Annotated in this window: 107 protein-coding genes and 1 pseudogene (2 of these 108 only partly in view); 86 read left to right on the top strand and 22 right to left on the bottom strand. The window is 70.9% G+C overall.

All coding sequences use genetic code 11. The annotated features are described in order from the left end of the window. From GON04_RS22905 to GON04_RS22860, 10 genes are all read left to right on the top strand, one after another. On the top strand, positions 1 to 321 hold the end of the coding sequence (locus GON04_RS22905) for an acyl-CoA dehydrogenase family protein (RefSeq protein ID WP_181653727.1). The gene continues 825 nt to the left of window position 1, outside the view; 321 of the gene's 1,146 nt are visible here — the last part of the coding sequence; its start codon lies beyond the left edge, outside the window; its stop codon occupies positions 319 to 321. 9 nt (positions 322 to 330) lie between these two features. Then, positions 331 to 735, top strand: a complete 405-nt coding sequence (locus GON04_RS22900) for a PaaI family thioesterase (RefSeq protein WP_157400281.1) — start codon at positions 331 to 333, stop codon at positions 733 to 735. 10 nt (positions 736 to 745) lie between these two features. Further along, on the top strand, positions 746 to 1,885 hold the full coding sequence (locus GON04_RS22895; RefSeq protein WP_338051037.1) for a CaiB/BaiF CoA transferase family protein: 1,140 nt from the start codon (positions 746 to 748) through the stop codon (positions 1,883 to 1,885). Positions 1,886 to 1,928: 43 nt separating this feature from the next. Continuing rightward, on the top strand, positions 1,929 to 2,894 hold the full coding sequence (locus GON04_RS22890; protein WP_157400280.1) for a Bug family tripartite tricarboxylate transporter substrate binding protein: 966 nt from the start codon (positions 1,929 to 1,931) through the stop codon (positions 2,892 to 2,894). Between the two features lie 34 nt (positions 2,895 to 2,928). Next, entirely contained in the window at positions 2,929 to 3,933 is a 1,005-nt protein-coding gene (locus tag GON04_RS22885; protein ID WP_157400279.1) for a Bug family tripartite tricarboxylate transporter substrate binding protein, read from the top strand. Positions 3,934 to 3,953: 20 nt separating this feature from the next. Then, positions 3,954 to 4,940 (top strand): Bug family tripartite tricarboxylate transporter substrate binding protein, encoded by a 987-nt coding sequence (locus tag GON04_RS22880; RefSeq protein ID WP_157400278.1) that lies wholly within the window; start codon positions 3,954 to 3,956, stop codon positions 4,938 to 4,940. Positions 4,941 to 4,947: 7 nt separating this feature from the next. Continuing rightward, complete coding sequence (locus GON04_RS22875; protein WP_157400277.1) at positions 4,948 to 6,627, top strand: thiamine pyrophosphate-binding protein; 1,680 nt, start codon at positions 4,948 to 4,950, stop codon at positions 6,625 to 6,627. A gap of 16 nt (positions 6,628 to 6,643) precedes the next feature. After that, the gene (locus tag GON04_RS22870) at positions 6,644 to 7,606 is read left to right on the top strand and encodes a Bug family tripartite tricarboxylate transporter substrate binding protein (RefSeq protein ID WP_157400276.1); all 963 of its coding nucleotides are present in this window, start codon (positions 6,644 to 6,646) and stop codon (positions 7,604 to 7,606) included. After that, positions 7,603 to 8,796, top strand: coding sequence for a CaiB/BaiF CoA transferase family protein (locus tag GON04_RS22865; RefSeq protein WP_157400275.1), 1,194 nt, complete (start codon positions 7,603 to 7,605; stop codon positions 8,794 to 8,796). Before GON04_RS22870 ends, GON04_RS22865 begins: the two co-directional genes overlap by 4 nt. Positions 8,797 to 8,918: 122 nt before the next feature. Beyond that, positions 8,919 to 9,116: a hypothetical protein gene (locus GON04_RS22860; RefSeq protein ID WP_157400274.1), complete on the top strand. Its 198-nt coding sequence runs from the start codon at positions 8,919 to 8,921 to the stop codon at positions 9,114 to 9,116. A gap of 45 nt (positions 9,117 to 9,161) precedes the next feature. Here the strand turns inward: GON04_RS22860 and GON04_RS22855 are convergent, their stop codons facing one another. Further along, positions 9,162 to 10,382: an alpha-hydroxy acid oxidase gene (locus tag GON04_RS22855; protein WP_157400273.1), complete on the bottom strand. Its 1,221-nt coding sequence runs from the start codon at positions 10,380 to 10,382 to the stop codon at positions 9,162 to 9,164. A 117-nt stretch (positions 10,383 to 10,499) separates the two neighbouring features. Here GON04_RS22855 and GON04_RS22850 point away from each other — a divergent pair, with 117 nt between their 5' ends. Beyond that, positions 10,500 to 11,405 (top strand): IclR family transcriptional regulator, encoded by a 906-nt coding sequence (locus GON04_RS22850; RefSeq protein WP_232533169.1) that lies wholly within the window; start codon positions 10,500 to 10,502, stop codon positions 11,403 to 11,405. Positions 11,406 to 11,457: 52 nt separating this feature from the next. Here GON04_RS22850 and GON04_RS22845 read toward each other — a convergent pair whose 3' ends face one another. Then, on the bottom strand, positions 11,458 to 12,396 hold the full coding sequence (locus tag GON04_RS22845) for a LysR family transcriptional regulator (protein ID WP_157400272.1): 939 nt from the start codon (positions 12,394 to 12,396) through the stop codon (positions 11,458 to 11,460). A 117-nt stretch (positions 12,397 to 12,513) separates the two neighbouring features. Between GON04_RS22845 and GON04_RS22840 the strand changes: the two genes are divergently transcribed. The 9 genes from GON04_RS22840 (at position 12,514) to GON04_RS22800 (ending at position 21,240) form a co-directional block, all read left to right on the top strand. Continuing rightward, a complete protein-coding gene (locus tag GON04_RS22840; RefSeq protein WP_338051036.1) occupies positions 12,514 to 13,482 on the top strand; it encodes an NAD(P)-dependent oxidoreductase in 969 nt (322 codons plus the stop codon). A gap of 5 nt (positions 13,483 to 13,487) precedes the next feature. Continuing rightward, the gene (locus tag GON04_RS22835; protein WP_157400270.1) at positions 13,488 to 14,189 is read left to right on the top strand and encodes an RraA family protein; all 702 of its coding nucleotides are present in this window, start codon (positions 13,488 to 13,490) and stop codon (positions 14,187 to 14,189) included. Positions 14,190 to 14,223: 34 nt separating this feature from the next. Beyond that, positions 14,224 to 15,204, top strand: coding sequence for a Bug family tripartite tricarboxylate transporter substrate binding protein (locus GON04_RS22830; protein ID WP_157400269.1), 981 nt, complete (start codon positions 14,224 to 14,226; stop codon positions 15,202 to 15,204). Between the two features lie 4 nt (positions 15,205 to 15,208). Beyond that, positions 15,209 to 16,222, top strand: a complete 1,014-nt coding sequence (locus tag GON04_RS22825) for an NAD(P)-dependent oxidoreductase (protein WP_157400268.1) — start codon at positions 15,209 to 15,211, stop codon at positions 16,220 to 16,222. Further along, positions 16,219 to 17,097 carry an amidohydrolase family protein gene (locus GON04_RS22820; protein WP_157400267.1) on the top strand — a complete coding sequence of 293 codons (879 nt, stop codon included), beginning with the start codon at positions 16,219 to 16,221 and terminating at the stop codon, positions 17,095 to 17,097. Before GON04_RS22825 ends, GON04_RS22820 begins: the two co-directional genes overlap by 4 nt. A 77-nt stretch (positions 17,098 to 17,174) precedes the next feature. Beyond that, complete coding sequence (locus GON04_RS22815) at positions 17,175 to 18,146, top strand: Bug family tripartite tricarboxylate transporter substrate binding protein (RefSeq protein WP_157400266.1); 972 nt, start codon at positions 17,175 to 17,177, stop codon at positions 18,144 to 18,146. A 27-nt stretch (positions 18,147 to 18,173) separates the two neighbouring features. Next, positions 18,174 to 19,145 carry a tripartite tricarboxylate transporter substrate-binding protein gene (locus tag GON04_RS22810; protein WP_181653726.1) on the top strand — a complete coding sequence of 324 codons (972 nt, stop codon included), beginning with the start codon at positions 18,174 to 18,176 and terminating at the stop codon, positions 19,143 to 19,145. 66 nt (positions 19,146 to 19,211) lie between these two features. Next, positions 19,212 to 20,078, top strand: a complete 867-nt coding sequence (locus GON04_RS22805) for an HpcH/HpaI aldolase/citrate lyase family protein (RefSeq protein WP_157400265.1) — start codon at positions 19,212 to 19,214, stop codon at positions 20,076 to 20,078. A gap of 16 nt (positions 20,079 to 20,094) precedes the next feature. After that, positions 20,095 to 21,240 (top strand): CaiB/BaiF CoA transferase family protein, encoded by a 1,146-nt coding sequence (locus tag GON04_RS22800; protein WP_181653725.1) that lies wholly within the window; start codon positions 20,095 to 20,097, stop codon positions 21,238 to 21,240. Positions 21,241 to 21,285: 45 nt separating this feature from the next. On the opposite strand, the gene GON04_RS22795 is transcribed toward GON04_RS22800, so the two are convergent. Next, positions 21,286 to 22,281: an AraC family transcriptional regulator gene (locus tag GON04_RS22795; protein WP_181653724.1), complete on the bottom strand. Its 996-nt coding sequence runs from the start codon at positions 22,279 to 22,281 to the stop codon at positions 21,286 to 21,288. Between the two features lie 121 nt (positions 22,282 to 22,402). Here GON04_RS22795 and GON04_RS22790 point away from each other — a divergent pair, with 121 nt between their 5' ends. Genes GON04_RS22790 through GON04_RS22780 form a run of 3 tightly spaced genes read left to right on the top strand, consistent with a single transcriptional unit; the run spans position 22,403 to position 25,960 of the window. After that, positions 22,403 to 23,449, top strand: coding sequence for a TauD/TfdA family dioxygenase (locus GON04_RS22790; RefSeq protein WP_157400263.1), 1,047 nt, complete (start codon positions 22,403 to 22,405; stop codon positions 23,447 to 23,449). A gap of 22 nt (positions 23,450 to 23,471) precedes the next feature. Then, the gene (locus GON04_RS22785; protein WP_157400262.1) at positions 23,472 to 24,476 is read left to right on the top strand and encodes a tripartite tricarboxylate transporter substrate-binding protein; all 1,005 of its coding nucleotides are present in this window, start codon (positions 23,472 to 23,474) and stop codon (positions 24,474 to 24,476) included. Further along, positions 24,476 to 25,960: a flavin-containing monooxygenase gene (locus GON04_RS22780; RefSeq protein ID WP_157400261.1), complete on the top strand. Its 1,485-nt coding sequence runs from the start codon at positions 24,476 to 24,478 to the stop codon at positions 25,958 to 25,960. The genes GON04_RS22785 and GON04_RS22780 overlap by 1 nt, the downstream gene beginning before the upstream one ends. A 73-nt stretch (positions 25,961 to 26,033) precedes the next feature. On the opposite strand, the gene GON04_RS22775 is transcribed toward GON04_RS22780, so the two are convergent. Genes GON04_RS22775 through GON04_RS22760 form a run of 4 tightly spaced genes read right to left on the bottom strand, consistent with a single transcriptional unit; the run spans position 26,034 to position 29,455 of the window. Continuing rightward, positions 26,034 to 26,483, bottom strand: a complete 450-nt coding sequence (locus tag GON04_RS22775) for a nuclear transport factor 2 family protein (protein WP_157400260.1) — start codon at positions 26,481 to 26,483, stop codon at positions 26,034 to 26,036. A gap of 1 nt (position 26,484) precedes the next feature. Next, the gene (locus GON04_RS22770) at positions 26,485 to 27,315 is read right to left on the bottom strand and encodes an RraA family protein (protein ID WP_157400259.1); all 831 of its coding nucleotides are present in this window, start codon (positions 27,313 to 27,315) and stop codon (positions 26,485 to 26,487) included. Between the two features lie 11 nt (positions 27,316 to 27,326). Continuing rightward, positions 27,327 to 28,517, bottom strand: coding sequence for an L-talarate/galactarate dehydratase (locus tag GON04_RS22765; RefSeq protein ID WP_157400258.1), 1,191 nt, complete (start codon positions 28,515 to 28,517; stop codon positions 27,327 to 27,329). Positions 28,518 to 28,531: 14 nt separating this feature from the next. Beyond that, positions 28,532 to 29,455: a Bug family tripartite tricarboxylate transporter substrate binding protein gene (locus tag GON04_RS22760; protein WP_232533297.1), complete on the bottom strand. Its 924-nt coding sequence runs from the start codon at positions 29,453 to 29,455 to the stop codon at positions 28,532 to 28,534. A gap of 171 nt (positions 29,456 to 29,626) precedes the next feature. Between GON04_RS22760 and GON04_RS22755 the strand changes: the two genes are divergently transcribed. Beyond that, the gene (locus GON04_RS22755) at positions 29,627 to 30,601 is read left to right on the top strand and encodes a LacI family DNA-binding transcriptional regulator (RefSeq protein WP_181653722.1); all 975 of its coding nucleotides are present in this window, start codon (positions 29,627 to 29,629) and stop codon (positions 30,599 to 30,601) included. A gap of 44 nt (positions 30,602 to 30,645) precedes the next feature. On the opposite strand, the gene GON04_RS22750 is transcribed toward GON04_RS22755, so the two are convergent. Continuing rightward, entirely contained in the window at positions 30,646 to 31,371 is a 726-nt protein-coding gene (locus GON04_RS22750) for a GntR family transcriptional regulator (RefSeq protein ID WP_181653721.1), read from the bottom strand. Positions 31,372 to 31,608: 237 nt separating this feature from the next. On the opposite strand from GON04_RS22750, the gene GON04_RS22745 reads away from it, so the two are divergent. Together GON04_RS22745 and GON04_RS22740 are read left to right on the top strand one after the other, a co-directional pair. After that, positions 31,609 to 32,487 (top strand): tripartite tricarboxylate transporter substrate-binding protein, encoded by an 879-nt coding sequence (locus tag GON04_RS22745; RefSeq protein ID WP_181653720.1) that lies wholly within the window; start codon positions 31,609 to 31,611, stop codon positions 32,485 to 32,487. A gap of 17 nt (positions 32,488 to 32,504) precedes the next feature. Beyond that, the gene (locus tag GON04_RS22740) at positions 32,505 to 33,671 is read left to right on the top strand and encodes an enolase C-terminal domain-like protein (RefSeq protein WP_157400253.1); all 1,167 of its coding nucleotides are present in this window, start codon (positions 32,505 to 32,507) and stop codon (positions 33,669 to 33,671) included. Between the two features lies 1 nt (position 33,672). On the opposite strand, the gene GON04_RS22735 is transcribed toward GON04_RS22740, so the two are convergent. Further along, complete coding sequence (locus tag GON04_RS22735) at positions 33,673 to 34,575, bottom strand: LysR family transcriptional regulator (RefSeq protein WP_181653719.1); 903 nt, start codon at positions 34,573 to 34,575, stop codon at positions 33,673 to 33,675. A gap of 94 nt (positions 34,576 to 34,669) precedes the next feature. Between GON04_RS22735 and GON04_RS22730 the strand changes: the two genes are divergently transcribed. The 15 genes and pseudogenes from GON04_RS22730 to GON04_RS22665 all read left to right on the top strand — a co-directional run bounded on the left by GON04_RS22730 (position 34,670) and on the right by GON04_RS22665 (position 50,492). Continuing rightward, entirely contained in the window at positions 34,670 to 35,650 is a 981-nt protein-coding gene (locus GON04_RS22730; RefSeq protein WP_157400251.1) for a tripartite tricarboxylate transporter substrate binding protein, read from the top strand. Position 35,651: 1 nt separating this feature from the next. Continuing rightward, positions 35,652 to 36,851: an FAD-dependent monooxygenase gene (locus GON04_RS22725; protein WP_157400250.1), complete on the top strand. Its 1,200-nt coding sequence runs from the start codon at positions 35,652 to 35,654 to the stop codon at positions 36,849 to 36,851. 18 nt (positions 36,852 to 36,869) lie between these two features. Beyond that, on the top strand, positions 36,870 to 38,174 hold the full coding sequence (gene hmgA / locus GON04_RS22720) for a homogentisate 1,2-dioxygenase (RefSeq protein WP_157400249.1): 1,305 nt from the start codon (positions 36,870 to 36,872) through the stop codon (positions 38,172 to 38,174). Continuing rightward, complete coding sequence (gene fahA, locus GON04_RS22715; RefSeq protein WP_157400248.1) at positions 38,171 to 39,496, top strand: fumarylacetoacetase; 1,326 nt, start codon at positions 38,171 to 38,173, stop codon at positions 39,494 to 39,496. The genes hmgA and fahA overlap by 4 nt, the downstream gene beginning before the upstream one ends. Positions 39,497 to 39,545: 49 nt before the next feature. Beyond that, a complete protein-coding gene (locus tag GON04_RS22710) occupies positions 39,546 to 40,469 on the top strand; it encodes a LysR substrate-binding domain-containing protein (RefSeq protein WP_157400247.1) in 924 nt (307 codons plus the stop codon). 103 nt (positions 40,470 to 40,572) lie between these two features. Beyond that, positions 40,573 to 41,202 carry a UbiX family flavin prenyltransferase gene (locus GON04_RS22705; RefSeq protein WP_157400246.1) on the top strand — a complete coding sequence of 210 codons (630 nt, stop codon included), beginning with the start codon at positions 40,573 to 40,575 and terminating at the stop codon, positions 41,200 to 41,202. Positions 41,203 to 41,218: 16 nt separating this feature from the next. Continuing rightward, a complete protein-coding gene (locus GON04_RS22700; protein ID WP_157400245.1) occupies positions 41,219 to 42,034 on the top strand; it encodes an FAD binding domain-containing protein in 816 nt (271 codons plus the stop codon). Between the two features lie 7 nt (positions 42,035 to 42,041). Then, positions 42,042 to 42,455 (top strand): annotated as a pseudogene (locus tag GON04_RS26930) (SRPBCC family protein); the annotation flags it as partial. A 93-nt stretch (positions 42,456 to 42,548) separates the two neighbouring features. Then, the gene (locus tag GON04_RS26925; RefSeq protein ID WP_338051055.1) at positions 42,549 to 43,025 is read left to right on the top strand and encodes a (2Fe-2S)-binding protein; all 477 of its coding nucleotides are present in this window, start codon (positions 42,549 to 42,551) and stop codon (positions 43,023 to 43,025) included. Continuing rightward, complete coding sequence (locus tag GON04_RS22690) at positions 43,022 to 45,376, top strand: xanthine dehydrogenase family protein molybdopterin-binding subunit (RefSeq protein WP_157400244.1); 2,355 nt, start codon at positions 43,022 to 43,024, stop codon at positions 45,374 to 45,376. The genes GON04_RS26925 and GON04_RS22690 overlap by 4 nt, the downstream gene beginning before the upstream one ends. Further along, the gene (locus GON04_RS22685) at positions 45,369 to 46,115 is read left to right on the top strand and encodes an enoyl-CoA hydratase/isomerase family protein (RefSeq protein ID WP_157400243.1); all 747 of its coding nucleotides are present in this window, start codon (positions 45,369 to 45,371) and stop codon (positions 46,113 to 46,115) included. Before GON04_RS22690 ends, GON04_RS22685 begins: the two co-directional genes overlap by 8 nt. 19 nt (positions 46,116 to 46,134) lie before the next feature. Next, positions 46,135 to 47,133 (top strand): Bug family tripartite tricarboxylate transporter substrate binding protein, encoded by a 999-nt coding sequence (locus GON04_RS22680; protein WP_157400242.1) that lies wholly within the window; start codon positions 46,135 to 46,137, stop codon positions 47,131 to 47,133. Beyond that, the gene (locus GON04_RS22675; RefSeq protein WP_157400241.1) at positions 47,130 to 48,659 is read left to right on the top strand and encodes a UbiD family decarboxylase; all 1,530 of its coding nucleotides are present in this window, start codon (positions 47,130 to 47,132) and stop codon (positions 48,657 to 48,659) included. The genes GON04_RS22680 and GON04_RS22675 overlap by 4 nt, the downstream gene beginning before the upstream one ends. A gap of 33 nt (positions 48,660 to 48,692) precedes the next feature. Then, positions 48,693 to 49,673 (top strand): Bug family tripartite tricarboxylate transporter substrate binding protein, encoded by a 981-nt coding sequence (locus GON04_RS22670; RefSeq protein ID WP_157400240.1) that lies wholly within the window; start codon positions 48,693 to 48,695, stop codon positions 49,671 to 49,673. A gap of 39 nt (positions 49,674 to 49,712) precedes the next feature. Continuing rightward, positions 49,713 to 50,492 (top strand): alpha/beta fold hydrolase, encoded by a 780-nt coding sequence (locus GON04_RS22665; RefSeq protein ID WP_157400239.1) that lies wholly within the window; start codon positions 49,713 to 49,715, stop codon positions 50,490 to 50,492. Between the two features lie 50 nt (positions 50,493 to 50,542). Here GON04_RS22665 and GON04_RS22660 read toward each other — a convergent pair whose 3' ends face one another. Beyond that, positions 50,543 to 51,427, bottom strand: coding sequence for a LysR substrate-binding domain-containing protein (locus GON04_RS22660; protein WP_157400836.1), 885 nt, complete (start codon positions 51,425 to 51,427; stop codon positions 50,543 to 50,545). A 129-nt stretch (positions 51,428 to 51,556) separates the two neighbouring features. Here GON04_RS22660 and GON04_RS22655 point away from each other — a divergent pair, with 129 nt between their 5' ends. The 8 genes from GON04_RS22655 to GON04_RS22620 all read left to right on the top strand — a co-directional run bounded on the left by GON04_RS22655 (position 51,557) and on the right by GON04_RS22620 (position 59,877). Next, a complete protein-coding gene (locus GON04_RS22655; RefSeq protein ID WP_157400238.1) occupies positions 51,557 to 52,306 on the top strand; it encodes an SDR family NAD(P)-dependent oxidoreductase in 750 nt (249 codons plus the stop codon). A 38-nt stretch (positions 52,307 to 52,344) separates the two neighbouring features. After that, on the top strand, positions 52,345 to 53,334 hold the full coding sequence (locus tag GON04_RS22650) for a TRAP transporter substrate-binding protein (RefSeq protein WP_157400237.1): 990 nt from the start codon (positions 52,345 to 52,347) through the stop codon (positions 53,332 to 53,334). 47 nt (positions 53,335 to 53,381) lie between these two features. Continuing rightward, positions 53,382 to 53,900 carry a TRAP transporter small permease gene (locus GON04_RS22645; RefSeq protein WP_157400236.1) on the top strand — a complete coding sequence of 173 codons (519 nt, stop codon included), beginning with the start codon at positions 53,382 to 53,384 and terminating at the stop codon, positions 53,898 to 53,900. A 4-nt stretch (positions 53,901 to 53,904) separates the two neighbouring features. Beyond that, positions 53,905 to 55,164: a TRAP transporter large permease gene (locus tag GON04_RS22640; RefSeq protein WP_157400235.1), complete on the top strand. Its 1,260-nt coding sequence runs from the start codon at positions 53,905 to 53,907 to the stop codon at positions 55,162 to 55,164. A gap of 29 nt (positions 55,165 to 55,193) precedes the next feature. Then, complete coding sequence (locus GON04_RS22635) at positions 55,194 to 56,039, top strand: transketolase (RefSeq protein WP_157400234.1); 846 nt, start codon at positions 55,194 to 55,196, stop codon at positions 56,037 to 56,039. Further along, complete coding sequence (locus GON04_RS22630; protein ID WP_157400233.1) at positions 56,036 to 57,043, top strand: transketolase family protein; 1,008 nt, start codon at positions 56,036 to 56,038, stop codon at positions 57,041 to 57,043. The genes GON04_RS22635 and GON04_RS22630 overlap by 4 nt, the downstream gene beginning before the upstream one ends. Before the next feature lie 2 nt (positions 57,044 to 57,045). Next, positions 57,046 to 59,040, top strand: a complete 1,995-nt coding sequence (locus tag GON04_RS22625) for a transketolase family protein (RefSeq protein ID WP_157400232.1) — start codon at positions 57,046 to 57,048, stop codon at positions 59,038 to 59,040. 93 nt (positions 59,041 to 59,133) lie between these two features. Further along, a complete protein-coding gene (locus tag GON04_RS22620; protein WP_157400231.1) occupies positions 59,134 to 59,877 on the top strand; it encodes a FadR/GntR family transcriptional regulator in 744 nt (247 codons plus the stop codon). A 6-nt stretch (positions 59,878 to 59,883) separates the two neighbouring features. Here the strand turns inward: GON04_RS22620 and GON04_RS22615 are convergent, their stop codons facing one another. The 4 genes from GON04_RS22615 to GON04_RS22600 form a co-directional block, all read right to left on the bottom strand. Then, positions 59,884 to 60,975, bottom strand: coding sequence for a CaiB/BaiF CoA transferase family protein (locus GON04_RS22615; protein ID WP_157400230.1), 1,092 nt, complete (start codon positions 60,973 to 60,975; stop codon positions 59,884 to 59,886). Positions 60,976 to 60,977: 2 nt separating this feature from the next. After that, positions 60,978 to 61,949, bottom strand: coding sequence for a Bug family tripartite tricarboxylate transporter substrate binding protein (locus GON04_RS22610; protein ID WP_157400229.1), 972 nt, complete (start codon positions 61,947 to 61,949; stop codon positions 60,978 to 60,980). Positions 61,950 to 62,012: 63 nt separating this feature from the next. Beyond that, positions 62,013 to 62,438 (bottom strand): bacteriohemerythrin, encoded by a 426-nt coding sequence (locus tag GON04_RS22605; RefSeq protein WP_338051035.1) that lies wholly within the window; start codon positions 62,436 to 62,438, stop codon positions 62,013 to 62,015. Beyond that, the gene (locus GON04_RS22600) at positions 62,435 to 63,397 is read right to left on the bottom strand and encodes a PDR/VanB family oxidoreductase (RefSeq protein ID WP_157400228.1); all 963 of its coding nucleotides are present in this window, start codon (positions 63,395 to 63,397) and stop codon (positions 62,435 to 62,437) included. Before GON04_RS22600 ends, GON04_RS22605 begins: the two co-directional genes overlap by 4 nt. Before the next feature lie 65 nt (positions 63,398 to 63,462). On the opposite strand from GON04_RS22600, the gene GON04_RS22595 reads away from it, so the two are divergent. From GON04_RS22595 to GON04_RS22580, 4 genes are read left to right on the top strand one after another with little or no spacing between them, the layout of a single operon-like run. Beyond that, on the top strand, positions 63,463 to 64,776 hold the full coding sequence (locus tag GON04_RS22595; protein ID WP_157400227.1) for a Rieske 2Fe-2S domain-containing protein: 1,314 nt from the start codon (positions 63,463 to 63,465) through the stop codon (positions 64,774 to 64,776). Positions 64,777 to 64,783: 7 nt separating this feature from the next. Further along, positions 64,784 to 66,097 carry a CaiB/BaiF CoA transferase family protein gene (locus GON04_RS22590; RefSeq protein WP_157400226.1) on the top strand — a complete coding sequence of 438 codons (1,314 nt, stop codon included), beginning with the start codon at positions 64,784 to 64,786 and terminating at the stop codon, positions 66,095 to 66,097. Continuing rightward, positions 66,094 to 67,287 (top strand): thiolase C-terminal domain-containing protein, encoded by a 1,194-nt coding sequence (locus GON04_RS22585; RefSeq protein WP_157400225.1) that lies wholly within the window; start codon positions 66,094 to 66,096, stop codon positions 67,285 to 67,287. Before GON04_RS22590 ends, GON04_RS22585 begins: the two co-directional genes overlap by 4 nt. A 7-nt stretch (positions 67,288 to 67,294) precedes the next feature. Further along, a complete protein-coding gene (locus GON04_RS22580; RefSeq protein WP_157400224.1) occupies positions 67,295 to 67,741 on the top strand; it encodes a Zn-ribbon domain-containing OB-fold protein in 447 nt (148 codons plus the stop codon). 57 nt (positions 67,742 to 67,798) lie between these two features. Here GON04_RS22580 and GON04_RS22575 read toward each other — a convergent pair whose 3' ends face one another. Next, positions 67,799 to 68,539: a GntR family transcriptional regulator gene (locus GON04_RS22575; RefSeq protein ID WP_157400223.1), complete on the bottom strand. Its 741-nt coding sequence runs from the start codon at positions 68,537 to 68,539 to the stop codon at positions 67,799 to 67,801. Between the two features lie 110 nt (positions 68,540 to 68,649). Here GON04_RS22575 and GON04_RS22570 point away from each other — a divergent pair, with 110 nt between their 5' ends. The 5 genes from GON04_RS22570 to GON04_RS22550 all read left to right on the top strand — a co-directional run bounded on the left by GON04_RS22570 (position 68,650) and on the right by GON04_RS22550 (position 73,909). Next, positions 68,650 to 69,636, top strand: coding sequence for a Bug family tripartite tricarboxylate transporter substrate binding protein (locus tag GON04_RS22570; RefSeq protein WP_157400222.1), 987 nt, complete (start codon positions 68,650 to 68,652; stop codon positions 69,634 to 69,636). A 69-nt stretch (positions 69,637 to 69,705) separates the two neighbouring features. Then, positions 69,706 to 70,587, top strand: a complete 882-nt coding sequence (locus tag GON04_RS22565; RefSeq protein ID WP_181653716.1) for an NAD(P)-binding domain-containing protein — start codon at positions 69,706 to 69,708, stop codon at positions 70,585 to 70,587. 54 nt (positions 70,588 to 70,641) lie between these two features. After that, positions 70,642 to 70,845: a hypothetical protein gene (locus GON04_RS22560; protein ID WP_157400220.1), complete on the top strand. Its 204-nt coding sequence runs from the start codon at positions 70,642 to 70,644 to the stop codon at positions 70,843 to 70,845. 137 nt (positions 70,846 to 70,982) lie between these two features. Next, the gene (locus GON04_RS22555) at positions 70,983 to 72,692 is read left to right on the top strand and encodes an acyl-CoA dehydrogenase family protein (RefSeq protein ID WP_157400219.1); all 1,710 of its coding nucleotides are present in this window, start codon (positions 70,983 to 70,985) and stop codon (positions 72,690 to 72,692) included. Continuing rightward, positions 72,689 to 73,909, top strand: coding sequence for a CoA transferase (locus tag GON04_RS22550; RefSeq protein ID WP_157400218.1), 1,221 nt, complete (start codon positions 72,689 to 72,691; stop codon positions 73,907 to 73,909). The genes GON04_RS22555 and GON04_RS22550 overlap by 4 nt, the downstream gene beginning before the upstream one ends. A 21-nt stretch (positions 73,910 to 73,930) precedes the next feature. Here the strand turns inward: GON04_RS22550 and GON04_RS22545 are convergent, their stop codons facing one another. From GON04_RS22545 to GON04_RS22535, 3 genes are read right to left on the bottom strand one after another with little or no spacing between them, the layout of a single operon-like run. Beyond that, the gene (locus GON04_RS22545) at positions 73,931 to 74,878 is read right to left on the bottom strand and encodes a Bug family tripartite tricarboxylate transporter substrate binding protein (protein WP_157400217.1); all 948 of its coding nucleotides are present in this window, start codon (positions 74,876 to 74,878) and stop codon (positions 73,931 to 73,933) included. Positions 74,879 to 74,881: 3 nt separating this feature from the next. After that, entirely contained in the window at positions 74,882 to 75,760 is an 879-nt protein-coding gene (locus GON04_RS22540) for a VOC family protein (protein WP_157400216.1), read from the bottom strand. Further along, positions 75,757 to 76,461, bottom strand: a complete 705-nt coding sequence (locus GON04_RS22535) for an aspartate/glutamate racemase family protein (RefSeq protein ID WP_157400215.1) — start codon at positions 76,459 to 76,461, stop codon at positions 75,757 to 75,759. Before GON04_RS22535 ends, GON04_RS22540 begins: the two co-directional genes overlap by 4 nt. A 122-nt stretch (positions 76,462 to 76,583) precedes the next feature. Between GON04_RS22535 and GON04_RS22530 the strand changes: the two genes are divergently transcribed. Further along, positions 76,584 to 77,387, top strand: a complete 804-nt coding sequence (locus tag GON04_RS22530) for an IclR family transcriptional regulator domain-containing protein (protein ID WP_181653715.1) — start codon at positions 76,584 to 76,586, stop codon at positions 77,385 to 77,387. A 115-nt stretch (positions 77,388 to 77,502) separates the two neighbouring features. Then, positions 77,503 to 78,186 carry a dihydrofolate reductase family protein gene (locus GON04_RS22525; protein WP_157400213.1) on the top strand — a complete coding sequence of 228 codons (684 nt, stop codon included), beginning with the start codon at positions 77,503 to 77,505 and terminating at the stop codon, positions 78,184 to 78,186. 9 nt (positions 78,187 to 78,195) lie between these two features. Here the strand turns inward: GON04_RS22525 and GON04_RS22520 are convergent, their stop codons facing one another. Both GON04_RS22520 and GON04_RS22515 read right to left on the bottom strand, forming a co-directional pair. Continuing rightward, positions 78,196 to 78,768 (bottom strand): NADPH-dependent FMN reductase, encoded by a 573-nt coding sequence (locus GON04_RS22520; protein ID WP_157400212.1) that lies wholly within the window; start codon positions 78,766 to 78,768, stop codon positions 78,196 to 78,198. Positions 78,769 to 78,856: 88 nt separating this feature from the next. Further along, a complete protein-coding gene (locus GON04_RS22515) occupies positions 78,857 to 79,789 on the bottom strand; it encodes a LysR family transcriptional regulator (RefSeq protein WP_157400211.1) in 933 nt (310 codons plus the stop codon). 90 nt (positions 79,790 to 79,879) lie between these two features. On the opposite strand from GON04_RS22515, the gene GON04_RS22510 reads away from it, so the two are divergent. The 7 genes from GON04_RS22510 to GON04_RS22480 all read left to right on the top strand — a co-directional run bounded on the left by GON04_RS22510 (position 79,880) and on the right by GON04_RS22480 (position 87,182). Next, positions 79,880 to 81,031 carry an acyl-CoA dehydrogenase family protein gene (locus GON04_RS22510; RefSeq protein ID WP_157400210.1) on the top strand — a complete coding sequence of 384 codons (1,152 nt, stop codon included), beginning with the start codon at positions 79,880 to 79,882 and terminating at the stop codon, positions 81,029 to 81,031. Between the two features lie 11 nt (positions 81,032 to 81,042). Further along, positions 81,043 to 82,248, top strand: coding sequence for a CaiB/BaiF CoA transferase family protein (locus tag GON04_RS22505; protein ID WP_157400209.1), 1,206 nt, complete (start codon positions 81,043 to 81,045; stop codon positions 82,246 to 82,248). A 16-nt stretch (positions 82,249 to 82,264) separates the two neighbouring features. Continuing rightward, positions 82,265 to 83,257 (top strand): Bug family tripartite tricarboxylate transporter substrate binding protein, encoded by a 993-nt coding sequence (locus tag GON04_RS22500; RefSeq protein ID WP_157400208.1) that lies wholly within the window; start codon positions 82,265 to 82,267, stop codon positions 83,255 to 83,257. Positions 83,258 to 83,681: 424 nt separating this feature from the next. Continuing rightward, positions 83,682 to 84,119 carry a universal stress protein gene (locus GON04_RS22495; RefSeq protein WP_157400207.1) on the top strand — a complete coding sequence of 146 codons (438 nt, stop codon included), beginning with the start codon at positions 83,682 to 83,684 and terminating at the stop codon, positions 84,117 to 84,119. Positions 84,120 to 84,185: 66 nt separating this feature from the next. Beyond that, positions 84,186 to 84,704 (top strand): host attachment protein, encoded by a 519-nt coding sequence (locus GON04_RS22490; RefSeq protein WP_157400206.1) that lies wholly within the window; start codon positions 84,186 to 84,188, stop codon positions 84,702 to 84,704. A 168-nt stretch (positions 84,705 to 84,872) separates the two neighbouring features. Beyond that, entirely contained in the window at positions 84,873 to 85,709 is an 837-nt protein-coding gene (locus GON04_RS22485) for a helix-turn-helix domain-containing protein (protein ID WP_157400205.1), read from the top strand. A 117-nt stretch (positions 85,710 to 85,826) separates the two neighbouring features. Continuing rightward, on the top strand, positions 85,827 to 87,182 hold the full coding sequence (locus GON04_RS22480; protein ID WP_157400204.1) for an MBL fold metallo-hydrolase: 1,356 nt from the start codon (positions 85,827 to 85,829) through the stop codon (positions 87,180 to 87,182). 15 nt (positions 87,183 to 87,197) lie between these two features. Here GON04_RS22480 and GON04_RS22475 read toward each other — a convergent pair whose 3' ends face one another. Beyond that, the gene (locus GON04_RS22475; RefSeq protein ID WP_157400203.1) at positions 87,198 to 88,121 is read right to left on the bottom strand and encodes a LysR family transcriptional regulator; all 924 of its coding nucleotides are present in this window, start codon (positions 88,119 to 88,121) and stop codon (positions 87,198 to 87,200) included. 80 nt (positions 88,122 to 88,201) lie between these two features. Here GON04_RS22475 and GON04_RS22470 point away from each other — a divergent pair, with 80 nt between their 5' ends. From GON04_RS22470 to GON04_RS22400, 15 genes are all read left to right on the top strand, one after another. Then, positions 88,202 to 89,065: an amidohydrolase family protein gene (locus GON04_RS22470; RefSeq protein ID WP_157400202.1), complete on the top strand. Its 864-nt coding sequence runs from the start codon at positions 88,202 to 88,204 to the stop codon at positions 89,063 to 89,065. Continuing rightward, positions 89,062 to 91,122 (top strand): hydantoinase/oxoprolinase family protein, encoded by a 2,061-nt coding sequence (locus tag GON04_RS22465; protein WP_157400201.1) that lies wholly within the window; start codon positions 89,062 to 89,064, stop codon positions 91,120 to 91,122. Before GON04_RS22470 ends, GON04_RS22465 begins: the two co-directional genes overlap by 4 nt. Next, positions 91,119 to 92,801, top strand: coding sequence for a hydantoinase B/oxoprolinase family protein (locus tag GON04_RS22460; protein WP_157400200.1), 1,683 nt, complete (start codon positions 91,119 to 91,121; stop codon positions 92,799 to 92,801). The genes GON04_RS22465 and GON04_RS22460 overlap by 4 nt, the downstream gene beginning before the upstream one ends. A gap of 12 nt (positions 92,802 to 92,813) precedes the next feature. Further along, on the top strand, positions 92,814 to 93,770 hold the full coding sequence (locus GON04_RS22455; RefSeq protein ID WP_157400199.1) for a Bug family tripartite tricarboxylate transporter substrate binding protein: 957 nt from the start codon (positions 92,814 to 92,816) through the stop codon (positions 93,768 to 93,770). Beyond that, a complete protein-coding gene (locus GON04_RS22450) occupies positions 93,767 to 94,873 on the top strand; it encodes an NADH:flavin oxidoreductase/NADH oxidase (RefSeq protein ID WP_157400198.1) in 1,107 nt (368 codons plus the stop codon). Before GON04_RS22455 ends, GON04_RS22450 begins: the two co-directional genes overlap by 4 nt. After that, entirely contained in the window at positions 94,870 to 96,558 is a 1,689-nt protein-coding gene (locus GON04_RS22445; RefSeq protein ID WP_198349392.1) for a class I adenylate-forming enzyme family protein, read from the top strand. The genes GON04_RS22450 and GON04_RS22445 overlap by 4 nt, the downstream gene beginning before the upstream one ends. A 23-nt stretch (positions 96,559 to 96,581) precedes the next feature. Then, positions 96,582 to 96,950 carry a RidA family protein gene (locus GON04_RS22440; RefSeq protein ID WP_157400197.1) on the top strand — a complete coding sequence of 123 codons (369 nt, stop codon included), beginning with the start codon at positions 96,582 to 96,584 and terminating at the stop codon, positions 96,948 to 96,950. Beyond that, the gene (locus GON04_RS22435) at positions 96,947 to 98,983 is read left to right on the top strand and encodes a hydantoinase/oxoprolinase family protein (RefSeq protein ID WP_157400196.1); all 2,037 of its coding nucleotides are present in this window, start codon (positions 96,947 to 96,949) and stop codon (positions 98,981 to 98,983) included. Before GON04_RS22440 ends, GON04_RS22435 begins: the two co-directional genes overlap by 4 nt. Beyond that, entirely contained in the window at positions 98,983 to 100,644 is a 1,662-nt protein-coding gene (locus tag GON04_RS22430) for a hydantoinase B/oxoprolinase family protein (RefSeq protein WP_157400195.1), read from the top strand. The genes GON04_RS22435 and GON04_RS22430 overlap by 1 nt, the downstream gene beginning before the upstream one ends. Positions 100,645 to 100,695: 51 nt before the next feature. After that, entirely contained in the window at positions 100,696 to 101,688 is a 993-nt protein-coding gene (locus GON04_RS22425; RefSeq protein ID WP_157400194.1) for a Bug family tripartite tricarboxylate transporter substrate binding protein, read from the top strand. A gap of 287 nt (positions 101,689 to 101,975) precedes the next feature. After that, positions 101,976 to 102,503, top strand: a complete 528-nt coding sequence (locus GON04_RS22420; RefSeq protein ID WP_157400193.1) for a 2,4'-dihydroxyacetophenone dioxygenase family protein — start codon at positions 101,976 to 101,978, stop codon at positions 102,501 to 102,503. Between the two features lie 5 nt (positions 102,504 to 102,508). After that, positions 102,509 to 103,240 (top strand): SDR family NAD(P)-dependent oxidoreductase, encoded by a 732-nt coding sequence (locus GON04_RS22415; protein WP_157400192.1) that lies wholly within the window; start codon positions 102,509 to 102,511, stop codon positions 103,238 to 103,240. 84 nt (positions 103,241 to 103,324) lie between these two features. Further along, the gene (locus GON04_RS22410; protein ID WP_157400191.1) at positions 103,325 to 104,293 is read left to right on the top strand and encodes a Bug family tripartite tricarboxylate transporter substrate binding protein; all 969 of its coding nucleotides are present in this window, start codon (positions 103,325 to 103,327) and stop codon (positions 104,291 to 104,293) included. 8 nt (positions 104,294 to 104,301) lie between these two features. Continuing rightward, entirely contained in the window at positions 104,302 to 105,021 is a 720-nt protein-coding gene (locus GON04_RS22405) for an SDR family NAD(P)-dependent oxidoreductase (protein WP_157400190.1), read from the top strand. A gap of 64 nt (positions 105,022 to 105,085) precedes the next feature. Then, on the top strand, positions 105,086 to 105,937 hold the full coding sequence (locus tag GON04_RS22400; protein WP_157400189.1) for an IclR family transcriptional regulator: 852 nt from the start codon (positions 105,086 to 105,088) through the stop codon (positions 105,935 to 105,937). Between the two features lie 27 nt (positions 105,938 to 105,964). On the opposite strand, the gene GON04_RS22395 is transcribed toward GON04_RS22400, so the two are convergent. Continuing rightward, complete coding sequence (locus GON04_RS22395) at positions 105,965 to 107,044, bottom strand: DnaJ C-terminal domain-containing protein (RefSeq protein WP_157400188.1); 1,080 nt, start codon at positions 107,042 to 107,044, stop codon at positions 105,965 to 105,967. 347 nt (positions 107,045 to 107,391) lie between these two features. Between GON04_RS22395 and GON04_RS22390 the strand changes: the two genes are divergently transcribed. The 4 genes from GON04_RS22390 to hpaI all read left to right on the top strand — a co-directional run. Further along, on the top strand, positions 107,392 to 108,384 hold the full coding sequence (locus GON04_RS22390) for a tripartite tricarboxylate transporter substrate binding protein (RefSeq protein WP_157400187.1): 993 nt from the start codon (positions 107,392 to 107,394) through the stop codon (positions 108,382 to 108,384). Next, positions 108,384 to 109,913, top strand: a complete 1,530-nt coding sequence (locus GON04_RS22385) for a UxaA family hydrolase (RefSeq protein WP_157400186.1) — start codon at positions 108,384 to 108,386, stop codon at positions 109,911 to 109,913. Before GON04_RS22390 ends, GON04_RS22385 begins: the two co-directional genes overlap by 1 nt. 87 nt (positions 109,914 to 110,000) lie before the next feature. After that, complete coding sequence (locus GON04_RS22380) at positions 110,001 to 111,485, top strand: NAD-dependent succinate-semialdehyde dehydrogenase (protein WP_157400185.1); 1,485 nt, start codon at positions 110,001 to 110,003, stop codon at positions 111,483 to 111,485. After that, positions 111,482 to 111,808: the start of a 4-hydroxy-2-oxoheptanedioate aldolase gene (gene hpaI, locus GON04_RS22375; protein ID WP_157400184.1), read on the top strand. 477 nt of this gene lie beyond the right edge of the window; only the first 327 of its 804 coding nucleotides appear in the window; it begins with the start codon at positions 111,482 to 111,484; its stop codon lies off the right edge, out of view. Before GON04_RS22380 ends, hpaI begins: the two co-directional genes overlap by 4 nt.

The raw sequence follows: 111,808 nt of genomic DNA, 5'->3' as shown, positions 1-111,808 counted from the left end.
GGCGTCGCGCAGGAGCTCGCCATCTGCGCCACCCAGCTGGAGGCGGCCCGCATGCTCTGCTACAAGGCGCTGTCGCTCAAGGACAAGGGCCTGCGCCACGATGCCGAGTCGTCGATGGCGAAATGGTGGGGCGTCAAGGTCGCCAACGAGGTCCTCTACACCTGCATGCGCCTGAACGGGCACTACGGCTGGGCGAAGGATCTCCCGCACGAGCAGCGCCTGCGCGACTGCCTGGGCATGGAGTCGGCCGACGGCCCGCGTGAAGTGCACCTGGGCATCATTGCCCGCGACATCCTGGGTCGGGACCACGCGCCGTTCTGATCGCGAGCCATGGCCGATCCGCGCGCGCAGGGCTGGGAACCGCTGGAGTACGTGGACGACTTCACCACGCTGGTGGGGCCGTTGTGGGCGCGCGGCAGCGGGGCGCAGTGCGAGTACGGCTTCGTGGTCGAGCGCAAGCACATCAGCCGCTTCTCGCGCCTGCACGGCGCCATGGTCATGTGGCTGGCCGACAAGGCCATGTCCATGGCCGCGTGGGAGGCGGCCGGCCAGCCGGAACAGTTCGCCACCCTCCAGCTCGACACCCAGTTCATCCGGGTCGTGCAGGAGGGCGCGTTCGTGCACGCGCAGTGCGAGGTCGTGCGCCGGACGCGCTCGATCGTCTTCGTCAAGGCCACCTTGCTGAGTGACGGCGAGCCGGTCGCCTCCACCACCGGCATCTGGAAATTCCGCTGAAGGACATCGCGTGGGACCTCTGCATGGACTGAAGGTGATCGAACTCGCGGGCATCGGTCCCGGCCCGATGGCCGCGATGCTGCTGGCCGACCTGGGCGCGACGGTGCTGCGCGTCGACCGCAGGGAGCCGGCCGGCCTGGGCGTGCCGCGGCCGCAGAAGTACGACCTGCTGCTGCGCAACCGCCGCTCGCTGCCGCTCGACCTGAAGGATCCGGCCGCGGTGGAGCTGGTGCTGGACATGGTGAGCCGTTCCGACGTCCTGATCGAGGGATTCCGTCCGGGCGTCACCGAGCGGCTGGGGCTCGGTCCGGACGAGTGCCTGGCGCGCAATCCGAAACTGATCTACGGGCGCATCACCGGCTGGGGGCAGGACGGCCCGCTCGCCCAGGATGTCGGGCACGACCTGAACTACATCGCCTTGACCGGCGCCCTGCACGCCATCGGGCGCGCCGGGCAGGCCCCGGCGCCGCCGATCAACCTGGTGGGAGATTTCGGCGGCGGAACCCTGTACCTGGTGATCGGCATCCTCGCCGCGCTGCAGGAGATGCGGGTGTCGGGCAAGGGGCAGGTGATCGACGCTGCCATGGTCGACGGGGTCGCCTCGCTCATGACCCAGCCGCACGGCACCTTCGCCGCCGGCATGATGAGCAACGAGCGCGGCACCAACATCACCGACTCGGGGGCGCCGTTCTACGACGCCTACCAGTGCTCCGACGGCAAGTGGGTGTCGCTGGCACCGGTGGAAGCGAAGTTCTATGCCGCGGCGCTGCGCGTCCTGGGCCTGGAGGACCTGCTCGCCGAGCAGTGGACCCGCGACCGCTGGCCGCAGGCCAAGGCCCGCATCGCCGCGACCTTCCTGACCCGCACGCGCGATCAGTGGTGCGCCGCCTTCGAGGGCGTGGAAGCATGCTTCGCCCCGGTGCTGACGATCGACGAGGCGCCGCAGCACCCGCACCTCCAGGCCAGGGGCACCTACACGGAGATCGACGGCGTGACGCAACCGATGCCGGCACCGCGCTTCAGCCGCACGCCGCCGGACAAGCCGAAACCGTTCCGGCCGTGGGTCGCCCGCGAGGCCGGGGAGATCCTCGGTCCCTGGCTCGACGAGGCTGCCATCGCCAGCGCACGGCGGGCCGGCGTCGTCGAGTGAAGCACGCCAGGCACGGCCCACCAACGCCCGGGCAGGAGCAGCCATGACCCCGATCGCACGCAGGTCCCTCGTCACCTGGCTGGCCCTGTCCGCCATCGGCGTCGCTGCCCAGGACTTTCCGGCCCGGCCGATCCGCATCGTGGTGCCGACGTCGGTCGCCACGACCTCCGATCTCACCGCGCGCTTCCTGGCCGAGCAGATGGGCCGGGAGCTCGGGACCAGCGTGGTGGTGGACAACCGCACGGGCAGCAACGGGATCCTGGGGGTCACCAGCTTCCTGTCGGCGCCGCACGACGGCCACACGCTGCTGCTCACGTACTCGGGCATCTACGCCAATGCCGCGCTCTACAAGAGCGTCCCCTACGACCCCGTCAAGGATTTCCGGATCCTGGCCGGCGTCAACCAGGTCTTCCTGGTGCTGGTGGCCGCGCCCGGCTTCGCGCCGAACAGCATCCGGCAGCTGGTGGAGGTGGCGCGGGACAAGCCCGGCGAAGTCACCTATGCCTCGGCCAGCGTCGGCAGTTCCACCCACCTGGGGCCCGAACTGCTGGCCAGCCGGACGGGCATCAAGCTGCGCCACATTCCGTACAAGGGCGGGGCGCAGGCGGTTGCCGACGTGACCGGAGGCCATGTGCAGCTCGCGATGACGGCACTGCCCACCGCGCTGCCGCTCATCGCCAGCGGCAAGTTGAAGGCGCTGGCCGTGACGGGCAGCCACCGCTCGGCGATGCTGCCGGACGTCCCCACGCTCGAGGAGAGCGGCGTGCCCAAGGCCGAAGTCACGTCGCGGCAGGCACTCGTCGCGCCGGCGGGCATTCCCGAAGCGGCCGCGGCGCGGTTGACCGAGGTGCTGACCCGGATCATGGCGACGCCGGAGTACGCCAGGTTCCTGGTCGCCAACGGCATCGAGAAGGAACTGGTGCCACCCGATGCCTATGCGAAGACCGGACCCGAGGAACTGCGCAAGTGGACCGAGATGGTGACGCTCAGCGGAGCGCGGCTGGATTGATCCGACGACGACCCGAAGAACGAAGGAGACAAGCATGAACGACAGCTACCGCATCGATCGCCGCCGCCTGCTGGGCGCCGGCGCCGCAGCCGGCGCCCTGTGGGCCGTCGGCCTGCCGTCGCCCGCGCAGGCGCAGGGCGACTATCCCAGCCGGACGATCAAGATCGTCGTGCCCTATTCGGCCGGCACCGGCAGCGATGCCCTGGCCCGGACCGTGGCGCAGGGCATCACCGAGAAGACCGGCAAGACCGTGGTGGTCGAGAACCGCGAGGGTGGCGGCAGCCTGATCGGGACCATGGCCGTGGTGAAGGCGCCCGCCGACGGCTACACGATCCTGATCGCGGCCAACCCCATGGTCATCGTGCCGGCTGCCCAGTCGCAGCCGCAGTACAACCCGACTCGCGACCTGGTGCCGGTGGCCAAGGTCGCGGTGATCCCGCTGGTGCTGGCGACCACCCCCAGCCTGGGCTTCAAGACCTTGCGCGACCTCATCGCCTACGCCAAGGCCAATCCGGGCAAGCTCAGCTACGGCTCGTCCGGTCCGGGCACCAGCAGCCAGCAGGAGATGGAGGTCTTCAAGCAGGCGGCCGGTATCGACATCGCGGAGGTGCCGTACAAGAGCACCGCGCAGGCCATGACCGACCTGATCGGGGGCACCCTCACCGTGTTCCCGGTCGTGGTGCCGCTGGTGTCACAGCACATCCAGTCGGGCCGGGCGACGGCACTGGCGGTGCTGGACGTCCAACGGTCGCAACTGCTCCCGGACGTGCCGGCCGTCACCGAGCAGCTGAATGCACCCGGCTACGTGCCCAGCCCCGTCTGGTACGGCTTCGTCGCGCCCACCGGCACGCCGGCGCAGGTCGTCAACGCGCTGTCCGGCATGATCAACGCCGCGATGGAGACCAATGAAGCCAAGACGCGCCTGACGGCGCTCGGCGCCCAGCGCATCGCCGTCAGCAACGAGCAGTTCGCCACCGACGTCAAGATCGAGTACGACAAGGCCGGCGCCCTGGCCAGGAAACTGGGAACCTTCAAGTAGGGCGAAGCATCGTGACCACGATGCGTTCTCCCGCTCTCCCGGCCGTGGCGCGCCGGCGCCTGGTGCTCGGCGGCGCCATGGGGCTCGGACTCGTCGCCGCCGGGCATGCGCAGTCCTGGCCGTCCAGGCCGATCCGCGCGATCGTCAATTCCGCCACCGGCGGACTCACCGACGTGGTCGCCCGCCTCCTCGGCGCGAAGCTGACCGCGTCGCTCGGCCAGCCCTTCGTCGTGGACAACCGTCCCGGCGCCGCCGGCCTGCTCGGTGCCGAGGCCGTCGCCAAGGCGGAGCCGGATGGCCACACGGTCGGTGTCCTGGCCAGCGCGATCACGGTCGCTCCGGCGCTGATGCCCGGCACCGTGTTCGACGCGGCCAGGGACCTCGCGCCGATCGCGCTGCTCATGTCCACGCCCCTGGTCCTCGTGACGCACCCGAACTCGCCGTACCGCACGCTGGCCTCGCTGGTGGCGGATGCCAGGGCGCGGCCGGGGCAGGTGCCCATCGCCTCGGGTGGCAATGCCACCATGACCCACCTGGTGGCCGAGCAGTTCCAGGCGGAGGCCGGGCTGACCCTGATCCACATTCCGTACAAGGGCGGCGGCCCGGCCCTCAACGACGTCCTGGCCAACCAGGTGCCCGCCTATTTCGACACCCTGAACACCAGCATCAAGCTGGTGCAGGAGGGGCGCCTGCGGGCGCTGGCCGTTGTCGCGCCGCAGCGTGTGCCCGGGCTGCCGGACGTGCCCACCATCGCCGAGGCCGGGTACCCCGGTGTCCAGGGTCGCGCGTGGTACGCGCTGGTGGCGCCGGCCGGCACGCCGGCGGCCATCGTGGCCCGGCTCAACGAGGAAGTGAACAAGGCCCTGGCGGCCCCGGAGGTGCGCGAGCGCATGACATCTCTGGGCGGGACGATCGAAGGCGGGCCACCCAAGGTGCTCGCTGAACTCATCCAGTCCGAGGTGCCGCGCTGGGCGCGCCTGGTGAAGGACCGTCGCATCAGCCTGTAAGGAACGCATGGACCGCCACCAGATTCCCACCCACGAAGCCCTGGCCCTGCAGTTGCAGCGCCTGGGCATCGAGTGCGTCTTCGGCCTCATGAGCGACGAGACCGCGACACTGATCGCCAGCATCGACGCCTGCGGCATCCGCTTCGTCAGTGCGCGGCACGAGAACAACGCCGTGGCGATGGCCGAGGGCTATGCCGCATCCAGCGGCAGGCTGGGCATGGCGCTGATCGGCCGCGGCCCGGCGACGGCGAACGGCCTGCACGGCACGGTGTATGCACGCAAGACCGCTTCGCGCGTGTTGCTGATGCTCGGCGCCCCGGCCGGCATCCCGCCCGATCCCAACGGCTTCGGGCCCGACACCAAGGCGCTGGATGCCGTGGCGGTGCTGCGCGCGGCCGGCGTGCGGCACATGACCATGCACGACGCGCACACCGCGCCACAGGTGCTGGTGCAAGCCGCGGCGGCAGCGCAGCAGGGCCTGATGGCGTTGCTGCTGCCCATGAACGTGCTGAACGGCAGCACCCCCGCCGAGGCAGTGCGCGCGCCAGGGCCGGCGACCGCCCCGCCCGTCGCCGTGGCGCCGCGCGAGGCCGCGATCGAGGCCGCGGCGGCGCTGCTGCAGCGCGCCCGGCGGCCCCTCATCCTGGCGGGACACGGCGCCCACCGGGCCGGGGCGCGCGATGCGCTCATCCGCCTGGCCGACCACCTGGGCGCCGCACTGGCGACGACGATGAAGGCCAAGGACCTGTTCCGCGGCCATCCGTTCGATTGCGGCGTGGTCGGCTCGTTCTCGCACGGCGCCGGGCGCCGGCTGGTGGGCGAGGCCGATTGCGTGCTCGCGTTCGGCGCCGGCCTCAACCAGCGCACCACCAGCCAGGGCACCTCGCTGCCGGCGGACGCCCCGCTGATCCAGGTCGATACCTCGCGCGAGGCGCTGGGCCGGTGGCTGCACTGCGACGTGGCCGTCGTCGGCGACGCGCGGCTGACGGCGCAGCGGCTGCTGGAGGCTGTCCCTGCACGTCCCGATGCCGACATGCCGTTGCGCGCGGAAGCGTTCCGCCGCGTGCTGGCGGAGTACCGGCCCGAGCGCGACTTCGAGCCCAGGCACACGGCCCGCACGCTGGACCCGCGCAGCGTGGGCGTGGAGCTCGATCGCCTGCTGCCGGCCGACCGCAACGTGGTCTATGACGCGGGCAATTTCCTGCAGTGCGCACCGTACGTCTCGGTCCCCGGGCCGGCGCACATCAAGCAGGCCAGTGATTTCTCGTCCATCGGCATGGGCTTCGGCACGGCCCTCGGCTTCGCGCGCGGCGATCCGCAGCGCACCACCGTGCTGTTCATCGGCGACGGCGCCTTCCTGATGACGATGAGCGAGCTGGAAACGACGGCCCGCGAAGGCATCCCGCTGGTGGTGGTGGTGATGAACGATTGCGCGTACGGCGCCGAGCTGCACGTCCTGCGGCTGCGCGGCATGCCGGTGGGCACCACCCAGTTCCCGGACGTCGACTACGCCACGGTCGCTGCGGCCTTCGGCTTCCGGACGGTAACCGTGCGCACCGTGGACGACCTGCGGGCGCTCGGGCCGCTGCTGGCGGCGCCGGATGGTCCGGTGCTGGTGGATTGCAAGATCAACGGGGCGGTCGCGGCGGGTTTCCTGGAAGAGACAGCGCCGAAGAAGCCCGCCTGACAACAGGAGACACCCCATGACCATCCAACGCCGGGCCTTCACCTTCGCCGTCCTCGGGGGCGCCGCGTTCGCGGCCGGCGCGCAGTCCTATCCCGCCAGGCCGGTGCGCTTCATCGTGCCTTTCCCGGCCGGGCAGGGGACGGACGTGGCCACGCGGCACCTGGCCGAACAGCTGACCAGGTCGCTCGGCCAGAACTTCTACGTCGACAACCGGCCCGGCGCGGCGTCGCGGCTGGGGGTCGAGATGCTGGCCCGCGCGGCCCCCGACGGCTACACCATCGGCATCGGGACGTCGGGCTCGCACACGATCAATCCGGCGGTGTTCCCCAACCTGGGCTACGACCCGGACAAGGACTTCGAGCCGATCTGCCTCACGGGGATGCTGCCGCTGGTGGTGGCCGCCCATCCCGCCTTCCCGGCCAATTCCATTGCCGAACTGGTCGCCGCGGCCAAGGCCAGGCCGGACTCGCTGAACGTGGCCCTGCCGGCATTGCCCCAGCGCATCGCCTTCGAACTGCTGCGCCAGCAGGCGGGTGCGCCGCTGTTCCCGGTGCCGTACAAGGGCACCTCCACGGCGCTGCCCGAGGTGATGAGCGGGCAGGTGCCGCTGATCATCGACAGCCTGACGGCGCTCAAGCCGCACGTCGACTCGGGCAAGCTCAAGGCGCTGGCCGTCACCTCGCTGAAATCGACCGACCTGATGCCGGGCGTGAAGTCGGTGGCGGAGCAGGGCGTCCAGGGCTACGAGCTCACCGCCTGGAACGCGGTCTTCGCCCCCAAGGGAACGCCGGCGCCCATCGTGGCCCAGCTCGGCGCGGAGATCCGCAGGATCCTGCAGCAGCCCGAGACCCGGCAGCGGATGGCCGCCCTCGGCTTCGAGATCGTCGGCAGCACGTCACAGCAGCTGGCCGACACCGTGCGGAGCGAGCGCGAGCGGTGGGAACGCATCGTCCGCGCGAACAACATCCAGGCCGAATGACCGAGTCCGCCACCGGGCCGCTGGCCCACATCCGCGTCGTCGACATCACCGGCACGGTGGTCGGGCCCGCCGCCACCCAGATCCTGGGTGACCTGGGCGCGGACGTCATCAAGATCGAGCCTCCCGGCGGCGACCAGCTGCGCCACCTGGGTCCGGCACGGCACGAAGGCATGGCGTCGATGTTCCTGGGCCTGAACCGCAACAAGCGCAGCATGGTGCTGGACCTCAAGCAGCCCGGGCCGCGCGAGGCGCTCGACCGCCTGCTGCAGCGGGCCGACGTGCTGGTGCACAACATGCGGCCCAGCGCCGCGCGGCGGCTGGGCATCTCGTATGCCGACCTGGCGCAGGACCATCCGCGGCTGGTCTACGCCTCCGCCTCCGGCTACCGCACCGACGGCCCGATGGCGGACCAGCCGGCGTTTGACGAGGTGATCCAGGGCGCCAGCGGCATCTCGGCCCTGTTCATGCGCGCCGGTGACGAGGCCCGGTATGCGCCGTTCATCATCGCGGACAAGGTGATCGGCTACATCCTGGCGTCGTCCATCGGCATGGCCTTGTTCGAGCGCGAGCGCAGCGGTCGGGGGCAGGAAGTGCAGGTCCCGATGCTGGAAACCATGCTGGACTTCAACCTGCTGGAGCACTTCTGGGGCCGGGCGTTCGATCCGCCGCTGGCGGGGCCGGGCTACACCCGCATCTTCACGCCCGAGCGGCGGCCGTTTCCCACGCGCGACGGCCATGTGTGCGTGACCGCCACCACCGACGCGCAGTGGGCGCGGCTCTTCGCGGCGGTCGGCCGCCCCGAGCTGGCAAGCGACCCGCGGTTCGAGAAGATGGCGCAGCGCAGCTTCCATTTCGCGGAGGCCTTCGCCGCCCTGGAAGAAGCCCTGCAGGCCCGCACGACGGCGGAGTGGGTCGCGATCTTCCAGGAGGCCGATCTGCCGAACGGCCCGGCACCGAGCCTCGATGAGCTTTTCGACACCGACGCACTCCACGCGGCGGGACTCTTCCGGCGCTACGAGCACCCCAGTGAGGGCACCCTGGTGACGGGCAATCCGCAGGTGCGCTATTCGCGCACCCCCTCGAACTTCCGGCGCCCGCCGCCCCGATTGGGCGAGCACACGCGCGAGATCCTGGAGGAGCTCGGCTATGGCGAGCAGGCCATCCAGGCGTTCGGGGCAGCGCCGGCCTGACGCCCGTGCCCACCGCAACGACCTATCGGCCGGCGACAAGATGGGCCGTGCCGCCCGCGTGGTGGTCCGAGGCGCCGATGCAGAGGCCCGCGGGTGTCTGCAGGCCGCGGGAGAGCGGCCTGGTGTCGCTGTTGGTCAAGGACCTCGAGCTGGCCCACTCCAACCTCGCCATCCGGCACTACTACATGCTCCGTGCGACCGGCGCCGAGCTGCCCGACGCCGTGCGGCTGGCATGCGACGCGCTGGTCGACCGCTCCCCGCCGAAACGCCTGGGGAGGATCGTCCGCGACGTGGAGAACTGGCTGCTCTGGTGCCGCTGAGGCCGGCCACGCTGCCCCGCCGTTGTGGCGAACCGGCTGCGATGCCTAGACCCGCACCACCCGCCCGTCGCGCACCTGCTCCAGACGCGTGATCCCCAGCAAGGCCATGTTGCGGTGGATCTCCTGCTGCAGCAGGTCGATCCCGTGCCGCACCCCCGCCTGCCCCCCGATGGCGGCCGCATAGAGGAAGGGGCGGCCGACGAACACGAACCTGGCCCCGAGCGCGAGCGCCTTCAGCACGTCGTTACCGCGGCGCACGCCGCTGTCCATCATCACCGGCACATCCGGCACGGCGGCCACGACATCGGGCAGCACGTGCAGCGGGGACACCGCGCCGTCGAGCTGGCGGCCGCCGTGGTTCGACACGATCAGGCCATCGGCGCCGCAGTCGCGGGCGTCGCGCGCATCCTGGGCGCTCAGGATCCCCTTGAGCACCAGGTTGCCGCGCCAGAGCCGCCGGATCAGGCGCAGGTGTTCCCATCCCAGGTTGTCGCGCGCGCCGAAGTTGCGCACCACGTCGCGTGCCAGGACCGGCGCGCCCCGCGTCGCCTGCGAATTCTCGAAATGCGGCATGCCGTGGTGCACCAGGGTGCGCAACGCCGTGCCGAACAGCCAGCGCGGATGCGTGACGCCCTGCCAGGCCAGCGAGATGCTCGGACGCAGCGGACTGGAGAAACCCACGCGCACGTGGTTCTCGCGGTTGCCCGACACCGGCGTGTCGGCGGTCACCACGAGCGTGGTGTAGCCGGCGCGCGCAACGCGTTCGACCAACGCTTCGATCCGGTCCATCTCGCCCGGCACGTAGGCCTGGAACCAGGCGTTGGGGTTGGCGGCATGCACGTCTTCCAGCGCGATGAGCCCGGTGCCGCTGCACAGCATCGGAATGTTGGCATCGCCCGCGGCCCGGGCCAGCGCGATGTCGCCGCGGTAGGCGCCCAGGGCGCACATGCCCATGGGGGCGATGCCGAAGGGCGCCGACCAGGTGTGGCCGAGCAGCGTGGTCGCCTGGGAGCGCTGAGCAACCCCCTGCAGCACGCGCGTGACGAAGCCGTAGCCGGCGAAAGCGCTGCGGTTGCCCTGCAGCGAGGCGTCCAGTTCGCAGCCGCCCGAGACATATCCGAAGATCGGTGTCGGGAGGATGCGGCGCGCCGCCGGCTCGAAATCGTCGAGGCAGAGCACCCCGCGCAGGCGCCGGGGCGTGCCGGCCGCGACGGTGCGCGATCCGCCGCCGAGGGCAGGGTGCGAGTCAAGTTGCGAAGAAGCCATGGCGTCCGTCTTCATGGCAGCAGCGCGCAGCCCCGGGCCTGGGCGGCGAGAGCTGCGGTGGAGGCAAGGTCTGCGCGCCGACCGGGCACCACGCGGGCCATGAAGTAGTCTCCTGCGTTGTTCGAGGAACGGATGATCGACAGGAGAGCCAAGGAAGTGCAACGCGTTACGCTTGGCGAAACTCCCCGGCACGACCGGGAGGGAAAGAGGAGCGGCGCGCGAGGGGCGCCTGCCAGCACGGAGGCGGCTGCTTCCGATCTCAAGCGCCTGCTCGTGGGCGCATCACCGTCGGCGTCGTCCGGCCGGGATCACGAAACGGTCAACGCGGTGCTGCGTGCGCTGTCCATCCTCACGGCGTTCGATGGGGACGAGGTCTACTTGCCGCTTGCCGAACTGGCGCGCCGCACCGGCTTGCTCAAGCCCACGGCCTTGCGGCTGGCCCGCACCCTCGCGGCGGCCCGCTTCCTCGTGAGCGGAGACGACGGCACCTGGCGGCTCGGGCCGGCCGCAGGCTGGATCGGCTCGCGCTACCAGGCGCAATTCGACCTGGATTCGGCCATCGAGCCCATCCTGCGGGAGCTCAGCGCGCAAACGGGCGAGAGCGCCTCGTTCTTCGTCTTCGAGGGCAACCTGCGCAGTTGCCTCATGCGCTGCGAAGGGCCTGCCGGCGCCTCGCGCCACATGCGCACGGGGGAGGTCTTTCCGCTGGACCGCGGTTCTGCCGGACGGGTGATCCTGGCGGCCCTGGGCGAGCCGGGTGACCTGAACGAGCGCATCCGCCGGCGGGGATTCGCCATCACCCGGGGCGAGCGACGCAGCGACTTCGCCAGCGTGTCGGCGGCGGTTCGTGGGGCGCACGGCACCGTGCTCGGCTCCGTGAGCGCATCAGGGCCGGTCGAGCGGCTGACAGTCGCCGTCCTGCGGCGCCACGCGCCCGCCATCCTGCACGCGGCGCGGCAACTGGGCGAGGTCCTTGGCGCCATGCCTGCCTCGGCATTGCGTGCCACCTGGCACCCCTCTTGAGCAGCGGGATCAGCAGCGCCGCACCTCGGCTGAGGCCTTTCCGGGGCCCCGCTCAGGCCGAACCGGCACCCCGCAGCGCCTGCCGGAACAGCGCGGCCCCGTCGGACTCCAGCAGGGTCATCACGTGCTGCGCGGCCGGCGACAGCACGCCGCCGCGGCGGCTGGTGACGCCGAGCTTGCGGCGCAGTGTCGTCGGGGCGAATGCCACTTCCTTGAGTTCGCGGCCACGGTGCAGCGCCAGCGTGTGCCGCGAGACGAAGCTCAGGAGATCGGTGCGCGCAATCATGCGCGGCAACAGCGGGATCGACCCCGCTTCGATCTGCACGTTGGGCCTGGCATAGCCGTTCGACGCGAAGGTCAGGTCCAGCCACTGGCGGCTGGGGATGTTCGGGCTGGGCAGTGCCCACGCATACTGCAGCAGCGACTCCATCGTGATGCGCCGCTGCCGGAAGATGGGGTGGTTGCGGCGCGCGGCCACCACGACCACGTCCTCGACGATCGGCACCGACCGGAACTCGGTCTCGCCCTCGGTCGTCAGGCCGATCAGCATGTCGATCTTGCCGTTGCGCAGGTCCTCGTGCAGTTCCCAGCTCGGGCCGATCACGATGCTCACCGTGGTCCTTGCGCCATCGCGCAGGACCAGCCGGCACAGTTCGGGCAGCAGGAAGTCGGCCGCGATCGGGCCGCTGCCGATCCGCACATGGCCGGCCCGCCCGTGCGCGAAGTCGCTGACTTCGCGCAGCGCGTAGTCGGCCGCGCCGCGCAGCACCTGCGCCCGCTGGCGCAGCACCTCGCCCACGGCGGTGAGGCGGATGCCCCGGCCGTCGCGTTCGAACAGGGGGCTGCCCACCGCCTCCTCGAGCCGGCGCACGCACTTGCTCAGCGCCGGCTGGCTGCGGCCGATCTTCTCGGCCGCCTGGCCCATGTGCCCCGACTCCGCGATCGCTTCGAAGAAGCGCAGGTCCCGCAGGTGCAGATCCGTCTGTGGCATGGCATCGATTTCCGAAAGTGATCAATCGATGACCATTATCGAATGGACCGTTGGCAATGGCGCCGCAACAATCCGGCTTCCTCCAATGCGGCCGAACCCATGCGACCCACTGTTCTCGTGACTGCTCCCCGCCTCGCGGCCGCCGGCGTCGACGTGCTGCGCCAGGCCGGGGCGCGCGTGGTCTACACCACCCGCCCCGACGATGCCGGCGAAATCGAAGCCCTGATGGCGAGCGAGCCCATCGATGCCGTCATCTCGCGGACCGTCCAGTTGTCCGGCAAGGCCATCGACGCCTGTCCGACGCTGAAGGTGATCTCGAAGCACGGCGTGGGCGTGAGCAACATCGACGTGGCGGCCGCCACGGCACGCGGCATTCCGGTGTTCATGACCCCGGGCGCCAACGCGGCTTCGGTCGCGGAACTGGCGCTCGGCCTGATGCTCGCCGCCGCGCGGCACGTGGGCTACATGCACGGCGAACTGCAGGCCGGCCGCTGGACACGCAAGCAGGACGGCATCGAGCTGCGCGGCCGGACGCTGGGGCTCGTCGGCTTCGGCCAGGTCGCGCAGCGCCTGTCGCGCATCGCCCTGGCGATGGACATGCAGGTGCTTGCGTTCGATCCCGCCTTGCAGAACAAGCCGAGCCCCGTGCCCGGCGTCTCGCTGCAGCCCAGCCTCGACGCGCTGCTGCCGCAGGCCGACGTGCTGAGCCTGCACGTGCCGCTCACGGAGCGCACGCGCGGGATGGTCGGGGCGCGGGAACTCGCGCTGCTCCCGCCAGGCGCGATCCTCGTGAACACCGCGCGCGGCGAAGTGGTGGACGAGCCTGCGCTGGTCGCAGCGCTCGAGCGGGGCGCCCTGCACGCCGCCGGCCTCGACACCATGGCTGTCGAGCCCCTGCCCGCCGGGCACGCGCTGGCCCGCCTGCCCAACGTCGTGCTCACACCCCATGTGGGCGGATCGACGCCGGCCGCACTGGCCGCCATGGCATCGGGTGCCGCCCACAACGTCCTCCAATGGCTCGACGGCAAGCCCGTCAGTGCCCAGCTTTGCGTCAACCCCGAAACCCTCACCGAGAAAGCGCTCTGAACACCATGGGATCCAGCGACAGCAACGCCTCGTGGCCCCCGGGCTACGCCATCCATCCGCGGCCGCAACCGGTCGCCCGGCACCTCGTCGACGCCTTCCGCGCGATCCCGGTCTCCGCGATCGGCGACGTCATGGGCCGCTCCACCGGCACGATGGGGCTGCGTCAGTACCATGCGCGACTCGACACGGTGCTGTGCGGCACGGCCTTCACCGTGCGCGTGCGGCCCGGTGACAACCTGATGATCCACAAGGCGCTGCTGATGGCCCAGGCCGGCGATGTGCTGGTCATCGACGGCGGCGGCGACCTGACGCAGGCGCTGGTCGGCGGCCTGATGCGTACCACCTGCGTGGCGCGCGGACTGGCCGGACTGGTGCTCGACGGTGCCGTGCGCGACCTGTGCGAATGGGCGGAAGAGGGCATGCCCATCTTCGCGCGCGGGCACACGCACCGCGGCCCCAGCAAGGAAGGGCCGGGAGAGATCAACGTGCCGGTGGCGGTGGCAAGCCTGCCCGTGCTGCCCGGCGACCTGGTCGTCGGCGATGCCGACGGCGTCATCGCGATCCCGGCTGCGCGTGTGGAGGACGTGCTGCAGAAGGCGCGCCAGCACCTCGAGCGCGAGGCGCAGACGCGGGAGAAGAACCGCAGCGGCACGGCCGATCCGGAGCGCTTCGATGCGATCCTGCGCGCGAAGGGCCTGCCCGTCTGATCCATCGACCGACCCACAGAACACGGAGACAGTCTTGAACCCATCGCGTCGATCCCTCCTGGCTTCCGCGCTGCTCGCGCCGGTCGCCGCCATCCATCGTCCGGTGCTGGCCCAGGCCGATTGGCCGTCGCGCCCCATCAAGCTCATCGTCGCCTTCGCCCCGGGCGGCTTCACCGACATCGCCGCACGGTTGCTGGCCGATTCGCTGTCGCGCAAGCTGGGCCAGCCGGTGTTCGTCGACAACCGCGCCGGTGCGGCGGGCATGATCGGCACGCAGGCGGCAGCCCAGGCCGGCAACGACGGCTACACGATCCTGCTGGGCACCATCAGCACGCATGCGATCGACGTCGGCCTGGGCAAGAAGCTGCCCTACGACCCGGCGAAGGATTTCCTGCCGATTTCGGGCGTCGCCAAGGGGCCGCTGGTCATGGTGGTGCCACCCTCCCTCGGGGTGAAGAACGTCAGCGAACTGATCGCCCGCGCCAAGGCCAGTCCCGGCAAGCTCACCTACGCCTCCGGCGGGAACGGCACGACGAGCCATCTCGCGGCCGAACTGTTCAAGTCCATCGCCGGCGTGGACATGCTGCACGTCCCATACAAGAGCCCGTCACTCGCGACCACGGGCATCCTGGGCGGCCAGGTGGACGTGATGTTCGACACCGTGCCGACCTCGCTGCCGCACGTGAGTGCCGGCAAGCTCGTGGCGCTGGGCGTGACCGGCAACCAGAGTGTCGACCTGATGAAGAACGTGCCCGCCCTCGGCCCTGTGCTGAAGGGATTCAATCCGGACACCTGGGCGGTCCTGTTCGCGCCTGCCGGCGTGAAGCCCGAGATCGCGTCTAGGCTCAGCGCCGCGGTCCGCGACTCGCTGGCGGCGCCCGAGGTGCAGAAGCGGCTCTCCGACATCGGCATGGTGCCGTTCCCCGTGCAAGGCCGCGACATCGCGGAGTTCATCCGCAACGACACGACGCGCTGGGCGGACCTCATCGCCAAGAACCACATCACCGTCGACTGACGCGATGGATCGCATCAAGGTCTTCCTCAGTTACACCCGCGAGGAGCTCGCGGGCTACTACAGCGAGCGCGGCCTGGCCCTGCTGCGCGACCACGTCGACCTCGTCTTCAACGAGACCGGGCGGGTCCTGCGCGGCCGGGAACTGGCCGAGGCGGCGCAGGCGTGCCGGATCATCCTCGCGCACCGGTCGACACCCGGCGACGCCGAAACGTTCCACGCGTCGCCCGGCCTGGTCGCATTCCTGCGCGGAGCCGTGGACATCTCCACGATCGACGTCGCCGCCGCTTCCGCGTGCGGCGTGCTCGTCACGCATGCCACGGCCGGCTTCGGGACCGCGGTCGCCGAACTCGCCCTGGGAATGATCTTCGACCTCGCGCGCGGCATCTCGCGCGCGCGCCACCTGTATGCCGGGACCGACGACCCGGTGCTCCCCAAGGGCCTGCAGGTGCGCGGTTCGACGGTGGGCATCGTGGGCTACGGCACGATCGGCCGGCAGCTCGCGGCGATGTGCAAGGCGCTGGACTGCAAGGTGCTCGTCTCCGATCCGCACTCGTCGATCGCGGAGCCGGGCATCGAGCATTGCACGCTGGACGAGTTGCTGCCGCGGGCGGACTTTGTCGTCTGCCTCGCGCCGTCGATCCCGCAGACGCGGAACATGGTCGACGCCAGCTTCCTCCGCGCCATGAAGGAGGGGGCCTGTTTCCTGAACCTGTCGCGCGGCGAGCTGGTGGACGACGACGCGCTCGAGCAGGCGCTGGACAGCGGCCGGCTGCGCGGAGCGGGGCTGGACGTCGGAACGGCGAAGGACCAGAAGCCCGCGGCCCGGTTCCTGCGCCGGCCCGACGTCGTCGCCATGCCCCATGTCGGCGGCATGACGGGCCCGGCCCGCGAGCACCAGACCATGGACACGGTCCGCCAGGTCATCGCGCTGGCCCAGGGCCGGGAGCCCGAGCACATGGTCAATGCGGCGCAAGCCCATCGCCTGCGGCCGTTCCTCGACAGCAGGAGGCAGCCATGAGCCAGGTGCCCTGGTCGGCGGGCGCATCGCTTCCTGCCCTTCGCGTGCCCCCGGGAAGCGTCGATGCGCACCACCACATCTACGACGCGCGCTTCCCGTACGACGCGCACGCCTCGTTGCGGCCGCCGCCGGCCACCGTGGCCGACTACCAGCGGTTGCAGCGCAAGCTGGGTCTCGCCCGCAGCGTCGTCGTCCAGCCGTCGAGCTACGGCACCGACAACCGTTGCCTGGTCGACGCGCTGCAGCAGCTCGGCACCTCCGCACGCGGCGTCGCGGTCATCGACTCCGCTTGCACCCACGCCGACCTCGAAGATCTCGACCGGGCCGGGGTGCGCGGCATCCGCTTCAACCTCTCGCGGCCCGCGGGAGCGGCGGTGGAGAGCCTGCAGGTGCTCGCGGAGCGCATCGCGCCGCTCGGCTGGCATGTGCAGGTGCATGCGCTCGGCCCGGCCTACCTGCAGCTGGAAGACGTGCTGTCCCGTCTGCCGGTCACGCTGGTCATCGACCACCTGGGGCGCGTCGACCCCGCGTCGCCTGACCGCGATCGCATCCTCGCCGTGCTGCGCCGGCTGGCCGACAACGGACGCACCTGGATCAAGGTGTCCGGCGCGTACCACGACACCCGAACGGGCGCGCCGTCCTACGCGGACACGGGTGCCATGGCCAGGGACTGGCTGGCGCGGTATCCGGAACGCACGGTCTGGGGCACGGACTGGCCGCACCCGTCGGCGGTTGCCGGCGAGAAAGTCCTGCCGGATGACGCTGCGCTGCTGGACTGCCTCGGCAGCTGGCTGCCCGCCGGCACCGCACTGGAGCGGCTTCTGGTGGGCAACCCGTCGCAGCTCTATGGATTCGATGCCCCGGTCACCGGTTGACGCGTCGCGTCGGCTAAGCAACCCGACAACGGAGACAGACATGGACAACCGATCAGAGGACAGTCAGGAGACACCGCATGCAACGACGTGAATTCCTGGGCGGCGCGCTGGCAGCGGTCGCTCCGACCGCCTTCGCGCAAGGCCCTTCGCAGTACCCGAACAAGCCGATCCGCCTCGTGGTGCCTTTCCCCGCCGGCGGGGGAACCGACGCCACCTCGCGCCTGATCGCCGAGAAGTTCACCTCCACCCTGGGCTGGACCGTCGTGGTCGACAACAAGCCGGGGGCGGGCGGCAACATCGGCCTGGACGCGGTCGCCAAGTCCGCGCCGGACGGCTACACGATCGGGATGGGGCAGGCTTCCAACCTGGCGATCAATCCCTCGCTGTACGCGAAGATGCCGTTCGACCCGCTCCGGGACCTCACGCCCATCGTGTCGGTCGCCGAGCAGCCGGTCGTGCTGGTGGTGCGCGCGGATTCGCCGCTGAAGACCTTCGCCGACTTCGTCCAGGCCGCCCGCGCGCGCCCGGGCAAGGTGGGCATCGCGCAGGCGGGCAACGGAACCGTGGGCCATCTCGCGGGCGAACTGCTCGAGCGGCGCGCCGGGGTGCAGGTCCTGCAGGTGCCGTACAAGGGCGCCGGCCCCGCGATGACCGACCTGCTGGGCGGCCAGGTCGACACGTACTTCGGCAACACGGTCTCGGTGATGGGGCAGTTGGCCGTCGGCAAGGTGCGCGCGCTGGCCGTGAGCTCGCTGTGGCGCGTCAGCGCACTGCCCAACGTGCCCACCGTGGCAGAGCAGGGCTACGCCGGCTTCGACGCGACGACATGGCTGGGCCTGGTCGGTCCCGCGAACCTGCCAGCCGACGTGGTGGCGCGCCTCAACGCCGAGACGGTGAAGATCCTTGCGCGCGCCGACGTGAAGAGCAAGCTGGTGCAGGACGGCAGCGAGCCGACGCCGGGCACGCCGCAGCAATTCGCTGCGCAGGTGCGGGCCGAGCATGCCAAATGGGGTACGCTGATCCGCGACGCGAACATCCGCATCGAATGATGGCCATAGAAGAATGAAGGAGACGACGTGAAGACTCTTGTATTGCGCTCCGTGCTGGGCCTGGCCTGCGCACTTCCCCTCGCGACATGGGCGCAGGCGCCCGCGTGGCCGGCCAAGCCGGTGACGCTGGTCGTGGGCAGCGCGCCCGGCGGTTCCAACGACACGTTTGCCCGGGCGATCGGCAAGAAGCTCGCCGAGGTGCTGGGCCAGCCGGTCGTGGTGGACAACAAGCCCGCCGGCGGTGGCGTGCTGGCGAACGCCATCGTCGCCAAGGCGCCGCCCGACGGCTACACCCTGGTGGTGCTGTCGTCCACGTTCACGACGGGCGCCGCGGTGCGCACCAATTTGCAGTACGACGCGGTCAAGAGTTTCAAGCCGGTGGCCATGCTGGGAAAGGGGCCCCTCCTGGTGACGGTGCCCACCGAGTCGCCGTACAAGACCATCGGTGACCTGGTGGCCGCCGCCAAGGCTGATCCCGGCAAGCTGAACTACGGCACGTCAGGCTCGGGCAGCATCAACCATTTCGCCACCGAGCTGTTCATGGACGGCGCCGGCATCAAGATGACGCACGTGCCGTACAAGGGCATGGGGCCCGCCACGACCGATCTGCTCTCCAGCCAGATCCAGGTGCTGGTCGCGAGTGCGCCGTCCATCCTGGGGCAGGTCAAGGGCGGGCGCGCCCGCGCGTTGGCCGTGACATCGGCCGCACGCTCGCCGGTCGCGCCCGACCTTCCGTCGCTGGAGCAGTCCGGCTACAAGGGCAGCGCCACCGAGCTGTGGTGGGGCGTGCTGGCACCGGCGGGCACGCCGCAGCCGGTCGTGGATCGCCTCAACACCGAGATCAACCGCATCGTGCTGTCCCCCGAGATGAAGGACTTCTTCCTGAAGGAGGGCGCGGAGCCGGCGGCGATGAAGCCGGCAGAATTCGAGGCCTTCATCGCCGCCGAGATCGGCCGCTGGAAGCAAGTTGCGAAAGCGGCGGACATCAAGGCCGAATGAGCGCCAGTTGCTGGCATCCGCGACCGCTCGGGAAGCACCTGCCCTTTGGATGACCGGGAAAGGGATATGAGAAGCAAGCTGTTCGTCCCGGGCTCCCGCCCGGAGTTGTTCGCCAAGGCGCTGGCCGGTCCGGCCGATGGGATCTCCATCGACCTCGAGGATGCCGTCGTCGAGGACCGCAAGGCCGAGGCGCGCGCCCACGTGCGCGACTGGCTGCGTGCCGCGCCCGTCCACGACAAGCTGATCATCGTGCGCGTCAATGCGATGGACACGCCGCACTTCGAGGCCGACCTGGCGGCCATTGTGCAGCCGGGGCTGCACGTGCTGAACCTGCCCAAGCCGAACACGGCCGACGAGGTGCGCGCCGCAAGCGAGGCGATCGCGCGCGCCGAACGCGCCAACGGCGTCGAGAAGCCGGTGCGGCTGCTGCTGAACATCGAGACGCCCCGGGCGTTGCGCGAAGCCGCCGTGCTCGCATGCGCCGATCCGCGCGTGATGGGCCTGCAGGTGGGTCTGGGCGACCTGTTCGAGAACCACGCCATCCACCGCCGCGAAATGGCGGCGGTTCATCACGTGCTGCTGATGGTGCGGTTCGCCGCGGCCGAAGCGGGCGTGGAGGCGTACGACGGCGCCTATGCCGACGTGCGCGACACCGCGGGCTACCTCGAGGAAGCGAGGTTCGCGCGCCGCCTCGGTTTCGCGGGCAAGAGCTGCATCCATCCGAGCCAGGTGCCGCTGGCCAACGAAGCCTTCCGTCCGGACGACGAGGAGATCGCGCACGCGCTGCGCGTGGTGCAGGCCGCGCGACTGGCCGAGGCCGACGGCGCTGGCGCATGGCTCGTCGACGGCCGCATGATCGACAAGCCCTTCCTGCTGCGCGCGCGTGCCATCGTCGCGACTGCGGAGCGGCTCGGCCTGGTCCCGCACGCGTGACCCAGGGAGCCTTCGCATGACCCAAGCTTCCGGCCCGCTGGCGGGCATCCGCGTCCTCGACCTCAGCGCATACATTGCCGGCCCCTACGGCTGCGCGCTGCTCGCCGACCTGGGCGCGGAGGTGATCAAGATCGAGCCCCCCGTTGGCGACAACCTGCGCAAGTACCCGTCCACGCTGGCAGCGGAGAGCCGCGCGTTCCTGGGCGTCAACCGCAGCAAGCGCGGCGTCGTGCTGGACCTGAAGCAGCCGCGCGACCTGCAGCGGCTGCTCGCCCTCGTGGTGGACGCGGACGTGCTGGTGCACAACTTCCGCCCCGAGGTGCCCGCGCGGCTCGGCATCGCGTACGAGCAGCTGCGCGCCGTCAACCCGCGCCTGGTGTACTGCGCGGTCACCGGGTATGGCGACACCGGTCCGCTGCGCGACAAGGCCGGCTACGACCAGGTGCTGCAGACGATGACCGGCATGGCCGCGCAGCAGGGCCCGGCGGGCGGACCGCCGGAGATCCTGTATGGATCGGTCGTCGACTACTACGCGGCTTCGCTCGTCACCAGCGGCGTGACGGCAGCGCTGTACGAGCGCGAGAAGAGCGGCAAAGGCCAGTCCGTGGGCGTGTCGCTGCTGCGGTCCGCGCTGGCGATGCAGTCCGCGCGCCTGGTCTGGACCGACAGCGAGCCGCGCGACGTCGGTGGCCGCGACATGCGCTCGGGCGGCATCACCGGCATCCATCCGACGCGCGAAGGCTGGCTCTACATCTCGGCGAACACGCCCCATTTCTGGACGGCGCTGTGCGGGAAGACCGGCCTGCAGGAGCTGCTGGTCGAGCGCTACGACAGCGTGCGCAAGCGCGCGCAGCATGCGCAGGAGATCGTGCCGAAGCTGCATGGGGCACTCGCGCATCGCTCCGCGCTGGAATGGGAAGCGCTGTTCGGGGAGGAGGTCCCCTGCGCCGCCGCCCGCGAGGTCGAAGACATGTTCGACTTCCCGCAGGTGCAGGCCGAAGGCCTGATCTCCCGCTTCGAGCATCCCGTCGTGGGCGGCTATCGGGCCTTCTCCGGGGCATGGGAGTTCGGGCGGACGCCCGGACCGGCACCCTTCGCCGCACCGGCGATCGACCAGCACGGGGATGAACTCAGGGAAGAGGCGGACCGCAAGGGCGGTTGAGGCGGGGCGGTCGCCGGAACCCTCGCCGGCGATCGATCGCAAGCCTCAGCGCTGCGCACGTTGCCACTCCCGGCCCGAGCAGCCGAAGTTGTCCCGGAACCAGCGGGAAAAGGAGCTGGCGTCCCGGAAGCCCAGCAGCGCCCCCACTTCGGCAAGGGACCGGTTCGGGTGAGCCAGGTGGCGCTCAGCCAGTTCGCGGCGGATGGCGTTGAGCAGCGAGGCATAGGAGTGGCCCTCGCGCGCGAGCTGGCGGCGCACGGTGCGCGGGTCCAGGGTCAGGCGACCAGCGATGTGCTCCAGGCTGCAGCCGCCCGACGGCAGCAGCGAGATGATCAGCTGCCGCACCTTTTCCTCGAGCGTCCCTTGCAGGTCTGCGCCCATGCTCTCCAGGTAGCGCTTCGCGTAACGATCGAGCTGCGCATAGTTGGACAGCGGCAGCTGCAGGTAGCTGGCCGGGAACAGGATGCCGTTCAGCGGGGCGCCGTATTCCACGTTCGAGAACAGGCGCCGAGCCGTGCGGGTATCCGCCGGCTTCGCATGCATGAAGCAGACCTTCTGCGCCTTCCACTGGTCCGGCAGGAGCTGCCGCAGCGCCAGCGTCAGGGCAGCCACCGCAAGCTCCATGGACTGCCGCACTTCCGGCCCGCGGCCCGTGAACTCGAAGCGGACCATCGCCGTTGCGCCCTGCGCGTCTTCCTCCAGGTGCAGTTGCAGCGATTCGCTGTGAAGGCGCATGTAGTGGACCAGCACGGTGAGCGCCTGGCGCAAGGTGGCCTGCTCCCGCACGGCCAGCGTCAGTGGCCCCCAGGAGGGGTGGGTCCGGCTTGCAGCCAGCCGCAGCCCGAAGTCCGTCCAGCCCGAGGCGCGCGCCGACTCCTCCAGTAGCCGGCTGGCAGCCGCCCCAGGAATCTTCAGGTCCGGGTCGTCCAGACAGCTGGGATCCAAGCCCACGGATTGCAGCATCGCGGCCGGGTCAAGCCCGGCGGCGCGGGCAACGGTCGCGTAGTTGGTGAGGCTCGCGCTGCGGACGAGCATGGTCATCGTTAACCCTCGGCTGTCCGGGAATGCTAACGTCGTGCCCGATTTTGCCAAGTCCGTGCGCCGAGGCAAATCTAATCTGACCGCCATCGACAACCACCTGGCACAGATTTCGATGAGCGCAATGCACTCCCGCTACGAGCACCCCAGCGCATGGACCGGCGAGGACATGCAGCGCAGGACCGACTGGGTCTTGCAACTGGATCACCAGGACAACGTCTTGTTGCATCGGGCCGTGCTGCAGGCGCGCCGCCGCGGGCTGGGCATTCCGCACCTGAAGGCGGCGGACCTGGACCTCGGCCGCCTCGCCAGCAAGCTGGCCTGGCTGCGCGCGGAGGTGGCCATGCGTCGCGGCTTCGTGCTGGTGCGCGGCTTCGACATCGACCGCTACTCGCTGGAGGACGCCGCGCTCGCCTACTGGGCGGTGGGGACGCACCTGGGCAGCGGGACGGCGCAGAACGCCCAGGGCGACGTGCTGGGCCACGTGACCAACATCGGTGTCGACTTCCGCACCGACCCGCGGGCGCGCGGCTACCAGTCCAAGCTGCGGCTGCCGTTCCACAACGACGGACAGGACGTCGTCGGCCTGCTGTGCCTGCACCCGGCGCAGAGCGGGGGCGAGTCGCTCATCGTGAGTTCCACGACCGTGTACAACGAGGTGCTGCGCCTGCGGCCCGACCTCATGGCGGTGGCCCACCAGAACTTCTGCCTGGACCGCCGGGGCGAGGCGCCGGTTGGCAAGGCGCCCTGGTACGCCGGGCCGCTGTTCAATCGGGTCGGAGAAGTTCTTTTCTGCCGCTACAACCGGACGTACATCGAGTCGGCACAACGCTTCGACGACGTCCCGCGCCTGAGCGGGCAGCAGGTCGAACTGCTGGACCTGATCGACCGCCTGTGTTCGGATCCGCGGCTTTGCCTGTCGATGGAGCTGCAGCGGGGCGACATGCAATTCATCTCCAACTACACGGTGCTGCACTCGCGCACGCAGTACGAGGACGGCCCGGACCCGGCCAAGCGCCGCTACCTGCTGCGCCTGTGGCTCGATACCGGCCTGTTCGACGAACTGCCGGCCTCCTTCGCCGATCGCTACGAGGACATTCGCCAATGGCAGCTGAAGCCGCAGGCGCCCATCTTCGACCTCGCCCATGTGCACACCGAACTGGCCCACTGACATGGACGCAAAGGAATCCGCCGTGCCTGCCAAAACCGCCCCCCTCCTGCAGCGCCGCCAGGCCCTGGGCGCGCTCGCTGCGCTCGCGTGCATGCCCCGCGCGTTTGCCGCGTCGTCCACCGAGGCCTGGCCGTCGCGGCCGGTCAAGGTGATCGTCCCTGCCACTGCCGGTGGCGTGTCCGATTCGTTGGCGCGCCTGCTGTGCGAGCAGATGACCCAGAACCTCAAGCAGCCGTTCGTCGTGGAAAACATCGTCGGTGCCACAGGCACCATCGGGTCGCGCCAGGTGGCGGTGGCGCCGCCCGACGGCCACACGATGCTGCTGATCACCTCCGCCGTGCTGACGGAAGTCCCGCACGTGCTCAAGACGGCCTTCGACCCGGTCAAGGACTTGCTGCAGGTCGGCGACCTGGTCCGCGCACCGCAGGTGATGTACGCGCATCCGTCGCTGCCCGCGGGCAGCATCAAGGAAGTCGTGGCCTTGGCCAAGGCCCGGCCCGGCAAGCTGAGCATCGTCAGTCCCGGCACGGGAAACCGGCCGCACTTCATCATCGTGAGCTTCAACCGCTGGGCCGGCATCGACTTGCAGCGGGTCCCCTACAACGCCTCCGTTCCCGCCATCAATGACGTGCTCGCCGGTCACGTGCCGCTGGGCATCGACTCGCTTCCCAACGTCATGCGCCACGTGCAGGCGGGCAAGCTCAAGCTCATCGCCGTCGCGGCGACAAGCCGCGACGCAGCCGTTGCCGACGTGCCGACAATGGAGGAAAGCGGGTTCAAGTTCCCCGAGAATGGCGGCAGCCAGGCCGTCTACATCCCGGCGGCCACCCCCATGCCGCTGGCCGAGCGGATCCACGATGAGATCGCCCGAGCCTTCGACACGCCAAAGATGCGCGAGCGGATCGCCAACACCGGCTACACCTTCTCGCGCCCGACGTCCGTGCAGGAGATGCAAGCCACCTTCCGGCGTGAATTCGATCGCAACGGCGATCTGGTGAAGGACCTCGCGATCAAGGCGGCCTCCTGATGGCGACCGAGCATTTCGACGTCGTCGTCGTCGGCGCCGGCATCTCCGGCATCGCCGCGGCGCACCACCTGCGCAAGGAATGCCCGGGCCAGCGCTTTGTCGTGCTGGAAGCCCAGGAAAGCCATGGCGGGACCTGGCTCACGCACCGTTACCCCGCGGCGCGCTCCGACAGCGACCTGTACACCTACGGCTATGGCTTCAAGCCGTGGACTGGTACGCCCATCGCCACGGCGCAGGAGATCCGGGCCTACATGGGAGAAGTGATCCGGGATGATGCACTGGCCCCGCACATCCGCTACCGGCACGTGATCCGCAGCGGTTCCTGGGACAGCCGCGACAACCGATGGACCCTGCTGGCGGAGCGAGGCGACACCGGCGAGACGGTGCGCATCACCGCCTGTTTCCTCTGGATGTGCCAAGGCTATTACCGCCACTCCAAGGGCTACACGCCGACTTGGCCGGGGATGGATGCCTTCCGGGGGCAGGTCGTGCACCCGCAGACCTGGCCGGACGACCTGGACTGCACCGGCAAGCGCGTCGTGGTGATCGGCTCGGGCGCGACCGCCGCGACGCTGGTGCCCGGGCTTGCGGGCCGCTGCGCCGAGCTCACGATGCTGCAGCGTTCGCCCGGCTACTTCACCGTCGGGCGCAACGCCGTCGCCCTGGCCGACGAACTGCGCCAGCTGAAGGTGGACGAGCACTGGATCCACGAGATCGTGCGGCGCAAGCTGATGCGCGAGCGCGAAGCCTTCACCAAGCGCGCCCGTGAGGAACCGGACGCCGTGAAGCAGGAACTGCTGCAGGGAGTGCGGGCCCACCTGGGCCCGGACTTCGATGTCGACCGGCACTTCACGCCGCGCTACCGGCCCTGGCAGCAACGCGTTGCCTTCGACCCGGAAGGTGCCTTCTTCCGTGCTTTCCGCGAAGGCCAGGCGCAGATCGTCACCGACGAGATCGAATGCTTCACCGAGGGCGGCATCCAGCTGCGGTCCGGCCGGCTGCTGGCAGCCGACGTCGTCGTGACCGCCACCGGCTTCGACCTGTCGGTGCTTGGCGACATCCGCTTTGCCATCGACGGCAAGCCCCTGGTCTTCTCCGACACGGTGGCCTATCGCGGGATGATGTTCACAGGGGTGCCCAACCTGGCCTGGATCTTCGGCTACTTCCGGGCCAGCTGGACACTGCGCGTGGACCTGGTCGCGGGTTTCGTCTGCCGCTTGCTGCGCCACATGGACCGGATCGGGGCGCAGTGCGTGACGCCGGCGCTTCGGCCCGAGGACCATGACATGGCCCTGCGCCCGTGGATGCCCGTCGACGACTTCCATCCCGGCTACCTGGCGCGCGGCCTGCATCTCCTCCCCAAGCAGGGCAACAAGCCGGAGTGGCAGATCAACCAGGACTACCTGACGGAGCGCGAGGAGTTCGCTGCGATCGACCTGGACAGCCCGGTGTTCGACTACGCCCGGGCAGAGCAGGTGGCGTGAACGCGGGTCAAGGGTTCCGGACCGCATCAAGCATGAGCTTTCGCTTGCGCCACCTGCGTGCGTGACGCCCTCGTCACTCGCTCCTCAGGTGGTACCCGCGCGCGGCGTAGTCGAAGGCGAAGAGCTCGTTGATCTGCACGGCCCTGTCCGCCGGCGCCGCATAGTAGGCGCGGATCTCGGCGATCTTTCCCGTCGCGGGGTCGAACCGGTACCACTCGTCCCCGCGCAGGGCCGTGCCGCTCTTGTTCTTCCAGTGCGTCCACTCGATGACGGCCTCGGGGCTGTCGTGGCTGACCAGGATCTTCTCGATCGTCCACTGCGAACCGAGCTCGTTGACGCACCAGATCCACTTCCTGGCGATGACGTCCGCGCTGCGCCAGGGGATGTCCGGCAGGCCGGGGGGAAAGTAGTGGACCGCGTCGGGCGTGAAGCAATCGACGAGCGCCTCGTAGTCGGCGTCGTTGCATGCCTGGAAGTAGCGGCGGATGAGCGCGGCGTGATCGGCAGGTGTGAACGTCGCCATCTCAGGTCCCCTGCATCGTGGTGGCCGGACCCTGGGGCGCGATCGCGGGGCTGCCCGCCGCAAGCCAGGCCTGGTACTCGGCGCGCGTCGTCTCGCTGGGCGGATACACGCCCCACAGCGCCTCGCCCGCCTTCACGCGCATCGCCAGATACGCCTCGATGCCGTCGCGCTTCTCGCACAGGTCCGCCATCTCCTCGGCCCATTGCGCCGGAATGATGGTGATGTTGTCGCCGTCGCCGTGCACCACGTCGCCGGGATAGACGGCGACGCCGGCGCAGCCGACGGGCACGTTCAGGTCGGCCACGTGGTGGTACGACAGCCGCGTCGTGTTGGTGACGCCGGTGCACCAGACGGGGAAGTCCATCTGCGCGAGTTCCAGGCCGTCGCGGAACGAGCCGTCGGTGACCACACCCCGTGCGCCGCGCATCATCATCCGCGTGATCAGCATGTTGCCCATCGACGCCGCCCGGCCGTCGCGGTTGCTGTCGATTACGAGGACGTCACCGGGCTGCAGTTGCTCCACGCCGACCCACTGCAGGTGGTCGTGGTGCGGCTGCGTGACAAGGTTGCCGTAGGTGTCGATGTCCTCGCGCGCCGGGATGAAGCGCATCGTGTAGGCGCGCCCGGCGAAGGGCATCACCTTCCGGTTCAGGGGCGTGATGCCATGCAGCACCGGCTGGCGGATGCCCTTGATGTACAGCTGCGTCGTGAGCGAGCCGGCGGTGCAGCGCGCGAGGCGCGCCAGCACCTCGTCGGGCACATGGACCTGCGGCGGGCGCTTCGGGATGTCGCTGGCGGGAAGGGGCGGCGGATCGTTGAAGAACTGCGTCATGCTGGCTCCCTTCACGGACGCTCGCCGAATTCTGCCTTCTCGGTGCGCCAGGCGATGGCTTGCTGCGACAGCGTGAAGCCCAGGCCCGGGCGGTCCGGCACGAACATCCGGCCGTTCTTCAGCTGCAGCTGTTCGTTGAACAGCGGCCCCAGCCATTCGAAGTGCTCCAGCCACGGCTCGATGCCGTAGGCGGCGGCCAGGTGCAGGTGGATCTCCATCGCGAAGTGCGGCGCGAGCTTGCGGCGCTTGTACTCGCCCAGCGCCATGATCTTCAGGAAGGGCGTGATGCCGCCCACCCGCGGCGCGTCCGGCTGGATGAAGTCGGTCCCCGCCATGATCAGCTGCGCATGCTCGTCGAAGCTGGTGAGCATCTCGCCGGTGGCGATGGCCGTGTCGAAGCGCTCGGCGAGCAGGCCGTGGCCCTCGAAATCGTGCGCGTCCAGGGGTTCCTCGATCCAGGTGAGATCGAAGTCCTCGAACTGGCGGCACGCCCGCGTGGCCTTCTGGCGGTCCCACTGCTGGTTGGCGTCGACCATCAGCGGGAAGCCCTCGCCGAGCAGCTTGCGCACTTCGCCCACGCGCCGTACGTCGATGGACAGGTCGGGCTGGCCGACCTTGATCTTGATGCCGCCGATCCCGCTCTCGCGCGAGGTGGCGACGTTCTTGAGCACCTGCGGCAGCTCGGTGTGCAGGTAGCCGCCGGAGGTGTTGTAGCACTGCACGGAGTCGCGCTGCGCGCCCAAGAGCTTGGCCAGCGGCAGCCCGGCGCGCCTGGCCTTCAGGTCCCACAGCGCGATGTCGAAGGGCGCGATCGCCTGGGTGGTGAGGCCCGCGCGGCCCATCGACGCGCCGGCCCAGGTCAGCTTGGTGAAGATCTTCTGGATGTCGTTGGGATCCTCGCCGATCAGGTTGGGCGCAAGCTCCCTGGCGTGCGCGTACATGCCCGGGCCGCCGGCGCGCTTGGAGTAGCCGAAACCGATGCCCTCGTGCCCGTCGCGGGTGCGGATCTCCGCGAAGATGAAGGCGATCTCGGTCAGCGGCTTCTGCACGCCGGTGAGCACCTTGGCGTCGCTCACTGGGGTGGCGAGCGGCAGGTAGATGAGCGACAGCTGCACCCAGTCGATGCGGTCGGCGGCGTCGGCTGCGGTGCGCGCGTTGGGCGCGACCCGGGCGTAGGAAACGATGTTGGATTCGACGGCCATGGGGCTCTCCTTGCTCATTCGGGTTTGATGCCGGCGGTCTGGATGACCTTGGTCCAGCGGTTGATCTCGTCCTGCACGAACTTCGTGTAGTCGGGTGAACGCGAGGCGACCACGACGAATCCGGTGGCCTCGAGCTTCTGCCGGGCCGCGGGCTCGTTGAAGGCCTTCACCATCGCGGCTTCCAGCTTGTCGGTGATTGACTTCGGCGTGCCCTTGGGCGCGGACAGGCCGGTCCAGGAGACGGCGGAGAAGTCGGGATAGCCCGATTCGGCGACGGTCGGGACGTCGGGGTACAGCGGATTGCGCTGGGGGCTGGTGACGGCCAGCGCACGCAGCTTGCCGGCCTTCACGTGCGGCAGCACCGCATCCTGGTTGGTGAACATGAGGGGGATCTGGCCGGCCAGCACGTCGGCGAGCGCGGGCGCGCCGCCCTTGTAGGCGATGCCGACCATGTCGAGCCCGGCGACCTGCTTGAGGTACTCGGTGGTGAGGTGGCCGGAGGAAGCCGTGACCTGGCCATAGTCGACCTTGCCGGGGTTCGCCTTCACGTGGGCGATGAACTCCTTGAAGGTCTTCGCGGGGAATGAGGGGTTCACCACCAGCACGTTGGGGCCGGCGGCGAGCTGCGAGATGTGCACGAAGTCGCGCATCGAGTCGTAGCCCGGCCTGGGCGCGGCGAAGCCGTGGATCACCGCGTTGCTGCCGATCCCCGACAGCAGCAGCGTGTAGCCGTCGGGGGCGGACTTGGCGACCTGATCGGTGCCGATCGCGCCGCCGGCGCCGCCCTTGTTCTCCACGACGAAGGGCTGTTTCAGCTGCTTCGTCAGTTCCTCGGCGATCGCGCGGCCCATGAGGTCGCTGGTGCCGCCGGCCGGGAAGGGCACGATGACCTTCACGGGACGGCTCGGGTAATCCGACTGCGCGAGGGCTGCAGTCATGGGGCCGGCCAGCAAACCCAGGGTGAGGGCGGCCAGCAAGTTGCGTCTGTGCAAGGGCGTCTCCTGTGGAAGAGGATTGGAAGCGCTTCCATCATAGTTTGGAAGCGCTTCCATCCGCAAGAGACCCTGCGCGACAATAGGGGCATCATGAAATCCAGAACTGCAGTCCGCATGTCCGACGTGGCGCAAGCCGCGGGCGTCGCACTCGTCACGGTTTCGCGCGTCATCAACGAGCCGGACAAGGTGGCGCCGCAGACGCGGGCGCAGGTCGAGGCCGCGGTCCGCAAGCTGGGCTACGTGCCGGACCGCACGGCCAGCAGCCTCGCCTCGTCCAGGTCACGCATCGTCGGCGCCGTCGTGCCGACCCTGGCCAACGTGTGGTTCGCCGAGACGATGGAGGGCCTGGCGGCGGAACTCGGGCGCGCGGGCTACCAGCTGATGCTGGCGCAATCCAGCTACGTGCCGCGCGCGGAGGCCGGCCTGATCGACGCGTTTCTCGGCCGGCGCGTCGACGCACTCGTGTTGACCGGCGCGCTGCGTGACGCGGCTGCGCGCACGCGCCTGCGCCAGATGCACCTTCCCGTCGTCGAGACCTGGGACCTTCCGGCCAGACCGGTCGACATGGCCGTGGGGTTCTCCAACGAAGAGGTCGGGGAAGAGGTTGCGCGGCGGCTGGTGAAGGCCGGGAGGCGCGCCATCGCCTTCCTCGGCGCCGACGAGCAGCGCTCGCAGATGCGCCGGGCCGGCCTCGAACGTGGCCTGCAGGCGGCCGGACTGCCGCTGGTTGCTGCCGAATACGTGCCGCCTCCCTCCTCGATCGCCCTCGGCCGCGAACTGATGGCGCGGCTCGCCGCCGCTCACCCCGACGTGGACGCGGTGTTCTGCGGCAACGACTTCATCGCCATCGGCGCCATGATGTGGGCACGGACCAACGGCTGGGACCTCCCGGGCCGCCTGGCCGTCGTCGGTTTTTCCGACCTGCCGATCGCGGAAGCGACCTGGCCGCCGCTGACCACCGTCAAGGTGCGCGGCGGCGAGATGGGCAGGCGGGCCGGGGCGATGCTGCTCGCGCGCCTGCGGGGCGAGGAGCCGCCCCGCAAGGTGGAGGACATAGGCTTCGAGTACGTGGAGCGCTCGACCACCTGAGCTCCCTGGCGCCATGCCTGCCTCGGCTGGCCGGGGCGCCGCTTCTAGCGGCTCCTGACCAGCGTCGTCACGATGGAATAGCGGCTCTCCGGATAGAGGGAGCTGGTGACGATGATCAGGGCACGGGCGGCGTCGCGGTAGTGCCGCAGGACGCGCAGGGCCGGCGTTCCCTTGGCGGCCCCGAGCGACTGGGCCATCTGCTCGCTCACGGCGCAGGCGGACACGGTCTGTTCCACGCCCTCGACGCGCCGGCCGAAGTGTGATTCGATCAGGTCGGCCAGCAGCTTGTCGGGCTGGTCCGCGGCGATGTCACCCACCTGGCGATAGTGCGGGTCCACGTACGCATCGGTCCAACCGAGGGGACGGGCCTTGCCTGCAACACCGCGCAGCATCGACAGGCGAAACCAGCGCGAGCCCGGCTGGCACTGCAGCAGGCGCGCAGCGGCCGTGTCGAGCACGACGTCCTCGCTGCCGACGATCTGGCGGCGCGCCGTGCTGGCCAGCGTGACGAGGTCGTCGAACGACATCGACTGGATGAAATTGGCGGCCCCGCCCGGCACCGCTTCGACCATGGTGCCGCGGTTGCGCCGGCGGGAGATGAGGCCTCGGGCCTGCAGTTGCTGCAGAGCCATTCGCACGGTGTTGCGGCTCGCGTCGTACCCGTCCATCAGCTGCATCTCGGTCGGCAGCAGGCTTCCGACCGGCAGTGCACCGGAGCTGATCTGGCGGGTCAGGTCTTCCGAAATCTGCTGGTACCGGGCTACGGCCATGAGGGTCCTCCGCGATATGTCCCCCTTATGTTCATCGTATATGTACCTACAAAACAGAGATTGGTACAAATCTACCATGGGACCTTGAACCACCGCCGCCCCATCGCGGCGCCACCAAGGACCTTCATGCATCGACGAACTCTCAGTCTCTCCCTCACTGCAGCCGCGTTGGTCGCCGCCTTGGCGCCCGTGGCGGGCTGGAGCCAGCCTGCCCCTGCCGGCTACCCGAGCAAGCCCGTGACCATCGTGGTTCCGTTCACGGCCGGCCAGAGCGGTGACGTGCTGGCGCGCGTCCTGGGTGAGCCGCTGGCCAAGCGCTGGGGACAGTCGCTGGTGGTCGACAACAAGGGCGGCGCCGGCGGCACGCTCGGCAGCCGTGCCGCGGCGGCTGCGCCCGCGGACGGGTACACGCTGCTGCTCGGGTCCAGCGGCCCGCTGGCGGCGGCACCGAACCTCTATGCGAATGCCGGCTACAACCCGCGAGAGCTGACGCCCATCATGAACGTGGCCGGGGTCGCCCAGGCCTTCGTCGTGCCGGCCAGCTCTCCCTACAAGACCCTCGCGGACCTGATCGCGGCCGCCAAGGCGTCGCCCGACAAGCTGAGCTACGGGTCCGGCGGCGTCGGGTCGTTCCAGCACCTGACCTTCGAGTTGCTCAAGCAGCGCACCGGCGCGCCCATCAAGCACATCCCCTATCGCGGCAGTGCACCCGCGTACACCGACCTGATCGGCGGCCAGCTGAATGCGATGGTCGATTCGCTGCCCGGGGTGTTGCCGCACGTCCAATCGGGCAAGCTGCGGGTGTTGGCCGTGTCGACCAGCCAACGCGTGCCGCAACTGCCCAACGTGCCGATCGTTGCCGAGAGCGGCGTCGCCGGCTTCGACGCCCTGGGCTGGCTGGGCATCGTCGCGCCGAAGGGCCTGGAGCCCGCCTTGCGCGACAAGCTCAATGCCGACCTGAAGGCCGTGTTGGCAGAGGAGGGCGTCAAGTCGCGCCTGGCCGGTCTCGGGATGATCACCATCGCCAGTTCGCCGGCGGAGTTCGGCAAGTTCATCGACAGCGAGCTCACCAAATGGGGCGCGGTCATCAAGACGGCCGGCATCCAGCCCGAGTGAGCGAGGGACCGGACACCATGCGCATCGTCGATATCCGCGAACTCTCCGTGCAGCTCGAAGGAGCTGTTGCCAACGCCGTCGTCAACTTCTCGGAGCACACGGTCTCGCTGGTCGCCGTCGTCACCGACGTGGTGCGTGGCGGCAAGCCCGTGATCGGGCTGGGGTTCAACTCGATCGGCCGTTTTGCCCAGAGCGGGATCATCCGCACTCGCATGATTCCCCGCCTGCTCGCCGCGGAGCCGGCGAGCCTGCTCGCAGAAGGTGGCCAGTCCTTCGATGCGGCCAAGGTGCTGGCCACGATCTTGCGCAACGAGAAGCCGGGCGGCCACGGCGATCGGGCCGGTGCGGCGGCGGCCATCGAGCAGGCGATCTGGGACCTGAACGCCAAGCTGGCCGATGAGCCGGCCTACCGCACCATCGCACGCGCGTTCGGACGCGAGCCGGTCGGCACGCCGGTGGAGGTCTACACGGGCGGCGGCTACTACTACGCGCCCGGTGCGGGACGCACCATCCGGGACGAGTTCATGGCGTACCGCGAGATGGGCTTCGAGAGCTTCAAGATGAAGATCGGCGGCGCCCCGCTGGCCCAGGACATGAAGCGCATCGACGAGGCATTGCAGGCGGCCGGTGGACCGGACCGCCTGATGGTGGACGCCAACGGCCGCTTCGACCTGCCGACGGCCCTGGCGTATGCGCGCGAGCTCAAGCCGCTGGGACTGCGCTGGTTCGAGGAAATCGGCGATCCCCTGGACTACCAGCTCAACCGCGAAGTCGTGGAGTCCTACGGTGGCCCCGTCGCCACGGGCGAAAACCTCTTCTCCGCCATCGACACGCTGAACCTGGTCCGCTTCGGCGGCATGCGGCCCAACCTGGACATCTTCCAGATGGACAGCGGCCTCAGCTACGGCATCACCGAGTACGCCCGGATGATCGGTGTGCTGGAGTCGCATGGCTTCGACCGGCGGCAGGCCGTCCCGCACGGGGGACACCTGATCAACCTGCACGTCGTGGTCGGCCTGGGGCTGGGCGCGTGTGAAGCCTATCCGGGCGTGTTCCAGCCGTTCGGCGGCTATTCGCCCGAATGCGAGATCCGCCATGCCAAGGTGCGGCCGAGCGACGCGGCGGGATTCGGGCTGGAGCAGAAGCGGGAACTGCTTCCGTTCATCCGGGAGTTGACGGCCTGAGCTACACCGCCATCACCCCGAACGCCTTCATGGTCCGCACCAGGCAGTCCCCGAACTGCATCAGCAGGTCGCCACGCGGCCGTCCCGCCTTGGTGATTTCGTAGAACTCGACCGGCACCTTCGGTCGCACGATGGGCCGCACGGCAACACGGTAGCGACCGGCGGCGGGCGTGACGAAGGAGGGCAGGACCGCGTCCCCGGCGCCGGCCTCGACCATGGCGAGCAGGGTGTGCAGCTGGTTGAAGGTGGGGGCAGAGTCCGCTGTCCGCCCTTCGCCGTGGACGTGCGCGTCCACCAGCTGCTGGATCGGGTTGTGCGCCGGCAGGCCCAGCAGGCGCTCGCGCTTCAGGTCGCTCCAGCGCACCGTTCCCGCGGCTGCATCGCCTGCCGGCGTGACCAGCACCAGCGCGGTCTTGAGCAGCGGAAGCCGGCGCAAGCCGCTCGCGGCGTCGAGGAACACGCCGAAGCCCGCGTCCAGCCGGCCGTCCTGCACGTGGGCGTGGATCTGGGCACGGTCCAGGTCATGCACGTCGACGCGCACGCCCGGATGCGCCGTTGCGAACTCCGCGCAGGCCGCCGGAAGGATGGACGAAGCGATGACGGGCGTCGCGCCGACGGCCAGGCGGCGGCGTTCCAGCGAGGACAGGTGGCCCAGCGACGCGGCCGCCGTGTCGAGATCCGCCAGCACCCGGCTGGCCACCGGCAGGAACGCCTCGCCGTGCGAGGTGAGGCCGACCGTCCGGGTGGTGCGCTCGAACAGCCGGCAGTCGAGCTGCTCCTCCAGGTCGCGGACCATCGCGCTCAGCCCCGGCTGGGTGATGTGCAGTTGCTCGGCGGCTCGCGTGAAGCTGTGCAGCCGTGCGATGGCCACGAAGGCCCGCAACTGCCGCACGGACAGGTTCATGCTGGGGAGTCGGGCATCCACGTGATAAGCGATGGTGATGAATCCATACCATTTTACTGTTTCACTAATCAGCCAGGCTCCTGTCCAATGGCGCATGCCTGACCGCTTCCCGCCCTCCATTGCCCGTCGCCGCCTGCTGCAGGCGGCCCTCGCCGCATGCGCCTCACCGGCCGTGCTGGCCCAGTCCGACTACCCGAACCGCCCGGTGACCATCATCGTGCCCTTCCCGGCCGGCGGCCCCACCGACGCCAGCGCGCGCATGTACGCCAAGACCATGGCCGAGGGCTTCGGCCAGCCCATCGTCGTCGACAACCGCGCCGGTGCGGCCGGCACGGTCGGCTCCGCCGCCGTCGCCCGCGGCCCGGCCGACGGCTACACCTTGCTGTGGGGCGGCACCAGCACGCTCGCGGTCGCGCCCGGGCTCTACAAGAACCTGAAGTACGACGCCCAGTCCTTCATCCCGGTGGGCATGGCCCTGCGCGGGCCGCAGATGATCGCGGCCCACCCCGGCGCCGGCGTGAACACCCTGCAGGACCTGGTGAAGATGAAGGGCGGCAAGCTCGCCGTCGGCACGGCCGGCAACGGCTCGATCGGCCACCTGGCCACCGAACTGCTGGCTGAGACGGCAGGCCTGGACCTCACGCACGTGCCCTACCGCGGTGGCGGTCCGGCGCTGACCGACGTGCTGGGCGGCCAGATCCCGCTCATCCTGGACAACGCCTCGCTGCTCTACCCGCACGTCAAGTCCGGCAAGCTGAAGGCCCTGGCGGTCACCGGTGCCCAGCCCTATGCGCCGGCGCCGGACGTGCCCACGGTCCGGTCGGTGCTCGGCAAGGATTACGAGGCCTATTCCTGGTTCGGCCTGGTCGCGCCCAAGGGCACGCCGGAGCCGGTGCTGCAGAAGCTGCGCGCCGCGTTCACGAAAGCGGCCCAGTCGGCCGAGGTCCGGCGGCAGCTGGCCGAGCAGGGGCTCGAGCCCGGCGTTCCCGATGTGCAAGCGTTCGGCGCGGTGATCGCCGCCGATTTCAAGAAGTGGTCCGGCATCATCGTCCGGGCCCGTGTCGAGGCGGACTGACATGACGAAACAGAAGATCCTGATCGCGGGTGCCGGGCTCGGCGGACTGACGGCGGCGCTCGCCCTCCTGCGCGATGGCCACCAGGTGCAGGTGTTCGAGCAGGCCTCGCGGCTGGGCGAAGTGGGTGCCGGCCTGCAGCTGAGTGCGAACGCCACGCGCGTGCTGTCCCTCCTGGGTGTCGACGAGGCGGTGCGTGAGATCGCGAGCGTCGCCGCGGGCAAGCAGGTGCGCCTGTGGAGCACGGGCCAGACCTGGAAGCTGTTCGACCTGGGCAAGCAGTCGGTGGCGGAATACGGCCATCCCTACTACACGCTCTATCGGCCCGACCTGCACGGGGTGCTGGTCGACGCGGTGCGGGCCATCGATCCGGAGGCGATCGTGCTCGGCGCGAAATGCGCGTCCTTCGATGCGAGTGAATCCGGTGTCACGCTGGTGCTGGAGGACGGCCGCCGGTTCCGGGGGGACCTCCTGGTCGGCGCCGACGGCGTGCACTCCCGCATCCGCCAGGGCCTGTTCGGCGCCGACGCGCCGTCGTTCTCGGGGTGCCTGGCCTGGCGCGGCGTCATCCCGGCCGAGCGCCTGCCCGCGCACCTGCGCGAACCGGTCGGCAACAACTGGGTCGGCCCCGGCGGCCACGTCATCCACTACGCGCTGCGCCGCGGCGAGCTGGTCAACTTCGTCGGCATCGTGGAGCGCGGCGACTGGACCGTGGAGTCCTGGACGGCGGCCGGCACGACCGAGGAATGCCTGCGCGACTTCGCGGGCTGGCACGACGACGTGCAGACGCTGATCCGCAGCGTCCAGCAGCCCTACAAGTGGGCGCTGATGGTGCGCGAGCCCCTGCAGCAGTGGACGCAGGGCCGCGTGACCCTGCTGGGCGATGCCTGCCACCCGACGCTGCCCTTCCTGGCGCAGGGTGCCTGCATGGCGATCGAGGATGGCGCCATGGTGGCGCGCTGCCTGCGCGAGACCGGGGATCCGCAGCATGCGCTGCGCCGCTACCAGGACGCGCGCGTGGAGCGCGCCACCAGGATCGTGCAGGGCTCGGCCGCCAACACCAAGCGCTTCCACAATCCGGCGCTGGCATCGGCCGAAGGCGCCGTGGCCTACGTGGACCGTGAGTGGAACGAGGCGCGCGTGCGCGAGCGCTACCACTGGCTGTTCGACTACAAGGTCGATCAGGTGCCGCTGCCGGCCTGAACGATGGAGGATGCAGCCATGACACAGGACAGCTTGCGCTACCAGAGCGGGTTCGGCAACGAATTCGCCACCGAAGCCGTCGCCGGCGCGCTCCCGCAGGGCCGCAACAGCCCGCAGCGCGCGCCCCTGGCCCTCTATGCCGAACTGGTGTCCGGCACTGCCTTCACCGCGCCACGCGCCGAGAACCGCCGCACCTGGCTGTACCGCCGGCAGCCCTCGGTCGTCACCGGCGCTTACCAGCCCTACGAGCAGGCCTGGTGGCTCACCGGTGCGCAGCCGCACGCGGTGATCCCGCCCGAGCCGCTGCGCTGGGCGCCTTTCGAGATTCCGCAGGAGCCGCTCGATTTCGTCGACGGCCTGCGCACGGTGGTGGCCAACGGCGACGTGGAGGCCCAGGTCGGCATGGCCGCCCATGTGTACCTCTGCAACCGGTCCATGGACCGCCGCGCTCTGGTCAACGCGGATGCCGAAATGCTGCTGGTCCCGCAGCAGGGACGCCTCGTGCTGCGCACCGAGCTGGGCGTCCTGTCCGTGCGGCCCGGCGAGATCGCCCTGCTGCCGCGCGGCATCGCCTTCCGCGTGGACGTGCCGGATGGCCCCTCGCGCGGCTACGTGTGCGAGAACTACGGCGCGCTGTTCCGCCTGCCCGAGCTCGGGCCCATCGGCTCCAACGGCCTGGCCAATCCGCGCGACTTCCAGGCACCGGTGGCGGCCTATGAGGACGATGCCGGCGGCTGCGAGATCGTCAAGAAGTTCGGCGGCCGCCTGTGGCGCGCGCAGATGCAGCAGTCGCCGTTCAACGTCGTCGCCTGGCACGGCAACCTCGCGCCGCTCAAGTACGACACCGCGAACTTCATGGTCATCGGCTCGATCAGCTTCGACCATCCGGACCCGTCCATCTTCACCGTGCTCACCTCGCCGTCCGACACGCCGGGCACGGCCAACTGCGATTTCGTCATCTTCCCGCCGCGCTGGCTGGTGGCGGAAGACACCTTCCGCCCGCCCTGGTACCACCGCAACGTGATGAGTGAATTCATGGGGCTCGTCTACGGGCAGTACGACGCCAAGCCCCAGGGCTTCCGTCCCGGCGGGGCCTCGCTGCACAACTGCATGGTTCCCCACGGCCCCGACGCGGAGGCCTTCGACAGGGCCAGCGGCGCGCCCCTGCAGCCCCAGAAGCTGGACAACACGCTGGCCTTCATGTTCGAGAGCCGCTGGCGTTTCCAGCCGACCGCATTCGCGCTGACCGGCGGCGCCCTCGATGCCGACTATGCCCAGTGCTGGTCGGGCCTGGCCGACCGCTTCGCCTCCCGCAAGACATGACGCTCGATTCCACCCACGACCCGGACCTGCGCAGCTGGGTCGCCTCCGCCAACGATCCCGCCACCGACTTTCCGATCCAGAACCTGCCCTTCGGCCGCTTCCGCCGCGCCGATGCTCTGGATGGCTGGCGCATCGGCGTGGCCATCGGCGACCAGGTGCTGGACCTGCGTGCGGCGCAGGAATGCGGGCGCTGGACCGCCGACGTGGCCGCCGTGCTCGAGGGCCTGGCGGGCGGCGAGCTCAAGAGCCTCATGGCGGGCGGGCCGAAGCCGCGCCGGCTGCTGCGGTCGGCACTCTCCGAGGCGCTGTGTGACGGCAGCCAGCAGCGCGGCGCCCTGCAGCCCTGTCTGTTGCCGCAAACAGCGGTGGCGCTCGCGCTGCCGTGCGCGATCGGCGACTACACCGACTTCTACGCGGGCATCCACCACGCCACCGCGGTCGGCAAGCTGTTCCGCCCCGACAACCCGCTGCTGCCCAACTACGAATGGGTGCCGATCGGCTACCACGGCCGCAGCTCGTCGATCGTGGCGAGCGGGCAGGCGGTGCGCCGACCACTCGGCCAGACCAAGAGCCCTGCGGCAACCACGCCGGTGTTCGCGCCGTCCCAGCGCCTGGACTACGAGCTCGAACTGGGCTTCCTGGTGGGCGCGGGCAATGCGCTGGGCGATCCGGTCGCCCTGGATGCGGCCGAGGACCACCTGTTCGGCGTGACCTTGTTCAACGACTGGTCGGCGCGCGACATCCAGGCGTGGGAGTACCAGCCGCTGGGCCCGTTCCTGTCGAAGAACTTCGCCAGCACGATGTCGCCGTGGGTGGTCACGCTGGAAGCGCTGGCGCCGTTCCGCGCGCCCTTGAGCCGGCCGGCCGGCCACCCCGACCCGCTGCCTTATCTCGATTCGCCGCACAACCGGCAGCGGGGTGCGTTCGACATCCAGCTCGAAGCATGGCTGCAGACCGCCGCCATGCGCGCTGCCGGCGAGCCGCCGCACCGGATGTCCAGCAGCTCGGCCGCGGAGGCGGCGTTCTGGACCGCGGCGCAACTGCTCGCCCACCACACCTGCGGCGGCTGCAACCTGCAGCCCGGCGACCTGCTGGGGTCGGGCACGCTGTCCGGCCTGCGGCCGGAGCAGGCCGGGTCGCTGCTGGAGCTGACGAGCGGCGGCAAGGAGCCCATCCGCCTGCCCAACGGCGAACAGCGGACCTTCCTGGCCGACGGCGACACGCTGAGCCTGCGCGGCTGGTGCGAGCGCCCGGGCAGCCGGCGCATCGGCTTCGGCGAGTGCAGCGGCACCATCGTGGCGGCGCCGTCCCCAGCCCGATAGCCCGCGCGCGGCGCCCGCATCCAGTGAGGTTTCCTCACACAATCGGGCCATGCGAAAACTGCCGCCCCTGAACGCGTTGCGTGCCTTCGAAGCCGCCGCGCGCCACATGAGCTTCAGCAAGGCGGCGCGTGAGCTCGAGGTGACGCACGGCGCGATCAGCAAGCAGATCGCGGCGCTGGAAGAGTGGCTCGGAACGGCCGTCTTCGCGCGTCCCCGGGCCCCGCTCAGCCTGACCGGCGCCGGCCGCACGCTGCTGGCGGCGGCCACCCCGGCCCTGGACCGGATCTCCGTCGCCGCGAGCTATCTGCAGGAACACAAGGAGACGCGGGCGCTGAGCGTCAATGCGCCGGCCACCATCCTGATCCGGTGGCTGATCCCGCGGCTGTCGAATTTCCACCGGCGGGAGCCGGGGGTCGAGGTCAAGCTCACCACCTCGGCCGGGCCGCCGAACTTCGAGACCGACCATGTCGTCATCCGCGGCGGCTTCCGCCAGCCCGAGGCCCAGGTGGCCGTGCCGTTCATGACCGAGACGATCGTGCCCGTCTGCCACCCCGACCTGCTGGAAGGCGGGCACCTGCAGGGCCCGGGGGACCTCCGGCACCAGACCTTCCTGAGCTACCGCAACGAGCCCCTGCCCTGGGCCGAGTGGCTGGCCCTCGCGCAGCAGCCGCAGCTGCGTCCCGCCCAGCTGCTGCAGTTCGAGCAGATGTACCTGGCGATCCAGGCGGCGGCCGAAGGCCTGGGCGTCGTGCTGGCGCCGCTGTCGATGGTGGCCGACGACGTCATCACGGGGAAGCTGTGCACCCCGTTCGGGGTGGAGCTCGCGCGCAAGCGCCAGTACTTCGCCCTCATCGCGCCGCAGTGGCACGGCGACCCGGTGGTCGAGACCTTCAAGCAGTGGTTGCTGAAGGAGGGCGAGGACACCGAGCGCTCGCTCGCGCAGCTGCTGCAGACGCTGGCGCGGCCCGCCTGAAGCGCTGCCGTGGTGGTGTGAGCTCTGCTCACAGGGGCGCCTCGCTTTCCGGGCCCGCTTCCCACATCATTCCTGCGTTCCGCCCGCTTCCCGAGAGACCCCGATGACCCGCCTCGCACCGGATGTGCCAGTGTCCCCCCGCCGCCTCATCGTGGGCATCAGCGGCGCGTCCGGCGCGGCCTACGGCATCCGCATCCTGCAGGTCCTGCAGGGTTCGGGGATCGAGACCCACCTGGTCATGAGCGAATCGGCTCGCATGACGGTGGCCACCGAGTGCGACCTGGGCATCAAGGAGATCGAGGCGCTGGCCACCGAGGTCCACCACCAGCGCAACATCGCCGCCACCATCTCCTCCGGATCGTTCAGGACCATGGGCATGGTGGTCGCGCCCTGTTCCATCCGCTCGCTGTCGGAGATCGCGTACGGCAACACGTCCGGGCTGCTCACGCGCGCGGCCGACGTGGTGCTGAAGGAGCGCCGCCGCCTGGTGCTGATGGTGCGCGAAACGCCGCTGCACAACGGCCACCTCAAGGCGATGCTGCAGGCCGGCGAAAACGGCGCGGTGATCATGCCGCCGGTGCCGGCGCTCTACGCCCGCCCGCAGAGCGTGGACGAGATGGTCGACCACACCGTCGGCCGCTGCCTCGACCTGTTCGACATCGACACGCAGCTGGTGCGCCGCTGGGCCGGCATGCGCGCAGCCCGTGCCGCCGACGAGTCCCTCCGGCCCTGACGCTTCCCCAGGCCCCATGTACCCCTTCCGCTACGAACGCCCCAACGATCTCGCCGAGGCCGTGCGCCTGCTGCAGGCGCATGCGCAGGCACGTCCGCTGTCCGGGGGCATGACCCTGCTGCCCACGCTCAAGCACCGGCTTGCGCGTCCGTCCCACCTGGTGGACGTCGCCCGGCTGGATGCACTGCGTGGCATCGCCTGCCAGGGTGGCGTGCTGGCCATCGGCGCCGCCACGCCCCATGCGCAGGTCGCCGCCTCCCCGGTGGTGCGGCAGGCGATCCCGGCGCTGGCCGACCTGGCCGGCCTGATCGGCGACGCCCAGGTGCGCCAGCGCGGCACGATCGGCGGCTCCATCGCCAACAACGACCCGGCCGCCGACTATCCCGCCGCCGTGCTCGGGCTGGGCGCCACCGTGGTCACCGATCGCCGCCGCATCGCCGCGGACGAGTTCTTCACCGGCATGTTCAGCACCGCGCTGGACGCAGCCGAGATCGTCACGGCCATCGAGTTCCCGTTGCCGCTGCGCGCCGTCTATTGCAAGCACCGCCATCCCGCTTCCGGCTACGCGCTGGTCGGGCTGTTCCTGGCGCACACGCAGGGCGGCGTGCGCGTCGCCCTGACCGGCGCGGCGCCCTGCGTGCGGCGCTGGACCGAAGCCGAGGCGCGCCTGTCCGCCGGTGCCGAGGACCCGCTGGCTGCCGTTCGCGACCTGAAGCTGGCCCCACAAGGGCTGAACGACGACCTGGCCGCCACCCCGGCCTACCGCGCGCACCTCGCCGGCGTCCTGCTGCGTCGGGCGCTGTCCGACTCTCCCGCGCCCGCCCAGGCCTGAGACCCGCATGGAATTCACCGGAACCCAACTCATCCCCGCCCGGCGCGCCGCCGTCTGGGCCGCGCTCAACGACCCGGCGATGCTGCAGCAATGCATCCAGGGCTGTGAGCAGTTCGAAGCCACGGGCCCCGCGGAGTGGCGGGCCGTGGTGCTGGCCGCCATCGGCCCGGTGAAGGCACGCTTCACCGGCAGCGTGCAGCTGCACGACATCGAGCCGCTCGCGGGCTACCGGCTGCAAGGGCAGGGGCAGGGCGGCGTCGCCGGCTTCGGCAAGCTGGAGGCACGCGTGCGGTTGCGCGATGAAGCGGGCGACACGCGGCTGGACTACACCGCCCAGGCCCAGGTCGGCGGCAAGCTGGCGCAGATCGGCTCGCGGCTGGTCGCCGGCGTGGCGCAGAAGATGGTCGACCAGTTCTTCTCCGCCTTCACGGCGTTGCTCAGTGGCGGGGCCGCAGCCTTCGCGCCGGCGGCGCGGGATAGCGGCGATGCGGCGGCCGCAGGCGCACTCGCCCGCGTGCAGCTGACGGTCAACGGCCGCGCGGTGGAGCGGCAGGTCGAGGGCCGCACGCTGCTGGTGGACTTCCTGCGCAAGGACCTGGGACTCACGGGCACCCACGTCGGCTGCGACACCACGCAGTGCGGCGCCTGCACCGTCAACCTGGACGGCGTGGCCGTGAAGTCCTGCACCGTGCTGGCGGCGCAGGCCAGCGGCGGCGCGGTCACGACCATCGAAGGCCTGGCCTCCGACGACGGCCTGCATCCGCTGCAGCAGTCGTTCAACCGCTGCCATGCCCTGCAGTGCGGCTTCTGCACGCCCGGCATGATCATGGCGGCCGACGGCCTGCTGCGCAGCGGCTGCGCCGTGACCGACGCCAGCATCGAGCGCGCGCTCGAAGGCAACCTGTGCCGCTGCACCGGTTACGTCCACATCGTGGAGGCGGTGAAGCAGGCCGCCCACGCGCTCGGCGTGCCGACGGAGGCGGCGGCATGATCGGCCAACCCCTGCCCCGGCGCGAGGACCAGCGCCTGATCACCGGCCGCGGCCAGTACACCGACGACATGGATCTGCCCGGCCAGGCCTGGGCCGCGTTCGTGCGCTCGCCGCACGCCCACGCCCGGATCGTCGCCATCGACACCGCGGCGGCGCGCGCCATGCCGGGCGTCCTCGCGGTGCTCACCGGCCAGGACTACGCGGACGACGGCCACCGCGGCGTCGACCACATCCCCAATCCCGTGGACGCGGTGGACGCCCGTGCCAAGGCCTTCACGCGCTCCACCACCGGCCGCATCTACGAGCGCCGCCAGTGGCCCCTTGCCATCGACAGGGTCCGCCACGTCGGCGAAGCGGTCGTGATGGTGGTGGCGCAAACCGTCCACCAGGCGCGCGATGCGGCGGAAGCCGTCGCCATCGAGTACGAGGTCCTGCCGGCCGTGGTGCGCGCGGACGACGCGCTGGCCGAGGGCGCGCCGCAGCTCTATGACGACCTGCCGCGCAACCTCTGCTTCGAGACGGAGCTGGGCGACCGCGCGGCGGTGGATGCCGCCTTCGCGGGCGCCGCCTGCGTGGTGCGGCGCGAGTTCCGCAACAGCCGGATCGTCAACTGCCAGATGGAGCCGCGCTCGGCCCTGGGCCACTACGACGCGGCGCAGGACCGCTGGCTGCTGATCGCCGGCAGCCAGGGCGTGAACCGGCAGCACATGGCACTGGCCGACGCCCTCGGCGTGGCGCCGGAGCGCCTGCGGGTGGTCTCCCCGGACGTCGGTGGCGGCTTCGGTCCGCGCTACTCGCTCAACATGGAACCGGTCGCCGTGCTCTGGGGCGCCCGCCGCGTGGGGCGGCCGGTCAAGTGGACCAGCGATCGCAGCGAGGCCTTCGTGAGCGACTACCAGGGTCGCGACCTGCTGATCCGGGCGGCGGTCGCGTTCGACGCCGACGGGCGCATCCGCGCGCTGGACAACCACCTGGTCGGCAACGTCGGGGCGCATGCCGTGTCCTACGTGCCGATGTCCAACTCCTCCCGCGTCACGACCAGTGTCTACGACGTGCCGGCGGTGGCGCTGAAGATCTCGGCGGCCATGAGCAACACCGTGCCGACCGGGCCCTACCGGGGCGCGGGCCGCCCCGAGGCCATGCATGCGATCGAGCGGGCGCTCGACGTCGCGGCGCGCGAGCTCGGCATCGACCGCGTCGAGATCCGCCGGCGCAACCTCATCCCGCGCCACACGCTGCCCCGCCTCAGCCCGATGGGCCTGCCGTACGACGCGGGCGACTTCCAGGCCAACATGGACCGGGTGCTGCAGCTGGCCGACTGGGCCGGTTTCGCGCAGCGGCGTGCCGCCTCGGCCGCGCGCGGCAAGCTGCGCGGCATCGGACTGGCCAACTACATCGAATCGCCGGTCGGCGCCCCGCGCGAGCGCATCGAGCTGGAGATGCGGCCCGACGGGCAGCTGGACATCGTGTCCGGCACCCAGTCCACCGGCCAGGGCCACGAGACCAGCTTCCTGCAGGTGCTGGCCGAGCACCTGGGCCTGCCGCCCGAGCGGATGCGCCTGCGCACCGGCGACACCGAGATCGTCAAGGCCGGTGGCGGCACCCATTCCGACCGCTCGATGCGGCTGGCCGGCACCTTGCTCGTGCAGGGCTCGGCGCAGCTGCTGGAGCGGGCGCGCCTGGTGGCGGCCGACGTCGCGAAGGTGGAACCGGAACGCCTGCAGCGGCATGCCGATGGCTTCGTGCTCAAGCGCAGGTGGTGGGCCGACCGCGTGCTGACCTGGGCCGACCTGGCCCGGCACGTGGCGCAGCACGGCCTGCCGGACGACCCTGCCTGCAAGCGGCTGGCGGTCGAGGCAGAGTTCTTCGGCCGCATGCCGGCCTACCCCACGGGAGCGGCGGTGTGCGAGCTGGAAGTCGATCCCGACACCGGCGACGTTGCGCTGCTGCGCTACGCCGCGGTCGACGACGTCGGCCGGGCCATCAACCCGCTGATCCTGGAGGGACAGATCCACGGCGGCCTCGCGCAGGGCCTGGGCCAGGCGCTGGGCGAGCACTACGCCATCGACGGCAAGGGCCAGGTGCTGGCCGGCTCCTTCATGGACTATCGCCTGCCGCGCGCCGGCCTGCTGCCGCCGCTGACCATCGAGCTCGCCAACGACCCCACGCTGGGCAACCCGCTGGGCGTCAAGGGCGGCGGCGAGTCGGGCATCACGCCGGCCACCGCCGCCACCTTCAACGCCCTGGCGGACGCGCTGTCGGCGCACACCCAGGAAGAACTCCCCATGCCCGCCACCGCGCTCGCGCTGTGGGAACTGATCCAGACATCGCAGGAGCTTCGCCATGCATGACAACGACGGCCGCAGCCAGGACGGGGTGCGCGTGCGCCGCGACGACCACGTGCTGCACATCACCCTCGACACGCCGGACAACGGCAACCTCGTCAGCGCGGCGATGGGGGAGGCGATCGTCGCGGCGCTGGCCGGCCTGGACCCGCAGGTCCGGCTCGTCGTGCTGCGCGGCGCCGGCGCCGATTTCTGCGCCGGCCGGGTCTCGCCCACGCCCGCCAAGGGCGCGCCGCCGCCGTCCGCCGAGCGCCTGCGCCAGCTGGTGGCGCAGCCGGCGCTGGACCTCTACGACGCGATCAAGGCCGTCCCCGTGCCCACCCTGGCCATCGTGCAGGGACGCGCCATCGGCGTCGGCACGGCCCTGGCCGCCGTGTGCGACCTGACGCTGGCGGCCGAGGACAGCCGCTTCCAGGTGCCCGAGATGGAGCGCGACATCCCGCCCACGCTGGTGATGGCCGCGCTGTGCGACCGCGTGCCCCTGAAGTCGCTCGCCTGGCTGGTGCTCAGCCGCCGCGAATGGTCCGGCCGCGAAGCCCAGGCCGGCGGCCTGCTGAGCTTTACGGCCCCGGCGGCGCAGCTGGAGCAGGAAGCGCAGGCGCTGATCGCGACCCTGGCCGCCGGCTCGCCGGTGGCCCTGCGCGCCTGCAAGCAGTACCTGGCCCACGCGCCCGCCATGCCTCCACAGGCAGCCAGCGCCTTCGCCGCCCACCTGTGCGCAACGGCGCTGTCGGCGCGCTACTAGACGAACCCTGGAGCTTCCCATGCACTCTTCCGATCCGACGGCGCTGCGCCGTCGCCACCTGCTCACCCTCGCAGCCGCTGCCGCGCTGCCGGCGGCGAGCTTCGCCCAGCCCGGTGCTGCGGCCGCGTGGCCCGACAAGCCGCTGCGCATGTTCGTCGGCTACGCCGCCGGCAGCGGCATCGACAACGCGGCCCGCCAGCTCGCGCGCCGCATCGAGGTGCTGGCAGGCCAGCCGGTCGTGGTGGAGAACCGCGCCGGCGCCCTGGGCAACCTCGGCGCGCAGGCCGTCGCCGCCGCCCGGGGGGACGCCTCCACGCTGTTGTTCACGCCCAATTCGACGCACGCGGCCAACATCCACCTGTTCAAGAAGCTGCCGTTCGACCCGGTGAAGGACTTCACGCCGGTCAGCAGCGTCGCCACGCTCGGCTTCGTCCTGGTCTGCGACCCGAAGACCGACGTCACGACCGTGCAGCAGCTGGTGGCGGCCGCGCAGCGCGAGCCGGGCCGCTGGGCCTACGGGACCGGCAACGCCACCGGCCTCGTCGCCGGCGCGATGTTCAAGACGCTGACCGGCACCGACCTGCTCGCCGTGCCCTACAAGAGCGTGCCGCCCGCCATGACCGACCTGATGGGCGGGCGCCTGCAGCTGGTGTTCGCGGACGCGACGCTGGCCATCCCGCTGGTGCGCGCGGGCAAGCTGCGCGCACTGGCCGTCACCGGCCAACGCCGCATGGCGGCCCTGCCGCAGGTGCCGACCATGGCCGAATCGGGCGTCCCCAAGTACGACCTGACGGCCTGGTTCGCCGTCTTCCAGCCCGCCGGCGTCGCGCCGGAGCACAACGCGAAGATGGCCTCCCTGGTGCAGCGCGCCCTGCAGGACCCGCAGCTGGCCGAGTCCCTGCGCAGCATCGGCGCCGAACCCGAATCCTCGACGCCGGCCGAGCTCGCCCGCCGCGTCGCCACCGATACCGAGCGCTGGGGCACGCTCGTGAAACTTGCAGGCATCGAACCCGAATGAACCCGAACCTCGAACAGTTCCGACTGCGCAGCTTCCTCGACGGCCTGGATGCCGGGCAGCTGCTGCGGCACCAGGGCGCGACGGCGCTCAGCGACGTCGCTGCCGCGCTGGAAGGCTCCGCCGCAGCCCAGTACTTCCCGCAGCCGGGCGGCGACGGCCCGCCGCTGGTGGGCAACGTGATGGGCAGCCGCGAGCGCGTGGCGCGGGCCTTCGGCACCACGCCGGACGAGCTCGTCCCGGAGGTGCTGCGTCGCCTGCGCCGGCCGCAGCCCATCGTCACGGTGCAGCGGGACGAGGCGCCGGTGCAGCAGGTCGTGCTGGACGGGAGCGCAGCCGACCTGACGCAGCTGCCGGTGCACCTGCAGCACGAGCTGGACGGCGCGCCCTACATCGGCGCGATCGACTTCTCGCGCGACCCGGCCAATGGCTGGACCAACATCGGCGTGCGCCGCCTGATGCTGCGCGGCCGCCGCAAGGCCGGCGTGGATCTGGTGGCGCCGTCCGACATGCGCGCCCTGTACCTGGGGCACGTCGCGCGCAAGCAGCCGATGCCGGTTGCCTTCGTGGTCGGCGCCAACCCGATCGACTATGTCGCCGCGACCATGCGCATGCCGGTCGACGAGATGGAGCTGCTGGCGTCGCTGCGCGGCGCTCCCCTGGGCCTGGTGAAGTGCATCACCAATGACCTGCTGGTGCCGGCCGATGCCGAATACGTGCTCGAAGGCTACCTGGACGAGCGGGGCCACGTGGAGCCGGAGGGGCCGTACGGCGAGTTCCTGGGCTACTACGGCGGGGTCAAGCGCAATCCCGTGTTCCACCTGACGGCGATCACGCACCGGCGCGATCCGCTGTTCCAGACGCTCACCATCAGCGGCCCGCAGATGGACCGCACCGACACCGCGCAGCTGTGCGCCCTGCGCACCGAGGTGACCGCCTGGCAGGCGATCCAGCAGGCGGTGCGCGAAGTGAAAGGGGTCTACGCCAGCGCCGCCACCGGCGGCATGTTCAACCTGCGCGTGGCGATGCAGCAGCGCGTGCCCGGCGAGGCACGCAACGCGATCGCCGCCGCCTTCTCGTGCCAGGCCAACATCAAGCACGTGTTCGTGGTCGACCCGGACATCGACATCTTCTCGGACACCCAGATGGAGTGGGCGCTGGCGACACGCTTCCAGGCCGGACGCGACCTCGTGGTGATGGACGGGATGCGGGCGATGCCGCTGGACCCGTCGCTGCAGGGGGCGCGCACCGGTGGCAAGCTGGGCTTCGACCTCACGCTGCCGCTGCTGGCGCCGGGCGAGCAGCGCAGCATGGAATACCTGGTCCCCACGCCGCCGCAGCAGGCCACGGCCGACGCCGCGGTGCGCAGCCCCGACGCCGCGTTGGCTGCAGGACCGAAGACCTTTGCCGAGCTGATGCGCGCGACCGGCAGCCGCGACGGCCGCGAACTCGTTCGCTGGCTCGAGTCCCAGGATAGCGAGGGCAGGCTGGAACGCGACGAACGGGGCCGCTGGCTCCTGCGGGCTTGAGCCTGCCTGAACCGGATACACGAAGGAGACACCATGAGGAATCTGCAGACCGTCCGCACCGCATGCACGCTGGTGCTAGCGGCGCTTCTGGGGCCGCTGGCGGCGCTGTCGGCCCACGCGGCGCAGGACTGGCCTGAGCGGCCCATCAAGCTGGTCGTGCCCTATCCGGCCGGGGCAGGGGCGGATACGACGGCACGCATCGTCGCGGAGAAACTGGGAGGGCGCCTCGGCCAGCCCGTCGTGGTCGACAACCGCCCGGGTGCCGCCACGAACATCGCGATGGAGGGAGTCATCCATGCGCCAGCCGACGGCTACACGCTGTTCTTCGCGCTCCCGACCGTCGTGCAGAACCCGTACCTGTACAAGCTGCGCTTCGACCCGCGCACGGAGTTGCGCGCCGTGTCCAAGCTGACCGAGGTCAGCTTCGTGTTGCTGGCCGGCAAGGACTTCGCGCCGCGCAGCCTTGCCGAGGTGCTGAAGCTGGCGGCCGAGCGGCCTGGCCACGTGACCTGCGGGTCTCCGGGCGCCACCCCCGGCCTGGGGTGCGAGCTGCTCAGGATCCGCGGCAAGGTCGACATCACGGTGGTGCCGTACAAGGGCAATGCCCCGGCGCTCACCGACCTGGCCGGCGGCCAGATCAGCCTGCTGTTCGACCTGGTGAGTTCGGCCAAGCCGCACGTGACCTCGGGGCGGGTGCGGGCCCTGGCCACCACCAACGCCAAGCGGGGCGACCCCCAGTTCCCCGACCTGCCGACGGTGTCCGAGACCCTGCCCGGTTTCGAACTGACGGCCTGGCAGGGCGTCATGGTGCCGGCCAAGACCCCGGACGCCGTGGTCCAGCGCCTGGACCGCGAACTGGCCGCCGTCATGGCCGATCCCGACGTGCAGGGCAGGCTGGCGGCAAACGGCCTCACCCCGTCCTACGAGAACGCGACGCGCTTTCGCCAGACGCTGGCGCGCGAATTCACCCACTACGAAAAGCTGATCCGCGAGACCGGCATGAAGGGCGAGTGACACCATGCCAGGCCCGACCTGCCTAGCCCTCCGCTCGCGATGCTAGGGGCTGCCAGTCAAGCGATCCCCTGCCTGCGCTTCGGCCAGGGGCGCCATCGCGTCCTGTTCCTCGCGGGCTGGCTGGGCAGCGCGCAGGACTGGGGCCCGGTGCTGCAGGCCATGGATGCGGACGCGGTGTCGGCCTGCCTGCTGGACATCCGGGGCTACGGCACGCGCCGCAGCGAGCAGGGCAGCTACTCGTTCCGCGAAGTGGCGCAGGACGTGCAGCGTGTCCTGGACGAACTGGGCTGGGACGACTGCACCCTGGTGGGCCACTCCATGGGCGCCATGGCCATGCAGCGTGTGCTGGCCGATGCGGGGCGACGCGTGCGGGCGCTGGTGGGCATCGCGCCGGTGCCCGCCTGCGGTTCGCGCATGGACGCCCAGCGCTTCGCCAGTTTCGAGGCGGCCGTGCACAACATCCCCCACCGGCAGGGCATCGTCGCCGCCTCCACCGGCCAGCGGCTGTCGCCGAGCTGGACGCTCAGGGTTGCCGAGACGTCCTGGGCGCAGTCGAGCGAGGTCGCCGTCGGCCGCTACCTGCTGGAGTGGGCGCGCGAAGGCTTCGAGGCCGAGATCGCGGGCAGCGCCTGTCCGGTGCGGCTGTTCGTGGGGCAGCACGATCCGGGGCTCACCCGCGCCGCCATGGAGAGGACCTGGTTGCGCTGGTATGCCGATGCGACCGTGGAGGAGGTGCCGAACGCGGGCCACTATCCCCTGCTGGAGACGCCGGCGTGGCTCGGCACGCGACTCGACGCGACCCTGCGCCAGCTGGCGTGAGGCGTCCTCTCGACGCCTTCCCCCTCGGCGCTGGCAGGCCGCCATCGGGGCTATGGCTTCGATGCCTCCCGATGGATCCAGGCCAGGAACGCTTCCACGGGCGGCTTGCGCGCGTGGCGCGCCGGATAGACGACGAAATGCGCCTTCACCCGGATGGCCTTGTCCATCCCCATGACGGGCCGCAGCTTGCCCTCCGCGATGTGCCGGGCCGCCATGGTCGCGCTTTCGAGGGCGACGCCGAGCCCCTGCACGGCGGCCTCCAGCGCCATCTGCGCGCGGTCGAAGCGTAGCGAGAAGCGGTCCGGGGCCGGCGCGCCGGAATACCTCGCAAGCCAGTCGGACCACTGGACGACGTTCACGTTGCTCTGGATCAGCGGCACGTCCAGGAGCTGGTCGACGCGCTTGAGCCGTTGCTCGCGGATGAAGGCGGGACTCGCGAGCGGCACGATGCTTTCCTCGAACAGGGGCTCGACCACGAGGTCCGGCCACTGCGGCACGCCATAGCGGATGTCCAGGTCGACCTGTCCCAGCGCGAAGTCGGTGTGCGCATGGGAGGCCGACAGGTTCAGCGAAACGTCCCGGGTCGCCTCGGCAAAGCTTTTCAGGCGCGGCATCAGCCACAGGCTGGCCAGGCTCGGACTCGAGTGCACGTACAGGCTGTTGCTCACGCCCTGCCGCAGGTCCTCGGTGGCGGCGGAGATCGCGCCGAGCGCACCTGCGATCCGGGCCAGGTAGCGGTCGCCGGCCGGGCTCAGCCGGACGCCGTGCGCACTGCGGTCGAACAGGCGCACGCCGATCTGGGCCTCGAGCCGGGCGATCTGGTGGCTGACGGCCGATGCCGTCAGATGCAGCTCCGCAGCGGCGAGGCCGAAGCTGCGGCGGCGTGCGACGGCTTCGAAAGCGAGGAGGGCAGGCAGCGGTGGAAGGGCGCTCATCGGGTCAACCCGGACGTCAGATGACGGGTTGTCATTTTCACCTGAAGAATCATCGCTTGTCGTCATCCCTGCCCGCCGGCAGCATCCGCCCATCTTGGTTTGCGCACGTTTGCAAAGGAGAAGGACCCCATGCTGCTGAAGGACAAGGTTGCCGTGATCACGGGTGGCGCCGGATTGAACGGACTGGGCTTTGCCACCGCGAGGATGATGGCCGCGCAGGGCGCGCGCATCGCCATCCTCGACCTCGCACGAGCCGAGCCCGCCGGCGCGGCGGCCCGGCTGGGTGCGGGCCACATCGGGGTGGTCGCGGACGTGACCGACAAGGCGTCCTGCGAGGCCGCCGCCGCCGAGGTGCTGCGCGCGTTCGGACGGATCGACATCCTGTTCAACAACGCAGGCATCACGCAACCGCGCAAGACGCTGGACATCACCGACGGCGACTACGACGCCGTGCTCGACGTCAGCCTGCGCGGCACGCTGCACATGTCGCAGGCGGTGGTGCCGGCGATGCGCGAGCAGAACGCGGGCGCGATCGTCTGCACCTCCTCGGTCAGCGCGCAGCGCGGCGGCGGCATCCTGGGCGGCCCGCACTACTCGGCCGCCAAGGCCGGGGTGCTCGGCCTGGCCCGCGCGATGGCGCGCGAGTTCGGCATCGACGGCATCCGCATCAACTGCGTGACGCCGGGCCTGATCGCCACCGACATCAACAAGGGCCTGATCCCGGACGACCGCATGCAGGGCATCCTGGATCAGATCCCGCTGAACCGCATCGGCGAGCCGGACGACGTCGCCGGCTGCGTGGTGTTCCTCGCCAGCGACCTGGCGAAGTACCTCACCGGCGTGACGCTCGACGTCAACGGCGGCATGTTGATCCACTGAACCGGCCCGCACGAGAACCACACAGGAGACAAGGCATCATGCAACGCAACACCTTCACCCGTTCCCTGCTGGCGCTGGCGGCGATCACGCTGCTGCCGATCGCCGCGCAGGCCCAGACCCTGAAGCTCACGCTCGGCCACGGCGCGGCGCCGGACAACCCGCGCAACCTCGCGGCGGTCAAGTTCGCCGAGACCGTCAAGGCCAAGACCAACGGCCGCATCGAGGTCCAGGTGGCGCATTCGGCGCAGCTCGGCGACGACGCCGCGATGGTCACGGCGCTGCGCTCGGGCACGCTGGACATGTCGGCCAACAGCCAGGGCGCGGTGTCGACCGTGGTGCCGGAGTTCGCCTCGCTCGGTCTTCCCTTCCTCTTCAGCGACGTGCAGAAGGCCTGGCAACTGATGGACGGCCCGATCGGCAAGGAACTGGCCGACAAGACCGCGGCCAAGGGGATGGTGCTGCTCGGCCTGTGGGACAACGGCATCCGCCAGATGTCCAACAGCAAGCGCGCGATCAAGGCGCCGGCAGACCTCAAGGGCCTGAAGATGCGCACGCCGCCCGACGAGGTGACGATCGACATCATGAAGTCCATGGGCGCCGATGCGCAGCAGATCAAGTTCTCCGAGCTCTACGTCGCCCTGCAGCAGGGCGTGGTGGACGGCCAGGAGAACCCGCTGACCAACATCGCCTCGGCCAAGCTCTACGAGGTGCAGAAGTACGTCTCGCTGACCGGCCACAAGTACGAGTCCACGCCGTTCCTGATGAGCAAGCGGACCTGGGACCGGCTCCCGGAAGCGGACCGCAAGATCGTCAACGAGGCCGCGGCCGAGGCGACGCAGCTGCAGCGCCGCCTGAACAAGGAGGCGGACGACAAGCTGGCCGCCGACCTCAAGGGCAAGGGCGTCCAGATCGACGCCGTCGATCGCGAGGCCTTCGTCCAGGCGTCCAAGCCGGTGTACGCCAAGTGGACCTCCGGGCCGATCGGCGAGTTCGCCAACCGCGTCGTCCGCGCGGCCTCCGCCAACTGAAACCCGCCACCGGGCCCGCCACGCGGCGGGCCTCGAAAGGGGTACCCATGAACGCACTGATCCAGGCCGTCGAGGCGGCCATCGCATGGGGCTGCCGCGCCGTGCTCTACGTCACGCTGTCGGTGGTCTTCCTGATCCTCTCGATCAACGTCGGCCTGCGCTATGCCGCCGGCACCAGCATCGCCTGGGCGTCGGAGCTGCCCGAGCTGCTGTTTCCCTGGATGATCATGGCCGGGGTCGTGCTGGCGGCCCAGCACGGCTCGCACATCGCGGTGGTCCTGCTCACCCAGAAGCTCGGCCCCTCGCGGCGCTGGGTGCTGGCCGCGGGCTCGCTGATCGTCACCGCGATGTACGCCACCCTGGCCTGGATGGCGGTGCCCGTGGCGCAGATCGCGCACGACGAGAAGACGCCCATCCTGCACGTGCCCGGTTCGGTGAGCGTCGGCTGCCTCGCGCTGGGCTTCGGGGTGCTGGCCATCGTGACCCTGTGCCGGCTGCCGCGGATGTGGAACGACCAGCGCGTCGAGACTGTGCAGGCGGCCGAGGCGATGGCGCACGGAGCCTGATGCCATGACCGCCCTCATCATCGGCCTGTTCGTCCTGGCGGCGCTGGCGTCGATCCCGATCGCCCACGCGCTGGTGCTCGCCTCGGTGGCGGGCCTCTTCATCCTCGACCGCGTGCCGGTGCACATGGCGGTCGAGCAGATGCTCTCGCAGACCCAGAGCTTTCCGCTGATCGCGATTCCGTTCTTCATGATGACCGGCGCGCTGATGGTCAGTGGCCGGCTCGGCCAGAGCCTCGTGTCCCTGCTGTCGATGATGATCGGCCGCGTGCACGGCGGCCCGGCGCAGGTCGGCGTGCTGTCCTCGACGATCTTCGGCGGGGTGTCCGGCTCGGCGGTGGCCGACGCCTCGGCGATCGGCTCGATGCTGATCCCCTGGCTGAAGAAGCTGGGCTATCCGGCGCCGTTCGCGGCCGGCGCGCTGGCCGCGGCGGCGACGATCGACATCCTGATCCCGCCGTCGATCCCGATGATCGTCTACGCCCTGGTCTCGGGCGCCTCCATCGGCGCGCTCTTCGTCGCCGGCATCCTGCCGGGCCTGATGATGTGCGCCGGTTTCATGGCGGTGTGCTACGTGCAGGGCCGGCGGCGCAACTTCCCGCGCGACACCACGCCGTTCAACTGGACCGAGTTCGGCCGCCAGTTCCTGCAGGCCGGCCCGGCGCTGGCGATGCCGGTGCTGATCATCGTGTTCCTGCGCTTCGGCATCGCCACCCCGACCGAGGTGAGCGTGATGTCCACGCTGTACGCGATGGTGGTCTCGGCCGTCGTCTACCACGACCTGACGCTGGCCAAGCTGCGGGCCGCCGCGATCGAGGCCGGCATCTCGACCGGTGTCGTGCTGCTGATCATCATGGCGTCCAGCGTGGTCGGCTGGATCGTCACATACGAGCAGCTTCCCGCCGCCTTCACGCTCTATGCCAAGGAGACGCTGCGCCAGCCCTGGCTGATCATCCTTGCGATGAACCTCATCATGCTGGCCACCGCGATGTTCATCGACCTGCCGGCCGCCGTGCTGCTGCTCACGCCGATGTTCGTGCCGCTGGCGGCCGCCGTCGGCATGGACACGATCCAGCTGGGCATCATGATGATCGTCAACCTCTCGATCGGCCTGTACCACCCGCCGATCGGCACCACGCTGTTCATCACCAGTTCGATCGCCAAGGTGCGCATCGGCGACGTGGTGAAGGAGCTGATCCCGTTCTACGTCGTCGCCATCGCGTTGCTGCTGGGCTTCGCCTACCTGCCGTGGCTCACGCTGCGCTGACGCCGACCTCCAACCCGCAAGGAGTCCCCATGCCTGCTGATCTCGACCAACTCGCTGCCTGCGCCTGGCGCATCCGCCGCCTTGCCTTGCGCATGGGCGAAGTGCAGGGCCAGGGCTACGTGGGCCAGGCACTCGGCTATGCCGACGTGCTGGCCGTGGCCTACGGCCATGCGCTCCAGCTCAAGCCCGACGACCCGCATTGGGAAGGGCGCGACCGCTTCCTGCTCTCGCACGGGCATTACGCGATCGCGCACTACGCGGCGCTGATCGAGGCCGGCATCATTCCCGAGATCGAGCTGGAGACCTACGGCAGCGACGACAGCCGGCTGCCGATGTCGGGCATGGCCAGCTACACGCCGGGCATGGAAATGTCCGGTGGATCGCTCGGCCACGGGCTCGTCATCGCGGTTGGCATGGCGCTCGGCCTGCGGCACAAGCGCAACCCGGCCTTCGTCTACAACTCGATGTCCGACGGCGAGCTCGACGAGGGCTCCACCTGGGAGGCGGCGATGGCCGCCGCGCACCATGGCCTGGGCAACCTGGTCTGCCTGGTCGACATCAACAACCAGCAGGCCGACGGCCCCTCGAGCAAGGTGCTGGGCTTCGAGCCGCTGGCCGAAAAGTGGGCCGCCTTCGGCTGGCACGTGCAGCGGGTCGACGGCAACGACCTGCCGGCGGTGCTGGATTCCTTCAACGCCGCGCGCGCGCTGGAGGAGCCGATGCCGCGCGTGATCCTGTTCGACACGCTGATGGGCAAGGGCGTTCCCTTCCTCGAGCAGCGCGAGAAGAACCATTTCATCCGCGTCGATCCGCCCGAATGGCAGCAGGCGCTGCAGGTGCTGGACCGGACGCAACCCGAAGGAGCCCCCGCATGAGCGCCGTCGCCGACAAGAAGCCGAAGCTGACCACCTCGGCGATGATCGCCTCGATCGCCTCCGAGGGGCAGCGCGTGAAGGCCGCGCCTTTTGGCAAGGCGCTGGTCGAGTACGCCGCCAGTCGGCCCGAGGTCGTCGGGCTCAGCGCGGACCTGGCCAAGTACACCGACCTGCACTTGTTCGCGCAGGCCTATCCCGAGCGCTTCTTCCAGATGGGCATGGCCGAGCAGCTGCTGATGGGGGCCGCCGGCGGCCTGGCCAAGGAGGGACTGGTTCCGTTCGCCACCACCTACGCCGTCTTCGGCACCCGGCGCGCCTACGACTTCATCCACCAGGTGATCGCCGAGGAGAACCTGAACGTCAAGATCTGCTGTGCCCTGCCGGGCCTGACCACCGGCTACGGGCCCAGCCACCAGGCCACCGAGGACCTGGCGATGATGCGGGCAATCCCCGGCCTGACCATCGTCGACCCCTGCGACGCCCTCGACATCGAGCAGGCCGTGCCCCAGATCGCGGAACGCAAGGGCCCGGTCTACATGCGGCTGCTGCGCGGCCAGGTGCCGCTGGTGCTCGACGAGGTGCCGGGCTACCGGTTCGAGCTGGGCAAGGCCAAGATGCTGTGCGAGGGCGCCGACGTGCTGGTCATCTCGAGCGGCATCCTCACGATGCGGGCGCTCGAGGTCGCGCAGGACCTGGCGAAGGACCGCATCGGCGTTGCCGTGCTGCACAGCCCGACGATCAAGCCCCTGGACGAGGCGGCGATCGTCGAGGCGGTGCGCTACCAGCACCGGTTGGTCGTCGTCGCCGAGAACCATTCGGTGGTGGGCGGGCTCGGCGAGGCGGTCGCCGCCACGCTGCTGCGCCATCGGGTGCAGCCGGCCGGCTTCCAGCTGGCCGGCCTGCCCGATGCGTTCCTCGACGCCGGCGCGCTGCCGACGCTGCACGACCGCTACGGCATCAGCCGCGAGGCGCTCGGCGCGCGCATCAAGGGCTGGCTCGGTTGACCATGGCGAGGGCATCCGACAACGCGCTGGCCGACGCGATCCGCTTCCTGGCCATCGACGCCATCACGCGGGCGGGCGAGGGCCACCAGGGCGTGCCGCTCGGCATGGCGGACATCGCCACGGCGCTCTACACGCGGCACCTGAGGTTCGACGCCGGCGACCCGGCCTGGCCCGACCGCGACCGCGTCGTCCTGTCGAACGGCCACGGCTCCATGCTGCTCTACGCGCTGCTGCACCTGACCGGCGTCGAGCGCATGGGCATCGAGCAGGTCAGCAGCTTCCGCGACTTCGGCTCGCGCTGCGAAGGCCACCCCGAGCGCGACGTCGCATCCGGGATCGAGGTGACCACCGGCCCGCTGGGGCAGGGCATCGCCAACGCAATGGGCATGGCGGTGGCGGAGGCCTGGCTCAACGCGCGCTACGGCGACGCGGTCTGCAACCACCACACCTATGCCTTCGTCGGCGACGGCTGCCTGCAGGAAGGCGTCGGGCAGGAGATGATCTCGCTGGCCGGCCACCTGCGCCTGGGCAAGCTGGTCCTGCTCTGGGACGACAACCGGATCACCGACGACGGCAGCACCGAGCTGTCGATCAGCGAGGACGTGGCGCAGCGCTGCCGGGTGGCGGGTTGGCACGTGGTGGAGGTCGACGGGCACGACATCGAGGCGGTGTCGGAAGCGATCGCCCAGGCCAAGGCCGACGCGCGGCCCTCGCTGCTGGCGTGCCGGACCGTGATCGCGCGCGGCATCGCCCGGCTGCAAGGCCAGCGCGGCGGCCACAGCGGCCGGCTGTTCCCCGAGGACGCCCAGGCCGCGCGCGACCTTCTCGACTGGCCCCATGCGCCGTTCGAGGTCCCCGCACCGGTGCTGGCCGCCTGGCGCGAGGCCGGCGCGCGGCACCGCGGCGAGCGCGCGGCGTGGCGGCAGCGCGTCGACGCGCTGCCGGTGGAGCGGCGCGCGGAATTCGACCGCCTGGTCTCCGGCGGCCTGCCGGATGGCTGGCGCGACGTGCTTGCCCGGTACAAGCGCGATGCGCCAGTGCGCGAGCCGCTCGCCAGCGGCATCTTCATCTCCGGCGAGATCAACGATGCCCTGGTGGACGTCCTGCCCGAGCGCCTGGTCGGCTGCGCGGACCTGGAGGCGCCCACCAACCACAAGCGGCGCCTGGCGGCCTTCACCGCGGCCGATCGCACCGGTGCCTACATCCACTGTGGCGTGCGCGAGCACGTCATGGGCGCGATGGCGAACGGCATGGCCGCCCATGGCGGCGTGGTGCCGCTGGCCGTGACCTACCTCGCCTTCAGCGACTACGAGCGCCCCGCCATGCGGATGGCGGCCCTGATGGGCCTGCCGGTGCGCTTCGTCTTCAGCCACGATTCGATCGGCATCGGCAAGAACGGGCCGACGCACCAGCCGGTGGAGATTCTGGCGTCGCTGCGCGCCATGCCCGGCATGCTGGTGCTGCGTCCCGCCGACGCGGTGGAAGCCGCCGAATGCTGGGAGATCGCGCTGGCGCACCGCAACGGGCCGTCCACCCTGGTGTTCGCCCGCCAGGCGCTGCCGCACGTGCGGCGCTTCCACACCGATGCCAACCTCAGCGCCCGCGGCGCCTACGTCCTGCAGGAGGCCGCCGGGGGCGAGCGCCAGGTGACCCTGCTGGCCACCGGTTCGGAGGTGGCGCTGGCCCTGGCCGCCCGCGAACTGCTGCAGGCCGGCGGGACGCCCACCGCCGTCGTGTCCATGCCGAGCTGGGAGCTCTTTGAGGCGCAGGGCCCCGACTACCGCGCCGCGGTGCTCGGTGCGCCCGGCGGCGTCCGCGTCGCCTGCGAGGCCGCGGTCCGCTTCGGCTGGGACCGCTGGATCGGTGAGCGGGGCGGCTTCGTGGGGATGAAGGGGTTCGGCGCGTCGGGACCGGCCGATGTCCTGTACCGGCACTTCGGCATCACCGCCGAGGCCATCGCGGGCGAGGCGACGCGGTTGCTGGCTCCTCGACACTGACTGGCATCGGGCGACCCGTGGTCGCCGGACCTGGCCTGTCAACGCCGGCTCGGCCGCGCGCGCAGTGGTCCAGCGGTAGAATAGTTGGACCAAATGCTCCGAGACTCTGCCCGCCTGGAATTCTCCGCAATCGCGCCTGCCCGCGCCGTTGACGAGATCGCCGCCCAAGTGCGCGACATGATCGCGACGGGCAAGCTCAAGCCTGGCGATCGGCTGCCGTCCGAGCGCGACCTCTCGGCGCAGCTCCACGTCAGCCGCAATACCCTGCGCGAAGCGCTCCGGGCCCTGGAGCACGCGGGCATCGTCGCCATGCGCAAGGGCGCCACCGGCGGCGCCTTCGTGCGGTCGGGCAGTTCCGGCGTAATCGTCAATGGCCTGCGCGACCTGTACCACCTGGGTGCGATCACGCCGCAACAACTGACGGAAGCACGCGTGTGGCTGAGCGAGGTCGTGGTCCGCGTGGCCTGCGAGCGCGCGACCGGCGAGGACTTCGATGCGCTCGACGCCAACATCGATGCTTCTGCCAAGGCAGAGGATTTCGACGAGCGTGCGCGCCTCAACCGCGAGTTCCACGTCATCCTGGCGCGCGCCACGCGCAATCCCATCATGGTGATCACGATGGAAAGCATCATGGCCGTGTTCGCGCAGTTCATCGCCCAGATCGGGCCCAGCGACAACAGCTTCATCCTGCCCTCGCGCCGCCGCTTCATGAAGCACCTGCGTGCCCGGGACGTCGCCGCCGCGGCGGCCGAGATGACGAAGGCGCTCGCGCGCCTGCAGACCAAGTACATGGACCAGTGGAGTGCACGCGCAGCGGCGGGCGCGGCTACCTCCTGACGGCTTTCACCCGGTCCGCCCCTCCTTCCAGCGCGCACCCACCTCGCAGCCCGGGGTCGCCGCCGAGGCGACGGAGCGGGCTTGCGCGGGCGTGCGCGAGAAGCGCGGTGCCGGCGCGGGCTGCCGGACGCCGTCCACCTCCACGAAGGCGCTGCGCTGCGTGTTGTGGGCGTGGCCTGCGGCTTCACTGAGCGACAGCACCGGCGCGACGCAGCTGTCGCTGTCCTGCAGCAGGGCGGTCCATTCGTCGCGCGTGCGCGTGCGAAAGATCGCCGCCAGCTCGGCCCGCAGCGCGGGCCAGCGGGCGCGGTCGTTCCGTGCATCCGACCACTCGGCCGCCAGCCCGATCCTGCGGCCGAGCTCGGCGAAGAACGGCGGCTCGAGGGCGCCGACGCTGACATGCTGTCCGTCGGCGGTCTCGTACACCGTGTACCAGGGGGCCGCGCCATCCAGCAGGTTGCTTTCGCGCTGCTCGACGAAGCTGCCGCGCAGGCCCATGCCGACGAACTGCGTCATCAGGCTCGTCACACCGTCGACGATGGCGGCGTCCACGACCTGGCCTCGGCCGGACTGGCGCCGTTCGAACAGGGCCGCCAGCACGCCGGTCACCAGGTACATGCTGCCGCCGCCATAGTCGCCCAGCAGGTTCAGCGGCGGGACGGGACGCTCGCGCGGGCCGATGGCGTGCAGGGCGCCCGACAGCGCGATGTAGTTGATGTCGTGCCCGGCGGTGCGGGCGAGCGGGCCTTCCTGCCCCCACCCGGTCATGCGCGCGTAGACCAGACCGGGGTTGCGTTGCAGCGCTTCCTCGGGCCCGAGGCCCAGTCGTTCCATGACCCCGGGCCGGAAGCCTTCGACCAGCACGTCCGCATGATCGGCCAGGTCCCGGGCGCGGTCCAGGTCTGCGGTCGACTTCAGGTCCAGCTGGACGAGCGTGCGGCCGCGCTGCATCACGTTGCGGGGATCTCCCACGCGCGCCTGCGGACGGTCGATCGTGACGACGTCCGCCCCCATGTCGGAGAGGAGCATGCACGCGAACGGAGCGGGCCCCAGGCCCGCGAACTCCAGGACGCGCAGGCCGCGAAGTGGCCCGGCCATGGTCAATCCATCTTGACGTTGGAGCGCTTGACCACCTCGCCCCATTGCGCCATCTCGTCGCGGATGGTCTTGGCCAGCTCCTCGGGCTTGCTCGCCCGTGCCTCGATGTTGCGCTCGGCGAACATCTTCTGCACTTCGGGCCGCGTCACCGCGTACTCCACGGCCGCGTGCAGCTTGGTGGCGATCGCGTCGGGCACGCCGGCGGGCGCCAGCACGCCGAACCAGGCGACGCTGCGGAAGCCGGGCACTTCCTCGGCAATGGCAGGCAGGCCCGGCACGGTGTTCGTGCGCTGCGGCGTGGCCACTGCAAGGTACTTGACCTTGCCGGCCTGGAGCATGCTGGCACCGTCCAGGCCCGTCACGAAGGCGGCCTGCAGCTGCCCGCCACCGAAGGCCGTCATCATCGGCGCACCGCCGGCATAGGGCACGTGCGTGAGCTTCAGGCCGGCCAGGGCGTTGAAGTGCTCGCCGGTCAGGTGGGAGAGGGAGCCGTTGCCGACCGACCCGAAGTTCCAGTCCTGCTGCCGGGCCAGCGCGATGAACTCCTTCAGGGTCCTGGCCGGGGTGTCGGCCGGAACGGCCAGGATCATGGGCGTGATGGCCACCGTGGAGATCGGGCGCAGGTCCTTCAGGGGGTCGTACGGGATCTTGCGCATCAGCGGCACGATGGCATTCGGGCCGGAGTTGCCGAACACGATGGTGTAGCCGTCCGGTGCCGCCTTGGCGACCTGGTCGGTTCCGATCGTGCCGCCGGCGCCCGCCTTGTTGTCGACCACCACCGGCTGCTTGAGGAAGTCCTGCATCGGCTTCTGGATCGCCCGCGCGAGCTGGTCGGTGCTGCCGCCGGCGGCGTACGGCACGACGATGCGGATCGGCTTCGATGGCCAGGCGTCCTGCGCGGCCGCGCCGAGGGCAAGGGTCGAGAGGGCGGCCGCAGCAACAGCGTGCAACACGCGGCGACGGGATCGGGTCATGGGGCTGTCTCCTTCGGGTTCGAACGTCATGAGAGGGGATGGAAAAATGGACCGGCCGTGTCGTCAGGCGTGCGACGGCCGCCTGTGCAGCACGACCGGCTTGCCGCCGAACTGGCGCTTGCACATCCAGGCGGCCAGGGCGGAATCGAGGTAGTCGGCATGGCCGGGAAACCAGTGCTCGAGTTCGGCCGCGAAGGAGCGGCCGATGGCGACGTCCCCCCGCGCCACCAGCGCGAGCACCTGGTCCGCGGATGCGAGGACCTTGCCGTGCTCGTCGATGTGGCAGTCGGCGGCGGGAAACGCGGTCTTCCGCATCCAGTCGTCCTCCTGGCCGAAGTGGGCGAGCAGGTGCTCCCGCAGGCGTTCCAGGCAGGGCAGCAGGGCGTCGTCGGGGCAGGCCAGTGCCCGGCCGACGAGCTCGTCGAACTCGGCATGCACGGCGTCCATGGGCGCGTAGCCCAGCACCTTGGAGGGATCCGGCGCGTTCACAGGTCCACCATCAGGCGCTGGGAGAGCGAGCCGGAGCAACAGGGCATCAGGGCGTCGTTCGCGGCCCTCTCGTCGTCTGTGAGATAGCTGTCGCGGTGATCGGGCGTGCCCTCCAGCACGGCGAGCCGGCAGCTGCCGCACACGCCCTGCGTGCAGGAGTAGGGCACCTCCAGGCCGGCGTCGAGCAGCACGTCGAGGATGGACTTGCCGGGTGGCACGTCGAGGCAGCGGCCGTCGCGGGCCAGCTGCACGGTGAAGCCGCCCACCGTGGCGGCGGCTTCGGTCGCGGCGAAGCGCTCGTAGTGCACCGTCGCGGGCGAGCGGTGCCGGCCCGCCTCGACGAATGCGTCGATCATCCCGGACGGCCCGCAGCAATAGAGATGTGCATCGGGCGCGGCCGAACGGACCAGCGCCTGGACATCCGGGCGGCCGCACCCGTCGGCCGAGACATACCGGACCACGCGGCCGCCATCGGTCCTCGCGTACTGGTCCAGCAGCGCCGCGAACGGCACGGAGCGCCGATCCCGCACGGCCAGGTGCAACTCCCACGAACGCCCCAGGCTGGCCAGCCGCCCGATCATCGACAGCAGGGGGGTGATGCCGATGCCGCCTGCGATGAACAGGCTGTGCGGCGCGTCCTCCACCAGGGAGAAGGCGTTCTTCGGGGGCGAGATCTCCAGCCGGTCGCCCACGCGCGCGGACTCGTGGAACCAGCGCGAGCCGCCCCGACCGCCGGCTTCGCGCTTGATGCCCAGGCGGTAGGTGGCGGTGGCCCCGGGGGCGCCGACCAGGGAGTAGCTGCGCGTGCCGGCCCCCGGAATGTGCACGTCGACGTGGGCTCCGGCTTCGTAGGGTGGCAGGGTCGAGCTGTCGTCCTTTTCGAGCTCGACCGAGACGACGCCCGCGCTCTGCAGGCGCAGTTCGCGGATGAGGACGGGAATGGGGGAGGCGGCTTGCATGGGTAGACAGGTTAGCAGAAACAATGGTACATTGCATCAATGGTTGGACCAATGGAAAGGTGAACATGCTGTCCCGTGACGACAACGAACTGCTGGTGCGAGTCGGCCCCGAAGCGCCGATGGGCAAGCTCATGCGCCTGTACTGGATCCCGTTCCTGCTGGCGCGCGACGTGCCGGTGGACGGCCTGCCCTACCGCGTCCGGCTGCTGGGCGAGGAACTCGTCGCCTTCCGCGACAGCAGCGGCAAGGTTGGCCTGGTCGACCAGGCCTGCCCGCACCGGGGCGCGCCGCTCCAGTTCGGCCGCAACGAGGAAGGCGGCCTGCGCTGCGTCTACCACGGCTGGAAGTTCTCGGTCGACGGCCGCTGCCAGGAGATGCCGGCCGAGTCCGAGAACACGCCGATGCTCAAGAAGGTGCGCGTGAAGGCGTACCCCGTGCAGGAGCGCCATGGCGTGCTCTGGACCTACATGGGCCCGGATGCCGAACCGCAAGCGCTGCCGAGCATGGAATGGAACATGGTGCCCGAGGAGAACGTGCATGTCTCGATGCGCGTCCAGGAATGCAACTGGCTGCAGGCCCTCGAAGGCGAGATCGATTCGGCGCACGCAGCCATCCTGCACGGCCGCGTGGACGCAGGCGGCTCCATCGACGAATGGAAGCAGGCCGCGGACCTCCAGCCGAAGTTCGAGGTCGTCCAGCACGAGGCGGGCATCCACATCGCCTCGCGCCGGAAGATCGAGGGCGACAGGAACTACATCCGCGTCAACCAGTTCCTGATGCCGTTCTGGACCCTGGTGCCGCCCTTCTCCGAGTTCCCCGAGCTGAGCGGCCATGCCTGGGTGCCGATCGACGACGAGCACACGCTTTGCATCATGTTCTCGTACCACCCGGCCCAGCCGTTCTACGAGAAGACGCGCAAGCTGTTCAAGGAAGGCCACAAGGGCCGCGAGACGGGCCACCATTCGGAGAGCGCCTACGAGAAGCGCGCCGTGACCGAGCCGTACCACACCTACTGGAGCAGGTTCAACCGCGCCAACGCCTACGGCTTCGACGAGGAACTGCAGGCCCGGTACAACGCCGGCCTGCCCGGCCTGTGGCTGCAGGATGCCGCGTGCCAGTCGGGCGTGATGCCGATCTACGACCGGACCAAGGAGAACCTGGGCACCAGCGACAGCGGCGTCGCCAGGACGCGCCGGGTCCTGCTGGAGCACACGCGCAAGCTCCAGCAGCAGGACATCCGGCCGGTGTCCACGCAGGATCCCGACAAGTTCCTGGTCCGCGCCATCTCGATCACGATTCCGGCCGGTGGCGACTGGATGGCCCATGGCAAGGAATACATGCAGGCCCGCCCGGGCAAGGACTTCGGCTACCAGCCCTGAGGCATCCATGACGACCCACGACACTTCCCCACTCGCCCGCACCGCTGCCGAATTCCCCCGGCACGAACCCCGCCCGCCCGGCGCCCCCACGGCGCTGCAGGGCATCCGCGTTGTCGATTTCACGCACTTCATCGCCGGCCCGCTGGCGACCATGATCCTGGGCGACATGGGGGCCGACGTGATCAAGGTCGAGCCGCCCGCCCGGGGCGACGAACTGCGCTACTACCCGCCGGCGGTGCCCGGCCTCCAGTCGCAAGGCGGCCCCTTCGTCTGGAGCAACCGCAACAAGCGCAGCGTGGCGCTGGATCTCAAGTCGGCCGAAGGCCTGGGCATCGTGTGCGACCTGATCGCGCAGGCCGACGTGGTGGTCGAGAACTTCTCCACCGGGGTGATGCAACGCTTCGGTCTCGACTGGGACGCCTGCCGCCAGCTCAATCCCCGGCTGGTCTACTGCTCGGTCTCGGCCTACGGCCGCGAAGGCCCGTTCGCCGACCGGCTGGGGTTCGACCCCGTGGTGCAGGCCGAGAGCGGCTTCGTGTCGATGAACGGCTACCCCGACCGCATGGGGGTGCGCGCCTCCTCGGCCGTCATGGACATCGGCACGGCCATGATGGTGTCGAACGCCATCCTCGGGGCCCTGGTGGCACGCGAGCGGCAGGGCGAAGGCCAGTTCGTCGAGGTGGGCCTCTTCGATACCGGCCTGCTGATGACGGGCTGGGCCACCATGCAGCACCTGGTCACCGGCCTGGAGCCGCAGCGCAACGGAAACACCAGCCCCGATACCTGTCCTTCGGGCGTGTTCGAGGCCAGCGACAAGCCCTTCTACATCAACTGCGGCAACGACAAGATCTACCAACGGCTGGCTGCGCAGGTGCTCGACCGGCCCGACCTCGCGAACGACCCGATGCTGCGGGAGCGCAACGGGCGCATCGAACGGCGGGACGAACTCTTCTACCAGTTGAACGCCGAGTTCGGCAAGCACCCCTGGTCCTACTGGCAGGAGCGCATGCGGACGGCCCAGATCCCCTGCGGCCTGGTGCGCACGGTCGGCGAAGCGGTCCGCTCCCCCGAAGCCCAAGCCCGCAAGCTGGTGACGTCCATCGACCATCCGGAACTGGGCGCGATCCCCAACATCGCGTCCCCCATCCGCTATGCGCGCACGCCCATGGCAGACCCCGTGCCGGCGCCATCGATCGGCCAGCACACGGCCGAGGTCCTTTCCGGGGTGCTGGGCTACGGGGCGCCGCGCATCGCCGAACTGGCGCGGGCGGGCGCCTTCGGCGAGCGAACGCCCGCCGGCACGCACCCCCCCGCCGCATGACAGGCCGCACGCTCCGGGGCCAGGTCGCGGTCGTCGGGATCGGCGAGACGACCTACTACAAGCACGGCCAGTCGCCGGATCCGGAGTTCAAGCTCGCCCTGAAGGCGATCCTCGCCGCCTGCGCGGACGCCGGCATCGACCCGCGATCCATCGACGGCTTCGCTTCCTACGGCGACGATCGCAGCGACGCCACGCGGCTCGCGGTCGCGCTGGGCCTGCCGCGCCTGCGCTCGGCCACCATGCAGTGGGGCGGTGGCGGGGGCGGCTGCTGCGCGGCCGTGGCGAACGGCGCCGCGGCCATCGCGAGCGGGCAGGCCGATTGCGTGGTCGTGTTCCGCTCCCTCGCGCAGGGGCAGTTCGGTCGCTTCGGCCAGGCCTCGGGCGCCGGTGCGGGGGCGGCAACGGTCAGCGGCGAACGGTCGTACCTCGTGCCGTACGGCGTGATCTCCCCGCCGCAACGCTTTGCCATGCGTGTCCAGCGCTACATGCACGAGCACGGCGTGCGCCATGAGGCACTGCGCGCGATCGCCCTGGCGTCCTACCACCATGCCCAGAACAACCCGCGCGCCGTGATGCGCGGCAAGCCGCTGGACGAAGCGACCTACGACGCCTCGCGCTGGATCGTCGAGCCCTTCCACCTGTTCGACTGCTGCATGGAGAACGACGGCGCCGCGGCGCTGGTGCTCATGGATGCCGAGCGGGCCGTGGACTGCGCGCAGAAGCCGGTCTACCTGCTCGGCGCGGCGGCGGGCTCGGGCCCGCGCTTCGGCAGCCAGGCACACAACTCGGCCGAGTACGCCTCGGCCAATTTCGGTGCGGTGGCGCCGGAGCTCTACCGCATGGCCGGGCTGGAAGCCAAGGACGTGGGCGTGGTGCAGGCCTACGAGAACTTCACCGGCGGCGTGCTGATGGCACTCGCGGAGCACGGGTTCTTCGCACCGGAGGAGGCGAACGACTTCCTGCGCCTGGAGAACCTGGTCGCGCCTGGCGGCCGGCTGCCGCTCAACACCAGTGGCGGCAACCTGGCCGAGTGCTACATGCACGGGTTCGAGCTGCTGCTCGAAGCGGTGCGGCAGGTCCGCGGCACGTCGACCAACCAGGCGGCGCGCCACGACGTCGCCCTCGTCGTCGGCGGGCCGATGGTGTCTCCCGTGAGCGACCTGTTGCTGGGGTCGCAGGACGTCCTGTGAGCAAGCCATGAAGAACGAGATCCCCTACCTCCCTGCCGGCCTGCCGGTTCCGGTGGCCGAACCGGACGGGCTCTCCGCCCCGTACTGGGCCGGCCTGCGCCAGGACAAGTTGCTGGTGCAGCGCTGTGCCCACTGTGGCTGCTGGCAGTTCGGTCCCGAGTGGATCTGCCACCGGTGCCACGCCCTGGACCCCGCCTGGGTGGAGGTGTCGGCCGAGGGCCGCATCTACAGCTGGGAACGCGTCTGGCACCCCGTGCATCCCGCGCTGAAGGAGCGCTGTCCCTACCTGGCCGTGCTGGTGGAGCTTCCGCAGGCCGGCAACGTCCGCATGGTCGGCAACCTGCTGGGCGACCCGATGCACGACGTGCGTATCGGCGCCGACGTCGTGGGCGTGTACGAGCACCATCCGGAGACGTCGCCGCCGCACTCGCTGCTGCAGTGGCGATTGCGTTGAGCGGCGCTTGCGTGGACGGGATCGACCGCCTGGTCGCGGCGCCGGGGCGCCGCCGCCTCAGCGGCTCTCGATCGCGTAGTGGAAACGGGCCTGGGTGACGTACGACACGCGCCACTCGATCGGCTGCTCCGACGGATCGGTCATGAGCCGCTCGATCCGGATCGCGGGCGTGCCCGCCGCGAGGCCGAAGACCCGGGCGTCCCTGGCCGGGAGCGGGACCATGGTGAGTTCGTCCATCGCCCGGGACACCAGCACGCCGCACAGCGAGTCGTAGACCGGGTACAGCAGCGGCGGCGACTCCTTCTTCAGGTACGCCTCCAGCGGGGCGAAGCGTTTGTGGCTGAGCCAGACGTGCTCGCTGAGGATGACTTCCTTGCCGCAGGCGCGGGTGCGGTGGATGGACAGCAGCTTCTCGCGCGCCGCCAGGCCCAGGCGGGTGCGTGCCTCCGGCGGGCCATCGCCCACCTCCAGGTTCAGGCAGCGCGTCGTCGGCAGCTCCCGCCGTTCCTCCTCGGAGAAGCGCACGAACCGCATCATCGAAATGCGCTCGAAGGCCCGCGTCACGAACGTGCCCTTGCCGTGGATGCGCTCCAGCATGCCCTCGGCCACCAGCACCTGCAGCGCCTTGCGCACGGTCCCGACCGAGACCTCGAACTCCCCGGCCAGGCGGTCTTCCGCCGGCAGCGGCTGCCCGTCGCTCCAGGCGCGGGCGCAGATGCGGCGCATCAGGTCGTCGCGGATCTGCAGGTAGCGAGGCAGGCGCAGGTCGGGCGCGGCCTCCGGTCCGATGGCTCTCATCGGGTCCATTGTGCCCGGGGGCACAGGACGCCTCCGCTCCTCCACCATAGATATACTCCTGTACAGGACTTCAGCCGAACTGGCGGAAGCCGTCGAGGAGACCCCTGTTGATGCGCAACCTGATTCCCCGCCAAGCTGTTGCTGCCGGCCTGACCCTGCTCCTGTCGCTGCTGGCCGCCGGCCATGCCGGCGCGCAGGCCTACCCGAACAAGCCGATCCGCATGGTGGTGCCGTTCCCGCCGGGTGGCGGCAACGACGTCATCGCGCGCATCGTGGCGCAGAAGCTGGGGACGCGGCTCGGCCAGACGGTGGTGGTCGACAACCGCGCGGGCGCCAACGGGATCGTGGGCCTCGCGGCCGTGAAGCAGGCGGCGCCGGACGGCTACACGCTGGGCATCGCTGCGGCCGGTCCCATGGCCGTCAACCCGAGCCTGTACGACAAGCTGCCCTACGACCCGGTGAAGGACTTCGAGCCGATCACGAACATGGTGATCTACCCGCTCCTGCTGGTGGCGCACCCGTCCGTTCCCGCCAAGTCCATGCGCGAGCTGCTGGAGCTGGCGCGTGCGAAGCCCGGATCGCTGAACTTCGCCTCGCCCGGCAGCGGCAACTCCGGCCACCTGGCCGGTGAACTCCTGAACTCGCTGGCCAAGGTCAACACGACACACGTGCCGTACAAGGGCCAGGGGCCGGCCGTGAGTGACCTGCTGGCTGGCCAGGTCCAGCTGCTCTACAGCAGCATCCCTTCCGTGCTGCCGCTGGTGCAGCAAGGCAAGCTGCATGCGCTGGCGGTGGGGAGCGCGCAGCGCCTGTCCTCGCTGCCCGATGTGCCCACCATCGCCGAAAGCGGCGTGCCCGGCTACGAGGCGTACTCCTGGATCGGCATCGTGGCGCCGGCGCAGACGCCGCGTGCCATCGTCGAGCGCCTCAACCGCGAGATCGTCGCCATCCTCAAGCAGAAGGACGTGGAGCAGGACCTGCTCGGCCAGGGCGCCATTCCCGTGGGCGACACGCCCGAGCATTTCGGCGGCTACATCAAGACCGAGATGGCCAAGTGGGGCGCCGTGGTGAAGTCGGCCAACATCAAGGCCGAATGACGGCAGCAGCGCAGGATTCGGATCGAACTGGAAACGGGAACAGCAATGGCTAGCAGCGCAAGAGAGCCGGTGGGCCTCATCGGACTCGGGATCATGGGCGGCGCGATGGCGGAGGCCCTGGTCGCCGCCGGGCACCCGGTCAGCGGCTTCGACGTGGCGGCCGCGGCGATGGAGCGGTTGAAGGCGGCGGGCGGGCAGGGGTGCGATGGCGCGGCGCAGGTCGCCCGCGACGCCGAAGTCCTGATCTTCTCGCTGTCGACGTCGCCGGCGATGCTGGAGTCGGCCCGCAACGTGGCGGCCTCCGTGCAGGCCGGCGGCCGCTGCCGCCTCGTCATCGAGACCAGCACGCTGCCGCTGGACGACAAGAACGAGGTCGCCCGCATCCTGGAAGGCGCCGGCATCGCGGTGCTGGACTGTCCGATCAGCGGCACCGCCGTGCGCATGAAGGAAGGGGCCTGGACCATCTATTGCAGCGGCGCCGAGCCCAGCTACGAGCGGGCCAGGCCCCTGCTGCAGGTGTTCACCCAGATGGTGCCGTTCGTGGGCGCCTACGGCAACGGCACCAAGATGAAGTTCGCGGCCAACCACCTGGTGGCGATCCTCAACGTGGCGTGCGCCGAGTCGACCAATCTCGCGCGCAAGATGGGACTCGATCCTCGCCAGGTCCTGGAGCTGTTCGGCAACAGCCCGGTGATCGGCACGGGCGTGATGCGCCTGCGCATGCCCTTCATGATCGAGCGACGCTACGAGCCGGCCACCATGAAGGTCGAGGTGTGGCAGAAGGACATGCAGGTCATCGGCGACATGGCGCGGTCGGTCGATTGCCCGACCCCGCTGTTCAGCGCCTGCGTTCCCATCTACAGCGCTGCCATGGCCCAGGGGCGTGCCAAGCACGACACCGCCTCGGTCAGCGAGGTGCTGGCCGGCCTGGCCGGGGTGGATCGGTCCTAGCATCCCCACGCGATCGCCGTGCCGGGGGACTCCAGCTCATTCCTGCGCGCAGACATGGACGAGCCGTTCCAGCGATGGCACGACGTCGAGCGCGCGGTGATGGACCTCGAGAAGAGGCTGATGATCGCGCAGGCCCTGGAGGACGCGGGATCGGTGCGGTCACCCTCCAGTGTCCTGCGGCAGCAGCTCGAGGACGCCCGGGCTGCTGCGCAACGGGCACTGGACGACTGCCTCCGGCACGTCCGACAGGCACCCTAGGCGACCAGCAGCCGACCCGGATCTCCAGCGCCCGCGCGACCGGGACATTTCCGATCGTGCGATCCCCTTGACCGCGTGCAGGGGTGGCGAACCCCGGCCACGTGCAGGCGACAATGCCCGCGGTGCAGGAGAACGACATGAAGGACGACGCAAGAGCCTGCCCCGGGCTCGACCCGGGGACCGCGGCCCTCGCTGCCGCCCGCAGGCTGCTCGGCGGCGTGCGCGCGGCATTCGATGCCGGCACGCTGGCGCTGGGACGGCAGTGCCTGTCGAACGGCAGGCTCGACGGCCGCAAGCTCGACCAGCAGCAGGTGGCGAGCTTCGAGCTCGCCTGGGCGGGCGCCGACCTGCTGGCCAGCGAAACTGCACTGGCCGCGGTCGCCGACGACGCGCCGGCCATCGAAGGGGCGCTGGCGCTGCTGTTCGCGGCCGATGCGGTCGCCTCGGTGCTCGACAAGCTGGAGACGGTCTATCTCGAGGCCGGCCTGGACCTGGCCGCGCTGCGCCAGTTGCGCGCCGGCACCGACTGGGACTTGCTGCGCGCGGCGGGTTCCGGCGCGCGGGCGCTGGAAGCCGCCGGCCGTGCGGTGGCCGCCTCCGACGGCGAGCTCGGGCCGGTCGCGCTGGACGAGCAGCACGCCCTGGCGCAGGACGCGTTCCGACGCTTCGCCGCCGACGTCGTCGCGCCGCAGGCCGAGGCCATCCACCGCCACGACCGCACCGTGCCCGAGTCGCTGCTGCAGCCGCTGCGCGAGATGGGCGTGTTCGGGCTGGCGATTCCCGAGCGGTTCGGCGGCAGCAGCCCGAACGACCGCGAGGACACGCTGCTGATGGTGGTGGTGACCGAGGCCTTGTCCGAGGGTTCGCTGGCCGCGGCCGGCAGCCTGATCACCCGGCCCGAGATCCTGAGCCGCGCGCTGATGGCGGGCGGCACCGAGGCGCAGAAGGCGTCCTGGCTGCCGAGGCTGGCGGCGGGCGATCCGCTGTGCGCCATCGCCATCACCGAGCCCGACTACGGCTCCGACGTGGCGGGGCTGGCGCTGCGCGGCACGAAGGTGGAGGGCGGCTGGCGCCTGACCGGTGCCAAGACCTGGTGCACCTTCGCCGGCAAGGCCGGCGTGCTGATGGTCGTGACCCGCACCCACCCCGACCGCTCGCTGGGCCACAAGGGCCTGAGCCTGCTGCTGGTGGAAAAGCCCTCGTTCGACACGCACGAGTTCAGCGTCGAGCAGGAGGGCGGCGGCCGCCTGACCGGCCGCGCCATCCCGACCATCGGCTACCGAGGCATGCACTCGTTCGACCTGTCGTTCGAGGACTTCTTCGTGCCCGACGCCAACGTGGTGGGCGGCGAGGCCGGCCTGGGCCAGGGCTTCTACCTCACCATGGCCGGCATGGTGGGCGGCCGCATGCAGACCGCGGCCCGCGCCTGCGGCGTGATGCGCGCGGCCCTGCGCGCGGCCATCCGCTACGGCCACGACCGCAAGGTGTTCGGCTCGCCGCTGGTGGACTTCCCGCTCACCCAGGCCAAGCTGGCGCGCATGGGCGCGCGGCTGGCGGCCTGCCGCCGGCTCGCCTACCGCGTGGCCGGCCTCATCGACGCCGGCCAGGGCCGCATGGAGGCCAGCCTGGTCAAGCTGCTGGCCTGCCGGTCGGCCGAGATGGTGACGCGCGAGGCCCTGCAGCTGCACGGCGGCATGGGCTACGCCGAGGAGACGCCGGTGAGCCGCTACTTCGTCGACGCCCGCGTGCTGTCCATCTTCGAGGGGGCGGAGGAGACGCTGGCGCTGAAGGTCGTGGCGCGCGGCCTGATGGAGCGCGCCCTGGGCCTGGCGGGAGCCGGCGCATGACCGGCGTGCTGGCGGGCCTGCGCGTGGTCGAGGCTGCGGCGTTCGTCGCTGCCCCGCTGGGTGGCATGACGCTGGCGCAGATGGGCGCCGACGTGATCCGCATCGACTCCGTCGGGGGCGGCCTGGACTACCGCCGCTGGCCGGTGACGCCGGAGGGCACCAGCCTGTTCTGGACCGGCCTGAACAAGGCCAAGCGGTCGGTGGTGCTGGACCTGGCCACGCCCGAGGGGCGCGAACTGGCGATGGCCCTGGCCACCGCGCCCGGCGACGACGCCGGCCTGTTCCTCACCAACTTCCCGCCGCGCGGCTGGCTCGACCACGACAAGCTGCGCGCCAGGCGCGCCGACCTGATCCAGTTCACGCTGATGGGCGACCGGCTGGGTGGCTCGGCGGTCGACTACACGGTCAACGCCCGCGTCGGCCTGCCGTTCATGACCGGCCCGCGCGACGGCACGGGCGCGGTCAACCACGTGCTGCCGGCCTGGGACCTGATCACCGGCCAGATGGTCGCGGTGGGCCTGCTGGCGGCGGAGCGGCACCGCCGCCGCAGCGGGCAGGGCCAGCACGTGAAGCTGTCGCTGGAAGACGTGGCGCTGGCGGTGGTGGCGCACCTGGGCTTGGTCACCGAGGCCGAACTGGGCCAGCCGCGCGAGCGGCACGGCAACGACCTGTTCGGCGCCTTCGGCCGCGACTTCACCTGCGCCGACGGCCGGCGCGTGATGCTGGTGGGCCTGACGCTCAAGCAGTGGAAGGCCATCGTCGAGACCTGTGGCATCGGCGACCAGGTCCGGCAGCTGGAGGCCCGACTCGGCGTCGACCTGTCGCAGGAGGGCGAACGCTTCCGCCACCGCGAGGCGCTCAACGCGCTGGTCGGGCCGTGGATTGCCGCGCGGCCGCTGGCCGAGGTGCGCGCCGCGCTCGACCGCACCGGCGCGTGCTGGGGCGCCTACCAGGACATCGCGACGCTGGCCCAGGACGACCCGGCGTGCTCGCCGGCCAACCCGATGTTCGCCCGCATCGAGCAGCCCGGCGTGGGGCGCGTGCTGGCGGCTGGCATTCCGCTGGAGTTCTCGGGCCAGCAGCGCACGGAGCCCGCGCCTGCGCCCTTGCTCGGCCAGCACACGGAGCAGGTGCTCACCGAACTGCTGGGGCTGCCGGGCGCCGAATTCGGCCGCCTGCACGACCGCGGCATCGTCCGGACCGCCGTGCCAGGCTGAGCCTGCGCGGCCGGCCGGGCGTCAGTCCACCTTGCCGCCGGACTTGCGCAGGATGGCCGAGAACTTGGGAATGAGCCGGTTCATGGTGTCGCCGTAGGCTTGCGGCGTACCGGGATTGGCGGTCAGGCCCATGGCGTCCATGCGCTCGCGCACCTGCGGCAGGGCCAGCGCCTGGTTGAACGCGGCATTGATCCTGGCGATGGCGTCGGCCGGCGTGCCGGCGGGTGCCAGGACGCCGGTGACGCCTTCGACCACGAAGTCCTTGTATCCTGCCTCGGCGAAGGTCGGCACCTCGGGCATGCCGGGGAAGCGCGACTTGCTGGCCACGGCGAGCGCACGCACCTTGCCGTCCCGGACGTAGTCGGCCGTGCCGGTCACCGCCTCGAAGGTCACCTTGACGTGGCCCCCCAGCATGTCGGTCATGGCCGGTGCGGTCCCCTTGTAGGGCACGTGGACCATCTTCACGCCGGCGTCGGCGAGGAAGAGCTCCATGCCGAGGTGCTGCAAGGTGCCGTTGCCGGCCGATGCGTAGGCCACGGGCTGGGGCGAGGCCTTGAGCCAGGTGACGAGTTCCGGGACGGTCTTCACCGGCAGGCTGGGATCGACCAGCAGCCAGTACCGCGACGACGCGATCTGGGCCACCGGGGTGAAGTCCTTGATCGGGTCGTACCGGACCTTGAACAGCTCGTGGTTGGTGGCGTGGTTCGCGATCGCCCACAGAAGGGTGTAGCCGTCGGCCTTCTCACGCGCCACGAATTCGGTCGCGATCGTCCCGCTGGCGCCGACCCGGGTGTCGATGACGATGGGCTGCTTGAGGATGTTGGAGGCCTCGGTGCTCACGATGCGCGCGAGCGTGTCCGAGGCGCCGCCGGCGGGCCACGGCACGACCAGCCGGATGGGCTTGTCGGGGAACGCGGCGTGCGCGAGCTGCGTGAAGAAGACGAGCGCGAGGCTCAGGAGGATGCGCATGGTTCAGTGGCTTTCGGTGAAGTGGATGACGTTGCCGCACGCCTGGGCGGGGCGCACGTAGAGCGTGCCGTCGGCACAGCGCTGGAAGGGAACGGCGTGGCGATCGAGCTGGTCGACCACGGCCTGCAGCGACGCCGTGCGCACGCTGAAACCCGCGGGCCGGGCCGTGCGCGGCGCAGCGACGCCGGGGAACAGGCGCTCCCACGCGTCGGGCGTCGCGATGCGCAGCCAGCTGGTCTCGAACCGGAACCCGATCAGCCCGGGCGTCCCCGGTTCGGGCTGGACCTGCAGCACGCCGGCCAGCCGGCGCGCCAGGCCGGCGGCATCTGCCGCGCAGACATAGGCGCCTTGCAGTGCCTGCGCCGCGTTCGGGTGCTCCAGCAGGTGGGGCTGCCACATCAGGTCGCGGGTCAGGTGCTGGGTGTACAGGAAGGTCGCCTCCGGGAACTCGGCCGCGCGGAACTTGACGTTGAGGAATTCGACCCGGCGCCGCTCCAGCGCCTGTGGCCCGACGTCGACCTCGCGCCCCAGCTCGCGTGGTGCGTCGAGCGCGCTGCCGTTGCGGGCCAGCGCGCGCAAGTCGTCGATCGAGCCGGGCTGCAGGCCCACGATATGCAGGCCCTCGTAGCGGTCGAGATACTGCTGGGCCGGGGTCGGGAGGGTCCGGTCGAAGATGCCCAGGACCTCGAGGTAGCCCTGCTTCAGCATCGCGCAGTGGTTGCCCTGCCCGAACTGCTGCACCGGCCCGCCGGGCTCGACGGCTCCGCGGTGCTGGCTGCGCGGCGTCATCCGGAACCCCAGCTTCTCGAAGGCCCGCCGCCCCGCGTCCAGGTCCGCGACCGCCGTCCCCAGGTGGTCGAGATCCCTCGCCAGTGCCTTCATGCCATCTCCCTTGCCAGCGCGGCGTCCACGATGGACACCGCATGCAACTGCGTCGAATCGAATGTCGGACAGGGTGTGGCTATGTCGCGCAGCAGGATGGGCAGTTCGGTGCAGCCCAGGATGACGCCTTGTGCGCCGCGCGCGGCCAGGTCGTCACAGGCCCGCAGGACGGCAGCGCGCGCCGGCTGCGAGAACACGCCCCGGGCCATCTCACCGAAGATGAAGCCGTCGATGGCGTCGCACGCCGGCGCGTCGGGCGTCAGCACCTGCAGCCCGTGCCTGTCCACCAGCCGCTGCTGCAGGAAGGGCTCCGTCATCGTGCGGGCCGTGCCGAGCAGGCCCACGCGCGCCATGCCGGCGGCGCGCACGGCCTGCCCCAGCGCATCGCCGATCTGCACCAGCGGGTGCCCCAGCGACTGTTCGAGCCGATCGGCGCGGCGGTGGGCGGTGTTCGCGCACAGGGCGAGAACCTGCGCGCCGGACTGCCGCAGCGACCGGGCGGCGGCGAGGAAGCGGGCAAAGACCTCCTCTTCGTGGCCTTGCGCGCCGAGCCTGGCGATGACCTCGAAGTCCAGCGACTCGAGGACCAGGGGCGCGCTGTGCAGGCCCCCCAGGCGCCGGCCGGTCTCGAGGTTGATGCCGCGGTAGTACTCGACCGTCGAGTGCCAGCTGATGCCGCCGATCAGGCCGATCTTCTTCATCGACGGCCCGGCGCAGCGGCTGCGCGGCGGTGGTGACGTGGCGGGAATCTCATGCTATCCTCGCGTTCACTGAGTGAACAAATGTTCGCATAGTGGTTCGATGGTTGCAGGAGAGGATGGCGATGTCAAGCATTGCAGGGGACGCCGAGGTCACGGCCGGCGCCGGGCCGCGCCGCAACGACCAGTTCGTCGAGGCCTTCGCCAAGGGCCTGCAGGTGATCCGTGCGTTTCCGTCCCAGCGCCAGACCGCCACGCTGGCGGAGATCGCGCAGAACGCCGAGATGCCGCGCGCTACGGTGCGCCGCATGCTCCTGACCCTGGTGGAGCTGGGGTATGCGACGCAGGACGTCGACCGCTTCGCCCTCACGCCCAAGCTGCTGGACCTGGGCTTCGTCTACCTGCACTCGATCCCGCTGTACCGGTCGGCACAGGACGTGCTGGAGGCGCTGGCGCGCGAATTGAACGAGCTGTGCTCGCTCACCATCCTCGACGGGACGGAAACGGTCTATCTCGTGCACGTGCAGGGGCGCGATTTCCTCGGCCGCGGCATGGGCGTCGGGGCCCGGCTGCCGGCCTATGCGACCTCCTTCGGTCGCGTGCTGCTGGGCGCGCTCGACCAGCAGGAGCGCGAGCAGCGCCTGGACAGCAGCCCGATCAGCAAGCTGACGCCGAACACCCTGACCGACCGGGCGGCGCTGGCGAAGGCAATCGAGGCGGCCGGCCGTGATGGCTACAGCCTGGTGGTGGAGGAACTGGTCGCCGGGGTGATCGGCATGTCGGTTCCGGTGCGCGACCGGCGCGGCAAGGTCGTTGCCGCGGCGGGCATCAGCTTCAACCCCGTGCGCTTCAAGAAGCGCGACGCCATCGAGCACTACCTGCCGCACCTGCGGCGGGCGGCCGACCAGATCACGCTCAGCCTGCCCTAGGGTGCCGGCGCGGCGGGGCCGCGTGGCGCATGCTGTCGAAACCGGCCGCCGTCGTTCGTCGTGGGGGTGGGGCAGCCCTCCTGGCCGCCCGGCCATCAGCCCAAGGAGTCGCACCATGAGAAAGCTCATCGCATCCACCTTCGTCTCGCTCGACGGCATCCTGCAGGCGCCGGGTGGCCCCGAGGAAGACCGCAGCGGCGGCTTCGCCTTCGGCGGCTGGACCTTTGCCTACTGGAACGAGTCCGCGGACATGTCCGGCAAGCTGTCGACGGACGGGTTCGACAGCAAGGGCCGCGAGCTCCTGCTCGGCCGCAGGACCTACGAGATCTTCGAGGCCTACTGGCCGTACCAGCCGGCCGACCACCCGATCGCGCAGTCGCTCAACGCCACCAGGAAGCACGTGGCTTCGCGCACCCTGAAGGGGGAGCTGGCATGGAACAACTCGACCCTGTTGCGGGGCGACGTGGCCGAGGCGGTCGCGGCGCTCAAGTCGCAGGCGGGGCCGGACCTGCAGATCATCGGCAGCGGCAACCTGATCCAGACGCTGCAGGCCGCTTCGCTGATCGACGAGTACAACGTCTGGACCTTCCCGGTCGTGCTCGGGCGCGGCAAGCGGCTGTTCGAAGCTTCCGCCCGGCCGTGCGGCTTGCGCCTGGTCGCATCGCAGGCCGCGGACAGTGGAGTGGTGATGAGCACCTACGTGCCGGCCGGCGCGGTTCCGGAGGGATCGTTCGTGCAGGGCGAGCCGAGCGCGCAGGAAGTCGCCCGCCGCGCGAAGCTGGCGCGGGAGGCGGGCTGACGACGTGGTTCAGGGCTGGCGCGGCAGCACCGTCAGCACCCGTTCCACGAACGCCTGGAACTCCGTCATGTAGTTGCGCAGGAACTCGGCGGTCGCCTCATCGCTGACTTCACCCTCCGGGGTGATCAGGCCCGGCTTGAAGTGGATGTAGGCCTCGACCTGGTTCATCAGCGGCGAATTGCAGAAGCAGAGCACGCCGCGCAGGCTCTGCTGCGCCACCGCCGTCCCGATCGAGCCGGGTGAGGCACCGATCACGCCGGAGGGCTTGCGCGCGAACGAGTTCTGCCCCCACGGCCGGCTGGCCCAGTCGATGGCGTTCTTGAGCCCGCCGGGGATGGACCGGTTGTATTCCGGCGTGACGAACAGGATCGCATCGACGTCGGCAATGGCCTGCTTCAGCGCCCGCGCCGGTGGCGGGAAATCGGCGTCGTAGTCCTGGCTGTACAGCGGCAGGTCCTTGATGGGGATCTCGACCAGCTGCATCTCCTGCGGCGCCAGGCGCGTCAGCGCCTTGGCCAGCAGGCGGTTGATCGAGGTGGACGACAGGCTGCCGACGAAATAGCCGACCTTGTATCTGGGCATGGCTGCTCCTTGCATCAGTGGGCCGCAGGCTGGCCGGCCCGGTTGCCTGCGGCCAGCATAGGCCGTTCCCCGGCAGCCGTGTGCGGGATCAGGCCGGCTGGGCCACGCGCTTGCGCTGGCGTCTCGCGCCCTGGCTTTCCACCTCGGCCAGGACGTCGCGGAACCTGGCGGCAACCGCCGGCTCGTTGTGCGCATGCGTGGCGACGGCCAGCGCCGTTTCCAGCCGCTCGCCGCCGTCGGTGAGCCTGCGGAACTCCACGCCCGCCGGCGCCTGCATGCGGCTGAGCGAGGGCACCAGGGCCACGCCCAGGCCGCTGCCCACCAGGCTCAGCACCGTCTGCACCTGCACCGCCTCCTGCACGATGCGCGGCGTGAAGCCCGCCGCCTGGCAGGCGGCGACCACCTGCACGCGCAGGTTCATGGCGGCCGTTGCCGAATAGGTGACGAACGGCTCGTCGGCGAGGTCGCGCATGCGCAGCGTGCGCTTGCGGGCCAGCGGCGAGCCGGCCGGCAGCGCCGCCGCCAGGACGTCGCTCTCCACCGGGCGCAGCACCACGGTCGTGGCTTCGACGACGGGATAGCGCACCAGCGCCAGATCGACGTCGCCGCGCTCCACCTGCTGCAGCATCTGCGTCGTCGTGCTCTCGCGCAGGTCGAGCTCCACCCCGGGAAAGCGCTCGCGGAACACCGGCAGCACGCGCGGGAAGAGGGAATAGGCCGCCGACCCCACGAAGGCGATGCGCAGGCGGCCCGACATGCCCCCGCTGGCACTGGCGGCCGCGCGCTTGAGCTGTTCGGCATGGAAGGCGATCTGGCGGGCATGGGCGAGCACCGCCTCGCCGGCCGGCGTCAGGCGGATGCCGCGCCGCTCGCGCGCGAACAGCCGGGCGCCCAGTTCGTCCTCGAGACGCCGGATCGACACCGACAGCGGCGGCTGCGCCATGTGCAGGCGCTCGGCTGCGCGCCGGAAGTTCAGCGTCTCGGCCAGCGCCACCAGCTGCTTCATCTGCTGCAGGTTCATGGAACAAAAAGATATCACGGCGCAAAAAACGGGTATTGGACCGGTATCAAGGACGGTCCTAGAGTGGCTCCATCCGATCGAGGCACCCGAATGACCGAACGCGAAGAGACGCTTGAACTGCTCGTCGATGCCGCCCGCCGCTTCGCCCGCGACGTGCTGGTTCCGGCCGAGGCGGAAGTGGAGGCCAGCGGCGAGATTCCCGCCCGTGTCGTGCAGGGCCTGCGCGACCTCGGCCTGTTCGGCATGACGATCCCCGAGGAATACGGCGGGCTGGGCCTGTCGGTGTACGAGGAAGTCCGCGTGGTGCAGGAGATCTGCTACGCGCAGCCGGCGTTCCGCTCGTATTTCGGCACCACCAACGGCGTGGGCACGCTGGGCATCCTCAACTTCGGCACCGAGGAGCAGAAGCGCCGGTACCTGCCCCAGCTCGCCACCGGCGAGATGCTGGCCTCGTTCGCGCTGACGGAGCCGGACAGCGGGTCCGATGCCGCCTCGCTGGTGACCAGGGCGGTGCGCGACGGCGACCACTGGGTGATCAACGGCGCCAAGCGCTTCATCACCAACGCGATCCATGCCGGCGTGTTCACCGTGTTCGCCCGCACCGGCAGCAAGGACTCGGGGGCCAGCGGCATCTCGGCCTTCCTGGTGGACCGCGGCACGCCGGGGCTGACGGTCGCCAGGCCCTACGCCAAGATGGGCTTCGCGGGATCGCATGAATCCGACGTCACCTTCGACGACGTCCGGGTGCCGGCCAGCGCCATGCTCGGGCCGGAAGGCACGGGGTTCAAGAACGCGATGAAGTCGCTGGACCATGCGCGACTGCACATGGCCGCGGTCGCGGTGGGCCTGGCGCGCCGATTGCTCGACGAAGGCACGAAGTACGCGGTGGAACGCCGGCAGTTCGGCCAGCCGATCGGCAAGTTCCAGCTGGTGCAGGGCATGCTGGCGGACAGCCAGGCCGAGTACCTGGCCGCGAAGGCCCTGGTCGAGCAGTCGTCACGCGACCGCGATGCCGGCCGCAAGACCACGCTGGAGGCGGCCTGCTCCAAGTACTTCGCCACCGAGGCGGCCGGCCGCATCGCCGACCGCATGCTGCAGATCCACGGCGGCAACGGCTACATCAAGGAGTACGCCATCGAGCGCCTGTACCGCGACGTGCGGCTGCTGCGGATCTACGAGGGCACCAGCCAGATCCTGCAGGTCATCACCGCGCGCGAGATGCTGCGCGAGGCAGGTCTCTGAGGGCCGCGCCGATGGCAGGACCGCTGGACGGCGTTCGCGTGCTGGACCTCACCAGCGTGGTGATGGGCCCGTTCGCCACCTGCATGCTCGCCGACCTGGGGGCGGACGTGATCAAGGTCGAGCCGCCTGGCGGCGAGGTGATGCGCAAGTCCGGCCCGATGCGCAACGCCGACATGGGCCACTTCTACCTGTCGATCAACCGCAACAAGCGCTCGGTGGTGCTGGACCTCAAGCAGCCCGGCGCGCGCGATGCCCTGCTGCGCATGGCACGTGACTGCGACGTGCTGGTCTACAACATCCGTCCGCAGGCGATGGAACGGCTCGGGCTGGGGTACGACGCGGTTCGCGAAGCGAATCCGCGCCTCCTGTACGTGGGCGCCTACGGCTTCAGCCAGAACGGCCCGTACGCGGCACGGCCGGCCTACGACGACCTGATCCAGGGCATGTGCGGCATTCCGTGGCTGTCGCAGCAGGCAGGCGCCGACCAGCCGCGCTATGCGCCCATGGTGCTGGTCGACCGGATGGTGGGACTGCAGCTGTGCAACGCCATCACCACCGCGCTGTTCCACCGCGAGCGCAGCGGCCGCGGCCAGCGCGTGGACGTGCCGATGTTCGAGGGCATGCTGTCCCTCGTGCTGGGCGAGCACCTGGCCGGCCGCCAGTTCGAGCCGGCCGTCGGCCCGGCCGGCTACCAGCGCAGCCTGGCGCGCGACCGCAGGCCCTACCGCACCCGGGATGGCTGGCTGTGCGTGATGGTCTACAACGACAAGCAGTGGCGCAGCTTCTTCGCCGCCATCGGCCGCGGCGCCCAGTTCGACGCCGACAGCCGCTTCCACACCCAGAATTCGCGCCTGACGAACATCGACCACGTGTACGGCTACCTGAGCGACGTGCTCGCCACCCGCAGCAGCGACGAGTGGCTGCAGCTGTTCGAGCGGGCCGACATTCCCGCCGCGCGCATGTACGACGTCGAGGACATGCTGGCCGACGAGCACGTGCAGGCCACCGGCTTCGTGCGCGAGGTGGCGCACCCCAGCGAGGGCACGCTGCGCATGACCGCGATCCCGACCGAGTGGTCCGAGACCGCGCCGGCCCACCGGCGCCACGCGCCCCGGACCGGCGAGCACACCTGCGAGGTGTTGCGCGAGTGCGGCTTCGGCGAGGACGAGATCGAGACGCTGGTGCAGACGGGTGCCGCCAGCCAGGCCGGCCCATGACGACAAGGAGACAAGGATGACGATCACCCGCAGGGCACTGCTCCAGGCAGCGCTCGCTTCGCCGCTGGCGCTGCCGGCGCCTCTCGTGTTCGCGCAGGGTGCCTGGCCGCAGCGGCCGGTGCGCCTGGTCGTGCCGTTCGCCGCCGGCGGGCCGAGCGACGTGCTGGCGCGCGCCTTTGCCAAGCAGCTGGGCGAAGCGGTGGGCCAGCCCGTGGTGATCGACAACCGCACCGGCGCCGGCGGCTCGATCGGCATCGACGCCGTGGCCAAGGCAGCGCCGGACGGCTACACGCTGGGCTTCGCGCACACCGGCACCACGGCGATCAACCCCCACGTGATGCAGCGAAACCCCTACGACCCGCTCACCGACCTGGCCCCGATCACGCCCATCGTGTCGTACGCCAACGTGCTGGTCGTCAATGCCAACGTGCCGGCGTCCACGGTGCAGGAATTCGTGCAGTGGGCCAAGGCCAACCCGACGGCGGCGACCTTCGCCTCGGGCGGCAACGGCGCGACCAATCACCTGTCGGGCGAGCTGCTCAAGACGCTCACCGGCGCTCCGCTCGTGCACGTGCCCTACAAGGGCAACAGCCCGGCGATGACGGACGTGATCGCCGGCAATGTCGCCAGCATGTTCGACATCCCGGTCACGGTGCTGCCGCAGCTCAAGACGGGCCGCATCCGCGCGCTGGCGATCCTGAGCTCGCGGCGCAGCTCGGTGCTGCCCGACGTGCCGACGCTGCGCGAGGCGGGCTACCCCGGCTTCGAGGAGGCCGGCAGCGACCTGTGGTTCGGCCTCGTGGCGCCCGCGCAGGCGCCGGCCGCCCTGGTCGAGCGCATCCACGCCGAGACCGTGAAGGTCGTGCGCTCCAGGGACATGGCGGAGACGATCAAGACCATGGGCTACGAGCCCTGGACGATGCAGCCCGCCGAGTTCAAGGCGTTCATCCGCGCCGACCACGCCAAGTGGGGCAAGGTGGTGAAGGCGTCGGGACTCAAGGCCGAGTGAGCGGCTACGGCCGGCAGACTCCGGAGCGGGCAGCGGCTGCGACAGTCGTCATGCCGGGCGCGAACCGGCATCCATCTCCGAACCCAGCGCCGCGCACGGACCGCGTTCGGGAGATGGATTGCGGGTCGAGCCCGCAATGACGAGGATCGGGAAGAGTTCGTCACGCCGCCGGGACGCCCGAGAAGTTCGTCATGCCGGGCTCGACCCGGCATCCATCTCCAGGTCGACGTCGCACCCGAGCCGTGTTCGGGATCGGAGGTCGAGCCCGCAATGACGGGGATCGTCACGAGCTTGACGGGGAACGGACTCTTCCGTGCCGCCCCGGGGAATCCCGCAAAGCCGTGCCTGACTTGATCTGGCGCAATCCGGTTGTGCCGTGCACCGCCGACCATGCGCGTTCCATCCATCCCCGAGGAGAGACCCCATGTTCCGACGCATCCTGATCGCCGTCGACGGCAGCGAGACCTCGAACCATGCCCTCGACACCGGGCTGCAGCTCGCCAGGCAGGGGCAGGCCAGCGTGCGGGTGGTCCATGCGCTGGACGAGCTGGCCTCCGTCAGCGGCTACCCCTACAGCGCGCAGCTGCGTGACGTGGTGCGGCAGGAGGGGCAGAAGATCCTGGACGATGCCCTCGCGATCGCCCGCAAGGCCGACGTGCCGGCCGACGCCGAGCTGGTGAACCAGCCCGACGGGCGGCTCGGCGAAATGGTCGCCAACGCTGCGCGCGCCTGGAACGCCGACCTGGTCGTGGTCGGCACCCACGGCCGGCGCGGCATCGGCCGCGTGCTGCTGGGCAGTGGCGCGGAAGAGGTGGTGCGCATGGCCCCCGTGCCCGTGCTCACGGTGCGGTCCAGCGCCTGACCCGCAGCGCCGCGTGGTGGTCGGCCGCGGCGGCTGCAAGGCCCCGGCTGGTTGCCAGGCATTGCCATGCACTGGATCGTCATCGCCAGCGCGTCGCGCGCACGGGTGCTGCATCGCGCCCCCGACGGCACCTTGACGGTGCTGCAGGCGTTCGCGCAGGCCGAGGACCACGGGGCCGGCCCGCGGACCGACCCCGACCGCCGCGGCTGGCGTTTCGGCCGCCCCGGCGCCGGCGGGGCGTCGCTGGCGGCGCGGGTGGATTCGCACCGGCGCGAGCACCGGCGCTTCGCCGCCGAGCTGGCCGCCCTGCTGGAGCGGTCGGCCCGGACGGGCGCCTTCCGGGACCTCACCGTCATCGGCACCGAACCGTTCGTCGGCCACCTGCGGCAGGCGCTGGGCCCGCTCACCCGGCGCCGCGTGCGCGGCGTGCTCGGGCTCGATCTCTGCCACGTGGCCTGGGCCGACCTGCGCGACCGGGTCGACGCGGCCCTGCGCGCGGGCCCGTCGCCAACGGATGGGTGCGGCCGTCCGACACCACGCGCCGCGTGCGATGGCCACGGCCGGGCACCACGGCCGGGCCGGTAGCTGATCCGGTAACGGTTTGCCCCAGCGGTTCCCCCACCCCCGCCTGCTTGACATTTGTCATGTGCAGGGGCTCCTGGCCGACTAGAGTGGCCTCCATCGACGGGCCGGCGCGGAGGTGGAGCGGCCCCTTCCGCATGGCAGCCAAGGCTGCACTCCCCGGAGGTCCCCATGCCCATCACCGCCATTCCCGTGGGCTCCCTGACGTCGCCGCTGTCGCCCTGGCCGCAGCCGGCGGCCCCGGAAGTCCGGATCCCCTTCCGAGCCCGCGGCGAAGCCGGCGAGGCGCGCCCGCCGCCGCGCCCGCGCGAGCAGGACCTGTCCGATGAGGCGTTGCGCCCCGGCCTGCCGGCCCGATCCTCCGGGCTGCTCGACGGCGCCGCCTTCGTCTTGCGCCGCATCAAGATCGGCCAGCCCGCCTACCTCGAGGGCGACGCACTGCAATCGCTGTTTGCCGTGCTGCGCGGCAGTTTCAAGGCCTCGGTCCTGCTGCGCGACGGACGCGACCAGGTCACCGGCTTCTGGATGGCGGGCGACCTGATGGGCATGGACGGCATCGCCGGGGGCGCCCATGCCCTCACCGCGACGGCGCTGGAGGACAGCGACGTCTGGGTGCTGCCCTTCACCGGCATGCAGGCGATGTCGGCCCAGGGGCCGCAGTGGCAGGAAGCCATGTGCCGGGCGCTGGCGCAGGAAGTGGTGCGCGAGTACCGGCACATGCAGGTGCTCGGCGGCACCAACACCGAGACCCGGCTGGCCTACTTCCTGCTGGAGATGTCGGACGCCATGCAGGCGCGCGGCTACTCGGCCACCGAGTTCCACCTGCGCATGTCGCGCGCCGAGATCGGCAGCTACCTCGGCGTGGCGCTGGAAACCGTGAGCCGCACCCTGTCGGCCTTCCAGCAACTGGGCATCATCGGCGTCCACAAGCGCCACATCACGATCCACTCGCTGGACGCGCTGCGCGCCGTGCGCGACGGCGAAGGCCTGCGCGCGCTGCCCGACTGACGGCCCCGCAGGCCGCGGGACGCCGGTCCTGCTTGAGGTGCGTCAACTAGCGGGCGCGGGCTGCCCGCTACCGTGGCGCCGGCCGCAGCTTCGCGGCAGGACGACGGAGCAAGCACGATGCGATTGACCTTCCTGGGTGCCGCCGGCACCGTCACGGGTTCGAAGTACCTGCTGGAGCACGAGGGACGGCGGCTGCTGGTGGACTGCGGGCTGTTCCAGGGGCTGAAGGTCCTGCGCCTGCGCAACCGGGAGCCCCTGCCGCTGGATGCCGCGGCGATCGACGCCGTGGTCCTGACGCATGCGCACATCGACCACAGCGGCTACCTGCCGGCGCTGGCGCGGCAGGGGTTCCGCGGGCCGGTCTACTCGACCCCCGCGACGCGCGACCTTGCCGGGCTGATGCTGCCCGACGCCGGCCACCTGCAGGAGGAGGATGCCGCCTACGACAACCGGCACGGGTTGTCGAAGCACCGGCCGGCGCTGCCGCTGTACACCGAGGAGGACGCCCGCCAGTCGCTGCGGCTGTTCCAGCCCCGGCCGTTCCACGAGGACTTCGAGCCCATCCCCGGCGTGCGCCTGCGCTTCACCCGGGCCGGCCACATCCTGGGCGCGGCCAGTGTGCACGTGGCCTGGGACGGCGGCACGGTGCTGTTCTCCGGCGACCTGGGCCGTGACGACGACGTGCTGATGCGGCCGCCGGAGGCGCCGCCTGCCGCCGACCACGTGCTGGTGGAGTCGACCTACGGCGACCGGCGCCACGTCGAGGCCGACACGGCCACGGTGCTGGCGGGCATCGTGGCGCGCACGGCGGCGCGCGGCGGCATCGTCGTGGTCCCGGCGTTCGCGGTCGGCCGCGCCCAGGCGCTGCTGCACCTGCTGCACGAGCTCAAGCAGGAAGGGCGCATCCCCGACCTGCCGGTGTTCCTCAACAGCCCGATGGCGGCCGACGCGACGGAGATCTACCACCGCCACCGCGCCGAGCACCGGCTCGATGACCAGCAGTCGGCCGGCATGTGCCGCGTGGCCCGGATCGTGAACTCGGTCGAGGAGTCGGAGCGCCTCAACCGCCTGCGGGTGCCGGCGGTGATCATCTCGGCCAGCGGCATGGCCACCGGCGGCCGCGTCGTCCACCACCTCAAGGCCTTCGCGCCCGATGCGCGCAACACCATCCTGCTGGCCGGCTACCAGGCCGCGGGCACCCGCGGCGCCGCCCTGGCCGGCGGCGCGAGCCAGCTGCGGATCCATGGCGAGGACGTACCGGTGCGGGCCGAGGTGACCAGCCTCGGCTCGATCTCGGCCCATGCCGATCGCGCCGAACTGCTCGCCTGGCTGGGACGGCTGCCGCGGCCGCCCCGGCGCGTGTTCGTGACCCACGGCGAGCCGGTGGCGGCGGACAGCCTGCGCCAGGCCATCGAAGAGCGGCACGGCTGGCCGTGCACGGTGGCCGAGCACCTGCACGCGCACGAGCTGTGAGCGGCGGCGCCGCCCTCAGCGCTGGATGTCCTTGATCAGGAACGGCGAGCGCCGCGTCGTCTTGGCGATCACCGCGCGCACCACGCGCTCGAGTTGCGCGGCGGCGCGGGACCGGGGCCGTTCGCGGGCGCGGATGATGCGCAGGCGCAGCGGGATGGCGGGGCGGAACGGCACGCCGACGATGGAGGCGCGCGGCCGGGCGACGTGCAGGAAGGGCTCCGAGATCGCCAGGCCGCAGCCGGCCTCCACCAGGTCGAGGGCCTGCTCGGACTGGTTGACCACCATGTCGATCTCGCGCCGCTGGCCGGCGTCGGCCAGCGCCTTGCGCACCAGGCGACCGATCGCGGTGTCGTCCCGGTAGCACAGCAGCGGCTGGGCCTGGAGGTCGCGCGGGCCCACGCTGCGCCGGCTGGCCAGCGGGTGGTCGCGGGGCATGAAGCACACCGCCTCGGCCTGGCAGATGTTCTCGCCGTCGATGTAGGGGTTGTCGGTCGGCTCGTGCACCAGGCCGAAGTCGGCGTGACTGTGGGCCACGCGCTCGGCGACCTGGTGGGTCGGCAGCATCTGCACCTCGATGCGGATGTCCTGGTTGGCGCGGCTGAACTGGGCGATGGCCGGCGTCAGGAAGGCGTGGGCCAGCGACGCCGCGCTGGCCACCGTCACGTGGCCGGCATGGCCGTCGCGCAGGCGCTGGATCAGCAGCGAGATCGCGTTCATCTCGTTGCGCAGCTGCTCCACCTGGGGCAGCAGCGTCTCGGCCTCGGGGCTGGGATAGAGGCGGCCGCGCACGCGCCGGAACAGCACGAAGCCCGCCGCTTCCTCGGCCAGGCGCAGCGTCTTGGACACCGCGGGCTGGGAGACGTCCAGGGTGCGCGCCGCCTCGCTCACCGAACCGGTGCGCATGATGGCCTCGAACACCTCGAGCTGGTGCGCGTTCATGGGTCATAACCTCCGGTAGCAAATGCCGTAACCCGCAGTGTATGGACTTCGGCAGCCGCCTTTCCAAGAATGGGGGCCGCATGACCGTGATCGACTTCAACAGTCGCCCGCCCATCCCCGCGTTCGACGGGGCCGGCGCCGCCCACCTGCGCAACTACCGGCGCGTCTACGAGGGCAGCGAGGCGCAGGTGCGTGACGCGGCCGGCAGCGATCCCCTGGGCAGCTACCTGGCCGCCTACGACCGGGTCGGCGCCCGCCACGTGGTGGTCAAGGCCAAGGACGTCGAGACCACGTTCGGCATCAAGGTCGACAACGAAGCCGTGGCCGCGTTCTGCCGCGCGCACTCGCCCCGCTTCATCGGCTGGGCGGGGGTGGATCCGCACAAGGGCGAGGCCGCGGTGCGCGAACTGGAAGTGGCGGTGCGCGAGCTGGGGCTGCGCGGCCTGAACCTGCAGTGCTTCGAGCACCGGCTCGCGATCAACGATCCCCGGCTCTACCCGCTGTACCGCAAGTGCGTGGAGCTGGACGTGCCGGTCAACATCCACTGCGGCATCAACTTCTCCACCGACTGCCTGATGGAGCACGGGCGGCCGCTGCTGCTCGACCAGGTGCTGGTCGAGGTGCCGGGCCTGCGGGTGGTGGCATCGCCGCCCGGCTGGCCCTGGGTGCACGAACTGATCGGGGTGGCCTGGCGCCATCCCAACCTGTCGATCGCCGTCTCGGCCGTCCGGCCGAAGCTGCTGGCCACGCCGGGCTCCGGCTACGAGGGGCTGCTCCAGTACGGCAACACCGTCCTGCAGGACCGCATCCTGTTCGGCACGTCGTACCCGATGCAGCCGATCGAGCGCGCGGTGCAGGAGGTCCTGCAACTGCCGCTGAAGGATTCCGTGCGCGACAAGTGGCTGCACGGCAACGCGGCGCGATTCCTGGGAGTGTCTGCATGAACAAGGTCGCCATTGGCGTGGACATCGGCGGAACCTTCACCGATGTCGTCGCCCGCGACGCCACCGGGCGCACGCGCATCGCCAAGGTGCCCTCGACCCGGCCCGACCCGGCCGAGGCCGTGCGCAATGTGCTGCGCGAACTGCTGCCGGCCTGGGGCGTGGCACCGGCCGACGTGGTGCGGTTCGTCCACGGCACCACCGTGGCCACCAACGCCGTTCTCGAGCGCAAGGGCTCCCGGCTCGGGCTGCTGTCGACGGCGGGCTTCACCGACGTGCTGGAGATCGGGCGCCAGAGTCGCAAGCAGATCTACGACCTGATCCTGCGGCCGGAGACGCCCGTGTTCCTGGCGCCCGGGGCCCAGCGCCGCGGCGTGGTCGAGGCAATCAGCCCGACCGGCGAGGTGACCACGCCGCTCGACCCCGAGTCGCTGGCCGCGGCCGTGCAGGCGCTGGTCGACGAGGGCGTGCAGGCGATCGCGATCTGCTTCCTGTTCTCGTACATGAACCCGGTGCACGAGCGCCAGGCGGCCGACTTCATCCGCGAGCGGCATCCGGGGCTGCTGGTGTCGCTGTCCTCCGAGGTCGATCCGGCGTTCCGCGAATACGAACGCACGGTGGTGACCTGCTTCGACGCCTACGTCAAGGCCGGCCTCGACCGCTACCTGGCGGCCATGGAATCCGACCTGGCCGGCGCCGGCGTGCCGGCCACCCTGCAGATCATGCAGTCGCGCGGCGGCGTCTGTTCGGCCCGCGTGGCGCGGCGCCGGCCGATCCGGCTGTTCCTCTCCGGCCCGGCCGCCGGTGTCGTCGGCGCCCGCGAGGTCGGGCGCTCGGCCGGCCACGGCAACATCATCACGGTCGACATCGGCGGCACCAGCTCGGACATCGCGCTGATTGCCGACGGCAGGCCCGTGATCCGCCCCGATGGCCTGCTCGACGGCTACCGCATCCGGGTGCCGATGGTGGACGTCAACTCGATCGGCTCGGGTGGCGGCAGCGTGGCCTGGATCGACGCCGGCGGCGGGCTGCGCGTCGGGCCGCGCTCGGCCGGCTCGCAGCCGGGCCCGGCCTGCTTCGGCCGCGGCGGCACCGAGGCGACCGTCACCGACGCCTCCGTGGTGCTGGGGCTGATCGATCCGGGCTACTTCGCCGGCGGCAGCATGAAGCTCGACCGCGACCTGGCGCTGCGGGCGGTGGAAGAGAAGATCGCCCGGCCGCTGGGCATGAGCGTGCTGCAGGCGGCGCTGGGCATCCTGCGGGTGGTGAACGTGCAGATGGCCGAGGGCATCCGGCTGGTGTCCATCAGCCGCGGCGTCGACCCGCGCGCCTTCGCGCTGATGCCGTTCGGCGGCGGCGGCGCGCTGCACGCCGCGGCGCTGGCGCGCGAGCTGTCGATCGACACCATCGTGGTGCCGCGCTATCCCGGCGTGCTGTGCGCGGCCGGCCTGCTGTCGGCCACGGTGGAGCACGAGGCCGCCAGTGCCTTCGTGCGCAAGTTCGCCCAGGCCGGGGTCGCCGAGGTGCTGGCACGCTGCGACCGGCTGGCGGCCGAGTGCACGGAGCGGATGCGCGAGGATGGGGTCGACGTCGCCGAGGTGCGCACCAGCTGCCTGGCCGACGTCTGCTTCGTCGGCCAGGCCCACCACATCGAGGTGCCGTTCGAGACCGACGACCCCGAGCGGCTGCTCGGCCAGCTGTACGACCGCTTCTGCGCGCTGCACGAGCAGCTCTACGGGCACGCCACGCGGTCGGCTGCCATGTTCGTCAACCTGCGGGTGGTGCAGCGGGCCGCGGCGGCCGCCGAGCCCGCGGCGGCCGCGCGCCGTCCGGCGACGGGCACGCGACCGCCGGCACGCAAGGGCACCCGCCGGATCCTGCTCGACGCACGCGCCGACTTCGTCCCGGCGGCCGTGTTCGACCGCGACGGGCTGGCGCCGGGCGACGTCATCGACGGGCCCGCCATCGTCGAGCAGGCCGACACCACCACCCTGGTGGAGCCCGGCTGGCGGGTCAGCGTCGCTCCCGACGAGTCCCTGATCGCGAGGAAGACGTCATGAACGCGCGCGTCGAGTCCCTGGACCCGATCACCCTGGAGGTGATCCGCAACAAGCTCGAGGGCATCGCCAACGAGATGCAGATGACGCTGCTGCACAGCGCCTTCTCGCCCATCGTCAAGGAGGGCATGGACTGCTCGGCGGCCGTGTTCACCGCCGACGGCCAGACCATGGCGCAGGCCACCGCGATTCCGATCCACCTCGCGACCATGATCCCGGCGCTGCACGCCGTGCTGCACAAGTACCCGGTGGCGTCGATGGCGCCCGGCGACGTCTACCTGCTCAACGACCCCTACTGCGGCGGCACCCACCTGCCGGACATCACGCTGTTCGTGCCGGTGTACGCCGACGGCCGCGTGGTCGCCTTCAGCGTCTCCACGGTGCACCACCAGGACATGGGCGGCATGGCGCCCGGCTCGATCCCGACCAACGCGACCGAGATCTACCAGGAAGGCCTGCGGCTGCCGCCGCTGAAGTACATGGACGCCGGGCGCGAGAACGAGACCCTGCGCGAGATCCTGCGGCTGAACATCCGGCTGTCCGACACGTTCTTCGGCGACCTGCACGCCCAGCTGGCGGCCTGCCGGGTCGGCGAGCGCCGCCTCACGGAGCTGTGCGCCAGCTACGGCGCGGCCGACATCGAGCGCGGCTTCGGGCTGCTGCTCGACCGCTCCGAGGCGATGACCCGCAATGCGCTGCGCCAGCTGCCCGAGGGCACCTTCCACTACGTCGACTGGCTGGACAACGACGGCGTGGAGCTGGACCGCAAGGTCCGCCTGGAGGTGGCCGTCACCGTGCGCGACGGCACCATCCACTTCGACTTCACCGGCACCGACCCGCAGCTCAAGGGGCCGCTCAACTGCGTGCCCTCCGGCGCCCAGGCCGCCGCCTACTACGCCGTGCGCGCCCTGACGGACGCCAGCATTCCCACCAACGGCGGCTGCTTCCGGCCCGTCACCCTGCACCTGCCCGAGGGCAGCCTGGTCAACCCGGTGGCGCCGGCGCCGGTGAACGCGCGCACGGCCACCATCAAGCGCATGTGCGGGATGATGGTCGGCGCATTGGCCGAGGCGGTGCCCGAGCGGGTCCCGGCCGCCTCGGCCAGCGTCTCCACCATGCTGGCCTTCGGCGGCCGGCGGCCGGACGGCAGCAGCTTCATCGTCAGCGAGCTGGTGGCCGCCGGCACCGGTGCCAGCCAGGCCAGCGACGGTGTCGACTGCCTGCAGACGGATGGCTCCAACAGCATGAACCTGCCGCTCGAATCGCTCAGCATGGACGTGCCGGTGCGGGTGCTGCGCTTCGGCCTGCGGCCGGACTCGGGCGGCGCCGGCCGGCACCGCGGCGGGCTGGGCGTGGTCAAGGAATACGAGTTCCTGGTCGACGGCATCCGCTTCACCTACCGCGGCGAGCGCCACTTCACGCAGGCGCGCGGGTCTCGCGGCGGCGGCGCCGGCGCGATGGCGCGCGCCACCATCCACCGGGCCGACGGCCGCGTCGAGCAGATCCCGTCCAAGACGGTGACTGAGCTCGGGCGCGGCGACCGGCTGCTGGTGGAGACGGCGGGCGGCGGCGGCTTCGGCGCGCCACAGGAGCGGCCGCGCGAGCAGGTGCTGGCGGACCTGCGCAACGGCAAGGTGAGCCCGGCCGCGGCGCGCGAGACCTATGCACAGACTGGCCTTTGACTGGAGATGACGATGAAGCGCATTGCTGGGTGCCTGCTGGCACTGTTCCTGTCGATGGGTGCCTGGGCCCAGGCGGAGTACCCGAACAAGCCGATCCGCATCGTGATTCCGTTCTCGCCCGGCTCGGCGACGGACCAGACCACCCGCATCCTCGGCCAGGCGGTCTCCACGGCGCTCGGGCAGCCGTTCGTCTACGACTACAAGCCCGGCGCCAACGGCGCCATCGCGGGGGCCGAGGTCGCCAAGGCCGCGCCCGACGGCTACACCCTGCTGGTGGCGGGCGGCAGCGTCATGGCCGTGGTGCCGGCCACGGTGAAGAAGCCGCCCTACGACCCGGTGGCCGACTTCACGCCGATCACCGACTTCGGCCGCTTCACCTTCTTCCTGTTCGTCAATTCCGCGGTGCCGGCCAAGACCCTGGGCGAGTTCGTCTCGTACGCCAAGGCCAATCCGCGCAAGCTGTCGTACGGCACCGGCAACGCCAGCGGCATCGTCGCCTTCACCCAGATGAACGCGCTGGCCGGCATGGACCTGGTGCACGTGCCGTACAAGGGCGAACCGCCGGCCGTGATCGACCTGGTGGCGGGCCGGCTGGATGCGATGTGGGCGACGCCCACCGCCACGCTGCCGCACGCCAAGGACGGCAAGCTGCGCGCGCTGGCAACCTCGCTCAAGACGCGCTCGGCCCTGCTGCCCGACGTGCCGACGATCGACGAGGCGGGCATGCCCAAGTTCAACATCGTGCTGTGGCAGGGCCTGGTCGGCCCGGCCGGCACGCCGCGGCCGGTCGTCGATCGCCTGAACCGCGAGTTCAACGCGGCCATGAAGCGGCCGGAGGTCATCGCCGCCATGGACGGCCAGGCCTTCACGCTGGTGCCCGGCACGCCCGAGCAGTTCGGCGCGCTGGTCAAGGAGCAGATCGAGACCTACCGCAACCTGCTGCGCCAGGCCGGCGTGCAACCCGAATGAGCAGCACGAGCGCGCTGTTCCGGCCCTATGCGCTGCGCGGGCTGGAGTTGCCCAACCGCATCGTCATCGCGCCGATGTGCGAGTACAGCGCCGTGGACGGCTGCGCGACCGACTGGCACCTGATCCACCTCGGCCACCTCGCGCTGTCGGGGGCGGGCCTGCTGGTCATCGAGGCCACCGCGGTGGAGGCGCGCGGGCGCATCACGCGCGAGTGCCTGGGCCTGTACTCGGACGAGAACGAGCGCGCACTTGCGCGCGTGCTGCAGGTGGTGCGCCAGTACAGCGACATCCCGGTCGGCATCCAGTTGGCGCACGCGGGCCGCAAGGGCGCGCGCATCAAGCCCTCGGACGGGCGGGCGCCGATCCCCGCGGGGGAGGGCGGCTGGAGCACGGTCGCACCGAGCGCGGTGCCGTTCGCCGACGGCTGGCAGACGCCGCAGGCGCTCGATGCGCAGGGCATGCGCGAGGTCATCGCCGCCTTCGTGCGGGCGACGCAGCGCTGCGTGCGCCTGGGCCTGGACCTGATCGAGCTGCACGCCGCGCATGGCTACCTGATCAGCTCCTTCCTGTCGCCGATCGCCAACCGCCGCAGCGACGGCTATGGCGGCACGGCGGCCGCGCGCATGCGCTTCCCGCTCGAGCTGTTCGAGGCGGTGCGCGCCGCCTGGCCGCGCGACAAGCCGCTGGGCGTGCGCTGCAACGGCACCGACTGGGACGAGCGCGGCATCACGCCCGAGGACACGGTGGCGTTCGCGCGCGAATTGCGCGGGCTGGGCTGCGATTTCGTCGACGTCTCCTCCGGCGGCAACAGCGCGGCCGCGGTTCCGCTGCGGCCCGGCTACCAGGTCCCGTTCGCCAGCCAGGTGCGCCGCGAGGCCAGCATCCCGGCCATCGCGGTCGGGCTGATCCGCGATCCACGCCATGCGGAGGCCATCGTGGCCGAGGGCCATGCCGACCTGGTGGCGCTGGCCCGCGGCATCCTGGACAACCCGCGCTGGCCCTGGCATGCGGCGCGCCTGCTCGGCGCCGAGGTCGCCGAGCCCTACCAGTACAAGCGGGCCGTGGCGCAGGAGCCGTATCCCCTGCGGCAGGCGGCGGCATGAGCACCCGGACCGACGGCGCGGACACCGCCCGCATGCAGAGGCCGCTGGCGCCGGAGTGGCTGGACCCCGCCTATTCGCGCGACCTGCGCGAGCGCTGCCGGCAGATCGAGGCCGAGCCGCTGCCGGCCTCGACCGCCGCCCTGCTGGACGAGGCTGCCGCCGCCGTGCCCCATCGCTGCGCCGTGCAGTTCATCGACACCGGCGAGCGCTACACGTACGCCGAGCTGAAGGGCGCCGCCGACCGCCTGGCCGGCGGCCTGCACCGGCTGGGCGTGCGCAAGGGCAGCCGGGTGGCGGTGATGCTGCCCAACATCCCGCAGTTCCCCATCACCTGGCTGGCGCTGGGGCGGCTGGGCGCGGTGATGGTGCCGGTGAACGTCGGCTACACGGCGCGCGAGCTGGAGTACGTGCTGAACGACGCGCAGGCCCAGTTCCTGGTCCTGCACGACAGCTTCCTCGAGGTCCTCGACGGGGTGGCGCGCTGGCCGGACGGGCTGGACGCCGGCCGCACGGTGGTGGTGGGGACGGGACGGCCCGCGCAGCAGAGCTGGGAGGCCGTGCTCGGGGCCGGCGAGGCCGGCTTCGTCGCACCGGAGCCGGTGGGCCCCGACGACCTGTGCAACATCCAGTACACGTCGGGCACCACCGGCTTTCCCAAGGGCTGCCTGCTCACGCAGCGCTACTGGGTGACCATCGGCAAGATCAACTCGGCCCGCGATGGCCTGCGCTACGAACGCATCCTGACTTCCACGCCGTTCTATTACATGGACCCGCAGTGGCTGCTGCTGATGACGTTCTACCAGCGGGCCACCCTGTTCGTCGCCGCGCGCCAGAGCGCCAGCCGCTTCAGCACCTGGCTGCACGAGCACCGCATCCAGTTCTGCCAGCTGCCGGCCGAGCCCGCCTACAAGCAGCCGCCGCTGCCGCTGGACGGCGCCAACCAGGTCCGGCGCGCCAACGTGTACGGCCTGCGGCCCGTCATCCATGCCGAGGTGGAGCGGCGCTTCAACCTGAACGCCCGCGAGGCCTTCGGCATGACCGAGATCGGCTCCACCATGTTCGTGCCGATCGAGGCGGCCCAGATGACGGGCAGTGGATCGTGCGGTGTCGTCGGCCCGTTCCGCGAGGTGCGGGTGGTCGACGAGGCGGGCCGGGTCGTGCCGCCCGGCACCATCGGCGAGCTGCAGGTGCGCGGCAGCGGCATCCTGCTGGGCTACTACAACCGGCCGGACGCCAGCCGCGACGCCTTCCAGGACGGCTGGTTCCGCACCGGCGACCTGTTCCGCCAGGACGAGGACGGCTGGCTGTTCATCGTCGGCCGGGTGAAGGACATGATCCGGCGCAGCTCCGAGAACATCCCGGCGCGCGAGGTCGAATCGGTGCTGCGCGGGCTGCCGGAGATCGCCGACGTCGCCGTGATCCCGGTCCCCGACGAGCTGCGCAAGGAGGAGGTCAAGGCCTGCGTGATCCTGCAGCCCGGGCTGCAGCCGGCCGACCTGCCGCCGCAGCGCATCACCGACTACGCCAGGCAGTTCCTGGCCGCCTTCAAGGTGCCGCGCTATGTGGAGTACCTGCAGGAGTTCCCGCGCACGGCCTCGGGCAAGGTGCGCAAGCAGGAACTGATCGCGGCCAAGCCCGACCTGCGCGCCGGCAGCTGGGACCGCGTGGACGACGTGTGGCGTTGACGAACAAGAGGAGACAAGGACCCATGGACATCCAGAGAATCCAGCCCGGGCCGCGCCTGAGCCGGGCGGTCATCCACAACGGCGTGGCCTGGCTGGCCGGCATCACCGCGCCCGACCGTTCGCAGGACATCCGCGGCCAGCTCGCGCAGGTGTTCGACCGCCTCGAGCAGCACCTGCAGGACGCCGGCAGCGACCGCACCCGGCTGCTGTCGGCCCTGGTGGTCCTGAAGGACCCGGCGCGTGACTTCGCCGCCCTGAACGAGCTGTGGGAAGCCTGGATCCCCGCCGGCCAGGCGCCGGCGCGGGCCACCATCCAGGCCGGGCTGGCCGCGCCCGACATCCTGGTGGAGATCATCGTCACGGCGGCCGTGGCCCCGGGGGCGGCGCCATGACGGCCGACTGGCGTGTCGGCGTCGAGGTCGGCGGCACCTTCACCGACCTGGTCGCGCTGCAGGGCAGCACGGTGCGCATCGCCAAGGTGCCCAGCGTGCCGGGGCGGCCGGAGGAGGGCGTGTTCGCCGCCTTCGAGGCGGCCGGCATCCCGCTGGCGGCGATGGGCGACCTGGTGCACGGCTCCACCGTCGCCACCAACGCCGTGCTGGAGCGCAAGGGTGCGCTCACCGCGCTGCTGGTGACCCAGGGCTTCGCCGACCTGCTGCTGGTGCAGCGCCAGGACCGGCCCAAGGTCTACGAGCTGCGCTATGCCAAGCCGGCCCCGGTGGTGCAGCGGCGCGACGTGTTCGAGGTGCCCGAGCGCCGGCTGGCCGACGGCAGCGTGGCGCAGCGGCTCGACCTGGACGCGCTCGGCCCCCAGCTCGACGCATTCCTGTTCGCGCGGCCGTACCAGGCGGTGGCGATCTGCCTGCTCAACGCCTACGTCGATCCGGCGCACGAGCAGGCGCTGGCGGCCTGGCTGCGCCGGCACCGGCCCGACCTGCACGTGAGCTGCTCCAGCGAGGTGAGCCGCGAGTTCCGCGAATACGAGCGCGCCTCCACGACCGCGCTGTCGGCCTACGTGCAGCCCGTGATCGACCGTTACCTGGGCCGCTTCGAGGAGCGGCTGCAGGCCAACGGCTTCCGCGGCCGCTTCTCCGTCATGCAGTCCAACGGCGGCCGCCTGCCGGCCGCCGCGATCCGGCGCAACGCCATCACGGCGCTGTTCTCGGGCCCGGCCGGCGGCGTCACCGGCGCGGTGCGGGTGGCCGGCCTGTCCGGCTACCGCAACCTGATCACGCTCGACATGGGCGGCACCAGCACCGACGTCTGCCTGGTCGCCGACGGCCAGCCGGCGGTCACCTCCGGCACCGCCGTCGACGGCCTGCCGGTGCGCACGCCGGTGGTCGACATCGCCTCGGTCGGCGCCGGCGGCGGCAGCATCGTCTGGAGCGACAGCGGCGGCATGCTGCACGTCGGTCCGCGCTCGGCCGGCGCCGACCCCGGCCCGGCCTGCTACGGCCGCGGCGGCGTGCAGCCCACCATCACCGACGCCCACGTGGTGCGCGGCACCATCCGGCCCAAGGCCTTCCTCGGCGGGCGCATGGCGCTGGACGCCGCCGCCTCGCGGCGCGCCTTCGAGGAGCTGGCGGCGACCTACCGCGTCGAGGTGCAGCAGATGGCCGATGACGCGGTGCGCATCGCCGACGCCAACGTGGTGCGCGCCGTGCAGCTGATCTCGACCGAGCTGGGCGAGGACCCGCGCGACTACGTGCTGGTGCCGTTCGGCGGCGCGGGGCCGCTGCATGCGGCCCGCATCGCCGAGGAGCTGGGCATCGCGACAGTGGTGATCCCGGCCGACGCCGGCGTGCTGTCGGCCTTCGGCCTGGTGGCGGCGGAGTTCACCCAGTACGAGGTGCTGACGCGGCGCGTGCGCATCGATGCGCAGGCGCCGGCGGCGGTGCGCGAGGTCTTCGCGACCCAGCGCACGGCCGTCGAGCAGCGCTTCGCCGCCCTGGGCGTGGCGGCGCAGTGCCGCTACACGCTGACGCTGCAGATGCGCTTCGTCGGCCAGGCCTTCGAGCTGGACGTGCCGGTCGATCCGGCGGCGCTGCCCGGGCTGACCGAGGCGGCGCTGCAGGAGGCCTTCCTGGCCACCCACGAGCAGGTGTACTTCAGCCGCGGCGGGGCGGCTGGCAAGCCGCTGGAGATCGTGGGCTTCCGGCTCGGCGCGTCCGCGCCCGAGATGGTCGACCTGCCGCGCCGCTCGCTGGCGGCCGACCCCGGCCCGCTCGGCAGCACCGAGGTCTACGAGTGGCGCACCCGCCACGCCTGCGCGGTGGCCACGCGCGGCCAGCTGCTGGCGCGCGGCGAGGTGCCCGGGCCGCTGCTGCTGGAGGACGAGACCGCCACGATCTACGTCCCGCCCGGCTGGTCGGCCCGCAACGACGACGCCTGCAACCTGGTCCTGCAACGCAAGGGAGCAACCTGATGGCCCTCGATCCCGTCGACTACGCCGTGGTCAGCCAGGCGCTGGCCGCCGCCGCCCGCGAGATGGGCATCAAGCTGGTGCGCTCGGCCTATTCCACCATCGTGCGCGAGGCCCGCGACGCCTCGGCCGCCATCCTGGACCGGACCGGCAACGTCATCGCCCAGGCCGAGATGATCCCGATGCAGCTCGGATCGATGGGCGTCACCCTGCGGGCCTGCCTGGACGCCTTCCCGGCCGACACGCTGCGCGAGAGCGATTTCCTGGTCAACAACCACCCGTTCCACGGCGGCCAGCACCTGCAGGACGTGTTCATCTTCCTGCCGGTGTTCGTCGACGGCGAGCTGGTGGCGTTCTCCGGCACCGTCGCCCACCACCTGGACCTCGGCGGCGGTGGTGCCGGCCTGAACAACTCGGCCACCGACGTCTACCAGGAGGGGCTGCTGCTGCCGCCGATGCGTTTCGACTACGAGCGCGACTGGCAGGGCGGCAACTTCGAGCGGCTGCTGCGCGCCAATGTCCGCGTGCCCGAGCAGACGCTGGGCGACTTCAACGCCCAGTTCTCGGCCAACCGCATCGGGATCGAGCGCGTGCGCCAGCTGTGCCGGCGCTACGGCGTGGCCACCGTGCGCCAGGTGATGGTGGCGCTGACCGACCATGCCGAGTCGCAGCTGCGCGCCGCCATCCGCGAGATCCCGGACGGCACCTACTGCGGCGAGGACGCCATGGACGACGACGGCGTGCACGACCAGCCGGTCTGGATCCGGGCCCAGGTCACGGTGGCCGGCGACTCGCTGCGGATCGGCTTCGAGGGCACCGACGCCCAGGTCACCCGCAACATCAACGCGCCCTGGGCGTCGACGTTCTCGGCGGTCATGAGCTGCCTGAAGGGCGTGCTGGTGGGCTCGGACGTGCCGTTCAACGAGGGCAGCTTCCGCCCGGTCAGCGTGGACGTGCCGCTGGGCAGCATCCTCAACCCGCGCCCGCCCGCGCCGGTGCGGGCCCGCATGGAACCGTGCTACCGCGCCTACTGCGCCGTGATGAAGGCGCTGGCCCAGGTGGTGCCGGACAAGGTCATCTCCTCGGGCTTCGATGCCGCCCTGATCACCTGCCTGGCGCGGCTGGCCGACGGCCGCTACCGGGTCTGCCTGGAGACCTATGGCGGCGGCTTCGGCGCCAGCGCCGCCAGCGACGGCGCCGACGGCATCGCGGCGTCGCTGTCGAACACCACCAACTCGCCGGTGGAGGCGCTCGACATGGAATTCGAGCATTTCCGCATCGTGTCCTACGGGCTGGCCCGCGACTCGTTCGGCCATGGCCGGCACCGCGGCGGCGCCGGGCTGTTCCGCCAGTACGAGGTGCTGCAGGACGGCGTCGATTTCTCGCTCTATGGCGACCGCTTCCGCATCGCCCCCGACGGCCTGTTCGGCGGCCGCAGCGGCAGCCGGGCCAGCGCCACGCTGGTGCGGGCGGGGCGCGAGCTGCCGCTGGACCTGCGCCACACGGTGCGCCTGCAGCGCGGCGACCTGGTGACCATCACCACCTCGGGCGGCGCCGGCTACGGCGACCCGCACGAGCGGGCGCGCGCGGCCGTCGACGTCGACGTCGAGCAGGGATTCCTCGGCGCCGAGCAGGCGCGCGCGGTCTACGGCGAGGGCTGCTGACGCGGCCCCGGTCCTGGTCTTCCGCCTTCCACTGTCCCCAAGGAGCAAGCCATGCGAACGACTCCCTTCCTGCGGTTCTGCGGCGCGGCCCTGAGCGTGCTGGCGGCCTGCGCGGCCCTGCCGGCGGCCGCGCAGACGGCGCAGCCGTGGCCGGCGCGGCCGGTGCGCATCGTCGTGCCGTACCCGCCCGGCGGCACCACCGACATCCTGGCGCGGCTGCTTGGCGAGCACCTGAAGGACGAGTTCGGGCAGCCGTTCGTCATCGAGAACAAGCCGGGTGCCGGCACCGTGTTCGGCTCCCAGTTCGTGGCCAGTTCGCCGCCCGACGGCTACACGCTGATGATGGCCACGGTGAGCACGCTGGCCATCAACCCGGTGCTGCTCAAGAAGATGCCCTACCGGCCCGAGAAGCTGGTGCCGGTGTCGCTGCTGGCCAAGGCGCCCTTCATGCTGGTGGCGTCGCCGGCGTTCCCGCCGAACACGGTCAAGGAGATGCTGGAGTACTACCGCGCCAAGCCCGGCGAGGTGAACCTGGCCGGGCAGGGAACGGGCGGCTCGGCGCACCTGGTGGGCGAGATGTTCAAGGCGGCGGCCAACGTCCCCGACCTGACCATCGTGCAGTACAAGGGCAGCGCACCGGCCAACGCCGACGCCATGGCCGGCCACGTGCAGATGCACTTCGACGGCATCAACACGGCGCTGCCGCTGGTGCAGCAGAAGCGCCTGAAGGCGCTGGCGATCACCGGCGATGCGCGCGTGCCGGCCGCGCCCGACGTGCCGACCTTCGTCGAGTCGGGCTATCCCAGCGTGGTCGCGACCTCGTGGTACGCGCTGGTCGCGCCGGCGGGCACGCCGCAGCCGGTGCTGGACCGGCTGAACGCGGCCAGCAACCGCGCGCTGGAGACGCCCGCCTTCAAGAGCCGGCTGTCGGCCGAGGGCGCGGTGGCGGGGGGCGGCACGCAGGCCGACCTGGTCCGCTTCGTCGAGGCGGAGACCGCCACCTGGCGCAAGGTGATCGCGCCGCTGAAGCTCGACGTCGACTAATGGCCGGCTGACCGGTGCGTGGGGCGCTGCCTCACGCGCCGGTCTTGCGGCGCGCCGCGGCCGCTGCTGCGGCCGCACGCCCGTCAGCCCACGCTGGAGGCCGCGATGCCGCGGCCTTCCCTTTCCCGCACATCGGTCTGATGGATCCCGGAGCCCGGGTCGCCGGCGCCCCGCTCGAGCCACGCCTTGTCACCTTGATCAGGGTTATCCCAGGGCTCCAAAACCCTAGGCCTGTCTACAATGTGGATAACTGTCCAATATGTGGACGAACCCTTTGAAGGAGCCGCATGCCCGTTGACCGCGCCGATCCCGAGCCGATGACGCCCTACCAGTACCCGAACCCGCGCGAGGCCCTGCCCGAGATCGTGGTGCCGAACGCCATCCCGACGGACGACCGGGTCTGGGTGCCGCAGGCGGAGAACGTCTGGTTCCGCCCGCTGTGCCTGAACGCCAGCCAGGGCTACTGGATGAATCTGCTGAAGGTGCGCAAGTCCGGCGTGCTGAGCCGGCACCGCCACCCGCAGGCCGTGCACGGCTTCGTGCTCAAGGGCCGCTGGAAGTACCTGGAGCACGACTGGGAAGCCACCGAGGGCAGCTACGTGTTCGAGCCGCCCGGCGAGACCCACACGCTCTACGTGCCGGAAGACGTCGAGGAAATGATCACCTACTTCCAGGTCAACGGTGTCATGTACTACACCGACCCCTGGGGCAAGGGCATGGGCTACGAGGACGTCTTCACCAAGATCGACATGTGCCGCAAGCACTACGAGGCCGTCGGCCTCGGCGCCGACTTCACCGACCAGTTCATCCGCTGAACGCCATGGCGGACGACAAGGCGAAGTACGACTTCGCGGGCCGGGTCGCGGTCGTCACCGGCGGCGCCAGCGGCATCGGCGCCGAGGTGGGGCGGCAGTTGCGCCAGGCCGGCGCGACGGTCGTGTCCTGGGACCTGGCGCCGGCCGACGAGGCGGGCACGGCCCTGGCAGTGGACGTCACCGACCGCGCCGCGGTCGACGCCGCCGCGGCCGCCACGGCGGCGCGCTGGGGCCGCATCGACTTCCTGGTCAACAGCGCCGGCTTCGCGGGCCCCACGGTGCCGCTGGATGACTACGACCCCGCGCAGTGGACGCGCATCGTCGACGTCAACCTGGTCGGCGTCTTCAACGTGTGCCGCGCCGTGGTGCCGCTGATGCGGCGCGCCGGGCAGGGACGCATCGTCAACATCGCCTCGCTAGCCGGCAAGGAAGGCACGCCCAACGCGTCGGCCTACAGCGCGGCCAAGGCCGGGGTGCTGGCCCTGACCAAGTCGCTGGGCAAGGAACTGGCGACCACCGGCATCCTGGTCAACGCCATCGCGCCGGCGGCGGTGCGCACCGCCATCCTCGACCAGATGGCGCCCGCCCACGTGCAGACCATGGTCGACAAGAGCCCGATGCGGCGCCTGGGCGAGCCGCCCGAGGTCGCCGAGATGGTGGCCTGGCTGTGTTCCGGCTCCTGCAGCTTCAGCACCGGCGCGGTGTTCGACCTGTCGGGCGGCCGCGCCACCTACTGAGACCCGCAAGCGATCCGATTCCCGGTGCAGGTCCCTGCACCGACCCCAACCGCTGACTTCAGCAACAACCCGATGGAGACTTCCATGACCTTCAACCGTACCCGCCGCGGCCTGACGGCCCTCGCTGCCCTGCTGGCCCTCGGGGCCGGCGTCGCGCAGGCGCAGACCGACTTCCCGAGCCGCCCGATCGAGCTGGTCGTGCCGTTCCAGCCCGGTGGCGGCACCGACGCCCTGGCGCGTTCGTTCGCCGATGCCAGCCGCAAGCACATGCCGCAAAGCATGATCATCGTGAACAAGCCCGGCGCCAGCGGCTCGATCGGCTGGCAGGACGTCGCCGCCGCCAAGCCCGACGGCTACCGCCTCGCGGTCATCACGGTGGAACTGGCCACGCTGCCGCACATGGGCATCGGCAAGATCTCCTACGAGGACCTGCAGCCCATCGCCCAGCTCAACGCCGACCCGGCTGCCATCACCGTGCGCGCCGATGCGCCCTGGAACACGATCGAGGAGTTCCTGGCCGCCGCGAAGAAGGACCCGGGCAAGATCGGCGTGGCCAATGCCGGCAATGGCTCGATCTGGCACCTGGCCGCCGCCGCGCTGGAGGAAAAGACCGGCGTGAAGTTCAACCACGTCCCGTTCCAGGGCGCCGGCCCCGGCGTGCTGGCGCTGCTGGGCGGCCACGTCGATGCGGCGGCCGTCAGCCCGGCCGAGGTCAGCACCTACGTGGCGGCCGGCAAGCTCAAGACCCTGGCCGTGATGGCCGACCAGCGCGTCAAGGGCTTCGACAAGGTGCCCACGCTCAAGGAGCGCAAGATCGACCTGAGCATTGGCACCTGGCGCGGCATCGCGGCGCCCAAGAACACGCCGCCCGAGGTGGTGGCCTACCTGAAGAAGCTGGCCCTCAACGCGTCGAGCGAGCCGGCGTTCCGCGAAACCCTGGACAAGCAGAACCTGGGCTTCGTCTACGCCGACGACGCGGCCTTCAAGGCGGTGATCGCCCGCGACAACGCCTACTTCAAGTCGCTGATCACCAAGCTGGGCATCAAGAACTGAGGCCGGCCATGACCTACCAGCCTGGCCTGTTCAACGGCAAGCGCGCGCTGGTGGCCGGTGCCACCCAGGGCATCGGCGCCACCATCGCCAACCACCTGGCCGCGCTGGGCGCGCAGGTGACGGCCCTGGGTCTCGGCGCCGGCGACGGCACCCTGCAGGCGGCGGTGCAGGTGCGCCAGGCCGACGTCACCTCCAGCGCCGACCTGGACGCGGCGCTGGCCGACATCGGCGAACTGGACATCGTCTTCAACTGCGCCGGCATCATCAAGCGCGGTGCCGAGCACGACCTCGAGGTGTTCGAGCAGGTGCTGGCCGTCAACCTCACCGGGACCATGCGCGTGTGCACCGCGGCGCGCGAACGGCTCAAGGCACGGCGCGGCTGCATCGTCAACACCGCGTCGATGCTGAGCTTCTTCGGCGGCGGCCTGGTGCCGGGCTACTCGGCCAGCAAGGGCGGGGTGGCCCAGCTGACCAAGTCGCTGGCCATCGCCTACGCACCGGACGGCATCCGCGTCAACGCGGTGGCGCCGGGCTGGATCGCGACGCCGCTCACCCAGGCGCTGCAGGACGACCCGGCCCGCGCCGGCCCCATCCTGGCGCGCACGCCGCTGGCGCGCTGGGGCACGCCCGACGACGTGGCGCGGGCAGCCATGTTCCTGTGCACGCCGGCAGCCGCCTTCATGACCGGCGTCGTGTTGCCGGTGGACGGCGGCTACATGGTGTCCTGACACGCTGGCGTTCCAGGGGCGGCGCCGGTCATTACCATCCGGGAGTTCCATCCTGCTGCGACCGATGTCCGATCCCTTCCTGCCGCCCGCCGATCCTGGCGACGCCGCGTCGCCGGCGGCCCAGGTCGCCGGCACGGCGTCGTTCTCGAAATTCATGCACGTGCTGCAGCTGGTGGCCGACTGGCCCGAGGGCCGCGAGCGCCCGACCGTGGCCGGGCTGGTGCGCGCCAGCGGCTACCCGCGGCCCACGGTGCACCGCATCGTCGCCGGCCTGCTGGCCGAGCGGCTGCTGGTGGAGGGGCAGGGCGGCAGCGGCCTGGCCCTGGGCCCGCGCCTGATCCAGCTGGCCAGCCGCAGCTGGGGGCGCTCCGAACTGCGGCTGGTCGCGGCCGACGAGCTCAAGCGGCTGCGCGACCTCACCGGCGAGACCGTGCACCTGGCCGTGCCCAACGGCAACACCATGGTCTACATCGAGAAGCTGGAAAGTCCCAGCGCCGTGCGCATGGCCTCGCGCATCGGGACCAGCGTCTCCATGCACTCGACGGCGGTGGGCAAGGCCTACCTGGCCGCGCTCGAGCCCGGCGTCCTGGACGGCGTGCTCAAGGGACTGGAGCTGCGCCGCCACACGCCCAAGACCGTGGCCGACCGCGCCAGCCTGCGCCAGCAGCTGGACGCGACGCGCGCGCGCGGCTGGTCGGTCGACGACGAGGAGAACGAGTCGGCGATCTACTGCTTCGGCGGCGTGATCCGGGGCCATGGCGGCACGCCGGTGGCCGCCATCAGCGTCAGCACGCTGATGTTCCGGCAGAAGGACGACCCCGAGCGGGCCTACGTGGCACCGCTGCTCGCGGCCTGCGCCGCGATCTCCGCCCGCATCGCCGAGACGCCCTCGCTGTCCGCGCCCGACATGGTGTGAGGCGGTCCGCCGCGGGCCGGGCGCTGCTCAGCGCCGCTTGCGTTCGCGCGGCGTCGCCTGTCCCTGCCAGCGGTCCACCCGGCGCTGCCAGGCCGCCAGGCGCTCATGGGCCGCGGTGCCGGGCGCGCCGGAGTTGCTGGCCACCAGGCGGTCGACCGCCGCCTCCTGCGCGCGGCTGAATTCGGCCGGGAAGGTGGGCACGACCGTGACGATGCAGTCGGCCGCCGCGCCGCCGGGCTGCCACGGCAGGCCGGCACCCTTGATGCGGTAGTTGGCCGCGCCGCGCAGCAGCTTCATCTGGCGCAGGCCGTGCGGCGTCGGCACGTCGATCCAGCGGTTGGCCATCCAGGCGAAGCCGTCCACCGGCAGTTCGAGCCGCACGGTCCCGTCGGCCTCGGCCTCGAACAGGGCATGGGGTTCCAGCCGCACCCGCACGCGCACCCGCTGCGGCTGCCTGGCATCCCGGCCCTGGACCCGGGCGGTGCCGTCGAGCAGGTCGCCGTCGCGCACGCCGGCGGGAATGTCGACGTGGCCGCGGTACTTGCGCGGCGCCGCCTTGCCGGTGGCGTCGCAGGCGGGGCAGCCCTGGCGGGTGCTGCCGTGGCCGCGGCAGGCGCTGCACTCCACCAGGGATGCGCCCCAGCCGAACCAGAACGGCTGGCGCACCTGGCCGGCGCCGCCGCATTCGCTGCAGCTGCTCGCGTGCGCCTGCAGCCCGCTGCCGGCGCACTCGGCGCAATCGTCCACGACCTCGCCGCGTACCTCCCTGCTGCAGCCGGCCACCACCTCGTCGAGCGTGACCGCGACGGTGTGCTCCTGCAGCGTGTCCATCGCCGAGTCGGGCGCCTCGTCAGGCTCGTTCGCCTCGTTGGCCTCGTTGGCCTCGCTGGCTTCGGTCGCGGCCGCCGCTTCGGCCGCCGCCTCGTCGCGGGCGCGGCGGATCTCGTCCAGGGCGCGGTTGATCTGCTGGATCTTGCGCAGCGCCTGCGGGCTGGCGTTGCGGTCCGGGTGCCAGCGCGCGGCCAGCCGCCGCCAGGCGGCCTTGACCTCGGCATCGGACGAGCCGGGCGCCAGGCCGAGTTCGTGGTAGCAATCGTCGACGTTCAATCCATGCTCCGGATGCGGTTTGCTGCAGTGCACAAGGGTAGCGGACAGCCACAGCCGCAACGGTGACCGGCCGGCGCGAGGGGGCGCCGACCGCAACAAATTCAGGCCGGTGTTGTCAGGACCGGAATCGACCGTCCGCGGCAGCGCGTCAGTGGCAGGCTGCCTCGGAGCGGATCGCCTCGTCCACGCGGGCGCCCGAAGCGCGGCAGGGTGGGGTGCTAGTTAACGACCGCATCATGAAGCCATGCCGTTTCTTGATTGGCCAGTTATGACGATCCGCGCCACCATTGCGGTTCCGAGCCCCAGTCAAAGCGGGCCGTTTCGCCATCCATCACACGAGGAAGACAATGCATCGCGTTTCGCCCGATCGCCGCCGCCTGCTGACCGCGTCCGCGGCCGGAGCCGCCGGCCTGCTGCTGCCGGCCTGGGCCCGTGCCGACGACTATCCGTCGCGTCCCATCACCTTCATCTGCCCCTGGCCGGCCGGCGGCACCGCGGATGCCTCGATGCGCGCCATCTGCCAGGTCGCGGCGCGCACGCTCAAGCAGCCGGTCACGGTCGACAACCGGGCCGGCGCCGCCGGCATGATCGGCGCCAAGGCCATTGCCGCCGCCAAGCCCGACGGCTACACCATCGGCCAGATCCCGATCTCGGTCACCCGCTTCTCGCAGCTCGGTTCGCTGCAGGCCGATCCGCGCAAGGACTTCACCTATCTCGCCCGCACCTCCGGCCAGACCTTCGGCATCGCCGTGCAGCCGGACTCGAAGTTCAAGACGCTGCACGACATGGTCGCCCATGCCAAGGCCAACCCGGGCAAGGTGACCTACGCGCACGCCGGCGTCGGCGGCGCGACGCACGTGGGCATGGAGGAGTTCGCCATGGCAGCGGGCATCCAGCTCAACGCCATCGCCTACAAGGGCGGGTCGGCGGCCCTGAACGACACCCTGGGCGGCCAGGTCGACATGCTTGCCGACTCCAGCTCGTGGGCGCCGCACGTCGAGGCCGGCAAGCTGCGCCTGCTGGCCACCTGGGGCGAGGAGCGCACGCCGCGCTTCAAGGACACGCCGACGCTCAAGGAGCTGGGCTACAAGGTGGTGGTCGATGCGCCCAACGGCATCGGCGCGCCGGCCGGCCTGCCGCCCGAGGTGGAGAAGCGGCTGCGCGATGCGTTCCGCCTCGCCGTGCAGAGCGAGGAGTTCAAGTCGGTGGCGGCCAAGATCGACGCGCCGGTGATGTACCTCGACGGTCCGGACTATCGCAAGTACGTCGGTCAGGTCTACGACCGCGAGACCCAGCTGATCGAGCGCCTGAAGCTCAAGGAACTGCTCGCGAAGGGTTGATGCCGGTGCACGACAGTCCCCTCATCCGCCTGCACCCGGACGACAACGTCCTGGTGGCCAAGGCCCCGCTGGCGCTGGGCCAGGCCCTGCCCGAGTTCGGCGTCAAGGCCCGCGCCCAGGTGCCGGCCGGGCACAAGATCGCGGCCCGCGCCATCGCCGAAGGCGAGCCGGTGCGCAAGTACAACGCCGTCATCGGCGTCGCCGCGCGCGCCATCGAGCCGGGGGACTATGTCCACGCCCACAACCTGCGGCTGGTCGACTTCGCGCGCGACCCGGGCTTCGGCCTCGACGTCCGGCCGGTCGACCACGTGCCCGAGGCCGAGCGCGCCACCTTCATGGGCTACGTGCGCGAGGACGGGCGCGTGGGCACGCGCAACTTCATCGGCATCCTGTCGTCGGTCAACTGCTCGGCGACGGTGATCAACCGCATCGCCGCCCATTTCACGCCCGAGCGGCTGAAGGCCTTCCCCAACGTCGATGGCGTCGCCGCCTTCGCGCAGACCACCGGCTGCGGCATGTCGTCGCCCAGCCCGCACTTCGACCTGTTGCGGCGCACGCTGGCCGGCTACGCCCGCCACCCCAACATGGCCGGCGTGCTGATCGTCGGCCTCGGCTGCGAGCGCAACCAGGTGGCGGACCTGGTCGATTCGCAGGGCCTGGAGAAGGGCCGCCTGCTGCGCACCATGGTCATGCAGGAGGTGGGCGGAACGGCCGAGACCATCGCGGCCGGCGTCCGCGCCATCGAGGAGATGCTGCCGCTGGCCAATGCCTACCGCCGCCAGCGCGTGCCGGCCAGCCACATCAAGGTGGGGCTGGAATGCGGCGGCTCCGACGGCTTTTCCGGCATCACCGCCAACCCCGCGCTGGGCGCCGCCATGGACATCCTGGTGCGCCACGGCGGCACCGCCATCCTGTCGGAAACCCCGGAGATCCACGGCGTCGAGTACATGCTCACGCGCCGCGCCATCTCGCCGGCGGTGGGCCAGAAGCTGCTCGACCGCCTGGCCTGGTGGGAGGACTACACGCGCGGCCACAACGGCCAGTTCAACGGCGTGGTCGGCCCCGGCAACCAGGCCGGCGGCCTGGCCAACATCTTCGAGAAGTCGCTCGGCTCGGCGATGAAGGGCGGCACCACGCCGCTGCAGGGTGTCTACGAGTACGCCGAGCCCATCGACCGCAACGGCTTCGTGTTCATGGATTCGCCCGGCTACGACCCGGTGGCCGTGACCGGCCAGATCGCCAGCGGCGCCAACCTGATCTGCTTCACCACCGGCCGCGGCTCGATGTTCGGCTCCAAGCCGGCGCCCACCATCAAGCTGGCCAGCAACAGCGCGATGTTCCACAAGCTGCGCGGCGACATGGACATCAACTGCGGCGCCATCCTGGACGGCGAGGTCGACGTGCCGCAGATGGGCCAGCGCATCTTCGACGCCATCCTGGCCCATGCCTCGGGCGAACCCACCCAGAGCGAGCGGCTCGGCCTGGGCGACAACGAGTTCGTGCCCTGGCACCTGGGCATCGTCAGCTGACACGACGGATGCCATCCCGGGCGCGACCCGGGGCCCGAGCGGCGCCGCACCAGGCGCCGCACATGAACACAACCATCGGAGCTTCCCATGCTGGGCAATCTCGTGCGCGGTGACCTGCTGCGCAGCCTCAATTTCATCGCCGGCCAGTGGCGCCCGGCGGCCGGCGGCCAGGAGCTGGCGGTCATCGACCCGGCGACCCTGCAGGCGGTGGCGCAGGTCGCCGACAGCGGCGCCGACGACGCGCGTGCGGCGCTGGAGGCGGCGCAGGCCGCCTTCCCCGCCTGGCGCGGACGCACCGGCCGCGAGCGCGCCCAGCTGCTGAAGAAGTGGCACGCGCTGATCGTGGCCCACCAGGAGGACCTGGCGCGCATCATCTCCAGCGAGCAGGGCAAGCCGCTGGCCGAGGCGCGCGGCGAGGTGCTGTACGGCGCCTCCTATGTGGAGTGGTTCGCCGAGGAGGCCACCCGCACCCACGGCGAGCTGATCCCCGAGCCGGTGCGCGGCCGCAAGCTGATGGCCGTCAACGAGCCGGTGGGCGTGGTGGCCGCGATCACGCCCTGGAACTTCCCGCTGGCCATGATCGCGCGCAAGCTGGCGCCCGCGCTGGCTGCCGGCTGCACGGTGGTGGCCAAGCCGGCCGAGGACACGCCGCTCACGGCCGCGGCGCTGGTGGCGCTGGCGCAGGAGGCCGGCTTCCCGCCCGGCACCATCAACCTGGTGCTCGCCTCGCGGGCGCGCACGCCGGAGGTGGTGGACGTGTGGCTGGCGGATCCGCGCGTGCGCAAGATCACCTTCACCGGCTCGACGCCGGTGGGCAAGCACCTGGCCCGCGCCTCGGCGCAGACGCTCAAGAAGCTGTCGCTGGAGCTGGGTGGCAACGCGCCCTTCATCGTCTTCGAGGACGCCGACCTCGCCGCCGCGGTCGAGGGGCTGATGGTGTCCAAGTTCCGCAACGGCGGCCAGACCTGCGTGTGCCCGAACCGGGTCTACGTCCACGAGGCGGTGCACGACCGCTTCGTCGAGCTGCTGGCCGCCCGCGTGGCCGCGCTGCACGTGGGGCCGGCGACCGACCCGCGCTCGCAGATCGGTCCCATGATCAACGCCCGCGCCGTCGACAAGATCGACCGCCACGTGCGCGACGCGCTCGCCCGCGGGGCCCGGGTGGTCACCGGCGGGCGCATCCTGCAGGCGCCCGACGTGCCGGGGCGCGGCCACTACTACGCGCCGACGGTGCTGGTGGGCGCCACGCCGGACATGGAGCTGGCGTGCGAGGAAACCTTCGGTCCGGTCGTGCCCGTGTTCCGCTTCGCCGGCGAGGAGGAAGTGGTGCGGCTGGCCAACGACACGCCGTTCGGGCTGGCGGCGTATTTCTTCTCGCGGGATGCCGCCCGCATCTGGCGGGTGGCCGACCAGCTGGAGGCCGGGATCGTCGGCGTCAACGAGGGCGCGCTGGCCGCCGAGGCCGCGCCGTTCGGCGGCGTCAAGGAATCGGGCTACGGCCGCGAGGGATCGCGCCACGGCCTGGAGGACTACCAGCACGTCAAGTATGTTTGCCAAGGAGGACTGACATGACAACGGGCAACCCGTTCAAGGCGGCGCTGGCCGCCGGCCAGCCGCAGATCGGACTGTGGCTCTCGATGGCCGATCCCTACCTCGCCGAAGTCAGTGCCACGGCCGGTTTCGACTGGCTCCTGATCGACGGCGAGCACGCGCCGAACGACCTGCGCAGCACGCTGGCCGCCCTGCAGGCGGTGGCCCCGTACCGGTCCCGGCCGGTGGTGCGGGCGGTCGCGGGCGAGGTGCCGCTGATCAAGCAGCTGCTCGACATCGGTGCCCAGACCCTGCTGGTGCCCATGGTCGACACCCCCGAGCAGGCCCGCGCACTGGTGTCGGCC

It is taken from the genome of Ramlibacter pinisoli (assembly GCF_009758015.1).
GTDB lineage: Bacteria > Pseudomonadota > Gammaproteobacteria > Burkholderiales > Burkholderiaceae_C > Ramlibacter > Ramlibacter pinisoli.
Note: the sequence above shows the minus strand (reverse complement) of the source record. Positions and strands in the feature narration are given on the sequence as shown.

Bases quoted from the DNA above. Each gene is read 5' to 3' on its own strand.
- GON04_RS22885 (WP_157400279.1), top strand. From the start codon at position 2,929: ATGAACGACAGCTACCGCATCGATCGCCGCCGCCTGCTGGGCGCCGGC.
- GON04_RS22865 (WP_157400275.1), top strand. From the start codon at position 7,603: ATGACCGAGTCCGCCACCGGGCCGCTGGCCCACATCCGCGTCGTCGAC.
- GON04_RS22595 (WP_157400227.1), top strand. From the start codon at position 63,463: ATGCTGTCCCGTGACGACAACGAACTGCTGGTGCGAGTCGGCCCCGAA.
- GON04_RS22685 (WP_157400243.1), top strand. From the start codon at position 45,369: ATGCATGACAACGACGGCCGCAGCCAGGACGGGGTGCGCGTGCGCCGC.
- GON04_RS22470 (WP_157400202.1), top strand. From the start codon at position 88,202: ATGACCGTGATCGACTTCAACAGTCGCCCGCCCATCCCCGCGTTCGAC.
- GON04_RS22485 (WP_157400205.1), top strand. From the start codon at position 84,873: ATGCCCATCACCGCCATTCCCGTGGGCTCCCTGACGTCGCCGCTGTCG.
- GON04_RS22475 (WP_157400203.1), bottom strand. From the start codon at position 88,121: ATGAACGCGCACCAGCTCGAGGTGTTCGAGGCCATCATGCGCACCGGT.
- GON04_RS22735 (WP_181653719.1), bottom strand. From the start codon at position 34,575: ATGAACCTGTCCGTGCGGCAGTTGCGGGCCTTCGTGGCCATCGCACGG.
- GON04_RS22440 (WP_157400197.1), top strand. From the start codon at position 96,582: ATGGACATCCAGAGAATCCAGCCCGGGCCGCGCCTGAGCCGGGCGGTC.
- GON04_RS22600 (WP_157400228.1), bottom strand. From the start codon at position 63,397: ATGCAAGCCGCCTCCCCCATTCCCGTCCTCATCCGCGAACTGCGCCTG.
- GON04_RS22675 (WP_157400241.1), top strand. From the start codon at position 47,130: ATGAACCCGAACCTCGAACAGTTCCGACTGCGCAGCTTCCTCGACGGC.
- GON04_RS22755 (WP_181653722.1), top strand. From the start codon at position 29,627: ATGTCCGACGTGGCGCAAGCCGCGGGCGTCGCACTCGTCACGGTTTCG.
- GON04_RS22770 (WP_157400259.1), bottom strand. From the start codon at position 27,315: ATGACGCAGTTCTTCAACGATCCGCCGCCCCTTCCCGCCAGCGACATC.
- GON04_RS22890 (WP_157400280.1), top strand. From the start codon at position 1,929: ATGACCCCGATCGCACGCAGGTCCCTCGTCACCTGGCTGGCCCTGTCC.
- GON04_RS22550 (WP_157400218.1), top strand. From the start codon at position 72,689: ATGACCGGCGTGCTGGCGGGCCTGCGCGTGGTCGAGGCTGCGGCGTTC.
- GON04_RS22445 (WP_198349392.1), top strand. From the start codon at position 94,870: ATGAGCACCCGGACCGACGGCGCGGACACCGCCCGCATGCAGAGGCCG.
- fahA (WP_157400248.1), top strand. From the start codon at position 38,171: ATGACGCTCGATTCCACCCACGACCCGGACCTGCGCAGCTGGGTCGCC.
- GON04_RS22435 (WP_157400196.1), top strand. From the start codon at position 96,947: ATGACGGCCGACTGGCGTGTCGGCGTCGAGGTCGGCGGCACCTTCACC.
- GON04_RS22650 (WP_157400237.1), top strand. From the start codon at position 52,345: ATGCAACGCAACACCTTCACCCGTTCCCTGCTGGCGCTGGCGGCGATC.
- GON04_RS22490 (WP_157400206.1), top strand. From the start codon at position 84,186: ATGCACTGGATCGTCATCGCCAGCGCGTCGCGCGCACGGGTGCTGCAT.
- GON04_RS22825 (WP_157400268.1), top strand. From the start codon at position 15,209: ATGGATCGCATCAAGGTCTTCCTCAGTTACACCCGCGAGGAGCTCGCG.
- GON04_RS22535 (WP_157400215.1), bottom strand. From the start codon at position 76,461: ATGAAGAAGATCGGCCTGATCGGCGGCATCAGCTGGCACTCGACGGTC.
- GON04_RS22615 (WP_157400230.1), bottom strand. From the start codon at position 60,975: ATGGCCGGGCCACTTCGCGGCCTGCGCGTCCTGGAGTTCGCGGGCCTG.
- GON04_RS22900 (WP_157400281.1), top strand. From the start codon at position 331: ATGGCCGATCCGCGCGCGCAGGGCTGGGAACCGCTGGAGTACGTGGAC.
- GON04_RS22640 (WP_157400235.1), top strand. From the start codon at position 53,905: ATGACCGCCCTCATCATCGGCCTGTTCGTCCTGGCGGCGCTGGCGTCG.
- GON04_RS22875 (WP_157400277.1), top strand. From the start codon at position 4,948: ATGGACCGCCACCAGATTCCCACCCACGAAGCCCTGGCCCTGCAGTTG.
- GON04_RS22630 (WP_157400233.1), top strand. From the start codon at position 56,036: ATGAGCGCCGTCGCCGACAAGAAGCCGAAGCTGACCACCTCGGCGATG.
- GON04_RS22680 (WP_157400242.1), top strand. From the start codon at position 46,135: ATGCACTCTTCCGATCCGACGGCGCTGCGCCGTCGCCACCTGCTCACC.
- GON04_RS22880 (WP_157400278.1), top strand. From the start codon at position 3,954: ATGCGTTCTCCCGCTCTCCCGGCCGTGGCGCGCCGGCGCCTGGTGCTC.
- GON04_RS22500 (WP_157400208.1), top strand. From the start codon at position 82,265: ATGACGATCACCCGCAGGGCACTGCTCCAGGCAGCGCTCGCTTCGCCG.
- GON04_RS22645 (WP_157400236.1), top strand. From the start codon at position 53,382: ATGAACGCACTGATCCAGGCCGTCGAGGCGGCCATCGCATGGGGCTGC.
- GON04_RS22800 (WP_181653725.1), top strand. From the start codon at position 20,095: ATGACCCAAGCTTCCGGCCCGCTGGCGGGCATCCGCGTCCTCGACCTC.
- GON04_RS22415 (WP_157400192.1), top strand. From the start codon at position 102,509: ATGGCGGACGACAAGGCGAAGTACGACTTCGCGGGCCGGGTCGCGGTC.
- GON04_RS22805 (WP_157400265.1), top strand. From the start codon at position 19,212: ATGAGAAGCAAGCTGTTCGTCCCGGGCTCCCGCCCGGAGTTGTTCGCC.
- GON04_RS22525 (WP_157400213.1), top strand. From the start codon at position 77,503: ATGAGAAAGCTCATCGCATCCACCTTCGTCTCGCTCGACGGCATCCTG.
- GON04_RS22425 (WP_157400194.1), top strand. From the start codon at position 100,696: ATGCGAACGACTCCCTTCCTGCGGTTCTGCGGCGCGGCCCTGAGCGTG.
- GON04_RS22635 (WP_157400234.1), top strand. From the start codon at position 55,194: ATGCCTGCTGATCTCGACCAACTCGCTGCCTGCGCCTGGCGCATCCGC.
- GON04_RS22625 (WP_157400232.1), top strand. From the start codon at position 57,046: ATGGCGAGGGCATCCGACAACGCGCTGGCCGACGCGATCCGCTTCCTG.
- GON04_RS22665 (WP_157400239.1), top strand. From the start codon at position 49,713: ATGCTAGGGGCTGCCAGTCAAGCGATCCCCTGCCTGCGCTTCGGCCAG.
- GON04_RS22725 (WP_157400250.1), top strand. From the start codon at position 35,652: ATGACGAAACAGAAGATCCTGATCGCGGGTGCCGGGCTCGGCGGACTG.
- GON04_RS22775 (WP_157400260.1), bottom strand. From the start codon at position 26,483: ATGGCGACGTTCACACCTGCCGATCACGCCGCGCTCATCCGCCGCTAC.
- GON04_RS22690 (WP_157400244.1), top strand. From the start codon at position 43,022: ATGATCGGCCAACCCCTGCCCCGGCGCGAGGACCAGCGCCTGATCACC.
- GON04_RS22380 (WP_157400185.1), top strand. From the start codon at position 110,001: ATGCTGGGCAATCTCGTGCGCGGTGACCTGCTGCGCAGCCTCAATTTC.
- GON04_RS22660 (WP_157400836.1), bottom strand. From the start codon at position 51,427: ATGAGCGCCCTTCCACCGCTGCCTGCCCTCCTCGCTTTCGAAGCCGTC.
- GON04_RS22405 (WP_157400190.1), top strand. From the start codon at position 104,302: ATGACCTACCAGCCTGGCCTGTTCAACGGCAAGCGCGCGCTGGTGGCC.
- GON04_RS22780 (WP_157400261.1), top strand. From the start codon at position 24,476: ATGGCGACCGAGCATTTCGACGTCGTCGTCGTCGGCGCCGGCATCTCC.
- GON04_RS22580 (WP_157400224.1), top strand. From the start codon at position 67,295: ATGAAGAACGAGATCCCCTACCTCCCTGCCGGCCTGCCGGTTCCGGTG.
- GON04_RS22465 (WP_157400201.1), top strand. From the start codon at position 89,062: ATGAACAAGGTCGCCATTGGCGTGGACATCGGCGGAACCTTCACCGAT.
- GON04_RS22855 (WP_157400273.1), bottom strand. From the start codon at position 10,382: ATGGCTTCTTCGCAACTTGACTCGCACCCTGCCCTCGGCGGCGGATCG.
- GON04_RS22510 (WP_157400210.1), top strand. From the start codon at position 79,880: ATGACCGAACGCGAAGAGACGCTTGAACTGCTCGTCGATGCCGCCCGC.
- GON04_RS22480 (WP_157400204.1), top strand. From the start codon at position 85,827: ATGCGATTGACCTTCCTGGGTGCCGCCGGCACCGTCACGGGTTCGAAG.
- GON04_RS22390 (WP_157400187.1), top strand. From the start codon at position 107,392: ATGCATCGCGTTTCGCCCGATCGCCGCCGCCTGCTGACCGCGTCCGCG.
- GON04_RS22495 (WP_157400207.1), top strand. From the start codon at position 83,682: ATGTTCCGACGCATCCTGATCGCCGTCGACGGCAGCGAGACCTCGAAC.
- GON04_RS22530 (WP_181653715.1), top strand. From the start codon at position 76,584: ATGTCAAGCATTGCAGGGGACGCCGAGGTCACGGCCGGCGCCGGGCCG.
- GON04_RS22655 (WP_157400238.1), top strand. From the start codon at position 51,557: ATGCTGCTGAAGGACAAGGTTGCCGTGATCACGGGTGGCGCCGGATTG.
- GON04_RS22430 (WP_157400195.1), top strand. From the start codon at position 98,983: ATGGCCCTCGATCCCGTCGACTACGCCGTGGTCAGCCAGGCGCTGGCC.
- GON04_RS22420 (WP_157400193.1), top strand. From the start codon at position 101,976: ATGCCCGTTGACCGCGCCGATCCCGAGCCGATGACGCCCTACCAGTAC.
- GON04_RS22545 (WP_157400217.1), bottom strand. From the start codon at position 74,878: ATGCGCATCCTCCTGAGCCTCGCGCTCGTCTTCTTCACGCAGCTCGCG.
- GON04_RS22765 (WP_157400258.1), bottom strand. From the start codon at position 28,517: ATGGCCGTCGAATCCAACATCGTTTCCTACGCCCGGGTCGCGCCCAAC.
- GON04_RS22460 (WP_157400200.1), top strand. From the start codon at position 91,119: ATGAACGCGCGCGTCGAGTCCCTGGACCCGATCACCCTGGAGGTGATC.
- GON04_RS22575 (WP_157400223.1), bottom strand. From the start codon at position 68,539: ATGAGAGCCATCGGACCGGAGGCCGCGCCCGACCTGCGCCTGCCTCGC.
- GON04_RS22760 (WP_232533297.1), bottom strand. From the start codon at position 29,455: ATGACTGCAGCCCTCGCGCAGTCGGATTACCCGAGCCGTCCCGTGAAG.
- GON04_RS22710 (WP_157400247.1), top strand. From the start codon at position 39,546: ATGCGAAAACTGCCGCCCCTGAACGCGTTGCGTGCCTTCGAAGCCGCC.
- GON04_RS22520 (WP_157400212.1), bottom strand. From the start codon at position 78,768: ATGCCCAGATACAAGGTCGGCTATTTCGTCGGCAGCCTGTCGTCCACC.
- GON04_RS22555 (WP_157400219.1), top strand. From the start codon at position 70,983: ATGAAGGACGACGCAAGAGCCTGCCCCGGGCTCGACCCGGGGACCGCG.
- hmgA (WP_157400249.1), top strand. From the start codon at position 36,870: ATGACACAGGACAGCTTGCGCTACCAGAGCGGGTTCGGCAACGAATTC.
- GON04_RS22705 (WP_157400246.1), top strand. From the start codon at position 40,573: ATGACCCGCCTCGCACCGGATGTGCCAGTGTCCCCCCGCCGCCTCATC.
- GON04_RS22740 (WP_157400253.1), top strand. From the start codon at position 32,505: ATGCGCATCGTCGATATCCGCGAACTCTCCGTGCAGCTCGAAGGAGCT.
- GON04_RS22400 (WP_157400189.1), top strand. From the start codon at position 105,086: ATGTCCGATCCCTTCCTGCCGCCCGCCGATCCTGGCGACGCCGCGTCG.
- GON04_RS22700 (WP_157400245.1), top strand. From the start codon at position 41,219: ATGTACCCCTTCCGCTACGAACGCCCCAACGATCTCGCCGAGGCCGTG.
- GON04_RS22385 (WP_157400186.1), top strand. From the start codon at position 108,384: ATGCCGGTGCACGACAGTCCCCTCATCCGCCTGCACCCGGACGACAAC.
- GON04_RS22820 (WP_157400267.1), top strand. From the start codon at position 16,219: ATGAGCCAGGTGCCCTGGTCGGCGGGCGCATCGCTTCCTGCCCTTCGC.
- GON04_RS22730 (WP_157400251.1), top strand. From the start codon at position 34,670: ATGCCTGACCGCTTCCCGCCCTCCATTGCCCGTCGCCGCCTGCTGCAG.
- GON04_RS22540 (WP_157400216.1), bottom strand. From the start codon at position 75,760: ATGAAGGCACTGGCGAGGGATCTCGACCACCTGGGGACGGCGGTCGCG.
- GON04_RS22505 (WP_157400209.1), top strand. From the start codon at position 81,043: ATGGCAGGACCGCTGGACGGCGTTCGCGTGCTGGACCTCACCAGCGTG.
- GON04_RS22560 (WP_157400220.1), top strand. From the start codon at position 70,642: ATGGACGAGCCGTTCCAGCGATGGCACGACGTCGAGCGCGCGGTGATG.
- GON04_RS22845 (WP_157400272.1), bottom strand. From the start codon at position 12,396: ATGCCACAGACGGATCTGCACCTGCGGGACCTGCGCTTCTTCGAAGCG.
- GON04_RS22590 (WP_157400226.1), top strand. From the start codon at position 64,784: ATGACGACCCACGACACTTCCCCACTCGCCCGCACCGCTGCCGAATTC.
- GON04_RS22570 (WP_157400222.1), top strand. From the start codon at position 68,650: ATGCGCAACCTGATTCCCCGCCAAGCTGTTGCTGCCGGCCTGACCCTG.
- GON04_RS22835 (WP_157400270.1), top strand. From the start codon at position 13,488: ATGGGATCCAGCGACAGCAACGCCTCGTGGCCCCCGGGCTACGCCATC.
- GON04_RS22750 (WP_181653721.1), bottom strand. From the start codon at position 31,371: ATGGCCGTAGCCCGGTACCAGCAGATTTCGGAAGACCTGACCCGCCAG.
- GON04_RS22815 (WP_157400266.1), top strand. From the start codon at position 17,175: ATGCAACGACGTGAATTCCTGGGCGGCGCGCTGGCAGCGGTCGCTCCG.
- GON04_RS22620 (WP_157400231.1), top strand. From the start codon at position 59,134: ATGCTCCGAGACTCTGCCCGCCTGGAATTCTCCGCAATCGCGCCTGCC.
- GON04_RS22790 (WP_157400263.1), top strand. From the start codon at position 22,403: ATGCACTCCCGCTACGAGCACCCCAGCGCATGGACCGGCGAGGACATG.
- GON04_RS22870 (WP_157400276.1), top strand. From the start codon at position 6,644: ATGACCATCCAACGCCGGGCCTTCACCTTCGCCGTCCTCGGGGGCGCC.
- GON04_RS22410 (WP_157400191.1), top strand. From the start codon at position 103,325: ATGACCTTCAACCGTACCCGCCGCGGCCTGACGGCCCTCGCTGCCCTG.
- GON04_RS22450 (WP_157400198.1), top strand. From the start codon at position 93,767: ATGAGCAGCACGAGCGCGCTGTTCCGGCCCTATGCGCTGCGCGGGCTG.
- GON04_RS22795 (WP_181653724.1), bottom strand. From the start codon at position 22,281: ATGACCATGCTCGTCCGCAGCGCGAGCCTCACCAACTACGCGACCGTT.
- GON04_RS22585 (WP_157400225.1), top strand. From the start codon at position 66,094: ATGACAGGCCGCACGCTCCGGGGCCAGGTCGCGGTCGTCGGGATCGGC.
- GON04_RS22610 (WP_157400229.1), bottom strand. From the start codon at position 61,949: ATGACCCGATCCCGTCGCCGCGTGTTGCACGCTGTTGCTGCGGCCGCC.
- GON04_RS22670 (WP_157400240.1), top strand. From the start codon at position 48,693: ATGAGGAATCTGCAGACCGTCCGCACCGCATGCACGCTGGTGCTAGCG.
- GON04_RS22455 (WP_157400199.1), top strand. From the start codon at position 92,814: ATGAAGCGCATTGCTGGGTGCCTGCTGGCACTGTTCCTGTCGATGGGT.
- GON04_RS22515 (WP_157400211.1), bottom strand. From the start codon at position 79,789: ATGAACCTGCAGCAGATGAAGCAGCTGGTGGCGCTGGCCGAGACGCTG.